General features: G+C 51.9%; 108 protein-coding genes, 1 other RNA gene, 3 pseudogenes and 1 riboswitch (2 of these 113 running past the window's edge). Of the genes and pseudogenes, 92 read left to right on the forward strand and 20 right to left on the reverse strand.

Annotated elements, in window-relative coordinates:
- The 5 genes from ETC05_RS02775 to ETC05_RS02795 form a co-directional block, all read left to right on the forward strand.
- Positions 1-733, forward strand: the 3' portion of a protein-coding gene (locus tag ETC05_RS02775) for an IucA/IucC family C-terminal-domain containing protein (RefSeq protein ID WP_031410024.1). The gene continues 5 nt to the left of window position 1, outside the view; only the last 733 of its 738 coding nucleotides appear in the window; its start codon lies off the left edge, out of view; its stop codon occupies positions 731-733.
- 132 nt (positions 734-865) lie between these two features.
- Complete coding sequence (locus ETC05_RS02780; protein WP_171660320.1) at positions 866-2,845, forward strand: putative bifunctional diguanylate cyclase/phosphodiesterase; 1,980 nt, start codon at positions 866-868, stop codon at positions 2,843-2,845.
- A 77-nt stretch (positions 2,846-2,922) separates the two neighbouring features.
- Entirely contained in the window at positions 2,923-3,225 is a 303-nt protein-coding gene (locus ETC05_RS02785) for a DUF5634 family protein (RefSeq protein ID WP_031410020.1), read from the forward strand.
- Positions 3,226-3,281: 56 nt separating this feature from the next.
- A complete protein-coding gene (locus ETC05_RS02790) occupies positions 3,282-3,743 on the forward strand; it encodes a GNAT family N-acetyltransferase (protein WP_171660321.1) in 462 nt (153 codons plus the stop codon).
- A 157-nt stretch (positions 3,744-3,900) separates the two neighbouring features.
- Positions 3,901-4,527 (forward strand): histidine phosphatase family protein, encoded by a 627-nt coding sequence (locus ETC05_RS02795; protein WP_171660322.1) that lies wholly within the window; start codon positions 3,901-3,903, stop codon positions 4,525-4,527.
- Positions 4,528-4,916: 389 nt separating this feature from the next.
- Here the strand turns inward: ETC05_RS02795 and ETC05_RS02800 are convergent, their stop codons facing one another.
- From ETC05_RS02800 to ETC05_RS02810, 3 genes are read right to left on the reverse strand one after another with little or no spacing between them, the layout of a single operon-like run.
- A complete protein-coding gene (locus ETC05_RS02800; RefSeq protein WP_171660323.1) occupies positions 4,917-6,311 on the reverse strand; it encodes a nucleoside recognition domain-containing protein in 1,395 nt (464 codons plus the stop codon).
- Positions 6,280-7,014, reverse strand: coding sequence for a FeoB small GTPase domain-containing protein (locus ETC05_RS02805; RefSeq protein ID WP_031410013.1), 735 nt, complete (start codon positions 7,012-7,014; stop codon positions 6,280-6,282). Before ETC05_RS02805 ends, ETC05_RS02800 begins: the two co-directional genes overlap by 32 nt.
- Positions 7,007-7,261 carry a FeoA family protein gene (locus ETC05_RS02810; protein ID WP_031410011.1) on the reverse strand — a complete coding sequence of 85 codons (255 nt, stop codon included), beginning with the start codon at positions 7,259-7,261 and terminating at the stop codon, positions 7,007-7,009. Before ETC05_RS02810 ends, ETC05_RS02805 begins: the two co-directional genes overlap by 8 nt.
- Positions 7,262-7,498: 237 nt before the next feature.
- Between ETC05_RS02810 and ETC05_RS02815 the strand changes: the two genes are divergently transcribed.
- The 8 genes from ETC05_RS02815 (at position 7,499) to ETC05_RS02850 (ending at position 18,397) form a co-directional block, all read left to right on the forward strand.
- Complete coding sequence (locus tag ETC05_RS02815; protein ID WP_031410009.1) at positions 7,499-9,499, forward strand: acetoacetate--CoA ligase; 2,001 nt, start codon at positions 7,499-7,501, stop codon at positions 9,497-9,499.
- An 87-nt stretch (positions 9,500-9,586) separates the two neighbouring features.
- On the forward strand, positions 9,587-11,806 hold the full coding sequence (locus tag ETC05_RS02820; protein ID WP_171660324.1) for a helix-turn-helix domain-containing protein: 2,220 nt from the start codon (positions 9,587-9,589) through the stop codon (positions 11,804-11,806).
- A 104-nt stretch (positions 11,807-11,910) separates the two neighbouring features.
- Complete coding sequence (locus ETC05_RS02825; RefSeq protein ID WP_031410005.1) at positions 11,911-12,768, forward strand: 3-hydroxyacyl-CoA dehydrogenase family protein; 858 nt, start codon at positions 11,911-11,913, stop codon at positions 12,766-12,768.
- A gap of 73 nt (positions 12,769-12,841) precedes the next feature.
- Positions 12,842-13,621: an enoyl-CoA hydratase/isomerase family protein gene (locus tag ETC05_RS02830; protein WP_031410003.1), complete on the forward strand. Its 780-nt coding sequence runs from the start codon at positions 12,842-12,844 to the stop codon at positions 13,619-13,621.
- A gap of 147 nt (positions 13,622-13,768) precedes the next feature.
- Positions 13,769-15,121: an MFS transporter gene (locus ETC05_RS02835; RefSeq protein WP_031410001.1), complete on the forward strand. Its 1,353-nt coding sequence runs from the start codon at positions 13,769-13,771 to the stop codon at positions 15,119-15,121.
- 53 nt (positions 15,122-15,174) lie between these two features.
- Positions 15,175-15,630: a DUF3237 domain-containing protein gene (locus tag ETC05_RS02840; protein ID WP_237746922.1), complete on the forward strand. Its 456-nt coding sequence runs from the start codon at positions 15,175-15,177 to the stop codon at positions 15,628-15,630.
- 28 nt (positions 15,631-15,658) lie between these two features.
- Entirely contained in the window at positions 15,659-17,200 is a 1,542-nt protein-coding gene (locus ETC05_RS02845; protein WP_171660325.1) for a class I adenylate-forming enzyme family protein, read from the forward strand.
- Positions 17,201-17,218: 18 nt separating this feature from the next.
- Complete coding sequence (locus tag ETC05_RS02850) at positions 17,219-18,397, forward strand: acetyl-CoA C-acetyltransferase (RefSeq protein WP_031409996.1); 1,179 nt, start codon at positions 17,219-17,221, stop codon at positions 18,395-18,397.
- Positions 18,398-18,567: 170 nt separating this feature from the next.
- On the opposite strand, the gene ETC05_RS02855 is transcribed toward ETC05_RS02850, so the two are convergent.
- Positions 18,568-19,350, reverse strand: coding sequence for an IclR family transcriptional regulator (locus tag ETC05_RS02855; protein ID WP_031409994.1), 783 nt, complete (start codon positions 19,348-19,350; stop codon positions 18,568-18,570).
- Positions 19,351-19,564: 214 nt separating this feature from the next.
- Here ETC05_RS02855 and ETC05_RS02860 point away from each other — a divergent pair, with 214 nt between their 5' ends.
- The 3 genes from ETC05_RS02860 to ETC05_RS02870 all read left to right on the forward strand — a co-directional run bounded on the left by ETC05_RS02860 (position 19,565) and on the right by ETC05_RS02870 (position 23,329).
- Positions 19,565-20,659 carry a cupin domain-containing protein gene (locus tag ETC05_RS02860; protein ID WP_171660405.1) on the forward strand — a complete coding sequence of 365 codons (1,095 nt, stop codon included), beginning with the start codon at positions 19,565-19,567 and terminating at the stop codon, positions 20,657-20,659.
- A 239-nt stretch (positions 20,660-20,898) separates the two neighbouring features.
- Complete coding sequence (locus tag ETC05_RS02865; protein ID WP_171660407.1) at positions 20,899-22,443, forward strand: class I adenylate-forming enzyme family protein; 1,545 nt, start codon at positions 20,899-20,901, stop codon at positions 22,441-22,443.
- 22 nt (positions 22,444-22,465) lie between these two features.
- Complete coding sequence (locus tag ETC05_RS02870; RefSeq protein ID WP_171660406.1) at positions 22,466-23,329, forward strand: fumarylacetoacetate hydrolase family protein; 864 nt, start codon at positions 22,466-22,468, stop codon at positions 23,327-23,329.
- A 250-nt stretch (positions 23,330-23,579) separates the two neighbouring features.
- Here the strand turns inward: ETC05_RS02870 and ETC05_RS02875 are convergent, their stop codons facing one another.
- Both ETC05_RS02875 and ETC05_RS02880 read right to left on the reverse strand, forming a co-directional pair.
- Positions 23,580-24,518 (reverse strand): amidohydrolase family protein, encoded by a 939-nt coding sequence (locus ETC05_RS02875; RefSeq protein ID WP_171660326.1) that lies wholly within the window; start codon positions 24,516-24,518, stop codon positions 23,580-23,582.
- 21 nt (positions 24,519-24,539) lie between these two features.
- Positions 24,540-25,343, reverse strand: a complete 804-nt coding sequence (locus ETC05_RS02880) for an IclR family transcriptional regulator (RefSeq protein ID WP_031409984.1) — start codon at positions 25,341-25,343, stop codon at positions 24,540-24,542.
- A gap of 229 nt (positions 25,344-25,572) precedes the next feature.
- Here ETC05_RS02880 and ETC05_RS02885 point away from each other — a divergent pair, with 229 nt between their 5' ends.
- The 15 genes from ETC05_RS02885 (at position 25,573) to ETC05_RS02955 (ending at position 41,834) form a co-directional block, all read left to right on the forward strand.
- Positions 25,573-27,048: an aldehyde dehydrogenase gene (locus ETC05_RS02885; RefSeq protein ID WP_144974096.1), complete on the forward strand. Its 1,476-nt coding sequence runs from the start codon at positions 25,573-25,575 to the stop codon at positions 27,046-27,048.
- 21 nt (positions 27,049-27,069) lie between these two features.
- Complete coding sequence (locus ETC05_RS02890) at positions 27,070-27,855, forward strand: 2-keto-4-pentenoate hydratase (protein WP_171660327.1); 786 nt, start codon at positions 27,070-27,072, stop codon at positions 27,853-27,855.
- A 17-nt stretch (positions 27,856-27,872) separates the two neighbouring features.
- Entirely contained in the window at positions 27,873-28,772 is a 900-nt protein-coding gene (locus ETC05_RS02895) for an acetaldehyde dehydrogenase (acetylating) (protein WP_171660328.1), read from the forward strand.
- On the forward strand, positions 28,769-29,800 hold the full coding sequence (gene dmpG / locus ETC05_RS02900) for a 4-hydroxy-2-oxovalerate aldolase (protein WP_171660329.1): 1,032 nt from the start codon (positions 28,769-28,771) through the stop codon (positions 29,798-29,800). The genes ETC05_RS02895 and dmpG overlap by 4 nt, the downstream gene beginning before the upstream one ends.
- Entirely contained in the window at positions 29,797-30,582 is a 786-nt protein-coding gene (locus ETC05_RS02905) for a 2-keto-4-pentenoate hydratase (RefSeq protein WP_031409973.1), read from the forward strand. The genes dmpG and ETC05_RS02905 overlap by 4 nt, the downstream gene beginning before the upstream one ends.
- 7 nt (positions 30,583-30,589) lie before the next feature.
- Positions 30,590-30,787 carry a 4-oxalocrotonate tautomerase gene (locus tag ETC05_RS02910; protein ID WP_222427768.1) on the forward strand — a complete coding sequence of 66 codons (198 nt, stop codon included), beginning with the start codon at positions 30,590-30,592 and terminating at the stop codon, positions 30,785-30,787.
- Positions 30,788-30,812: 25 nt separating this feature from the next.
- The gene (locus tag ETC05_RS02915; RefSeq protein WP_031409969.1) at positions 30,813-31,667 is read left to right on the forward strand and encodes a DODA-type extradiol aromatic ring-opening family dioxygenase; all 855 of its coding nucleotides are present in this window, start codon (positions 30,813-30,815) and stop codon (positions 31,665-31,667) included.
- A gap of 237 nt (positions 31,668-31,904) precedes the next feature.
- On the forward strand, positions 31,905-33,137 hold the full coding sequence (locus ETC05_RS02920) for an ABC transporter substrate-binding protein (RefSeq protein WP_171660330.1): 1,233 nt from the start codon (positions 31,905-31,907) through the stop codon (positions 33,135-33,137).
- 88 nt (positions 33,138-33,225) lie between these two features.
- On the forward strand, positions 33,226-34,086 hold the full coding sequence (locus ETC05_RS02925) for a branched-chain amino acid ABC transporter permease (protein ID WP_031409965.1): 861 nt from the start codon (positions 33,226-33,228) through the stop codon (positions 34,084-34,086).
- A 1-nt stretch (position 34,087) separates the two neighbouring features.
- Positions 34,088-35,077, forward strand: coding sequence for a branched-chain amino acid ABC transporter permease (locus ETC05_RS02930; RefSeq protein WP_171660331.1), 990 nt, complete (start codon positions 34,088-34,090; stop codon positions 35,075-35,077).
- The gene (locus ETC05_RS02935; protein WP_171660332.1) at positions 35,074-35,829 is read left to right on the forward strand and encodes an ABC transporter ATP-binding protein; all 756 of its coding nucleotides are present in this window, start codon (positions 35,074-35,076) and stop codon (positions 35,827-35,829) included. Before ETC05_RS02930 ends, ETC05_RS02935 begins: the two co-directional genes overlap by 4 nt.
- The gene (locus tag ETC05_RS02940; protein WP_171660333.1) at positions 35,822-36,532 is read left to right on the forward strand and encodes an ABC transporter ATP-binding protein; all 711 of its coding nucleotides are present in this window, start codon (positions 35,822-35,824) and stop codon (positions 36,530-36,532) included. Before ETC05_RS02935 ends, ETC05_RS02940 begins: the two co-directional genes overlap by 8 nt.
- Positions 36,533-36,935: 403 nt before the next feature.
- On the forward strand, positions 36,936-38,666 hold the full coding sequence (locus ETC05_RS02945) for a thiamine pyrophosphate-requiring protein (RefSeq protein ID WP_171660334.1): 1,731 nt from the start codon (positions 36,936-36,938) through the stop codon (positions 38,664-38,666).
- A 100-nt stretch (positions 38,667-38,766) separates the two neighbouring features.
- Entirely contained in the window at positions 38,767-40,155 is a 1,389-nt protein-coding gene (locus ETC05_RS02950) for an MFS transporter (RefSeq protein WP_171660408.1), read from the forward strand.
- 218 nt (positions 40,156-40,373) lie between these two features.
- Positions 40,374-41,834: an aldehyde dehydrogenase family protein gene (locus tag ETC05_RS02955; RefSeq protein ID WP_031409953.1), complete on the forward strand. Its 1,461-nt coding sequence runs from the start codon at positions 40,374-40,376 to the stop codon at positions 41,832-41,834.
- Between the two features lie 110 nt (positions 41,835-41,944).
- On the opposite strand, the gene ETC05_RS02960 is transcribed toward ETC05_RS02955, so the two are convergent.
- The gene (locus ETC05_RS02960) at positions 41,945-42,712 is read right to left on the reverse strand and encodes an IclR family transcriptional regulator (protein WP_171660335.1); all 768 of its coding nucleotides are present in this window, start codon (positions 42,710-42,712) and stop codon (positions 41,945-41,947) included.
- Positions 42,713-42,778: 66 nt separating this feature from the next.
- Positions 42,779-43,540 carry an IclR family transcriptional regulator gene (locus ETC05_RS02965; protein ID WP_171660336.1) on the reverse strand — a complete coding sequence of 254 codons (762 nt, stop codon included), beginning with the start codon at positions 43,538-43,540 and terminating at the stop codon, positions 42,779-42,781.
- 166 nt (positions 43,541-43,706) lie between these two features.
- Between ETC05_RS02965 and ETC05_RS02970 the strand changes: the two genes are divergently transcribed.
- Genes ETC05_RS02970 through ETC05_RS03000 form a run of 7 tightly spaced genes read left to right on the forward strand, consistent with a single transcriptional unit; the run spans position 43,707 to position 49,935 of the window.
- Complete coding sequence (locus tag ETC05_RS02970) at positions 43,707-44,996, forward strand: phenylacetate--CoA ligase family protein (RefSeq protein WP_253263924.1); 1,290 nt, start codon at positions 43,707-43,709, stop codon at positions 44,994-44,996.
- A gap of 45 nt (positions 44,997-45,041) precedes the next feature.
- Positions 45,042-46,268 carry an FAD-dependent monooxygenase gene (locus ETC05_RS02975; RefSeq protein ID WP_171660337.1) on the forward strand — a complete coding sequence of 409 codons (1,227 nt, stop codon included), beginning with the start codon at positions 45,042-45,044 and terminating at the stop codon, positions 46,266-46,268.
- A 15-nt stretch (positions 46,269-46,283) separates the two neighbouring features.
- Positions 46,284-46,715, forward strand: a complete 432-nt coding sequence (locus ETC05_RS02980; RefSeq protein ID WP_031409944.1) for an acyl-CoA thioesterase — start codon at positions 46,284-46,286, stop codon at positions 46,713-46,715.
- Positions 46,712-47,659, forward strand: a complete 948-nt coding sequence (locus ETC05_RS02985) for a fumarylacetoacetate hydrolase family protein (protein WP_031409942.1) — start codon at positions 46,712-46,714, stop codon at positions 47,657-47,659. Before ETC05_RS02980 ends, ETC05_RS02985 begins: the two co-directional genes overlap by 4 nt.
- Positions 47,650-48,150 carry a DinB family protein gene (locus ETC05_RS02990; protein ID WP_031409941.1) on the forward strand — a complete coding sequence of 167 codons (501 nt, stop codon included), beginning with the start codon at positions 47,650-47,652 and terminating at the stop codon, positions 48,148-48,150. Before ETC05_RS02985 ends, ETC05_RS02990 begins: the two co-directional genes overlap by 10 nt.
- 15 nt (positions 48,151-48,165) lie before the next feature.
- A complete protein-coding gene (locus tag ETC05_RS02995; protein WP_171660338.1) occupies positions 48,166-49,290 on the forward strand; it encodes a cupin domain-containing protein in 1,125 nt (374 codons plus the stop codon).
- 54 nt (positions 49,291-49,344) lie between these two features.
- Positions 49,345-49,935, forward strand: coding sequence for a hypothetical protein (locus ETC05_RS03000; RefSeq protein WP_171660339.1), 591 nt, complete (start codon positions 49,345-49,347; stop codon positions 49,933-49,935).
- A gap of 553 nt (positions 49,936-50,488) precedes the next feature.
- On the opposite strand, the pseudogene ETC05_RS03005 reads toward ETC05_RS03000, so the two are convergent.
- Positions 50,489-50,641: pseudogene (locus tag ETC05_RS03005) on the reverse strand (DUF1259 domain-containing protein); the annotation flags it as partial.
- Positions 50,642-50,720: 79 nt separating this feature from the next.
- Complete coding sequence (locus ETC05_RS03010) at positions 50,721-51,107, reverse strand: DUF5798 family protein (RefSeq protein WP_171660340.1); 387 nt, start codon at positions 51,105-51,107, stop codon at positions 50,721-50,723.
- A 166-nt stretch (positions 51,108-51,273) separates the two neighbouring features.
- Here ETC05_RS03010 and ETC05_RS03015 point away from each other — a divergent pair, with 166 nt between their 5' ends.
- The 17 genes and pseudogenes from ETC05_RS03015 (at position 51,274) to ETC05_RS03095 (ending at position 66,926) form a co-directional block, all read left to right on the forward strand.
- Positions 51,274-52,245, forward strand: coding sequence for an ABC transporter ATP-binding protein (locus tag ETC05_RS03015; RefSeq protein ID WP_171660410.1), 972 nt, complete (start codon positions 51,274-51,276; stop codon positions 52,243-52,245).
- The gene (locus tag ETC05_RS03020; RefSeq protein ID WP_031409932.1) at positions 52,242-53,015 is read left to right on the forward strand and encodes an ABC transporter permease; all 774 of its coding nucleotides are present in this window, start codon (positions 52,242-52,244) and stop codon (positions 53,013-53,015) included. Before ETC05_RS03015 ends, ETC05_RS03020 begins: the two co-directional genes overlap by 4 nt.
- Before the next feature lie 2 nt (positions 53,016-53,017).
- A pseudogene (locus tag ETC05_RS03025) lies at positions 53,018-53,807 on the forward strand (ABC transporter permease).
- A 145-nt stretch (positions 53,808-53,952) separates the two neighbouring features.
- Positions 53,953-54,342, forward strand: coding sequence for a MerR family transcriptional regulator (locus tag ETC05_RS03030; RefSeq protein WP_171660341.1), 390 nt, complete (start codon positions 53,953-53,955; stop codon positions 54,340-54,342).
- Positions 54,339-55,871, forward strand: a complete 1,533-nt coding sequence (locus ETC05_RS03035; protein ID WP_171660342.1) for a class I adenylate-forming enzyme family protein — start codon at positions 54,339-54,341, stop codon at positions 55,869-55,871. Before ETC05_RS03030 ends, ETC05_RS03035 begins: the two co-directional genes overlap by 4 nt.
- A gap of 27 nt (positions 55,872-55,898) precedes the next feature.
- Positions 55,899-57,581, forward strand: coding sequence for an acyl-CoA dehydrogenase family protein (locus tag ETC05_RS03040; RefSeq protein ID WP_171660343.1), 1,683 nt, complete (start codon positions 55,899-55,901; stop codon positions 57,579-57,581).
- A 123-nt stretch (positions 57,582-57,704) separates the two neighbouring features.
- Entirely contained in the window at positions 57,705-58,640 is a 936-nt protein-coding gene (locus ETC05_RS03045) for an alpha/beta hydrolase (RefSeq protein WP_171660344.1), read from the forward strand.
- A 95-nt stretch (positions 58,641-58,735) separates the two neighbouring features.
- A complete protein-coding gene (locus ETC05_RS03050) occupies positions 58,736-59,419 on the forward strand; it encodes an SOS response-associated peptidase (protein ID WP_171660345.1) in 684 nt (227 codons plus the stop codon).
- Entirely contained in the window at positions 59,419-59,826 is a 408-nt protein-coding gene (locus ETC05_RS03055; protein ID WP_171660346.1) for a thiol-disulfide oxidoreductase DCC family protein, read from the forward strand. Before ETC05_RS03050 ends, ETC05_RS03055 begins: the two co-directional genes overlap by 1 nt.
- A 63-nt stretch (positions 59,827-59,889) precedes the next feature.
- Complete coding sequence (locus ETC05_RS03060) at positions 59,890-60,288, forward strand: hypothetical protein (RefSeq protein ID WP_031409918.1); 399 nt, start codon at positions 59,890-59,892, stop codon at positions 60,286-60,288.
- 345 nt (positions 60,289-60,633) lie between these two features.
- A complete protein-coding gene (locus tag ETC05_RS03065) occupies positions 60,634-62,154 on the forward strand; it encodes an NAD(P)H-hydrate dehydratase (RefSeq protein WP_171660347.1) in 1,521 nt (506 codons plus the stop codon).
- 156 nt (positions 62,155-62,310) lie between these two features.
- On the forward strand, positions 62,311-63,012 hold the full coding sequence (locus ETC05_RS03070) for a DUF3298 and DUF4163 domain-containing protein (protein ID WP_171660348.1): 702 nt from the start codon (positions 62,311-62,313) through the stop codon (positions 63,010-63,012).
- A gap of 173 nt (positions 63,013-63,185) precedes the next feature.
- The gene (locus ETC05_RS03075) at positions 63,186-63,620 is read left to right on the forward strand and encodes a GNAT family N-acetyltransferase (protein ID WP_031409911.1); all 435 of its coding nucleotides are present in this window, start codon (positions 63,186-63,188) and stop codon (positions 63,618-63,620) included.
- Positions 63,621-63,759: 139 nt separating this feature from the next.
- Positions 63,760-64,509, forward strand: a complete 750-nt coding sequence (locus ETC05_RS03080; protein WP_031409909.1) for an IclR family transcriptional regulator — start codon at positions 63,760-63,762, stop codon at positions 64,507-64,509.
- Positions 64,506-65,198 (forward strand): 5-oxoprolinase subunit PxpB, encoded by a 693-nt coding sequence (gene pxpB / locus ETC05_RS03085; RefSeq protein ID WP_171660349.1) that lies wholly within the window; start codon positions 64,506-64,508, stop codon positions 65,196-65,198. The genes ETC05_RS03080 and pxpB overlap by 4 nt, the downstream gene beginning before the upstream one ends.
- Entirely contained in the window at positions 65,191-66,162 is a 972-nt protein-coding gene (locus tag ETC05_RS03090; protein ID WP_171660350.1) for a 5-oxoprolinase subunit C family protein, read from the forward strand. The genes pxpB and ETC05_RS03090 overlap by 8 nt, the downstream gene beginning before the upstream one ends.
- Entirely contained in the window at positions 66,159-66,926 is a 768-nt protein-coding gene (locus ETC05_RS03095; RefSeq protein ID WP_031409903.1) for a 5-oxoprolinase subunit PxpA, read from the forward strand. Before ETC05_RS03090 ends, ETC05_RS03095 begins: the two co-directional genes overlap by 4 nt.
- A gap of 197 nt (positions 66,927-67,123) precedes the next feature.
- Here the strand turns inward: ETC05_RS03095 and ETC05_RS03100 are convergent, their stop codons facing one another.
- A complete protein-coding gene (locus tag ETC05_RS03100; RefSeq protein ID WP_031409901.1) occupies positions 67,124-67,393 on the reverse strand; it encodes an excalibur calcium-binding domain-containing protein in 270 nt (89 codons plus the stop codon).
- Between the two features lie 126 nt (positions 67,394-67,519).
- Between ETC05_RS03100 and ETC05_RS03105 the strand changes: the two genes are divergently transcribed.
- The 8 genes and pseudogenes from ETC05_RS03105 (at position 67,520) to thiE (ending at position 76,018) form a co-directional block, all read left to right on the forward strand.
- Positions 67,520-68,356 carry an HAD family hydrolase gene (locus ETC05_RS03105; RefSeq protein ID WP_171660351.1) on the forward strand — a complete coding sequence of 279 codons (837 nt, stop codon included), beginning with the start codon at positions 67,520-67,522 and terminating at the stop codon, positions 68,354-68,356.
- 175 nt (positions 68,357-68,531) lie between these two features.
- Complete coding sequence (locus ETC05_RS03110) at positions 68,532-70,214, forward strand: long-chain fatty acid--CoA ligase (RefSeq protein WP_031409897.1); 1,683 nt, start codon at positions 68,532-68,534, stop codon at positions 70,212-70,214.
- Positions 70,214-70,699: pseudogene (locus ETC05_RS03115) on the forward strand (phosphotriesterase family protein); the annotation flags it as partial. The gene ETC05_RS03110 and the pseudogene ETC05_RS03115, both read left to right, overlap by 1 nt.
- Before the next feature lie 153 nt (positions 70,700-70,852).
- Positions 70,853-72,541, forward strand: a complete 1,689-nt coding sequence (locus ETC05_RS03120) for a DUF6044 family protein (protein WP_031409893.1) — start codon at positions 70,853-70,855, stop codon at positions 72,539-72,541.
- A complete protein-coding gene (locus ETC05_RS03125; RefSeq protein ID WP_031409891.1) occupies positions 72,534-73,547 on the forward strand; it encodes a glycosyltransferase family 2 protein in 1,014 nt (337 codons plus the stop codon). The genes ETC05_RS03120 and ETC05_RS03125 overlap by 8 nt, the downstream gene beginning before the upstream one ends.
- A gap of 171 nt (positions 73,548-73,718) precedes the next feature.
- Positions 73,719-74,528, forward strand: coding sequence for a hydroxyethylthiazole kinase (gene thiM / locus ETC05_RS03130; protein ID WP_171660411.1), 810 nt, complete (start codon positions 73,719-73,721; stop codon positions 74,526-74,528).
- Positions 74,529-74,546: 18 nt separating this feature from the next.
- On the forward strand, positions 74,547-75,347 hold the full coding sequence (thiD, locus tag ETC05_RS03135) for a bifunctional hydroxymethylpyrimidine kinase/phosphomethylpyrimidine kinase (protein WP_031409887.1): 801 nt from the start codon (positions 74,547-74,549) through the stop codon (positions 75,345-75,347).
- Between the two features lie 5 nt (positions 75,348-75,352).
- Complete coding sequence (gene thiE, locus ETC05_RS03140; protein ID WP_171660352.1) at positions 75,353-76,018, forward strand: thiamine phosphate synthase; 666 nt, start codon at positions 75,353-75,355, stop codon at positions 76,016-76,018.
- Positions 76,019-76,199: 181 nt separating this feature from the next.
- Here the strand turns inward: thiE and ETC05_RS03145 are convergent, their stop codons facing one another.
- A complete protein-coding gene (locus tag ETC05_RS03145; protein WP_031409882.1) occupies positions 76,200-77,195 on the reverse strand; it encodes an acyltransferase family protein in 996 nt (331 codons plus the stop codon).
- A 126-nt stretch (positions 77,196-77,321) separates the two neighbouring features.
- On the opposite strand from ETC05_RS03145, the gene ETC05_RS03150 reads away from it, so the two are divergent.
- The 4 genes from ETC05_RS03150 (at position 77,322) to ETC05_RS03165 (ending at position 78,681) form a co-directional block, all read left to right on the forward strand.
- Positions 77,322-77,483, forward strand: a complete 162-nt coding sequence (locus ETC05_RS03150) for a hypothetical protein (RefSeq protein ID WP_237746916.1) — start codon at positions 77,322-77,324, stop codon at positions 77,481-77,483.
- Positions 77,484-77,663 carry an H-type small acid-soluble spore protein gene (locus ETC05_RS03155; RefSeq protein WP_031409878.1) on the forward strand — a complete coding sequence of 60 codons (180 nt, stop codon included), beginning with the start codon at positions 77,484-77,486 and terminating at the stop codon, positions 77,661-77,663.
- 108 nt (positions 77,664-77,771) lie between these two features.
- Complete coding sequence (locus ETC05_RS03160) at positions 77,772-77,942, forward strand: twin-arginine translocase TatA/TatE family subunit (protein ID WP_011231011.1); 171 nt, start codon at positions 77,772-77,774, stop codon at positions 77,940-77,942.
- Positions 77,943-78,105: 163 nt separating this feature from the next.
- The gene (locus ETC05_RS03165) at positions 78,106-78,681 is read left to right on the forward strand and encodes a YitT family protein (protein ID WP_171660412.1); all 576 of its coding nucleotides are present in this window, start codon (positions 78,106-78,108) and stop codon (positions 78,679-78,681) included.
- 231 nt (positions 78,682-78,912) lie between these two features.
- Here ETC05_RS03165 and ETC05_RS18175 read toward each other — a convergent pair whose 3' ends face one another.
- Positions 78,913-80,271 (reverse strand): S8 family peptidase, encoded by a 1,359-nt coding sequence (locus tag ETC05_RS18175; protein ID WP_237746915.1) that lies wholly within the window; start codon positions 80,269-80,271, stop codon positions 78,913-78,915.
- 291 nt (positions 80,272-80,562) lie between these two features.
- Between ETC05_RS18175 and ETC05_RS03175 the strand changes: the two genes are divergently transcribed.
- On the forward strand, positions 80,563-80,703 hold the full coding sequence (locus tag ETC05_RS03175; RefSeq protein WP_167333009.1) for a hypothetical protein: 141 nt from the start codon (positions 80,563-80,565) through the stop codon (positions 80,701-80,703).
- A 77-nt stretch (positions 80,704-80,780) separates the two neighbouring features.
- Here ETC05_RS03175 and ETC05_RS03180 read toward each other — a convergent pair whose 3' ends face one another.
- Both ETC05_RS03180 and ETC05_RS03185 read right to left on the reverse strand, forming a co-directional pair.
- The gene (locus ETC05_RS03180) at positions 80,781-81,137 is read right to left on the reverse strand and encodes a hypothetical protein (protein WP_031409871.1); all 357 of its coding nucleotides are present in this window, start codon (positions 81,135-81,137) and stop codon (positions 80,781-80,783) included.
- A 44-nt stretch (positions 81,138-81,181) separates the two neighbouring features.
- Positions 81,182-82,285 carry a sensor histidine kinase gene (locus ETC05_RS03185; protein WP_031409870.1) on the reverse strand — a complete coding sequence of 368 codons (1,104 nt, stop codon included), beginning with the start codon at positions 82,283-82,285 and terminating at the stop codon, positions 81,182-81,184.
- A 224-nt stretch (positions 82,286-82,509) separates the two neighbouring features.
- Between ETC05_RS03185 and cysK the strand changes: the two genes are divergently transcribed.
- From cysK to ETC05_RS03200, 3 genes are all read left to right on the forward strand, one after another.
- Entirely contained in the window at positions 82,510-83,433 is a 924-nt protein-coding gene (gene cysK, locus ETC05_RS03190; protein ID WP_171660353.1) for a cysteine synthase A, read from the forward strand.
- Positions 83,434-83,691: 258 nt separating this feature from the next.
- The gene (locus tag ETC05_RS03195) at positions 83,692-84,771 is read left to right on the forward strand and encodes an AbrB family transcriptional regulator (protein WP_483299790.1); all 1,080 of its coding nucleotides are present in this window, start codon (positions 83,692-83,694) and stop codon (positions 84,769-84,771) included.
- Positions 84,772-84,864: 93 nt separating this feature from the next.
- A complete protein-coding gene (locus tag ETC05_RS03200; RefSeq protein ID WP_171660354.1) occupies positions 84,865-85,503 on the forward strand; it encodes a Bax inhibitor-1/YccA family protein in 639 nt (212 codons plus the stop codon).
- Positions 85,504-85,558: 55 nt separating this feature from the next.
- Here ETC05_RS03200 and ETC05_RS03205 read toward each other — a convergent pair whose 3' ends face one another.
- A complete protein-coding gene (locus ETC05_RS03205) occupies positions 85,559-86,362 on the reverse strand; it encodes an ABC transporter permease subunit (RefSeq protein ID WP_171660355.1) in 804 nt (267 codons plus the stop codon).
- Positions 86,359-87,246 (reverse strand): ABC transporter ATP-binding protein, encoded by an 888-nt coding sequence (locus ETC05_RS03210; protein ID WP_171660356.1) that lies wholly within the window; start codon positions 87,244-87,246, stop codon positions 86,359-86,361. The genes ETC05_RS03205 and ETC05_RS03210 overlap by 4 nt, the downstream gene beginning before the upstream one ends.
- Positions 87,247-87,421: 175 nt before the next feature.
- Between ETC05_RS03210 and ETC05_RS03215 the strand changes: the two genes are divergently transcribed.
- From ETC05_RS03215 to ETC05_RS03300, 18 genes are all read left to right on the forward strand, one after another.
- Entirely contained in the window at positions 87,422-88,009 is a 588-nt protein-coding gene (locus tag ETC05_RS03215) for a TetR/AcrR family transcriptional regulator (RefSeq protein WP_171660357.1), read from the forward strand.
- A 63-nt stretch (positions 88,010-88,072) separates the two neighbouring features.
- Positions 88,073-88,867 (forward strand): hydroxypyruvate isomerase family protein, encoded by a 795-nt coding sequence (locus ETC05_RS03220; protein ID WP_144974193.1) that lies wholly within the window; start codon positions 88,073-88,075, stop codon positions 88,865-88,867.
- Positions 88,864-89,760, forward strand: coding sequence for an NAD(P)-dependent oxidoreductase (locus ETC05_RS03225; RefSeq protein ID WP_171660358.1), 897 nt, complete (start codon positions 88,864-88,866; stop codon positions 89,758-89,760). The genes ETC05_RS03220 and ETC05_RS03225 overlap by 4 nt, the downstream gene beginning before the upstream one ends.
- 240 nt (positions 89,761-90,000) lie before the next feature.
- Positions 90,001-91,323, forward strand: coding sequence for an FAD-binding oxidoreductase (locus ETC05_RS03230; protein ID WP_171660359.1), 1,323 nt, complete (start codon positions 90,001-90,003; stop codon positions 91,321-91,323).
- Positions 91,323-92,684: a (Fe-S)-binding protein gene (locus tag ETC05_RS03235; RefSeq protein ID WP_171660360.1), complete on the forward strand. Its 1,362-nt coding sequence runs from the start codon at positions 91,323-91,325 to the stop codon at positions 92,682-92,684. Before ETC05_RS03230 ends, ETC05_RS03235 begins: the two co-directional genes overlap by 1 nt.
- Positions 92,681-94,129, forward strand: a complete 1,449-nt coding sequence (locus tag ETC05_RS03240) for an FAD-binding oxidoreductase (RefSeq protein WP_171660361.1) — start codon at positions 92,681-92,683, stop codon at positions 94,127-94,129. The genes ETC05_RS03235 and ETC05_RS03240 overlap by 4 nt, the downstream gene beginning before the upstream one ends.
- 108 nt (positions 94,130-94,237) lie before the next feature.
- The gene (locus ETC05_RS03245) at positions 94,238-96,421 is read left to right on the forward strand and encodes a malate synthase G (protein ID WP_171660362.1); all 2,184 of its coding nucleotides are present in this window, start codon (positions 94,238-94,240) and stop codon (positions 96,419-96,421) included.
- Between the two features lie 190 nt (positions 96,422-96,611).
- A complete protein-coding gene (locus ETC05_RS03250; protein ID WP_031409846.1) occupies positions 96,612-97,829 on the forward strand; it encodes an NAD(P)-dependent malic enzyme in 1,218 nt (405 codons plus the stop codon).
- A 6-nt stretch (positions 97,830-97,835) separates the two neighbouring features.
- Positions 97,836-98,624, forward strand: coding sequence for a fumarylacetoacetate hydrolase family protein (locus ETC05_RS03255; RefSeq protein ID WP_144974207.1), 789 nt, complete (start codon positions 97,836-97,838; stop codon positions 98,622-98,624).
- A 178-nt stretch (positions 98,625-98,802) separates the two neighbouring features.
- The gene (locus tag ETC05_RS03260) at positions 98,803-99,588 is read left to right on the forward strand and encodes an IclR family transcriptional regulator (RefSeq protein ID WP_171660414.1); all 786 of its coding nucleotides are present in this window, start codon (positions 98,803-98,805) and stop codon (positions 99,586-99,588) included.
- Between the two features lie 203 nt (positions 99,589-99,791).
- On the forward strand, positions 99,792-102,068 hold the full coding sequence (locus ETC05_RS03265) for a DEAD/DEAH box helicase (RefSeq protein ID WP_171660363.1): 2,277 nt from the start codon (positions 99,792-99,794) through the stop codon (positions 102,066-102,068).
- Positions 102,069-102,122: 54 nt separating this feature from the next.
- Positions 102,123-103,391, forward strand: a complete 1,269-nt coding sequence (locus ETC05_RS03270; RefSeq protein WP_171660364.1) for a ribonuclease H-like domain-containing protein — start codon at positions 102,123-102,125, stop codon at positions 103,389-103,391.
- A gap of 444 nt (positions 103,392-103,835) precedes the next feature.
- On the forward strand, positions 103,836-104,093 hold the full coding sequence (locus ETC05_RS03275) for a spore coat protein (RefSeq protein WP_031409836.1): 258 nt from the start codon (positions 103,836-103,838) through the stop codon (positions 104,091-104,093).
- Positions 104,094-104,328: 235 nt separating this feature from the next.
- Positions 104,329-104,625 carry a cell division regulator GpsB gene (gene gpsB / locus ETC05_RS03280; protein ID WP_031409834.1) on the forward strand — a complete coding sequence of 99 codons (297 nt, stop codon included), beginning with the start codon at positions 104,329-104,331 and terminating at the stop codon, positions 104,623-104,625.
- Positions 104,626-104,724: 99 nt separating this feature from the next.
- Positions 104,725-105,122: RNase P RNA component class B (rnpB, locus tag ETC05_RS03285), an RNA gene on the forward strand.
- Between the two features lie 151 nt (positions 105,123-105,273).
- Entirely contained in the window at positions 105,274-106,416 is a 1,143-nt protein-coding gene (locus ETC05_RS03290; protein ID WP_031409833.1) for a THUMP domain-containing class I SAM-dependent RNA methyltransferase, read from the forward strand.
- A gap of 121 nt (positions 106,417-106,537) precedes the next feature.
- On the forward strand, positions 106,538-108,475 hold the full coding sequence (locus ETC05_RS03295; RefSeq protein WP_031409831.1) for an ATP-dependent DNA helicase: 1,938 nt from the start codon (positions 106,538-106,540) through the stop codon (positions 108,473-108,475).
- Between the two features lie 131 nt (positions 108,476-108,606).
- A complete protein-coding gene (locus ETC05_RS03300) occupies positions 108,607-110,109 on the forward strand; it encodes a carboxypeptidase M32 (RefSeq protein ID WP_171660365.1) in 1,503 nt (500 codons plus the stop codon).
- Positions 110,110-110,283: 174 nt separating this feature from the next.
- Here the strand turns inward: ETC05_RS03300 and ETC05_RS03305 are convergent, their stop codons facing one another.
- Genes ETC05_RS03305 through ETC05_RS03315 form a run of 3 tightly spaced genes read right to left on the reverse strand, consistent with a single transcriptional unit; the run spans position 110,284 to position 112,588 of the window.
- Positions 110,284-111,933 carry a b(o/a)3-type cytochrome-c oxidase subunit 1 gene (locus ETC05_RS03305; RefSeq protein ID WP_031409826.1) on the reverse strand — a complete coding sequence of 550 codons (1,650 nt, stop codon included), beginning with the start codon at positions 111,931-111,933 and terminating at the stop codon, positions 110,284-110,286.
- A 1-nt stretch (position 111,934) separates the two neighbouring features.
- Positions 111,935-112,405: a cytochrome c oxidase subunit II gene (locus ETC05_RS03310; RefSeq protein ID WP_171660366.1), complete on the reverse strand. Its 471-nt coding sequence runs from the start codon at positions 112,403-112,405 to the stop codon at positions 111,935-111,937.
- 21 nt (positions 112,406-112,426) lie between these two features.
- On the reverse strand, positions 112,427-112,588 hold the full coding sequence (locus ETC05_RS03315) for a cytochrome c oxidase subunit 2A (RefSeq protein ID WP_171660367.1): 162 nt from the start codon (positions 112,586-112,588) through the stop codon (positions 112,427-112,429).
- 388 nt (positions 112,589-112,976) lie between these two features.
- Positions 112,977-113,078, forward strand: a riboswitch (purine riboswitch).
- Between the two features lie 117 nt (positions 113,079-113,195).
- Here ETC05_RS03315 and ETC05_RS03320 point away from each other — a divergent pair.
- The 3 genes from ETC05_RS03320 to ETC05_RS03330 all read left to right on the forward strand — a co-directional run.
- Positions 113,196-113,783 carry a xanthine phosphoribosyltransferase gene (locus ETC05_RS03320; RefSeq protein WP_171660368.1) on the forward strand — a complete coding sequence of 196 codons (588 nt, stop codon included), beginning with the start codon at positions 113,196-113,198 and terminating at the stop codon, positions 113,781-113,783.
- Positions 113,780-115,087 (forward strand): nucleobase:cation symporter-2 family protein, encoded by a 1,308-nt coding sequence (locus ETC05_RS03325; protein WP_031409817.1) that lies wholly within the window; start codon positions 113,780-113,782, stop codon positions 115,085-115,087. The genes ETC05_RS03320 and ETC05_RS03325 overlap by 4 nt, the downstream gene beginning before the upstream one ends.
- 156 nt (positions 115,088-115,243) lie before the next feature.
- Positions 115,244-115,343, forward strand: the 5' end (the start) of a protein-coding gene (locus tag ETC05_RS03330; protein ID WP_171660369.1) for a coiled-coil domain-containing protein. Its footprint extends 761 nt past the window's final position; only the first 100 of its 861 coding nucleotides appear in the window; it begins with the start codon at positions 115,244-115,246; its stop codon lies off the right edge, out of view.

Consider the following 115,343-nt stretch of genomic DNA (forward strand, 5'->3'; position numbering starts at 1 on the left):
ACTGTGCGAAGACGAAATGAAAGCGTTGGAAACGTATCGTTTTTCAAGCAAGAAGACCGATGCCTCGTCATCGATGTTGTTTTCCCGGTTGCTTGAGGACGACGAACAGCTTGCGAGTTATGTCGCGCATGTGCGCGCTGAAATGGGGGCGGCGAACGATGCCGTCGCGGCGTCGATGTTCGTCAAACGAGTAAGCTTTTTGGCACCGATGGCGCTATACGCCATGTCGGTATGGAACAAGCGGCTTGTGCTCGATCCTGGGCGAATTTGGCTTGACACGGACGGCGAAGGGGAGATGTGGATGCCGCGCTTTCGTCTTGAGCCGCCGGAAGCCGAGGCGTGCGGCATTGAGCGCAGCTGCTGGCGTGAGCAAGTCGTGCGCGACGTATTTGCCGGTTTGTTCGCCCCGCTTGTCGCTGAGCTTCGGCGTCTGACGCGCGTGTCGCCGCTTATCTTATGGGAAAACATTGCGATTTATGTGTATTGGGTATATGAACGGTGGCTTGAGGATGAGTCGCTTGCCTCGACCGCCGACCGGCTGCGCGATGATTTCCGCTTCCTTATTCATGAAGCGGACGGCCGGTTGTTTGGACAAAAAGACAACCCACTTCGCCGCTTTTTTAAAGGGGCAAGCGGCATGCAGCGGACGACGTGCTGCCTATATGTACACACCAAAGGGGGGACGTGCTGTCAAACGTGCCCCATTCGCGCCCGCCAGCGGCAAACCGGGTGACCGGCGAGCCGAGGGCGGGTTGTTTTATTTTGGACAAAAGAGTTGCGAAATTTGTTGATTTTTGCCGGGATTTTCGTGAAAATGGAAGTGTGGACATCGCTTATTTTGGTAAAATGGCGAGGTAGCAATTGCATGGATCAGTATACAGCCTTTTTCCATCACTTCACAGAAGCAGTGGCCATCTTAAATTTGCAAGGCGTGATGATTTATCATAATCCGGCTTTTGCCGAGTTGGCGCTGAGCGAAAAGGAACAGAGAGCGCTGTTGGTGGAAGGCCGGATGTTGGCTGCGCGCATGAAACAGAGGCCAATTGCGTCCCGCTTGGAGTTGCTCGACGGTTTATTGATCGCGGGCGTGTCGCCGATCATCGGTAAAAACGGACAGACGGCCGCCGTCTTATGCGTCCTTCGCCGCCAAGCGGAGGAGAGCGGCCTGCAAGAGCGGCTCGCCGAAGCGGAACGGCGTCTGCAGTTGATTGTTGAGCATTCAAATGATTACGTGTTGATTTTTTCTCCGAATCGTGAATTGTCATACATTCCGCCGTCATGGAAGCGGAAAACAAACGAGCGTCTTCCAGTGTCATACGAAGAGGTGCTGACGTTTGTCCACCCTGATGACGCCCCGGTCGTGGCGCAAAAATTGGCCGAGCTTTACGATACATACAAGGCGCAAACCGCTGAATTCCGCAAACAAGGCGAGCATGGGGAATGGGTCTGGATGGAGGCGCAAGGGAAGGCGATTGTCAACGAAACGGGGATGCTTGACTGCGTCATCGTGACCGTGAAAAACATCAGCGAGCGGAAACGGTACGAAGAGAAGCTCCGTCAGCTTGCCTACTTCGATTCGCTCACGGGCATCGCCAACCGCAGCTATTTCGAGCGGCACATTCATGAGCTGATCGCCAGTCAGACGCCGTTTGCCCTTTGTTATTTGGATTTTGACAAATTCAAATGGATCAACGACCATTTTTCCCATCAAGCCGGCGATTACTTTTTGCGCGAGGCGGTCAAGCGCGTTCAGCATGCGCTTCGGCCGGGTGACTTTTTCGCTCGCATCGGTGGGGATGAGTTCGTCCTGCTGCTGCCGAACATCACGAAGATAGAGATGACCGATTTGGCCGAGCGGCTTGTCAGTTCGTTTCATGAGCCGTTTTATTACGAAAAACAGCTCATCCAGTCAACATTGTCGATCGGCATCGCTTTTTTCCCGAAAGACAGCGACCGGATCGAACAAGTGATGAAATATGCCGATCAAGCCCTGTACGAAGTGAAAGAGCGGGGGCGGAACGGTTATGCGTTTTACCGGCCGACTGAACATCGGCATGCGGTGATCAGGCAAGATTTGCCGTTTGCCATTATGCGGGGGCAGTTGTATTTATGCTATCAGCCGAAAGTGCAGCTTTCAAAAGGGAAGGCGATGGGGATTGAGGCGCTGTTGCGCTGGCGTCATCCGACGCTCGGTGAGATTCCGCCGCTTGATTTTATCCCGTTGGCTGAAGAGAGCGGCTTTATTTTCGAAATCACCTTATGGGTGCTCGAAGAAGCATGTCGGCAAGTCAAAGAGTGGCAGAACCGATTTCCGGGATTGAAGCTGGCTGTCAATTTGTCGCCGTTTTTGCTCAATCGTCCAGAACTCGTCGAACATGTCAAGCGCATTTTACGGCAGACGGGCTTAGAACCCGCCCAACTGATTTTAGAAGTGACCGAAAGCGGATTGATGGAAAACATCGAAACAGGGCGGCACATTTTAACTGAGCTGCGGCGGCTCGGTGTGCAGGCGGCGATCGACGATTTCGGCACCGGCTTTTCCTCGCTTGCGTACATCCGCAATTTGCCGGTGTCGCTATTGAAAATCGATCGCAGTTTTATTCAAGGCATCGCAGAAAACTCGAAAGATGCCACGATCGTGGATACGATCATTCATTTAGCCAAAAGCTTGGATATTGAAGTATTGGCCGAAGGGGTCGAAACCGAGTCGCAAGTTATGCTTCTTTCGCAAATGCATTGCGACTATGCGCAAGGGTTTTACTTCAGCCGTTCGCTCGAAGCGGAGAAGCTGCAGCAATGGCTCGAGGAATACAACCGCACGGCCTGCAATGGGCCTCCGTCATAAGTCGGTCATTTCCACTCATGAGTTTCCTCCGCTTGCCGCAAACTACACTTGATGACTAGGCAAGAGGAGGAAAAACCATGGAATTTGCGCCGCGAAGCGTCATGATCGAGGAGTTCATCGACACCCTCGAGCCGATGATGGAAGCCTACGGACTCGACCAAGTTGGCATTTTTGAAGAGCATGGTGAAGGTGGTCGCTACTACATCGGCTATACGATCAACAAAGACGATGAGATGATCACCATTCATCTACCGTTTGTAAAAAACGAACGTGGTGAACTGGCGCTCGAGAAGCAGGAATGGACCGTCCGAAAAGACGGCCGAGAGAAAAAAGGCTTTCATTCGCTGCAAGAAGCGATGGAGGAAGTCATTCATGAATAAATAATGGATAAGCGGCCGCGCTCGGCCGCTTTTTAGCCATCGAAAGGGAGAGGAACATGATTGTTGAACTTCACATAGCAGACTACGAGACGGCTGTTATGGTGCTGCACCTGCAGCGGCGTGCGTATACGATCGAGGCGCAGATCATCGGCAGCACGGCGCTCCCGCCGCTTCACGATACGATCGCTTCTCTGCAACGATGCGGCGAGCGCTTTTTCGGCTATTTTCAAGGTGAACGGCTCGTTGGGGCGATCGCTTGCGAGCGGAATGGGAAGACGCTTCACCTTTGTCGGCTGATGGTTGACCCGGATTATTTCCGTCAAGGGATCGCCAGCGCGTTGCTCGACTTTGTGATCAAGCAAGAGCCGTCGATAAGCGAGATCGTCGTGACGACCGGAAGCGGCAACGTGCCGGCCATTCGCTTTTACGAACGCCATGGGTTTCGTGCCATCGAGCGCATCGAAACGCCGGAAGGAATTGAACTAACGAAACTCGTGAAAAAGAACCGGAAAAGATGAACAGAGCCGTTGATTGGATGAGAAGCTCCAAATCCGATGATTGTGTTGTCCAACCGGCATTCAAGCGGAGATCAAGGATGGCAGGAACGCACATGCCGCGTTTCGTTTGCTGGAATCGGCTATTAGGTTGATAGAGAGGAGAGAAACGAGGGGAAACATGACGACAACCTTGTATTTGACAAGACATGGGGAAACGAAGTGGAATGTCGAAAAGCGGATGCAAGGAAGGCAAGACTCGCCGCTCACGGAAAAAGGGCGGCAAGACGCCATGCGGCTTGGAAAGCGGCTCGAAGCGGTCGAGTTGGCCGCCATTTACACAAGCACAAGCGGCCGAGCGTGCGAAACGGCCGAACTGGTTCGCGGCGCGCGGCTTATTCCGATTTATCAAGACGAGCAGCTGTGCGAGATTCATCTTGGCGATTGGGAAGGAAAGACGCATGATGAAATCCGGCAAATGGATCCGGTTGCGTTCGACCATTTTTGGAACGCACCGCATCTGTACGCGCCACAGCGCGGCGAGCGGTTTTTCGATGTGCAACAGCGGGCGCTTGAAGCGGTGCGGCGCATCATCGAACGGCACGAGGGGGAGACCGTCTTGATCGTCACCCACGGCGTCGTGCTGAAAACGCTCATAGCGGCATTTAAAGGTGCGCCGCTTGACCAGCTTTGGGCGCCGCCGTATATGTATGGCACGAGCGTGACCGTCGTTGAGGCGGGTGAGGAGGGGTTTCGCGTAATTGTAGAGGGGGATGCCTCTCATGTGGAGAACGTAAAAGAAGTATAGATGGAAGTTGATTTCGGCAAATAAACGGGGGGCTGACCTACAAGGTCCGTCCGTCCTCAAGATAGGCACAACGGATCGCGTGACATAAGAAGCCGGTGCGTATATATAGCGGCGAAAGAGGGGGATGATCCAAGAAGTTGGTGATTCACTCGCGCAACCGCTTCTGGGAATCGGTTCTCAAGTAGAAAAAACTTGCTGCATCAGCCTCTATGTTCACGCGTTCCATCATCGATCAGGCAAACAGCGGTTTTTCACCAACCTTCTAAAAGGTCGTCGGTCTTCAATACAGACACAACATATAGGAACAAGAAGTTGCTGTGTACATATAGTGGATAAAAGAGGCTGTCTCAAAAGGTCGTTAAACCGACCTGTTGAGACAGCCTCGAGTGTTAAACGAGCCCGAGCCATCTTGCCAGCTGTGCGGTCGCAAAGGTGACCATAATGGCAATCGCTGTCGGCAAGGCAAAGGCGACGAACGTCCATTTCGCGCTTTTCGTTTCTTTGTAAATGTTGACGAGCGTCGTGCCGCATGGGTAGTGAAGCAGGGAAAACAGCATCATATTGAGGGCGGTGAGCCACGTCCAGCCGTGGTCGAGCAAAATTTGTTTTAGAGAATGCAGGCCATCGACTTCAGTGAGCGCCCCCGCGGATAAATAGCCCATCAGCAAAATCGGCACGACAATTTCATTGGCTGGCAAGCCTAAAATGAACGCCATCAAAATGTAGCCATCCAATCCCAATGCTTTGGCAAATGGGTCAAGCCAGTCGGCTAAATACGCCAGCACGGTCGTATCTCCCACGTGAACGTTGCCGAGCACCCATGTCAGAATGCCGGCCGGCGCCGCAACCGTTACCGCCCGTTTCAGCACATAGAGTGATTTGTCGAGGGTGGCCCGGATGATCGTCTCCATGATTTTCGGACGTCGGTACGGCGGCAGCTCCAACGTGTAATGGGTCGGAATCCCGCGCAAGGCCGTCTTAGATAAGACCCATGAAACGGTCAACGTAACGACGATGCCAAACAACACCATGGCGACGACCACGCCCGCGGTAACGAACGTGTTCCATCCACCTGTATAGCCAGCCGCCATGAATAAGGAAGAAAGCAGGATCAGCGTCGGCCAACGTCCATTGCAGGGGACGAAGTTGTTGGTCAAAATGGCCAGCATCCGTTCGCGCGGCGATTCGATAATGCGCGTCGACATGATGGCCGCCGCGTTGCAGCCGAAGCCCATGGCCATTGTCAGCGATTGTTTGCCGTGCGCCCCCGCTTTTTTAAACAAGCGATCCATGTTGAAGGCGACACGGGGCAAGTAGCCGTAGTTTTCGAGCAAAGCGAATACGGGAAAGAAAATTGCCATCGGCGGCAGCATCACGCTGACGACCCAAGCCGTGCCGCGGTATAGGCCAAGTACAATAAGGCCGTGCAGCCAGTCGGGGGCGTGAATCGCTTGAAAGGCCATGGTGAGATACGTTTCGATCGTCCCGAACAAGCGGGCGAGCGAATCGGAAAATACGTTGGCGCCGGCAATGGTCACGTACAGGACAGCGGCGAGCAGCACCAGCATAATCGGAAATCCCCACCGCTTCGACGTGACGATCCGGTCAATTTGTTCCGTTCGATCCCGTTTCACGCTGTTTGTATGAGTGACACATTCTCGACAAAGCGCTGTTGATGTTTGAAAGATGGCGGTAACGATTTGCTCGCGCACATTGTCCGGCGCCAATGATTTCGCTTCTGCCATTAAGCGGTCAAATCGATTTGATGGATCCACAGCAGGCATACGCGTTCCCCTCCTTGATCAATGGTTGCGGCGGCTGTTTCAGTGCTTGAAGCAGCGATGTATCGCCGTCAAGGAGACGAAGAGCGATCCAGCGAGCAGGATACGTGTCTCCCATCACTTCTTTAACGAATGGAAGAAGCTTGGCAATGCCTCGTTCGATTTCCGGACTGTACCGGATGGAAAGTGGGTTGGTGTTGATACGGCCATGCGCCATGGCATCCACCGTATCAAGAAGTGCATCGATTCCTTCCCGGTTGCGGGCCGAGATCGGCACGACCGGCACGCCGAGTTTGGCGGCTAATTTTTTTGTATTGATATGAATGCCTTTCTTTTTCGCTTCATCCATCAAATTGATGGCGACAATGACGCGGTTGGTCATTTCCAATACTTGAAGCGCCAGATTTAGGTTGCGCTCTAATGCCGTAGCATCGACCACAACGACTGTGACGTCAGGACGTTGAAACAGGAGAAAATCGCGCGCCACCTCTTCATCGGCTGAGTTGGAATAGAGGGAATACGTTCCCGGCAAGTCGACGATTCGGTACAATGTGCCGCGGTGGCGGCATTCTCCTTCCGCATGAGTGACCGTTTTCCCAGGCCAGTTGCCGGTATGTTGGCGCAGGCCCGTTAAGACATTGAACAACGTGCTTTTGCCGGTGTTCGGATTTCCCATTAAGGCAATCGTATACGTCATATCAGTCATGGTGGATCTTCTCCCCGTAAATATAGTCACTTTCTTCTTTCCTTAATGCGATCGTCGTTCCACAAATGCGATAGGCGGTCGGGTCGCCAAGAGGGCTTCTTTGCCCGACTTCTACTTCCCCGCCGGGTACAAATCCCAAATCAAGCAACCGCCTTTTTAACATAGGATCAGGAACATCAACCTTTTCGATGAGAAATTGATCGCCCGGTTTCATATCGGAGAGGCGGCAACGTTTTCCTTGCGCCATAAAAGTTTCCCTCCGTTTAATATTTTTTATAAAAGACATTTTTTTTGCTTAGACCAACTTTTGTGTTTATCATATTCCAGTTGCCTTGCTGTTGTCAATCAATTTGTTTCATTTTTTTCTGACAGAGTTGTCGAACTGGCAACTATTCAAAACAGTAGGAAATCGTGTTATCATATGAATAGTCTGAACAAACTATCGGCAGAAAGGCGGTGACGGCGTCTCGTGACGCACGATGAAATGAAAGCGATTACGGAAGGGACGATTCTTTGGCAGCCGACCGAGGAGCAAATTCGGCAATCGAACATTCGACGGTATATGGACTGGCTGAAAGAGAAAAAGGGGTTGTCATTTAACTCGTATCGCGAGCTATGGACATGGTCAGTTGAGCATCTTGAAGAATTTTGGGAAACGATTTGGGAGTATGGCGGTGTGCAAGCGGCGACGCCATATGAATGCGTGCTGCGGGAGCGGAAGATGCCAGGGGCGGAGTGGTTTCCGGGCGCGACGCTCAACTATGCGAAGCATATGTTCCGGCATGCGCGCGCCGACCGTCCGGCCATCATTTTCCGCTCGGAGCGAGTGCCGTACCGGGAAGTGTCATGGCAGGAGCTGAGCGAAACAACGGCGGCGATCGCCAAAGCATTGCGAGCGATGGGGGTAAAGCGCGGCGATCGCGTGGTTGCTTATATGCCGAATATCCCCGAGACGGTGATGGCGTTTTTGGCGTGCGCGTCGATCGGCGCCATTTGGTCAAGCTGCTCGCCGGACTTTGGCGCCGGCAGCGTCATCGACCGGTTTGCGCAAATCGAGCCGACGGTCTTGTTTGCCGTCGACGGCTGCCAATACAACGGCAAAGAGTTTGACAAAATGCCAGTCGTGTCCGAACTGCGCGCCAAGCTGCCGTCATTGAAAAAGACGGTGCTGCTTCCGTATTGGCGCGGGCAGATGGAGGCCCTGGATGAGGGTGTCGTGCTGTGGGATGATATCGTGGCGGATAAGGGAGAGCTCGCCTTTGAAGACGTTCCATTTGACCATCCGCTTTGGATTTTGTACTCTTCGGGAACGACGGGTTTGCCGAAGCCGATCGTTCAAGGGCATGGCGGCATTTTGCTTGAACATTTGAAAGCGTTGACCATTTCCGAGAACTTGACGAAAGACAGTACGTTTTTCTGGTTTACGACGACCGGATGGATGATGTGGAACTTTCTCGTCGGCGGCCTGCTGGCCGGATCGACCATTGTGCTCTATGACGGCAGCCCGACGTATCCGGACGGCAACGTTTTATGGGAGCTCGCCGAGAAGGCAGGCATCACCCATTTCGGCACAAGCGCGGCGTTTATTAACGTCTGCATGAAGCTCGGCCTCAAACCGAAAGAGCACTATGACTTATCGAAGCTTGAGGCTGTGCTTTCGACCGGCTCGCCGCTGACGGTCGAAGGGTTCGCCTGGGTGTATGAAAACGTCAAGGATGACATTTGCCTGGCATCATGCAGCGGCGGAACAGATGTGTGCACCGCGTTTGTCGTCGGTTCACCGATTTTGCCGGTGCGTGCCGGCGTCCTCTCGTGCCGCGCGTTGGGCGCCGATGTGCAGGCGTTTGACGAAAACGGCCAGCCGCTTGTGAATGAAGTCGGTGAACTTGTGATTACAAAACCAATGCCGTCGATGCCTCTCTTTTTCTGGAACGACCCGGACGGCGAGCGGTACCGGAACAGCTATTTTGACACGTATCCAGGCGTCTGGAAGCACGGCGATTGGATTAAGATTGATGAACAAGGCGGCTGCGTCATTTACGGCCGCTCCGACTCAACGATCAACCGCGCCGGCGTCCGCATGGGCACGAGCGAAATTTATCGCGCCGTCGAAGCGGTCGACGGGGTGCTCGAAAGCTTGGTAGTCGATTTAGAAATGATGGGCAAGCAGTCGTTTATGCCGCTGTTTGTCGTCCTGAAGCCAGGCGTGGCGCTCGATGATGAGCTGAAAGACCGCATCCGCCAGTCGATTCGGCAACACGTCTCGCCGCGCTTTGTTCCAGACGAAATTTACGAAGTGAAGCAAATTCCAAAAACGCTAAATGGAAAGAAGATGGAAATTCCGGTCCGCAAGCTGCTCTTAGGCTTCCCGCTTGAAAAAGCGGTCAACCCGGGCTCGATGGCCAATCCAGAGGCGCTCGACGTTTTCCTCGAGCTGGCGAAAGAATTGGCGGAGAAATGGAACATGAGTGGGCATTTTTCGTAAAGCGCGAGAAAGGTTGTTATTGAGCAGGGATGCTTAATAACAACCTTTATGCTTACTACAAGGCTATAAACAAAGGGAGCTGGTATTATGAATGAAAGCAAGCGACAGAGGCTGATGAAAAAAATTGAAAACCATTTACGGACGACAGCACGGAAATTAGTAAAGTTTGATACCGAAAAGGAGGCTTTGCAATACTTGGTGAATGCTTTTCGTGAGGAACTGGAGTGCGATCTGATCGTCATTGTGCTAAAGGAAGGGGATCACGTCATTCCAACATTATATCAAGGTGATTTTCAATATGGAATTCCACACTCGCCGATTGCAATGGCTAACTGTTTGCCCCGGTTGTTTAAAGGGAGTACAACGTTTCAAGAAGTGAATGACGAGTGCGCGTGTCCATTGATTGGCTTGTTGAAAAAAAATAGGATAAAAACGTGGTTCAGCGTTCCAATTAAAGATGAAGAAAACGAATACGGAATTTGTATGATCGGGTTTCAACGTCACGTTTCACTACTCGCAGAGGCTAAGCAATTGTTTGATCACTTTGGAGAAGATGTTGCCCTTGCTGTGACAGTGGCTCGGAACAAGGAAGTGCAACGACGAAAAATGATCGACCTTGAGTGGATTGCTCAACACTTTTCGCTCGACTCACCTCTTGAGCAGTTTGTTGAAAAAATTGTCGAGCGAGCAGGCAAGGGAACAAATGCGGATGGTGCCTGCATGTATTTATATCGGGAGGAGGACAATAGTTTCGTTGTTCATCCTCCTTTATATGGAAATATAGCTAGTCCGAAACAAGTAATGATGAAAAATAATTACCGGGTCAGTGATTATTTTCGCTTTTTAGAGAGACCAGGTGGAGATGAGCTAACAGTGCCGCTCGTTGTTAACTTCAAAACAATTGGTGTGTTGCATGTTGAGCGGAAACAGGAAGGAAAATTCACAAAAGAAGATTTAGAAATTTTGGATATGTTAGCCAACTATGTTGCGGTTACGCTCGAAAACCTCCGATTATATCGTCAGGAACGGGATCATACCTATCGTCTTCATCTTCTCCTTCAATATCAACAAAAGTTGATGAAAGAAACGATTCAACACGAAAACTTTCAAGGCATTACGAAGACACTTAGTCAAATGTTTGCCAAAGCAGTTATGGTATTTGATCGTTTTATGCGGCCAATCGCTTATGAGTTAGGGACTTTAAATGAGCAACACCTGCAGGACATTGCCAAGAAAGCATTACAACAAGCGGTCGGACAAAGCCGAATGGAAGGATATACTTTGCTCGATGGCTTACCGGACGTTCCGGTGACAGTTTGGCCAATTAACAGGGGAAGGGATGTGGTGGGCTATTTAGCTATTGGCGTACATCCACAAGAGATCGATGATTTTTTTCGCTTGAGTGTTGAACTAGCTCTTAATATTTTTTCTATCCAGTTTATGAAACAAAAGCTCGTTTTTGATACAAGGGAGCAACTAAAAGATAGTTTTTTAAATAAATTGTTGGCTGCAGAAATCGAGGAGGAAGAGAGCATTATCCAGTATGCCAATGTATTTCAATGGAATATTTTTGATGAGCACCGTATTGCCGTCTTGCACTTTCAATTTTCCGAACCGGAAGGGCAGGTAGATCTGTTTAAAAGGAATGTTGAGAAAACAACATTATGGGATCGTTTAAAAGCACGAATTACTATGGAGGATCCTAACGTGTTATACGGGGGTATTGGGGATTGGTATATTTTGATTGTACCAGCTCGCAAGGAAGGAAAATTTCCAATTAAATACTGGGAAAAATGGTACCAACGGATTAACGAGTGGATCAAAGAGGAGGGGGCGTCATGCCGAGCTTTTTTGGGGATCGGAGGGAAGACAGCATCGATCCGTGACTATTATTTTTGCTATCAGCAGGCGGTTCAGGCGTTGCACGTCATTCTCCATAGTTTTCAAGGGATAAGCTTGGCGTTTTTTGACGAGCTTGGGGCATACACGGTATTGCACCATTTAAAAGAGCTGGAGGCGGCAAAACTGTTTGTCGACAACTATCTTGGCCCGTTGATCCGGCATTCCGCGGAACGAAACGTGGATTGGCTGCAAACGATTCGTGTCTTTCTCGATTGCAACGGTCATTTGACTGAAACCGCCGAAAGGCTGTATATTCACCGCAGCACCCTTCAATACCGGCTCGAAAAGATTGAAGAAATGCTCGGTTTCTCTTTGAGCGGGGCAGAGCAGCGATTCAATTTGATGATGGCGTTAAAGTTGTACGATTTATATGGCCTGCCTTCCGCCAAAATACTGAAAAGATAAGCGTGTTTTCCTGCATTATGCAGGTATTTTTTTATATTTACCTTATTTATAATCAATAGCAAAGACAATATAGAAAATTCGAAAAATAAGGGAGGATTTGACGAATGGCAGCAACGATCGGAATCGTGGGAGCTGGTACGATGGGAAGCGGCATCGCCAATTTAGCTGCGTTATCAGGATTTAATGTCATTTTAGTAGATATTGACGAGCCTATGTTGCAAAAAGCGCGCTCACGCATGGAAGCATTTATGGATAAAAGCGTGGCCAAAGGGAAGCTGACCACCGAGCAAAAACATGAAGCGCTGGAACGAGTGAAGGGATCAACTAACTTACAGGAAATGAGACAGGCAGATGTCATTATTGAAGCGGTCATCGAAAACATGGAGGTGAAAAAAGAAGTTTTTTCTCAATTGGACAACATTGCAGCAGAACACACCATCCTAGCGACGAACACATCATCGATGTCCATCACAGAAATCGCTTCTGCCACCAACCGTCCAAGCCAAGTTGTTGGTATGCATTTTTTCAATCCCCCCCAGCTGATGAAACTCGTCGAAGTAGTACGCGGATACAAAACGAGTGATGAAACGGTCGAACAGGCGAAAGAACTCGCCCGGAAACTGGGGAAAGAGCCGGTTGAGGTGAAAAAAGATTCCCCGGGGTTCATCGTCAACCGCATTATGATTCCGCAGTTTATCGAAGCAATTCGCCTTGTCGAGGAGGGAGTGGCTTCGATGGAAGACATCGATAAAGCGGTGACGCTTGGTTTGAACTACCCAATGGGGCCGTTTACGTTGCAAGATTTCGCCGGAGTCGATATCGGCCTTCATGTCATGGACTATTTTTACGAAGAGTTTAAGGACGATCGGTTTGCCGCCCCTTTATTGCTCAGACAGCTTGTCCGGTCAGGAAGGCTCGGCCGAAAAACAGGAGCCGGGTTTTATGATTACGATGATGTCTGATAAACGGAGAGGTGGTGATGTTGGCTATACGCCACAACTACGTTTCTAAAAATTTGAAGAGGAGGAATGAGTTGTGAACTACGAATTTTTGCAGTGTGAAATCGAAAATCGAGTGGCGGTTGTATCCATTCACCGCCCTCCGCTCAATCCGTTGAATACAAAAGTGTTTCAAGAGCTATCCGCCTTAATCGATGAGCTCGAAGCCAATCAGCAGGTTGGGGCGGTGGTCATTACGGGAGCGGGGGAAAAAGCGTTTGTGGCCGGCGCCGATATTCATGAAATGATGGACTTGGATTTGGCCGGCATGATGGAAATGAACAAAATATCGCGAAGTGCGTTTTTGAAAATTGAAAACGCATCCAAACCGGTGATCGCGGCGGTGAACGGGCTGGCGCTCGGCGGGGGCTGTGAATTGGCGCTCGCATGCGATTTGCGCATTTGTTCTGAGCATGCCAAATTTGCCTTTCCAGAGATCAATCTCGGCATTATTCCGGGCGGCGGCGGGACGCAGCGGTTGCCGCGCATCGTCGGTCAAGGGGTGGCGAAAGAATTGCTTTATTTCGGCGAAATGATCGATGCCCAGCGGGCGCTTTCTATTCATTTGGTAAACAAAGTCGTCCCATCCGACGAACTTTTGCCGACGGCGAAAGAATGGGCCGGAAAATTGGCGAAAAAACCGGCCATTGCCATGCGTATGCTCAAAGAAGCGGTCAACACGGGAGCTAATGTTGACTTGCAGTCCGGGTTGATGGTGGAAACTGCCTGCTTTGGAAACGCTTTTGCGACTGAAGATCGAAAAGAAGGAATGCGAGCGTTTACTGAAAAACGAAAGCCAGTTTTTAGCGGTAAATAGATTATTTTGTAAATTGACAGAATAAATCTTATGTTTACACAGGTTGCTGATAGATTGAGATCAGTATCCGTTACCTTTGGGAAAGGAGGGCTCAATGAACATCCCGAAGGAAACGGATAACAAAAGCTATTCAGGGAGGGAATCCATGTGAAACAAATCCATCCGTTTAATGTGATCGATAATAGTTCGATCCGTCCATTCCACATTTGGCTTATGATTTGGTTGTTTTTAGTGATCATGCTTGATGGGTATGACGTAGTGATTTACGGTGCTTCGGTTCCTTTATTGATTCGGGAGTGGGGAATTTCAGATGTTACAGCTGGCGCCATCGGGAGTTATACGGTGATTGGAACAGCCATTGGAGCAGTATTATTTGGTATGCTAGCTGACCGGATGGGACGAAAAAAAATTATTTTGTTGACTACATTTTTGTTCGGCTTTTTTACTTTCCTTGCTGGCTTTGCTCCAAATCCAATTTTATTTACCATCTCTCGGATCATTGCTGGGATTGGTCTTGGCGGCGTTATGCCCAACGTCATTGCCCTAGCGACAGAAATTTTTCCGAAACGAGTTCGTACAGCCATTGTTGCCTCGATTTTTTGTGGTTATTCTGTTGGTGCGATTGCCGCGGCGTTGACGAGCCGTGCACTCTTACCGACAGTTGGATGGGAACCTATTTATTGGATCGGAGGCATTCCGGTATTATTGCTTCCGTTTTTGATGAAAGGTGTTCCTGAGTCGGTTGGTTTTCTTCTAGAGAAGGGAAGAGAAGAGGAAGCGCGAAAGGTTCTTGCTTTGATTGATCCTCATATTCGCCATGATGGTGCTATTGAACTAGTCAAGCCTGAAAGAAAGACTCAAGCTTCTTTGCCTATCGTGAAATTATTCACAGAGAAGCGGGCGTTTAGCACCGTAATGTTTTGGCTATCTTGCTTCAGTGCATTTGTTCTCATTTACTCAATGAACACATGGCTTCCTCGGCTAATGATGGAGGTTGGCTATGATTTGAGCTCTAGCCTTGTGTTTACAGCGGTGATGCAAATTGGGGCGATCATTGGCACCGTTGTTTTTGGGCCGTTGGTTAATAAATGGGGGTTTAAGAAAGTGCTTGTTCCCTTATTCTTTTGCGGAGCGGTTGCTTTATCACTCATTGGTTTTGCGAACAGCATGATGATTGCTTTTGTTCTCATTGCCATTATTGGTGCGGCTTCGGTCGGTGTCCAAAACATTGCCAATGCATTTGTTTCCCAATATTATCCGGAAGCGATGCGGTCCACTGCCTTAGGAAGCACGATGGCGTTTGGTCGGATAGGAGGTATCGTTGCACCAACGTTTGTTGGATTTTTGCTGTCTTTGAACTTGTCGCCACAATATAACTTTGCAGCTATTGCTAGTGCCGCAGTATTAGGAGGAATTGCCGTGTTATGTGTACAGGAAAAATACGCAGTTTATCGTGCGGAGCGGGTTGAATTAGCCAATGAACAGATCACTGTTTCATAATGTGTGCTGTCGGCATTCCGCAGAAAATGCAATTGGGATTTGGAAGGGAGAAAATGAACATTCAGTTTGAACACCTATTTACGGCTTATGTCGAGGTGGGAAAGCCAATCGAGATCGGCGAAGTTGGTTTTGGCTATCGGAGGATAGTACCGATTATCGGTGGAAGGTTTGAAGGAAAGAGGATGCGGGGACGTGTGCTTTCAGGAGGAGCAGACTATCAACTGATTCGGAAAGATGGAGTCATAGAGTTGCTTGCTTGTTATGTGATTGAGACAGATGATGGAATACCTATTTATGTTGTGAATAGAGGATACCGACACGGACCACAAGAAATCATCGATAAAATTTTTCGTGGCGAGGATGTACCACAAGGTTCTTATTATTTTAAAACGACTCCTACTTTTGAAGTGCGGAATAGTCGGTATGATTTTTTAAACAGAATGGTATTTATTGGAGAAGGAATTCGGAAGCCAGTGGAAGTACAAGTAGCGTTTTATCAAGTGAACTAACTTTTGGGGAAACGGAGGATGGGGAGAGGTGGAAACAGTTCGCGTTTTGTCTGTTCCGCAATTGTTGGAGCGAGCGGCGGCGGACAATCCATCTAGAGAAGCTGTTTATGACCTTCGTCATCGGATGACTTATGGTGAGTTGTATAAAGAAGTACGACAGTTGGCATCAGCGTTGATCGCACTCGGCATTAAACAAGGAGATCGAGTCGGCGTTTGTTTACCAAACTGGCTTGAGACAGTTCAACTATTTTTTGCTATCTCCCAAATAGGGGCGATCGTTGTTCCTTTTAATCCGAAATATCGACAGCACGAAGTCGAACATATTATAAAAAATTCTGGAATGAGGACTGTGTTTGTATGTGAGGAAATCGAAAAGCATATTGGATTGAATCTCATTCAGACCATTGTCAATCAGATCATCACCGTTCGGTTTGTCAAATCGGGCTTCCTTTCCTTGGAACAACTTAGATCCTATGCAACTGATCAACCGTTGCGTACGGTGGCAATCGACCCGCAGCATGACTTGTTTTGTCTTTTATATACATCAGGTACGACTGGAATCCCAAAAGGGGTGATGATGACTCATCGCGGCATCGTCCAATCAGGTATGGCCATTGCAGATAACTTGAAGTGCCGTCAAGATGATGTGTTTCTTATTTGTACACCGATTTTCCATGTGTTTGGCATGGCGTGCAACTTGATGTCTGCTGTATACAGCCAAGCAAAAATGGTGTTGCAGGAAAGATACAACCCAAGAGAGGCGCTGCAACTGATCGAAAAAGAACGAGTAACAATTCATCATGCGGTACCGGCAATGTTTCATATGGAGTTGCATGTGTTGAATAATGAGTCATTTGATTTGTCGTCATTGCGCGCGGGAATGACGGGAGCTGATATTTGTCCATTGGAAACAGTGAAAGCGGTGCGTGAAAAAATGGGAATGGTATTATGCATATCATTCGGGACAACAGAGACTGGCTCTGTTACGATCACCCCGTTTGAGGCAAAAGAAGACCGAATATTTGAAACGGTTGGCAAGGCATTGGAAGGAAATGAGGTGAAGATTGTGAATGAACGGAGAGAGGTGCTGCCGCCAGGGAGAATTGGTGAAATTGCCTGCCGAGGGTTTGGTGTCATGAAAGGATATTACAACATGCCGGAACAAACAGCGGAAGTGCTTGACGAGGAAGGTTGGTATTATACCGGCGACCTCGGGATGATGGATGAGGACGGATATATTCGGTTTATGGGTCGGAAAAAGGAGCTGATCATCCGCGGGGGATACAACATTTATCCGAAAGAGATCGAAACCATTTTGCAACGGCACCCGGGTGTCTTCGCCGCGGCAGTGATCGGTCTGCCTGAGCCGGTGTTGGGAGAGGAGGTTTGCGCTGTCATCCAACCAAAGGAAGGGTCTTATATAACTGAGGCGGACATTGTCGAGTTTTTGCGTCCATTGGTTGCGGACTATAAACTTCCGAACAAAGTTGTTTTTGTTGACCAATTTCCGACGACGGCGAGCGGAAAAATTCAGAAAGGAAAATTAAGAGAGATGATCAAAGAGGGTTAAACCTTGGGAGGGAAGAATATGCGGACAGACATTGTGCTGCTTGAAGGAGCACGCACTGCATTCGCCAAATTTTGCGGCTCGTTTCGTGAAATCTCCGCGACCGATTTAGGAGCTATCGCAGCGAAGGAAGCGATAAAAAAGGCGAACGTTGAACCGGAAGAAATCGATCATGTCGTATTTGGTAATGTTCAGCAGTCAAGCCGCGATGCTCACTTGCTCGCTCGCCACGTCGGCTTGAAGGCCGGGGTGCCGATCGATGTGCCCGCCGTAACGGTAAATCGTTTATGTGGAACAGGACTCGAGACGATTATCATGGGGGCACGCCTCATTTTAACCGGGGAAGCGGAAGTGGTGCTGGCGGGGGGCACCGAAAACATGAGTCAAGTGCCGCACGTCATCCGAGGTATGCGCTGGGGAACGCCATTAGGCAGTCCGACGGTGGAAGACTGGTTGTGGGACGGTCTGTATGATACCGTTGGTGGTTGTAGCATGGCGATAACAGCAGAAAATTTAGCGAAAAAATATGACATCACGCGCGAAGAGGCCGACCAACATGCCCTCCGCAGCCATGAGCGGGCGCTTGCGGCGATGGCCAACGGATATTTCCGCCAAGAAATTGTCCCCGTGACCGTGCGAGAAAAAAAGGGAGAAACGGTCGTTGACACCGATGAGCATCCGCGCCAGACAAGTCTGGAACAGTTAAGGGCGCTTCAACCGCGCTTCCTTGAAAATGGAGTGGTAACCCCAGGAAACGCCAGTGGGATGAACGATGGAGCTGCGGCAGTCGTTATCGCTTCGGAGGATTATGCCGCCAAGCGTGGATTGAAGCCGCTCGCCCGTCTCGTTTCGTGGGGAATCGTCGGCGTTGAGCCGCAGTACATGGGAATCGGCCCGGTTCCGGCGATTCGCCAAGCGCTTGACAAGGCGAATTTATCGATGAATGACCTTGACTTAATCGAAATCAACGAAGCATTTTCAGCTCAATATTTGGCTTGCCAGAAAGAACTGGGATTTGACGACGACAAAGGTAACGTCAATGGCGGCGCAGTTGCGCTTGGTCATCCGTTGGCAGCCTCGGGAACGCGCCTCACATTGACGCTCGTTTATGAATTAGGAAGAAGAGGAAAGAAATACGGCGTTTCTTCGCTATGCATTGGTGGCGGCCAAGGCATTGCTGCGATTTGGGAGAGACTGTAATAGGCTAAGAGAAAGTTTGTAAGCTCGCAAAAGAATTATAAGGACGGTATTTTTACAATGGAAGGTAATTGGCAAATGAGTCGTAACGGCGGTTTTTCCATGCCCAACAGGAAAAACCGCCTGATTTTATATAACGTAACGCATTAATGAAGTGGAAAAGAAGACACTTTTTATGCGGAGGGGGGATGGGGAAGATGTCCAAGCCGTTTCGATATATGTCGGGCCGTATCGACCGTTTGACGGATCAGCTCAGGCAATGTCTCGGCCATTTTAAATGTGGCACCAGCCAGTCCGATAGCGCCGATGATGCCAGTTCGATCAAAAACGGGTGCGGCAACCGCTGTAAAACCGATAAATGTTTCATCCCTGTCGACAAAAAATCCGTTTTTGCGAATGACACGCAAACGCTCGAGAAATTGATGTTTATCCACGATCGTGTTCGGCGTATGAGCTTCTAATGGATATTTTTCGAGAATTGCCTTTGTTTCTTCATCAGGCAAATATGCCATAATGGTCGTTCCAAGCGCCCCGTAGTGCAAAACGCGCCGACGTCCAATGTATGAGCGGGGCTGAAAGCCATCATCGCTGTCGAGACGGATGACATATTGCAAGCTGTCTTGTTGGCGCACCGCAAACAAAACGGTGTAGCCAGTTTGCGCCTGCAAGTCATGCAAAAACGGTTCCGCCTCGCGCCGCATATCTAGGTTTTCGAGAACGATTCCTCCGTATTCCAGCATTTTATAACCGAGACGGTATACGTTTTCTTTTTGGTCGTAATGGATCAGCCCTTGCGTTTCGAGCGTCCATAACAGGCGGTAGACGGTAGCTTTCGCTAATTTTGTTTTCGCGACGATCTCTTCGATAGGGAGGCTCGGACGTTCAAAACTAAAACAGTTCAAGATTTGAACCGCTCGTTCCACTGAACGAATTGTCTCCACATTTACCTTTCTCATGATTGCGCTCCTCTGCAGCGATTTTACCTCTGTCCATCATTGTAACATAAAGCGATGATTGATGCCCAGGCTGGAGGGAAGATTGAATATTTTTTTATTTATATTCTAAATAGTTTGACAAGTATTTAGGTTTGTTATATTATTTAAAGTGTAAAAATGAATTGTTAATTCACTATATGAATTGGAAGGAGAGGGAATGATGGCGGATACGAGAATGAGGGCGCTTGAGCGGCTTCATGAAGAGTTGGAAAAAGTGTATTTAGGTCCGTTGTGGGAAAAACTCGGTAAAATGGTGACGCCCGAGCCCGATCATGAAGTTGTTCCGTACTTGTGGAAATGGGAGACGATCCGCAAGCATTTGCTGGAGGCTGGAGAGTTGCTTCGCTTAGGGAGAGAGAGCGAGCGGCGAGTCGTTTATTTGCAGAATCCATCGCTATTGAAACGAGGTCTAATCGGTTATTCGACCAACACGCTGTATGTTGGAGTGCAACTGTTGTTGCCGGGCGAAGTGGCACCCGCACATCGCCATAGCCAATCGGCGATCCGATTCATTATTGAAGGTGAAGGGGCTTATACGGCTGTCGATGGCGAACGAACATATATGGAGCGCGGGGATTTGATTTTGACCCCGGCATGGACGTGGCATGATCACGGTCACGAAGGAACGGAACCGGTCATTTGGATGGATGGTCTCGACGTCGGATTGGTGAGAAATTTTGCTGGTTCGTTCTTTGAACCGTATTCCGAAGATGTATTCCCGGTTGTCGCCCCTCACAACGGTTCAACGTTCAAATATGCAACGGGAGCGCTGCGTCCGGTTTCCGACCGGAAGCGAAAAGGCTACCCATCTCCGTTGATCGCCTATAAATGGAAGACAACGAAACAAGTACTTGAGAATTTATCCCAACTTGATCCTGATCCCTATGACGGTTATGCGGTCGATTACATCAATCCATTGACAGGGGGATCAGCAGATTTGCGTATTGGGACAACAATGCAAAAATTAACTCCTGGTATGCACACGAAGGCGCATCGCCATGTCCACAGCGCCGTGTATCACGTTCTTGACGGTGAAGGATACACGATCATCAACGGTGTCAAATTTGAATGGGCGAAAGGTGATTTCTTCATTTTACCGCCTTGGAGTTGGCATGAGCATGTCAATACAGGAGAGGGAGACGCTCATTTATTCTCCATTAATGATCTGCCGATTATGGAGAAGCTTGATTTGGAAAGAGAAGAGGAGTATGACAAAAACGGTGGTTATCAATCTATCGTTGATGTGTTCGAGCCACTTTCCCAAGTCTAGTATATACACATTTTCTCAAGATGTGCCTAGAAGGCTGGTGAAAAACGGTTGTTTCTCTTGAGCAATGGGGGAGCGTTTGAAAGGCGATCCTGATGTGACAAGGCTTATCTATTTGAGAAACGAGCTTGATAAGCGGCTTGCTTAGCGATTTAAATGAATAAATGATAAAGACGATTTTTGTCTGTAATGTGCCAATCAAAAACAGGAGGGTTGTGCGGTTGAAGGTTCCAATACCGAATATGGTGCAAGACATTGTGGATCATGCGACAACCCGTTATGGGGAGAAGACCGCCCTGATTGATGGAGAGCATGTACTGTCTTTTGTGGAAGTGAACGAACGATCTTTGCGGCTGGCGGAGCGGTTGAGAGGTTTAGGTGTGCAAAAAGGTGACGCCGTGGCTGTACAGTTACCAAATAGCTGGGAATTTGTGATAGCTCATTTAGCTTTGGCACGTCTTGGAGCCATTATGGTACCTATCAATTTAGTGTATCGACAAAAAGAGCTGTCGTTTATGTTTTCGTTTGCCCATGTTAAAGCGGTCATTGCCATTGACGAATGGAAAGGATTTAATCATGCGAAAATGATGGAATCGCTCCGGCAAACGATTCCGACGTTGCAACATATCATCATCGTTGGGGAGAGAAAGCATCCTGATCACTATAGTTTCGAGTCGTTGTTGACAGGTAACGGGCTTTCAGTGAATGACGACAGGATTTCGCCAGATGATCCAATGATCATGATGTTTACCTCGGGAACGGAGTCTGATCCAAAAGCAGTCATCCATACGTATGAGACATTTATTCCCGCCCATTTGTACAATGGGCGGGAGTACGGGCTGACGGATGATGACGTTGTTCTTTGTTTGACCCCAATGAGCCATATGTTTTCTTTACCAATGATTTTAATGAGCCTTTATAACGGTGCTGCTCAAGTCATGCTATCGCAATTTTCAGTTGAGCACGTTTTAGATGCGTTCAGCCAGCACGGAGTAACCTTTTGTGTAGCTGCACCTACCCATTTGATTGATATATTAAAAGGAACGGATGAAACAAAAGAATATCCCTCAACACTGCGTCTTGTCTTAACCGGGGGAACAAAAATTCCGTCTTGGATGGTCGAATCGTTCCGTCAGCGTTTCCGTTGTAGCGTCGCTGCTCAGTGGGGGATGACGGAAATTGGAGCGGGATCATTTACGCGGCCGAATGATGAGCCTTATCTCGCTTCCGATACGGTCGGCCGGCCGTGCCCAACAGGGGAAATCGGCATTTTTGATGAGAATCAGCAACCGTTGCCGAACGGGCAAGTAGGAGAGATCGGTTTTCGAGGTCGTTCGCTCTTCAAAGGATATTATAAAAACGAAGCTGCGACTCAACAATTTATGACCAAAGACGGCTTTTTTCTCACTGGAGATTTAGGGTGGAAAGATGAGAAAGGCTATCTCCACTATGTCAGCCGAAAAAAAGACATTATCAATCGCGGTGGGTTGAAAGTACATGCCGCGGAAATTGAGGAAGTCTTGCTCTCGCATCCGCATATTCGCCAAGCAGCGGTGATCGCCGTTCCCGACGAACGGCTTGGAGAGCGCGGCTGTGCGATTGTGTCCTTGAAAGAAGGAACGACATTTTCACTCAAGGACATGCAGCAATATTTGCTTAAGGCGGGCATGGCAAAATATAAGCTACCTGAATATTTAAAAATCATTGACGAGCTGCCGACGACAGCATCAGGAAAGGTGAGCAAAGGAATGTTGCGCAAGCAATACGCGCAGACGGGAGTCCAGTAGGAAAAAGGAGTGAATGAACTATATGAAACTAGCGCTGTTTAATGACTTTCAGCTTGGGGTCATTGTGGATGATGTCATTTATGAGATTGGAAGCCGACTGTTCGGCCGTCTGCATCAAGGGGTTGGTTTCTGTCCAATGACACAGCTGGTTGCCGAGTTTGACACCTATTATCCGCAAATTGAAAACCATTTATACGAATGTCCGGCTTATGCGTTAGCGGATGTTCGGCTGCGCCAGCCGGTGAAAAAGCCGGGGAAAATCGTTGCGGCTCCTGTTAACTACGTGTCCCACCAAAAGGAAATGAAAGTGGAGCATACGGCAAGAGGGCTAGGCTTTTTCTTGAAAGCGCCTTCTTCCATTATCGGGCCCGGCGACACGATTGTTTTGCCGGATCCGAACCGTCGTTTCGACCATGAGCTGGAATTCGCATTTGTTATCGGAAAAACAGCAAAAAATGTCAAAGCGGAAAACGCCTACGATTATATATTTGGCTACACCGGGTTGATCGATGTCACGATGCGTCCGGATGAAACGCACCACGAGGAACGGTGTTTGCGCAAGTCATTTGATACGTTCACACCGATGGGGCCGTGGATCGTGACGAAAGAGGAAATTGCCGACCCTAACAACGTCAATATGGTGCTGACAGTCAATGGAGAGGTTCGGCAGCAGGTCAACACAAAGGAAATGATCTGTTCTGTCGCCGAGTTGGTGGAAATTTATTCGCACATTATGACACTTGAACCGGGCGATGTCATTACGACAGGAACACCGGATGGCGTTGGGCCGATTCATGATGGGGATGTCATCCATATGGAAATTGAGGGAATCGGAGGATACTCCGTTCATGTTGCCTTAGCCTCTAATACGGCTGTATTGCGGTAAACGAGGGAGGGAGGAATGGTTTATGGAGAAAGGTTGGCAGCGGTACCATACCATATGGCTAATGCTCTTTTTAGGCTGGGTTGTTTCTTACATTGATCGAACGTTAACTATGTTGCCGCATTTAGTAGACATTTTTAGGCGTGGTCATTGATTTAGGCATGGACAATGAACAATATTGTTTTAAAATGGTAATGTAGACGAGGCAAAGGGGACGACAAAGAACATTCGTCCCCTTTTTGCTTGTTTTCCTTTATGGCAAGCCTAAGAAAGCCTGAACGGCTTCAAGGCTTGACTGCACAGGCGGCCATTGTGATAAATCGAACGGAAAATCTGAGCCCGGAAGCACCCGATCTTGGCCGACGAGGTCGAGCAATAGCTGCAGCACGCGATGATCCCAAACAACGGTGTCGAACCAAAAACGGCGCAAATAGTCGAGCGGCGGAGCTTGCAGTGAAGACGCCACTGGGTGCCATACGTCATACCCTTTCTGCAACCGTCCGATTTGATAGGGAAGAAAGCCGCCGCCATGGGCCAATAAAATGCGGACGTGCGGGTAGCGGTCGAGCCAGCCGCCAAGCAGCAAATCGGCAGCGCAAACGGTCGTTTCCCAAGGGACGCCAATCAAATTTGTCATTCGCCGGCCTTTCAGGCGTGGGTCGTCGCAAAGAAGCGGATGAATAAATAGAATGGCGTCTAGCGCATCCGCTTCTTCCCAAAATGGGATGAATGAATCGTCGGTGAGGAGCTTCTGTTCGACAGATGGGCCGATAATTGCCCCTTTTAAGCCGTTTTTCATGGCCCGGCGCAATTCCAAGGCTGCTTGTTCCGGATGATTGAGCGGCACTGTCGCCAAAGCCGACAGACGATCAGGGTAGTTTGACGCCAATCGGCACAGCGCATCGTTGTAAAGGCGTGCCAGCTCATTGGTGATGGCGGCTTCCACGTTGTATAAAAACAGCTGCGGAATGGGAGAGAGGAGTGAATGGAAAACGTCCGCCCGCCGTTGCGCCTCGAGGTAAGCATGGAGATCGATGAATTCCTCCTTTAGGCGAAATCCCCACTGATGGTTGATAGTCAACATTTTTTCCGCGTCATCCCAATGAACAGGAATGTGGGTTTGTTCTTCTCTCAGCCACTGCATTACTTCCGGTGGAATGAAGTGCGTATGGACATCAAAACGTTTTTCCATCGTTTTCTTCTCCTTTCTACATCATGGTATCGTCGGCTGTTTCGTTGGCGGTGACGACGGCCAATAGCCGATTTTTTCCGAAATCTCACTTGCTGCGCGTTTTACTTTGGCGATGACCGTAGGATCGTATGGATGAAAACGGTGAATCGGCCCGATCACGCTGAGTGCGTAGGAGACTTTTCCGGTGTAGTCGCGGATCGGCGCTGCGATGGAAGCGACCCCTTCACGGAGTTCCTCGATACTAACGGCGTAACCTTGGCGGCGAATGGCATACAATGCCTCGCGCAGCACGTGGGGGTCGGTCATCGTATTCAGCGTAAACTGCGTCAATCCTTGCTCGATGTATGCTTCAATATCCTCATCTTTTTGATGAGCGAGCAGCACTTTGCCTGAGCTGGTGCAATGGAGAGGGTTTCTTCGACCAATGTGTGAAAGAGCTTGAACAGGTTGCCGGCTTTCCACTCGGTGAATGTAAATCACACTCTGGTCATCAAGCATGGCAAGATGCGCTGTTTCCCGCAAGTCGTCGACCAACCTTTCCAGTATCGGTTGCGCTTCTCGGTTGATTTCTAAATGGGATGTCAGCACCGTGTTTAGTTGCAAAATGGTCAAGCCAAGCCGATATTTTTGCGTTTCCGGATCTTTCGTGACGAATCCTTCGCTGGCTAATGTGTGAAGAAGACGACTGACAGTGCTTTTTGATAATCCAAGGGAAGAGGCTAATTCGGTCACTTTTTTCTCCGGTTCATCCAGTGAGAAGCTACGCAAAATGCGGAGAGCGTTTTTGACGGATGAAAGCAAGTAGTCTTCTGTATTGCGTGCCATCGAATGCAGCTCCTTTTTAGAGTTTCATATAAAAGAACAATATTTCTTATATCATAACATAGGGAACATGATTTTTGAAAATATCACAAAGAATAAAAATAAAAAATTTTTTATTGTTTCATATAAAAGAACATTAGTGTTGTATACGGTACAACAAATCATTATGATGGGGACAAAAGATTCTAAATTCTTTGATTTCGATGCTTTCTGACAAGGGAGGAGACATTGAATGCAAACAGAAGCAATGATCAGTGAGAAAGTGAAAGCGTTTGACTGTCAACATTTCATCAATGGGAGGTTTTTGCCTTCAAAAAGCGGAAAGGTGTTTCCAAATATCAATCCCGCTACGGGGGAAGTGATCGGCACTGTCTGTGAAGGAGGAAAAGAAGAGATTGACTTGGCCGTAGCCGCTGCAAGAAGAGCGTTGGATGGTCCATGGAAGCGGATGACGACAGGGGAGCGGATCGCAGTTTTGCGGCGTATCGGTGATCTCATTTTAGAGCGCAAAGAGGAATTGGCTCGCCTCGAGTCGCTTGATACAGGAAAGCCATATTCGCTCTCCCTCACGTTGGATATTCCGCGTGCAGCGTATAATTTCCATTTTTTCGCCGACTACTTGCGTTCGGTTGGCACGGAAGCGTATCAAACCGATGAGGTAGCTATCAACTATTCGATCCGTCGGCCTGTTGGGGTCGTCGGGTTGATCAATCCGTGGAATTTGCCATTGCTGTTGTTGACATGGAAGCTCGCCCCGTGTTTGGCCGGTGGGAATACAGCCGTCATCAAGCCGGCGGAATGGACGCCGCTCACTGCAACTGTATTGGCGGAAATTTGCAAAGAAGCCGGGGTGCCGGATGGCGTGGTGAATGTTGTCCATGGATTTGGCCCGAACTCAGCAGGGGCTGCGTTGAGCGAGCATCCGGATGTTGACGCTATTACGTTCACCGGAGAGACAACAACAGGGAAAGTCATTATGGCGGCAGCGGCGAAATCGTTAAAAAAGCTGTCTTACGAGTTGGGGGGGAAAAATCCGAACATCATTTTCGCCGATGCAGATTTGGACGAAGCGATCGAGACAACGTTGAAATCGAGTTTTATGAACCAAGGAGAAGTGTGTCTCTGCGGATCAAGAATTTATGTAGAACGGCCGGTTTATGAACAATTTTTGCAAAAATTTGTAGCGAAAACGAGAGAACTTGTTGTCGGCGATCCGTTTGACCCGAAAACCAATGTCGGCGCACTCATTAGCGAAGAGCATTACGAACGGGTGATGAGCTACATCGAGCTAGCAAAGGAGGAAGGTGGTCGTATTCTAACAGGAGGTAAGCGACCGGATGGCCTGGCTCAAGGATATTACCTTGAACCGACCATTATTGTCGGTGTCAACCGAAATTGCCGCATCGTCCGGGAAGAAGTGTTCGGCCCGGTGGTGACGGTCATGCCGTTTGACGAAGAAGAGGAGGTGATCGCCCAAGCGAACGACACCCACTATGGATTGAGCGCGACGATTTGGACGAACGATTTGCGTCGGGCTCACCGGGTGGCGGCGCGTATTGAAGCCGGAATCGTTTGGGTAAATACATGGTTTTTGCGGGATTTGCGCACACCGTTTGGTGGCATGAAACAAAGCGGCATTGGGCGTGAAGGAGGCATGCATAGCTTTGAGTTTTATACAGAGTTGACGAATATTTGCATTAAGCTTTAGCCGCGATGACCGAAGGAGGTGATGATGGTGAGGAAGTGGAACGATTATGCCAAGTTACTGCTGGCTGCTGAGAGGGAGAGACGTCCTCTCTCTCCCTTGACGACACTCGATTCGGCGCTAACCGTGTATGACGCCTATCAAATTCAATTAAGGACAGTTGAACAAAAAGTAAAGGAAGGGCGTCAGATTGTCGGCAAGAAAATCGGATTGACCTCTAAGGCGATGCAGCAGTTGTTGAGGGTTGACCAGCCGGATTATGGCCATTTGCTTGATGATATGGCGGTGGAAAACGGTGGGGTTGTTTCGTGGGAGCAGGTGTTGCAGCCAAAGGTGGAAGCGGAAATTGCGTTTGTCTTAAAACGTGACTTAGTTGGCCCGCGCGTGACTGTCATTGATGTGCTACTGGCGACGGATTATATCGTCCCGGCGCTGGAGATCGTTGACAGCCGCATTGCCGATTGGAATATCTGTCTTGAGGATACAATCGCCGATAACGCTTCATCGGGACTTTATGTTTTGGGGGAAAAACGGTTGCCTGTTCATGCCGTTGATATTTCGCAAATCGGCATGGCTCTTTATCGAAACGGGAAGTTGACCAATACGGGCGTTGGGGCCGCAGCGCTCGGACATCCTGCGCTTTGTGTCGCTTGGCTGGCAAACAAGCTCCATGAATATGGAAAAGAGTTGAAAGCAGGAGAAGTGATTTTATCCGGCGCTTTGTCGGCAGCGGTGAGCGTCGAGCCCGGCGATGTGTTTTTCGCTCGCTTCGCCCATTTGGGGGAAGTGCGGGTCGAGTTTGCGCCATAAGTAAGGGAGGAGAGACTGTGGAGAAGATCAATGTAGCGATTCTTGGTTCTGGAAATATCGGAACTGACTTGATGTTGAAGCTTGAGCGTTCGGATGTGTTGCGGTTGACGACAGTAATTGGGATCGATCCGCAGTCGGAAGGGTTGCGTCTGGCGCGGGAGAAAGGGTATCGCGTCATTGACAGCGGCATTCAAACGTTTTTAGAACACCCGGAATGGGCGGATTTCGTCTTTGATGCGACGTCGGCGAAAGCGCACATCCGTCATGCAAAGCTGTTGAAGCGGATCGGGAGGGTCGTCTTTGATTTGACGCCGGCGGCCGTTGGACCGTTTGTTGTGCCGCCTGTTAATATAACGGACCATTTAGAAGAAACCAACATTAACTTCATCACATGTGGTGGACAGGCGACGATTCCGATCGTTCATGCCATTGGACGCGTCCAACCGGTCGCTTACGCTGAAATTGTCGCGACGATTTCAAGCAAAAGCGCAGGGCCAGGGACAAGAGCGAACATTGATGAATTTACAGCAACGACTGCTCGAGGGATTGAAAAAATCGGTGGGGCAAAGCGCGGAAAAGCCATCATTATTCTCAACCCGGCTGAGCCACCCATTTTGATGAGAAATACGATTTATGCACTTGTGGAAGGAAATAAAGCAGCGGCGCGCGAAATTTGCGATTCGATCGAGGAAATGGTAGAAACCATTCGTTCGTACGTTCCCGGCTATCGGTTGCGCACAAGTCCGATCATTGAAGGGAATAAGGTGACGGTGATGATTGAAGTCGAAGGAGCGGGCGATTATTTACCGAAGTATGCCGGAAACTTGGATATTATGACCGCCGCTGCGGTGAAAGTGGCGGAAGAAGTCGCGAAACATCGACTGTCGAAGTTGTTGGCTGAGGAGGGAAAACGATGAAGCGAGCAATTACGATTACAGAAGTGGCATTGCGTGACGGCAGCCACGCCATCGCCCACCAATATACAACGGAGCAAGTGGCCATGATCGCCAAAGCGCTCGATGAAGCGAACGTTCCGTATATTGAAGTATCGCACGGAGATGGTTTGGGCGGGTCTTCGCTGCAGTATGGATTGTCGCGTACCGATGAATTTGCACTGATTGAAACAGCTGTGGCAGTTTGTCGGCAGGCCAAAATTGCAGTGCTTCTTCTTCCTGGCATCGGAACGGTTAAGGAATTGAAACAGGCCGCTCGCTTAGGAGCGAAAATGGTACGCGTCGCCACTCATGTGACCGAGGCAGATATTTCAGCCCAACATATTTCCGCAGCGAAGGAGCTTGGAATGGAAACAGCCGGGTTTTTAATGATGTCGCATATGGCGCCTGTGGAGGTGCTTGTCCATCAAGCGCAGCTTATGGAAAGCTACGGAGCGGATGTCGTCTATGTCGTAGATTCAGCCGGCGCCCTCTTGCCGCATGAAGTGAAAGAGCGCGTTCGTGCATTAAGGGAAAGTCTTGGAATTGAGGTTGGTTTCCACGCTCATAACAATTTGTCATTGGCGATGGCCAATACATTAGCCGCGATCGAGGAAGGAGCGACGCGCGTTGACGGCAGTGTTCGCTGTTTAGGGGCTGGCGCTGGGAACACGCAGACGGAAGTGCTTGTTGCGGTGTTGGATCGGATGGGCATTCCGACCGGCATTGATTTGTATAAAATGATGGATTTGGCCGAGCAGCTTGTGGCACCGATCTTGCCAAAAGCTCAGGAGATTACGCGCGACAGTTTGACTCTCGGATATGCGGGTGTTTATTCAAGCTTCCTTCTTCACGCGCAACGGGCCGCTCGAATGTTTGGCATCGATGTCCGCGATATTTTAATCGAACTTGGCCGTCGAAAGGTTGTTGGCGGTCAAGAAGATATGATTGTCGATGTCGCTGCTGAAATGGCACGCCAAAAGGCTACTGTCGGGGAGGAAGAGTGGCGATGACCTCTCTTGACTATGGAAAACTCGCTGTGGAGCTTCTGAATGCTGAATATGAGAAGAGAGAAATTGTTCGCCTAACTGTTCAATATCCAAACATGACGGTTGAGGAGGCGTATGCTGTTCAAGAGCGGCTCGTGGCGATGAAACGGGAGAACGGCTATCGCATCATCGGCCCAAAAATGGGATTGACGAGCGCCGCGAAAATGGCGCAAATGGGGGTGAACGAGCCGATCTACGGATATGTGTTCGATTATATGGTCGTCTCTAACGGGGGGACGGTGGCCATGAATGAGCTGATCCATCCGAAGGTGGAAGCGGAAATCGCCTTCATTTTAAAAGAAGATGTTAAAGGGCCGAATATTGACGCGGCAGACATTTTAGAGGCAACGCAGTATATCATCCCGGTTTTAGAAATTATTGATAGCCGCTATACTAACTTTCAATTTACGCTGATGGATGTGATTGCCGACAACGCTTCCTCATCCCGAGTCGTATTCGGAAGCCGCCTTGTTTCTCCAAGCGCCCTTGAACTCGACTTGCTTGGAGTGAGTTTATCAATCAATGGTGAAGGAAAGGCGTTCGGTGCTGGTGCGGCGGTGTTGGGGCATCCAGCTAACGCGATTGCCATGCTGGCTAACATGCTGTCCAGAAAAGGGGAAGGACTGAAAGCTGGGGAAATCATTTTAGCTGGAGCGATGACGGAAGCTGTCCGCTTTGTGGCAGGGGATGTCGTGTTTGCCCAGTTCGATCAATTAGGAACGGTTTCGTTCCGAGCGACAGATTAAGGAAAGGATGATCCGCATGCCGATTGTTCATATCTATTTGCTCGAAGGAAGGCCGGAAGAAAAGATTCAAGGAGTCATTCGCGAAGTAACTGATACAATCAGCACTGTTTTAGGCTCGCCAAAGGAAAATGTGCGGGTCATCGTGTCAGAAGTGCCAAAATCTCATTGGGGTGTCGCCGGCATCCCAATGTCCGATAAACAATGAAAATGGAAGAGGAGGAAAAATCACGATGAGTTTGGAGTTAGCCATGCTTGTTCCGCATACGCCGCGAATGTGTTTTGAGGATCGCACTCCTGAGTTTCAACATGAACTCGTCAAAGGAATGCACGAAGTGGCGAAAATCGTCGAGCAAGTCAAACCGGATACCCTTGTTTTGATCTCGTGCCATTGGATGTCAAGTTTCGACCATTTCGTTGATGCCACCCCAAGACATAAGGGGATATTGACCGCTGTAGAATGTCCGGATTTGATTGCTGATGTCCCTTACGATTATCCAGGGGATGAAGAGCTTGGTAAACAACTTGTGAAGGTGGGGAAAGAAGCAGGGCTTCGGGTCGTTGAAGTCAACGATCCAACCTACATTTGGGATTACGGGACGGTCGTTCCTCTTCGCTACTTAGTGCCAAATGAGGATATCGCTGTTATTAGTCTATCGGTGACGTGGGCAGCCAACTTGGAAGAAACGTATACGTGGGGACAAGTGATCGGCAAAGTGTTGCGTGAAAGCAAGAAAAAGACGATGTTTGTATGTAGCGGTGCGTTAGCGCATAACCTCGTTCGGCGACCCGAGGCGCTACCGACATTGGCCGAGCAGGCGTTGGACCGAGAATTTTTGCAATATTTACAAAACAATCGTGTGCGAGCCGCTTGGAACATGCTTCCGCAATACGCGCGAGCAGCCGGTGTTGAATCCGGAGGCCGCCACTTGGCCGCCTTGCTTGGTGTCATTCAAGAAAACTATCACAGCCGTTATTATGGGTATGGCCAATCATCCGGCAGTGGGAATGTGGTAATGACGTTCGAACCTGCCCCTGTCCAATACAAGACGTTGTACGTTCCGCAACAGACTGCACAGCACTCGTGAAAGTTGTTTCATTTGATTTCCTGCTGAAAAAACATTGCTTTTAGTTTTGTTTCATATAGAGGAGTACAGCGCTTTCATACGCAACAACTTTTGCATTAATATAATAGTTGTAATCTTTTAAATATTTACAATATATTCCGTGGCATGCGCTGGGGATGGGTTTTCATTTTCTTGATTGGTGATTGATTCACCTTACAAAAAATGAAAACGCTTTAATAACCAAAGGAGGCGAGAAGAATGAGGAAAACGAAAGGGTTTTGGAAACGGGCAATGGGGATGATGGTGATGGCCGCCTTGCTCATGACGGCGGGATGTGCGCAAAGTAACACATCGAGTGGATCCGGTTCAGATAAGGGCAATGGAGGAGGTTCAGGGGGATCGGTCAAAATCGGTTTTATTCTTTCGCAAACCGGTACGTTTGCTCCTCTATCCGAAGGGATCATCAACGGTTTTCAACTGTATTTAGAACAGCATAACGGGATGCTTGGTGGAAAGAAGGTTGAAATGAAGGTGGAAGATGATGAAGCGAACCCACAGGTGGCTTTGCGTAAATATCGGCAATTAGTTCATGGTGAAAAAGCTGATATCCTTGTAGGACCGATTTCTTCAGCGGTTGCGTATGCCTTGCGTGATGAAGTCGAAAAGGACAAAAAAGTGCTAATCGATGCCAACGCTGCTGGTGATGATCTTTCGTGGAGCAAAAAGAGCGATTACGTCTACCGTGTCTCATTCTCGAACTGGCAAAACGGTAGCAGCACCGCGAAATATTTAGCAGAACAAGTCGGCAAAAAAGCCGTTATCCTTGCTCCGGACTACCCAGCTGGGAAGGAAGTGCTTCGGGCGTTCAAGGTTACCTTTGAAGCAGCGGGTGGAAAAGTTTTGAAAGAAATTTATCCGAAGTTGAACACGAACGATTTCGCCCCGTATCTTCAGCAGGCGTCAGCGGAAAAACCGGATTTCATTTACGCGTTCTTTACTGGAAGCGACGGCATTCGGTTTATTACTCAGTATAAAGAATTTGGTTTGAAAGGGAAGATTCCGTTGACAGGTCCTCTGGAGTTTGGGGATGAGCTTTTAACTCAGCCTACTGGGGAAGCGGCTGAAGGCATCATCGCTGGGATTAACTATTCACCGTACTTAGACAACGAACAAAATAAACAATTTGTTGAAGCTTATAAAGAGAAATATGGAAAATTGCCAAATATTTTTGCCGTCCAAGGATACGACTCAGCGGCAGCGATTGATCAAGCGATAAATAAAGCTGGAAGTTTAAACTCTCAGGATTTGATTAAAGTCTTGAAAGGCATTTCTCTCGATAGCCCGCGTGGTAAAATTACGATCGATCCGGCAACACATAACCCAGTTCAAAATTTCTATATTTCAAAAAATGTTTTAAAAGACGGTGCCATCGTTCCCCAAATCATGGAGACCGTAGAGAATGTCAAGATGCCCGAGGACTCACCATTTTAATTCACCAGCAAGGAGGAGATGGTCGTCTCCTCCTTCCTAAAAAATTAGCACTAGAACTGAAAATTTAGAAAAAAAGGTGGGATGAGAGGTGTCTGCCATTCTAGCACAGTTGCTCACAGGAGTAGCCTATGGGATGCTCTATTTCATGATTGCCGCTGGTTTGACGATTATCCTTGGGGTCATGAATGTTGTGAATCTTGCTCACGGAACGCTGTTTATGCTTGGCGCTTATATTGCGTTTACGTTTATCAATGATGAACTAAGCTTTTGGATTTCTTTGCTTCTAGCTGTTTTTCTGACTGCTGTATTGGGATTAGTGCTGGAAAAATGGCTGATTAAGCCTGTATATGGCAAAGAGCTTGAACAAGTGTTGCTGACCTTCGGGTTAAGTTTTATCATTGCCGATACTGTTGAATGGATATGGGGCACGGAAATGCATACGCTTCCAACACCGGATTTGTTGAGTGGGTCATTATCCATTGGAAGCACGGAGTTTCCGGTGTATCGGCTGTTCGTTGTTTTGGTTGGGTGTTTATTGGCTTGGTTGCTATGGTACTTGGAAACGAAAACACGTATCGGAGCGATTATCCGCGCGGGTGTGGACGACCGTGCCATGGTTAGCGCACTTGGTGTTAATGTTGGACTTGTGTTTACTGGAGTGTTTGCTTTTGGAGCGGCGCTGGCAGGATTAAGCGGCGTATTGGGCGGGCCGTTGATCGGCATGTATACGGGCATGGACAATGAAATTCTTGTCACGTCCCTTATTGTCGTCGTCATTGGCGGACTGGGGTCATGGAAGGGCTCGTTTATTGGTGCGATTGCAGTCGGAGTGATTGAAACCTTTGGAAAAGTATGGTTCCCCTCTTTGTCTATGTTGATCGTGTTCCTCATCATGATGATGGTTCTTATCGTTCGACCGCAAGGGTTGTTTGGAAGAGAGGTGGTATAGAGTGAAAAAGTTGTTGTTTGGTGCTGTGTTGTTGATTGCTCTTGTTTTTGCTATGCCGCTCGTTTTGTCAGATTTCGGGATCAACTTGGCAACGGAGATCTACATTATGGCCATTTTTGCGATGAGCCTTGGGTTGATCATGGGCTATGCAGGAATGGTGTCGCTTGGGCACGCCGGTTTTTTTGGCATTGGTGCTTATACAGTGGCCGTTATCGGTCAGCACGTAGCAAATACATATTTGTTGCTTCTGCTGGCTGTGGTCATTTCAGGGCTTATTGCCTTAGTCACCGGAGTTGTGTTTATTCGTACGTCCAAGTTTTACTTTTTAATGATTACTCTCGCTTTTGGACAATTGTTGTATGTTTTGTTTTGGCAATTAAAGACTTGGACAGGCGGGGCAGACGGAATGTCCGTTTCCGCTGTCATGAATTTTGGGTTTGGAGAAATTGTATCTCCGAATGGTCTCTATTATGTCATGGGACTCGCTTTTGTCATTTCTTACTTTCTTTTGCACCTGTTTGTTGAATCACCAGCAGGAAGGATTACGAGAGGTGTGATGGAAAATGAGGCGCGAATGAGCGCTCTCGGTCATAACGTTCGAGCTTACAAACTGCTTGTTTATACATTGTCTGGATCATTGGCAGGACTGGCCGGTGCGCTCTATGCCTATTTTAATGTATTCGTTTCGCCGGATTTGTCCAGCTGGATGTTTTCTGGGCAAGTGATGGTGATGGCGATTATCGGCGGAGTAGGCACGTTGCTTGGGCCAGCACTTGGCGCCAGCATCTTTATTTACTTGCAAAACTTTATGAGCACGTATACCGAAAGATGGCCGATGATCATGGGAGTATTGCTTGTCGCTCTTGTTCTTGCTGGAAAAGGAGGGCTTATTCATTGGCTGCAAAACGGAAGGCGTCTTTTGGTTTCACGCAAACGGACCGGTGAGGCGGTTTCGCAACAGCCGGTAAAAAAGGGGGAGGCTGTCCATTGAGCTTGCTTAGAGTAGAAAACATTAGCAAGTCGTTTAAAACGTTGCAAGTGCTGCGCGATGTTTCTTTGGAGGTGAACCACGGGGAGCGCCATGTCATCATTGGACCGAACGGTGCTGGGAAAACGACGCTTTTCCATTGCATAACGAACATCCTGCCTATTGACACCGGTGCTGTGTATTTGGACGGAAAAGAGATCAGCAAACTTCCTGCCCATCATCTTGTCCATTTAGGTATGTCAAGGACGTTCCAAAAAAACAACTTATTTGGCGACTTGACAGTGGAAGAAAATATTCATTTGGCGCTTGCAGCAAAAAAAGTGTATCGGTACGATATTTTTTTACCACTGACTGCCCGGTCGGACATACGCAAGGAAACCAATGATATTTTGGAACAGTGGGAAATTTTCAGTCGTCGTCATGTAAAGGTAAAACATCTTTCTTATGGGGAGCAGCGATTGCTTGAAGTATTATTGGCCATGGCCAGCAATCCGAAGGTTCTTTTGCTCGACGAACCGACATCAGGAATGTCGCCGGCGGAAACGGCGCAGACAGCGGCAATGATTCAAAAGATGCCTCGCTCTATAGCGCTGGTGATTATTGAACACGATATGGACGTTGTCTTTGCCATTGCGGACCGCATCACAGTTCTGCACCATGGGGAAGTGGTGTTAAGCGGCTCCCCAGATGAGATCAGAAACAATGAGATGGTCAAAGAAATTTACTTTGGAGGAGGAGCGAAACAATATGCTTGAGCTCCAAGATGTTCACTCGTACTATGGAACGAGTTACATTCTTCAGGGAGTCAGCTTTTCTGTTCCAAAAGGAAAATGCGTCGCTTTGCTTGGACGGAACGGAGCAGGAAAAACGACTACCATTCATACAATTGTCGGGTTGCATAAGGCAAGACAAGGAAGCATTCGGTTCAAAGATCGATCGATTGAGTCGCTTCCTCCCCATCAAATTTCTCGCCTTGGCATCGGGTTTGTGCCGCAGGGGAGGAGAATCTTTCCGTCGTTGACGGTAAAAGAAAATTTGACGATGCCGGCGCGGAAACGAGAGCAGGAAGGACACGGCCATTGGGAGCTGGAGAATGTTTATCAGTTGTTTCCTGTCTTAAAGGAACGGGAGAACAACTTAGGCACGCAGTTGTCAGGCGGCCAGCAGCAAATGCTGGCGATTGGGCGAGCGCTGATGACCAATCCCGAGCTTTTGTTAATGGATGAACCGTCTGAAGGGCTGGCGCCGATCATTATTGACCAGGTTGGGGAGATTATCGTTCAGTTGAAAGAAGCGGGGTTGTCGATTTTGATTGTGGAGCAAAATATCGCCCTCGCCTGCAAAACAGCAGATGAAATTTTGGTCATGAATAAAGGGAAAATTGTATGGAGCGGTTCGCCGAATGAATTGATGGCCAATGAAGATGTCAGGCATAAGTATCTAGGGGTTTCGAGTTAGACATTTTTGATCAAAAACTGATGATTGCCACAGTATGCACATCCAACTTAATGTTGAGTTTGAAGGAAAAGGATCATCTTTCAGACTTGTTAGGTATTATCCAAAGAAATTGATAAAGCTGCTATTACGGGATGAGAGATTCCCACAGCATCGTTTCCTAATCAAGAGTAGCCATACGATTTCTAGTTTTATTTCATATAGAGGAATGCAAGGTTTCCATGCGAAACAATTTATGTATTAAAATAATATTAATAATATTTTTAATATTTAAAATAAAAGTTAATTTAATAATTGGGGGGAGGGGTTTAATGTTCGCTTGAGGTGAGCTATGGCGAATATAGGGAATAATAAACTGTCACGAGAAGAGGGGAAAGGGAGCTAGTGAAAAAAAGGGGGGGAGAAAGTGTTCGATAAATATACTACCGGCACCGCTTTTTTAGAGGCTCTGCAAGAAGCTGGTGTATCCTATATCTTTTGTAACTTAGGTAGCGATCATCCTGCGATTATAGAAGGTCTAGCAGAGGCTAGTCAGAAGGGGATCGAGCTTCCTAAAGTGATCACTTGTCCACATGAAATGGTAGCACTCAGTGCAGCGCATGGATTTGCGCAGGTTACTGGAAAGCCTCAGGCAGTTCTCGTGCATGTTGAATGTGGTACACAAAATCTTGGCGGAGCTATCCATAATGCGGCAAAAGGGAGAATCCCTGTACTCATTTTTGCTGGCGCTTCTCCTTTCACGCAGGAAGGAGAAATGGTGGGAAGTAGAAACGAGTTTATCCATTGGATACAGGATGTCTTTGATCAAAGAGGGATAGTAAGGGGATACGTTAAGTACAATAACGAAATTCGATCAGGAAAAAATGTAAAGCAATTGGTGCATCGGGCGTTACAGATTGCCCAAAGTGATCCAAAAGGTCCAGTATATTTAGTTGGACCTCGGGAGGTAATGGAAGAAGAAACTGGTAGAGTTACAGTTAATCCAGCGTTGTGGGAGCCGATTCGGCCATCCGCCCTCCCTGAGGAAGGGGCAAGGGAAATTGTGAGCAGTTTGGTAAACGCAGATAACCCGTTAATTATAACGTCCTATTTGGGGAGAAATGCTAAAGCGGTTGATGAACTTGTAGAGCTAAGTGATCGCTTGTCCATACCGGTTATTGAATCGGTTCCTAATTACATGAACTTTCCAAGCAATCATCCTATGCACTGTGGTTATTTATGGAACTCACAAGACCAAAATATGTTATTAACTAAAGCAGACGTTATACTAGTCTTAGATAGCGATGTACCGTGGATTCCTATAAAAAATAAGCCGCCAGAATATTGTAAAATTTACTATATTGACGTAGATCCTCTTAAAGAACAGATGCCATTATGGTACATTCCCTCTCAGCACTTTTTTAGGGCGGACTCCTTTACAGCATTGAAACAACTAAATGGGTTATTGCGGCAAACTCCTGTAAATTGGGATGCAGTACAGAAAAGATATAAGTGGGTCGAGCGGATTCATCACGAGCAACGAAAGGAATGGAAAGAAAAAGAGTCGTATAGGGAGGGCATCATTACCCCTGAGTATTTAACTGCGTGCATTAGGGAACTTGTTGATGATAACACGATTATCGTTAATGAAGGAATCTCTAATTATGAAACGATATATAGACATATTGGAGCGACAAAGCCTGGATCTATTATCGGAAGTGGTGCAGGCTCACTAGGATGGAACGGTGGAGCTAGCATAGGAGTAAAATTGGCCTTGCCGCATAAGAAGGTTATTAACTTAACAGGAGATGGAAGCTATTTATTTAGCATCCCTTCTACTGTTCACTGGATGGCTAGAAGATATCAAACTCCATTTTTGACTGTTATATACAACAACAAAGGATGGAAATCTCCTAAATTATCCACATTAGGCGTGCATCCGAACGGGGCAGCACGAAAAATAAATGAATTTTGGGTGAGTTTTGAGCCATCTGCAGACCTGGCAAAAATCGCAGAGGCAGCCGGAGGAGCTTACGCTAGGACTGTTAAAAGCCCTGATGAACTGAAAGATGCCTTACAGAGTGGGTTAAGGGCATTGGAAGAGGGGAGAGCGGCTGTATTGGACGTTCATCTTCCTACTGTCCAAGAAGAGTGGTAACATTATGAGAAGCTTCGGTCGTAAAGGAGGTAATATACTTCTAACCTGTCCAAGTAGGTTGGCTTTTTGCAGTCGCGCGAATATTAAAGTTATTAGGGGGATCAAGATGCGTCAGGTCAATGCATTGGAAGTTGCGGCGACTAGTAAGTTTAATAAATTTCACCTTATGGTCTATCTATGGTGTTTTTTTGCAATTACTTTTGATGGATATGACATTGCTTTATATGGAGTAAGCTTGCCTTTACTCATGAAAGAATGGAATTTGACAGTGGTTCAGGCCGGCGCTATAGGAAGCTATTCACTGATCGGAATGATAATCGGTGCGTTAGTATTTGCTCCTTTAGCAGACAAAATAGGAAGAAAAAAAGTGTTGATCATATGTATGACCATATTCAGTATCTTTACATTTCTAGGTGGAGTAATTGATAGTCCTATTGCTTTTACTATTATGCGCTTTATTGCTGCATTAGGAATTGGTGGGTTACCAGCTAATGCTATTTCTTTAATGACAGAGTACTCCCCGAAGGCGAACAGGGCGATTATTGTCGCCACAATGTACTGTGGATACTCTATCGGTGGGATCCTAGTATCGTTGCTAGGAATATATGCAGTTCCGGAAGTAGGATGGAGAATTCTGTATTGGGTCGGTGGGTTTCCGCTGCTGGTTCTTCCGTTTCTCCTAAAACAGTTCCCAGAATCTCTTTCATTTTACATTTTGAAAAGACAAACCAAGAAACTGAGTAGCATCTTAAATCGTATAAATCCCCTTGGTGATTATACGGAAGAAGATGATTATTGTTTTGAAGAGATTCAAAATGAGTCCAAGGGATTTCCAGTCAAAAAGTTGTTTGAAAAACAACGGGCCATTAGCACCTTTGCCTTTTGGATCGCTGTATTTAGTTGTTTATTAATGGTATACGGCTTAAATACATGGCTTCCGAAAATTATGCAACAGTCTGGTTATGGTCTTTCATCGGGATTGGTATTCAATATAGTTCTATGTATAGGTCAAGTTGCTGGTTCGTTGATCGGTGGTTTCTTAGCGGGAAAGCTCGGTCATAGAAAAGTATTAGTTTCGATGTATATATTAGGGGCAGTATGTTTCGTGATTTTGGGAGCGACTTCAAATCTGTTTATGTTATACGTACTTGTAGCTATGGGGGGAGCATGCACAGTCGGCACACAAAATTTAGCCAATCCTTATATCTCAGAGTATTATCCTAAGGAAGCAAGGGCTACAGGAATCGGATGGGCGTTAGGGGTTGGCAGAATTGGTGCTGTCGTAGCTCCTACGTTGATCGCCTTAATTTTAGCGGTAGGACTTGCGCCACAAAAAACATTTATGGTTTTCGCAGTTCCAAGTATAATAGGTGCTCTCGCCTTACTTTGCGTTCAGGAGAGATTTGGGAGTTTTGATAATGTGGGCAATTCCAGTCATTTGAAACAACTACCCTCTCGGGTGTCCGAAACAAATAATATAACTCTATGAGGTAGAGGATCCGCTTGTGGTCTCACGGTTGAAAGCGTTATCTATATAAGTTGCAATTTTGTTTTACATGGCATTGTTCGATCTTCTTGTTACCGTGCCAGCTTGTCAGGTGATAAAGACGAGGCATGGAGATCGGAAATTCTTTATTACAACTTATATATTATTGAAAGAAATTAAAATTATTAGATTTATAAACATGATAGAGGGAGTGAAAGAAGATGGAACGGTACGAACAATGGAACAAAAGCTTTATTAATGGAGAATGGGTGGAAGGAGAAAGCGGCCGTACCTATGATATTTTGAATCCGTATGATCGATCGGTTATTGCCTCTATCCCGTTGGCTACAGCAGAACAGCTTCATCGGGCATTTGAAGCGGCGAGCGAAGCGCAAAAGGAGTGGGGGCGTTCTTCAGCGGGCCAACGAAAAGAAGTGTTGCACAAAGCGATGGCCTATTTGCAAGCAAATCGTGAGGAGATCGTCGACTTGATTGTCCGCGAAACAGGCGGAACACTGCTGAAAGCGAACGTGGAGTTTCATTTGGCGCTTGAGCTTTTGGAAGAGGCGCTACATTATGTTGATGAGGTTGGAGCTGTAAAAGAGGTGCCTTCTAACATAGAGGGGAAAGTCAACTACATTTATCGGTTGCCGTTAGGGGTGATTGCTTCCATTTCTCCATTTAACTTCCCGTTAAATTTATCGCTGCGCACGATTGTTCCTGCGATTGCCTTGGGCAATACCGTCGTGCATAAACCCGATATTCAAGTTGGACTCGTCGGGGGTGTGGTGATTGCTCGAGCGTTTGAGTACGCTGGGCTGCCGAAAGGGGTATTGAACGTTTTGTTAACCGACATTGATGAGATTGGCGATGAGATGTTGACCAATCCACATTCACGCCTTATCAGTTTTACCGGGTCGACGACGGTAGGCAGACGAATTGGTGAGATTGCCGGCAGACAGTTAAAACGAGTGGCATTGGAATTAGGGGGAAATAGTCCGTTTGTTGTTTTATCCGATGCGGATGTAGATCAAGCAGTGAATGCAGCGATTTTTGGCAAGTTTATTCATCAAGGACAAATTTGCATGATCATCAACCGCATTATTGTCCATGAAAGCAAATATAACGAATTCGTCGAGAAGTTCGTGCAAAGGGCGGCTGCGCTTCCGTGCGGCGATCCGCGCGACCCAAGCACCGTGATTGGGCCAATCATCAACGAAAAGCAAATGCAAAAGGCGCTGCAGATGATTGAAGAAGCCAAGCGGGAAGGAGTCCGAGTGGCCTTGGAAGGAAAGCGGATCGGCAATGTGTTGACCCCATATGTGTTTGTTGATGTCGATCCAGCAAGCAAGCTCGCCCAAACAGAACTGTTTGCCCCCATTGCGGTGGTGATTAAAGCGAAAACAGACGAAGAGGCAATCTCCATTGCTAACCAAACGGAATACGGACTCAGTTCCGCTATTTTTACGGGTGATATTGAAAAAGGAAAAGAGTGGGCGTTGCAAATTGACAGCGGAATGACACACATTAACGATCAGACGGTTAATGACGCTCCAAACATTCCGTTTGGCGGCAATAAAGCAAGCGGCTTAGGCCGTTTTGGAAATCCGTGGGTGGTCGATGAATTTACGACAGTGAAATGGGTGTCCGTGCAGACGAAGGCAAGAACGTATCCATTTTAATTAAGGGAAAGCCTGGGAGATCAGGTTTAGTCGGATCTTCCAGGCTTTTTGTAATAATATGGAAGAAGTCCATCTTTTTCGTCATTGGTTGCACTTGGTTAGAGAAAGCTTTATTCATAATATCCAAGCAGCAATGAAATGTCGCGGGCGGCTTGGCAAGCGAGCTGAACCAAACGGAGAATGTTTGCTTGAGTAATCCGCTGATTTGGCCCGACGATGCTGACGGCGGCGACGACTTCACCGGAATAGTCGCGAATAGGGGCGGCGATGCTTGTCGCTCCTTCATGGAGTTCATCGATGCAGACGGCGTACCCTTGCTGGCGGATGGCTGCTAACTGGCGGATAAACTCGTTTTGGTCGGTCACCGAGTTCGGTCCGTATTTTGGCAACCCGCGGCGGAGAATGCTTTCTACTATCGATTTCGGACTGAATGCTAGAATGACTTTACCCGAGCTTGTGCACGTACACGGGTTGCTTCGGCCGATATGAGAGAGCAGGCGCACTGGGTGCGGGCATTCTATTTTGTACAGGTAAACAATTCGATCGTCTTCCAATACAGATAAATGAACAGCTTCATTAGCCTCTTTCATCAAAGATTCCAGGATCGGAACGGCGTCTTGAAATATTTCGGTATGCAAATCAACCACTCCGCTTAAATGCAAAATGGAAAGGCCAAGGCGGTATTTGCGAGTTTTTTTATTTTGTTCAAGAAATCCTTCTTTTTCTAATAGCGTGGCTAATCGATGTACGGTCGTCTTGTGCAGCCCGAGTCGTTGAGCCATCTCCGTAACGCCTAGTTCCGACGTTTCAACAGAAAATAAACGCAAAATGCGCATCCCGTTTTTTACAGAGGAAAGAGTATCAGTCGCTTTTTCCAAAGTAAGGATCCTCCTTTTGTTTTTTCATCACATCTGTGCTTGTTCTATAAGTTCGATGGATCGTTTTTACAGTTTGGCAGAAATCGCATGGGCTGTTTGCATGACAAGCTGTACGAGATGAGGGATGGAACGGTCATTGATGCGTTGGATTGGTCCGGCGATGGAAACAGAGTAGCGCACCTCACCGTTACGGTGACGAATGGGAGCACTGATTGACGTCACCCCTTCATGAAGTTCTTCTTTGCTGATGGCATAGCCTTGTTGTTTTACTTGCGTTAATTTTTCACGAAGCGCCGATGGCGAGGTGATCGTTCTTGGTGTAAACGAAGGAAGTCCACGGGCGATGATGCGGTCGATCGTTTCCCTCGGCTGATAAGCAAGAATGGCTTGACCGGTGCTTGTGCAAAACGCTGGATTTTTTTTGCCTACGTAAGAAAGAAGGCGAACCGGATGATCACATTCTACTTTGTGCAAATAAATGACATCAGCACCGTGCAGCGTGGCGATATGTGCGCTTTCTCCTGATACCGAAACAAGTTCTTGCAAGAAAGGAAGAGCAGTCTGGCAAATCGGAAAGCGGGAATGAATGATTTTTCTCATTGCTAGTAAAGAAGCACCGAGGGAATATAGATTCGTTTTCGCGTCTTTTTTGACAAATCCCTCGCTTTTTAACGTTTGCAGCAGCCGGTGGGCGGCGCTTTTGCTGATATTCAGCCTCTCGGAAATATCGATGATGCTAAGTTCTGTTTCATCCATCGAAAACAGCTGCAGCAGTCTCAACGCATTTTCTAACGACGAAAAAGACGTTCGAGTTTTGCGCACTCCCATGAGTTTCCCCTCCTCCTTCGCTCAAAAGAAATCGTTTTCAAAAAATCTTGCGATGTTTCGTATAGAGAAATACAAAACTTTTATATGGGACAATAATAGTATAACATAACTTTCAGAACGTTTTAAATATTATCAACTTCATTAAGAACAAAATAGAAAAGAGGGGATGGGAAACGGGATGGGGTTGTCGGTTCGGGAGATGGAACTCGATTTAAAGCAGTATCAGCTGCAAAAAATCAATGAATTGCTCATCTTTGTCACCCAGTTTAACGAGTTTTATAAGGAGAAGTTCCGCAGCCTTTGTTTGCCGATCCGGACGATGGATGAGTTCCGGAAATTGCCGTTTACAACGAAAGAAGAGCTTGTGCAAGACCAACAGCTTTACCCGCCATTTGGCCGGAATCACTGTTACCCGGAAACGAGTTATGTCCGCTACCACCAAACATCAGGCACTTCCGGCAAGCCGCTCAAAATTTTGGATACAGAAGAAAGCTGGAACTGGTGGCGGGATTGTTGGGTTGAAGTGTTGAAATCAAGCGGAGTGACAAATCGAGACCGCTTGTTTTTGGCGTTTTCGTTCGGACCGTTTATCGGTTTTTGGTCCGCCTATGAGGCGGCGAAAAAAATGGGGGCGCTTGTTATCCCAGGAGGCGGACAGTCATCGAAGGAGCGATTGTACAGCATGATTGAAAATCAAGCGACCGTATTGCTTTGTACGCCAAGCTATGCCCTTCATTTAGCCGAGGTGGCTGAGGAGATGGGCATTGATTTACCATCGACGTCGGTTAGAGCCATCATCACCGCAGGAGAGCCGGGCGGATCAGTGCCATCAACGCGAGAGCAGATTGAAACGCGCTGGGGAGCTGCCGTGTACGATCATGCCGGGATGACGGAAATGGGAGCGTACGGTTACTCCTGTTCGGTCCGAAACGGGCTTCATATTAACGAAGCACAATTTCTGGCGGAAATTATCGATCCAGAAACACTGCAACCAGTGAAAGAAGGGGAGCGCGGAGAACTCGTGCTCACCAACTTCAGCCGTTACGGTTACCCACTGATCCGTTATCGGACGAGAGATATCGTGCTTTGTTCGTCAGCGCCATGTTCTTGTGGTAATCCGTATCGCTTTTTGCCGGGAGGGATCATTGGACGGGCTGACGACATGGTTGTTGTTCGTGGTGTCAATATTTTCCCATCGTCGATTGAAACGGTTGTCAGGGAATTTATAGAGATTAAAGAATTTCGCATTGTCTATTATACAGAGCACAAAATGAATCAAGTAAAAGTGCAAATCGAGTCGGAAGCGGATGTCGAACGGCGTTTAGCCGACCGCCTCAGAGAACGGATCGGCATCCGAATTGATGTCGAACGGGTCGCGCCGGGATCATTGCCCCGTTTTTCGATGAAGGCCAAGCGAGTCATCGATGAGCGCAATCACCAACAACAAGTGGGTTAATTGAGTAAGGAAACAAAAGTCATAGGAAAGAAGGGAGAAGGGACGATGAGCCAAGCTAACGTTCAACGGCGCCCTGTTCTCGTTGTCGGGGCGGGACCGATCGGAATGACTGCTGCTTTAGCATTGCGTCATGTCGGACTTCCCGCGACCATATTGGAAGCGGAACCAAAAGACCGCCTTCGCCCAGGAAGTCGGGCAATCTATTTTCATAAGGCGACATTGCAGCATTTAGAGGATATTTCTCCCGGGCTAGGCAGAACCTTTGCCCAACATGGCATCGTATGGCCGATTAAGCGCACATTGTTCCGCGGCAAGGAAGTGTATGTAAAGCGATATCCGTCTCCTGATCCGAACGCGCTTCCGCCGTTTACGAGTTTGCCGCAGGTGGAAGCGGAAAAATTTTTGTATAACGCCTGCCTTGAGGAGGGGGTCGAATTCGTCTGGGAGACGCCGGTTTCCAATGTCCAGACCGATGAGGAAGGAGTCACTGTCATCACCGCATCCGGTGAACGGTGGTCGTGCGATTATCTCATTGCTGCTGACGGAGCGCGCTCGACCGTCCGCCAATCGGTCGGCATTGAAATGGAAGGGCCGCGGACGAAAGATTATTTTGTTGTCGTCGATGTGAAGGAAGATGAAGCGGATCCGTTGCCGCTCGAGCGAGTGTTTCATTATCAACACCCGGCTGTGGATGGGCGCAACGTCCTCTTTGTACCGTTTGCTGGTGGATGGCGCATTGACTTGCAGCTGCTTGATGGGGATGACCCGGAACAGTTCGGCAGTGTGGAAGGCGTGAAACAATGGCTGCCGAAAGTGATGCCGGACAAATACGCAGACCGCATCACATGGGTGTCAACGTACCGCTTTTTCCAAGTGGTTGCTAAATCACTTACCGACCGCCATCATCGTGTGCTGTTAGCCGGGGAGGCTGCGCACTTGTTTGCCCCGTTTGGCGCCCGCGGCATGAACTCCGGCGTGCCGGATGCGATCATGGCGGCGAAAGCGATTCGGGCCGCTCTTGACACAGAAGACCGCGAAGAAGCAAAAGCAGCCATTGCGGCAGCGGCCAACGAGCGGCTGATCGCGGCAAGATACAATCGCGATTGCGCAGGCATCGCCTTAGAGCATATTCAAGGCACCGATCCGGCCATTCATCTGAAGCGTGAAGTAGCAGCTTCGCTTGCTCCGATTTTGCCAAGTCTCGGCAAATGGCTTGATGAAGGACCGTATGGACCGAAATCGGGCCCGCCGCAACTGTCGACGAAATATTGAACAGGAGGAAACGCGATGGAGTACGCTTTTCAAGTTCGCTGGGGGGATACCGACGCGGCAGGCATCGTCTTTTACCCGAATTTTTATAAGTGGATGGACGAAGCGTCTCACCACTTTTTCGCCAGCCTTGGGCATTCGACATGGAAATGGTTTCAAGAGGAGCGAATCGGGATACCGATTGTGGAAGCGAAATGTCAGTTTCTTGCCCCGCTCTTTTTTGAAGATCACGTTTGTGTGAAGTCATCTATCGCTGATCTGCGAGAAAAATCGTTCCGCATCCAGCATCAGTTTTTCCGCGGGGACCAGCTTGTGGCTGACGGGTATGAGGTGCGGGTGTGGACGACATTCGCTGGAGGCAGGCCGAAAGCCGCTCCCATCCCGGCGGAGCTTCGTGAGAACGTGCGGCAGACGGCGGCCATGATCACACATAAGGAGGGACAAGGATGAAAATCATCAACTACCGATTGGGGGATGCGGTGCGCGCTGGGTGCATCGTTGAAGACAAAGTCATCGATCTCCATCAAGCGTATGTGGCCCGGTTAAAAGCCGATGGGCATCCGCGCGCCGAGCAACTTGCCGCCGCGCTTGTTCCAACCGATACCATCGGGCTGCTTGAAGGCGGAGAGAAAAGTTTGGAAGAGGCGCAAAAAGCGGTTGAATTCGCCTTGGCACATGGGCTGACGATCGACCGCGCCCATGTCAAAATGGAAGCGCCGGTGTTAAAGCCAAACAAAATCATTTGCGTCGGCCATAATTACCGTGAGCATATTCTCGAAATGAAACGAGAACTGCCTGAATACCCTGTCATTTTTGCCAAGTTTAGCAATGCGATCATCGGTCCGGAAGATGACATCCCGTTGCCGCCGATCACGAGTCAGCTCGATTACGAGGCGGAATTTGCGTTCGTCATCGGCAAACGAGCGCGGAATGTAAAGCAGGCGGATGCGCTCGAGTATGTGGCCGGGTATACGATTGTCAATGATGTGACAGCACGGGACTTGCAACGGCGGACGATCCAATGGCTGCAAGGAAAAACGCTCGATGGGAGCGCGCCGATGGGACCATGGCTTGTAACAAAAGATGAAATTCCCGATCCGCATTCCTTAGAAATTTCATTGAGTGTTAATGGAGAAGAACGCCAACGGTCGAATACGAAAAACTTGGTGTTTAGTGTTCATTATCTTGTAGAATTTTTGTCGCATATCATGACGCTTGAACCGGGCGATGTCATTTGCACCGGAACGCCGGGCGGCGTCGGCGTTGCCCGCAATCCGCAAGTCTTTTTGCAGCACGGGGATATTGTGCGTATTGAAGTGGAGAACATTGGCGTACTCGAGAACCGGGTCGCCGCTGTACCGAGTCCGATGGAGGTGGAATCGTCATGCCATTGATCGAGCAATACCGCCAAGAAATTAAAGAGTCGGTCGAGAAGATCATCCAAAAAGTTGGCACGTTGACAGAAGAAGAGATCCGCTGGAAACCGTCTGCCGACGAATGGTCCATCATGGAAATCCTTTGTCACGTTGAAGAAGTGATCGGCTACTGGATAAGGGAACTTGTTCGTGTCATTCAAGCTGGCGGCTGCGAGTGGGGACGGGGGCTCAATGATGAAGCGAGGCTAGCGGCGGTTCGCCAAGCGGACGTCCGCCATGTCGATGAGGTGATTCACGGGATTCAGGAGGCGGCGGAATTGGCCGATCAACAACTGGCGGCGCTAAATGACGAACAGTTGGCGTTGGAAGCGCCACACCGCAATCCGAAATTTGGCGTGAAGCCGATGACGTTTTTAATTGAGCATTTTTTGACTGAACATTTGACTGGCCATTTACGCCAAATTGAACGAAATTTGCATAAATATGAAGCTATGCAATCGAAACAATGAGGAGGGGGAATTTTTATGGCAGAAATGAATCCGTTTTTTCAAAGTAAAGAGGTGAAAGATTTTACGAAAAAAATTGAACAGTATCATTTAGGTCCGCTTTGGGAGGCAATCCCGGATTTGATGCATACAGAACCGAGGCCGGAAGCAGTGCCGTACTTATGGAAGGGAGAAACGATCCGCGAATTACTTCTGGAGGCCACGCAAATTTTCACACCAGAGCGCGGCGGAGAACGGCGAGCCATTTACTTGCAAAATCCCGGGCTCAAGCAGCGGCAGCCCTGGGGATGGGCATCAACGACCAACACGCTATATGCGGCTGTTCAACTTATTTTGCCGGGTGAAACAGCACCGTCGCATCGCCATACACAAAGCGCCATGCGGTTTATCACAGACGGAAAAGGGGCGTATTCGATCGTCCAGGGCGAACGTCTGTTTATGGAAGAAGGAGATTTTCTCATCACCCCAGGCGGATTATGGCATGGCCATAGCCACCCGGGGGAAGAGCCGATGTTCTGGATGGATTGTTTAGATATCCCATTTATTTATTCGACAGGCGGTACATTCTTTGAACCGTACCCGGATGGCATTGAGCAGCCGTCGCTTCCGGATGATTACTCGGCGCGCAAGTATCGCGGCGGCATGGTTCGGCCGATTGGCGACCGGAAGCCGCAAGTCGCACCGCTTGGGTTGTACAAGTGGAAACAGACTGAAGCGGCATTGACGGGGTTAAGTGATTTTGAACCGGATCCGTATGATGGCATTGGGGTCGAGTACATTAATCCATCAAATGGTCATACGGCCAACCCGAACATTGCTGCTTGGATGCAAAAATTGCCAGTCGGCTATCACTCAAAGGCGCACCGCCACACGTATTCAGCGATTTATCACGTGTTCAAAGGCGAAGGATATACAGTCATTAACGGTGTCCGGTTCAACTGGACAAAAGGCGACTATTTCGTCATTCCGAACTGGGCCTGGCATGAACATGTGAACACGTCCAATGAGGATGCGCTTCTCTTCTGCGCCAATGATTTGCCGATTATGGAAAAACTGGGGTTGCAGCGTGAAGAAGCGTACCCGTATAACAACGGATATCAATCAGTTGTCGGGGAGTTCGAGGCAGAGGCGGTAAGCAGTTAAATGCCGTTCCCTTGCGATCGGCAGCTGTAGGGGGTATAAATAAGGAGGGGGACGATGAGCACAGTTTCTGAAAAGGGAACCAATCAGACAGCCACAACGATGACGGAAAATGCAGCAGTCCGCCGTTTGCTCGACCGTTTTATAAATATCGATTGGCTTTCTTCGCTTGGCCAGCAGGGAGATGAACAGGTTGAACAGTCGCTCCGCCAATTTGCTGATTTTTTCGGCGTTCATCACGTCGGGGTGAAGTGGCTGGCTGAACAAGAATTGCGATCGTCAATCGAGGCCATTCGTCTTGAAGAGGATAGCATTTGGCAAGCGCTGCGGCATGTTCCTGATCAATTCAAGCGCCAGGCTGAACAGGCAGGAAGATTGGAAGCGCTTTTGGTGCTGGCCGATGAGGTGCCGGCTGCGGTTTTTCAACACAGTTTTGACCCGTTATTTGCGGTGTTACGTCCGTATGGAGATAATGTTGTCATTACCGCGGTCGGCTATATGATGTACATCGGTGGAATGGCTTGTGCTTGGGAACTATTGTCTGATCTTGAAGGATGGGAGACAAATCCGTTTCACTTTCTCATTGCTGTGCTAGAACGCGGTCACTGGCCGTTAGGGGTTATCAACGACCAGTTTGTTGTTATTTAGATGATAGGAAAAGCCCAAGAGATCCGTTACGGAAACTCTCTTGGGCTTCTTTTATGGCCGCGAGAGATCCCGGCGGTATGGGCATGGGGGGACATTCGAGAGCTCTTATAGTGACCGGTTGGCAAATGGAGTGATTTAAGCGGATTAAGGAGCCATCGTGTTTGGCGGAACGCCGAACGAATTGAATATCCACGTCAAAAACAAGTATTTGCTGTTGAGTTCCTAGTTTTACGAACTGCTAGAAGGTCGGTGAAAAAGTCCCCCCGAGACATAGGTCGGGGGGATGGTTTCAAAAAAGAAGAATTTTAGAATAGGAAGCAAGTGATGCTGAAAGCCTTTTGCCCCAGTCTCAGTTGCTTCCAATCGTCTAGCCGATGGGGCTCGGATGGTGCTCTGCTGTCTCTGAAAATGGGCGAAGAACTCCCAAACAGGGGAGAAAGAAGATTTTCGCGGCAAACCTTTTTCCGAGAAGGAGCTGCTAGGATCGTTTGGCAACGCTCGGTCGATGAAGGCGACCCATCCCGGCAGCAAAAGAACGCTCCATCCCAATTCGCTAGTCTTTTAACACCCGAAATGCCTCTCGCACTTTACGGGCAAACTCAAGCGGGGGCTCGATCGACTGAAAGTGCATATACATGGCCCGCGGTTGCTCAAACAACCAATGGTTGTGGACAGCGGTGACGGGAATGCCCCGTTTTGTCAACTCCTCTGGATGAGTGAAGCAAAGATGAGAAACAAATCGAGAGGAAAGCAGCGAAATGGTAAAACGGGCGAAAGGATCAGCCTTAATACAGGTTGAGCGCCGTCTTGACCCGCTTGATCTCCTTTTTGTTTTCGAACAGCTCTTCCACTAAAATTGTTTGGCCGTTGGCGACATCGGTGAGCCGCTGGTCCATGTCGGACACTTGTTCGCTTAACCGGTGCACTTGTTCGTTTGTTTGTTGCACTTGTTTGGTGAGCTGTTCGACTTGTTCGTTCGTTTGTTGCACTTGTTTGGTGAGCTGCTCGACTTGCTCGTTCGTTTGTTGCACTTGTTTGGTGAGCTGCTTGACTTGTTCGTTCGTTTGTTGCACTTGTTTGGCGAGTCGCTCGACTTGTCCGTTTGTTTGTTGAAGCTGATCGGCGAGCTCTTTGATGGCTTGCCAAATCATTTCATTGGTGATCTCCCCCATTCGACAATCCCCTTTCTCGTTTGATTCTTTTCTCTATCATTATACATGACGAAAGATGGGAACGATAGGGAAAAGATGACGAAATGTTTTTCTTTGCCGCGCTCCCTCTGAATGTGATATAACAAAAGAATGTCAACAGCATTGCGCATATTGGGGGATGAATGTCGTGATCCGTGTCAGCCATTTGCATAAATCGTTCCGCGTCCATCGCCGCGAAGCCGGATGGCTTGAGGCGGTGCGCCATTTATGGCGCCGTGACTACCGGATCGTCGAGGCGGTGAAAGACGTTTCGTTCACGATCGAAAAAGGGGAGATTGTCGGTTTTTTAGGCCCGAACGGGGCGGGGAAGACGACGACGATGAAAATGCTGGCCGGCCTGTTGCATCCGACGTCGGGGGAAATCACGGTCGGCGGTTTTGTGCCGTTTGAACAAAAGCCGGAGTTTAAAAAGATGATGAGCTTAGTGATGGGGCAAAAAAGCCAGCTTATTTGGGACATTCCGCCGATGGAGACGTTTTTGGTCAATAAAGCCATTTATGACATTGACGATCGGGTGTTCCGCCAGACGCTCGAGGAGCTCACCGAGCTGCTTGATTTGGCGCCCCTGTTGGACAAACCGACGCGCAGCTTGTCGCTCGGCCAGCGGATGCGCTGCGAGCTGGCGGCGGCGCTGTTGCATCGGCCGCACGTGTTGTTTTTAGATGAGCCGACGATCGGACTGGACGTTCATACGCAAGAAAACGTGCGCCGTTTTATCGTTGACTACAATCGAGAGCACGAGACGACCATTTTGTTGACGTCGCATTACATGGGTGATGTCGCCGCGCTTTGCGACCGGGTGATGATTATTAACTACGGGCGGCTCATTTACGACGGCGAGCTTTCGGTGCTGACGGAGAAACTGGCGCCGTACAAGCGGCTTGAGGTTCGGTTTTCGCGGCTGCCGAAGGTGAATTGGAGCGAGTATGGCGAAGTGGCGGAAGTCGAAGAGGGGGCGGTCGTGCTTAGAGTGGCGCGCGAGACGGCGGCGGAAACGGCGGCGCGGCTGCTTCAGCAGTTTGAAGTCCGTGACATCAATATCGAAGATCCGCCGCTGGAGGAAGTGATTGCGCGCGCGTTTCAGGAGGAGCACGTATGATTCGCAAATATATTGCCCTGCTGCGGATGAAATACATTGAAATGCTCGCGTATCGGCTCGCGACGTTCGTCTGGATGACGGGCGCGGTTACGCAGCCGCTCATCACGATGTTCGTCTGGATGAACATTCATCCGGAAGAGAGTGAGTCGTTTGTCTTTTATTTTATGGCGGTCATTTTTGTCGAGCGGATGACGAGCGCGTGGGACGTATGGGAGTTGGACCGTGAAATCCGTGAAGGGACGTTTTCGAACTTGTTGTTGCGGCCGCTTCATCCGATCCATTGGGCGATTGCGGAAAATGTCGTCTATAAATGGTTGTTTCTCGTCATTTTAGTGCCGGTTTGGGCGGTGGGGGCGGCGTTTTGGCCGGCGCTTCGCCCGCATATGACGGGAAGCCAAATTGGGTGGTTTTTGCTGGCGGTCGTGTTGGGGGCGGCGCTTCGTTTCTTGTTGAGTTACTCGTGCGGACTGCTGGCGTTTTGGGTGACCAAAGTGGCGGCCGTGTACGGCGTCATCGATGTCATTTCGCTGTTTTTGTCGGGAAGAATCGCGCCGCTTGAGCTGCTTCCGCCGCGGCTTCGGGAATGGAGCGAGTGGCTGCCGTTCCGCTATATGATCAGCTTTCCGATTGAAATCGCCACCGGAGCGGCGGATGGCGGGGAGTTGGTGCGCGGTTTTGCGATTGCTGGCGGGTGGATGGTGGTGTTGACGGCCGCTTTGCAATGGTTGTGGAGAGCGGGAATGCGAAAAAATCAGGCGGTAGGTGGATGAACGTGCGGCGGTATGGACGGGTGTTCCGCGAATTTTTCCGCGCTTGTTTGGTCGAGGAAATGGAATATCGGAGCGAGTTTTTCGGCAATGTCATCTCCAGCTTTTTCGGCATTGGCATGGCGCTGCTCACCATCCAGATCTTTTTTTTACCAGACGGATCGCTTAGGCGGCTGGACGTATGGGGAAGTGCTTGTGTTGCTTGGTGTCTTCAATACGTTGCGTGGATGTATCGATTTTGCGCTCCGCCCCAACATGCCGAGACTGCTTGAACACGTCCGGCGCGGCACGCTCGATTACGTGTTGACGAAGCCGGTCGACAGCATGTTTTACGTCAGCTTCCGTCACCTTGTTTTTTGGCGGCTCATCGATGTCGTGCTCGGCTTTGGCGTCATCGGCTACGGCTTGTATGTCGAACGCTACGTGCCATCGGTGGCGGACGTATTGGTGTTTCTTGTCGTCATGGCCGCTTCGTTCTTACTTATTTATTCCCTATGGATGATGCTCATGACGACGTCGTTTTGGGTGGTGCGCATCGACGACTTGTCGTTTATTTTCGACTCGTTTTTTGAAACGGCCCGCTTCCCCGGCAGCATGTACCGCGGCGCGGTTCGGATGGTGATCACCTACATATTGCCGGCCGTATTAATCACGAACACGCCCGCGCTGGCGCTGCTTGGCAAATGGAGTGCTCCGATAGCGTTTGCCGCTTTGGTTGTGGCTCTCCTCTTTTTATGGATTGCCCGCCGCTTTTGGCGCTTTGCCTTGCGCTTTTATACAGGAGCGGGCGGGTGAGGATTCATCCATCTTCAGGCAAAGGGTGTCTCGTTTTTGCTGAGACATCCTTTTTTCTTTGTTCCTCAAGCAAGATGTTGATTGACTTTTACGTCAACGTAAAATAAAATAAAATTCAGAATATTATATCTAAGAAGGGATGACGATGCACTATTTCACCATTTCCGATTTGGCGCACGAGTTTGATGTGAGCACGCGGACGATCCGCTATTACGAAGAGCGCGGGCTGCTTGCCCCGATTCGCACGGAATCCGGGCAGCGGCTGTATACGAAAAAGGAGCGGGCGAAGCTCAAGCTCATTTTGCGCGGCAAACGGTTCGGCTTCTCGCTTGACGAAATTCATGAGATGATTGCGCTGTTTGAGGAGGACCGCACTGGGAAGAAACAACTCGAAAAAACGGTCGAATACGGGCGGCGAAAACTGAAGGAGGTGAACGAACGGATCGAGGATTTGCTGCAACTGAAGGCGGAGATGGAATCCCTGCTTTCCGATTTTGAAAAGCGATTGCGAGAATGGGAGGAATCGGGCGGATGAACATTTCGGAGTTGCTTGCCCGCCAAGCGAGGAAATTTCCGGCGAAAACGGCGGTCATTGATGGGGAAACGGAGCTTTCGTATGCCGAAGTCGATCGCATGGTCAACCGTTTGGCTTCGTCATTGGCTCGACTTGGCGTCGGCCGCGGTGATAAAGTCGCGCTGTATATGCCGAATACGAAGGAGTTTGCCATTTCGTACTTTGCTGTTTTGCGCCTTGGCGCGGTTGTCGTGCCGATCAACGCCCGTCTTACGGCGGCGGAAGTGCAATACATTCTCGGCCATAGTGAAGCAAAATTGCTCATCGCCCACGATTGGGTGCATCAGGCGCTCGCCCCGCTTGTTGGTGGAAGCCATATCACCTGGATTAAGACAGGGGAGGCGGAAGACGGCTGGCTGTCGCTTGAGGAGTTGATCGGTTCAGGTGATCCGCAAGCGATCGTCTGTCCGGCCAAAGAGGACGATGAGGCGACGATTTTGTATACATCGGGAACAACAGGGCGGCCGAAAGGCGTGTTGTTCACGCACCGCAACATTCTCACGGTCGCGGACATGATCGTGATCGAAACGAAAATCGACCGTCAAAGCCGCCTGTTGCACCTGATGCCGCTCAGCCACTCGGCGCCGCTTCATCTGTTTTTTGTCGGCGGCACGTATGTGGGCGCGACCCATGTCTTGGCGCCTGCATTTTCCCCGGATGCCTTGCTGGAACTGGTCGAGCGTCATAAGATCACCCACTTTTTCGGTGCGCCGGTGGTGTATTTGTTGACGGCGAAGCATCCGCGGTTTTCGGATTATGATCTTTCTTCCGTCCGTTGTTGGATGTACGGCGGGGCGCCGCTGTCGCGTGAGGAAGTGCGGTTTGTCGCCGACTGCTTTGGCGTCGAGCGGATGATGTGTTTATACGGTTTGACCGAAGCCGGCCCGAACGGCACGTACTTGGCGCCTGAGGAGCATGCGGAGAAAGCAGGAAGCGTCGGCCGCTATGCTGCCCTCCATTGTGAAGTGGCGATCGTGGACGAAAACGGGCAGGAAGTCGCGCCCGGCGAGGTCGGCGAGATCGTGCTGCGCGGGGAGGGCGTGATGAAAGGATATTACAAAGACGAGGAAAAAACGAATGAAGCGATCCGAAACGGCTGGCTGTACACAGGAGACTTGGCGCGCCGTGACGAGGACGGCTACATTTGGATCGTCGACCGGAAGAAAGATGTCATTATTTCCGGCGGTGTCAACATCTATCCAAAGGAAGTTGAAGATGTGTTGCGGACGCATCCAGCGATCGCCGATGTCGCCGTAATCGGCGTGCCGCATCCGGAGTGGGGGGAAACAGCGAAAGCGTTCGTTGTGTTGAGTGCACCGCTTGAGTCGCTTGCTGAGGAGTGTAAGCGTTTCCTGTCTGGCAAACTGGCTGACTATAAAATCCCCCGCTTGTATGAGGTGATCGCTGAATTGCCGCGCAATGCGACGGGAAAAGTGCTGAAACAAGCGCTGCGGGCGCGGGAGGCGGCAACACAGAAGACACAGGCATGAATAAGAAGGGAGGAAAGGGGAAAGAGGATGAAACCGCTTCGTGAAGCCGATCCGAATTTGCTGGCGAATTTGAAACGGCATTTGGATGATGAGTTGTACCAATATGCAGAGGAAAAACTCTCATCGTTTTACGAGTTTTGTTTGACGGACGTCGACCGCCGCGCCGTGCATACCGATCGTGAAGGGCAGCCGCGCCTGATTAAATATGACCGCTTTGGAAACGACATTTCCGAAGTGTGGGTGAACGAAGGGTACGAGCAGACGGCGAAACAAACGTACGAAACGGGAATCGTCGGGTATGTGCACAAACCGATTCCCGAGCTTGGGAGAAAAGGAAACTACATGTATTCGTACGCCCAAGGGTACATTTTATCCCAAGCCGAGCCGGGGTTTTATTGTCCGGTGACGCTGACGATGGCAACCGCCTATGTGCTTGAACATTTTGCCGACGACGAGTTAAAAGCACGGTACTTGCCCCATGTCATTTCCACCGGCGAGGTCGAGCTGTATGAAGGGGCGACGTTTTTAACGGAGCGGCAAGGCGGGTCGGATGTTGGCGCCAACGCCGTGCGCGCCGTGCCGTGCGGCGATCATTATCAGTTATACGGGGAAAAATATTTTGCCAGCAACGCCGGGCGCTGCGGTGTGGCGCTCGTGTTGGCGCGCATTGACGGGAGCGGTCCGGGGACGAAGGGGCTGAGCTTGTTTCTCGTCCCATGGCGCAACGAGGATGGAACATTAAACGGCATCACCATCCGCCGCTTAAAAGATAAATTAGGGGTGCGCGCCGTGCCGTCGGCCGAAGTCGTGTTTGATGGCGCCAAGGCGTATGTCGTCGGCGATCCGCGCAAAGGCTTCTATTATATGATGGAAGCGCTTAATCTCTCGCGCGTCTGCAATGCGATCGCCTCGGTCGGCATCATGAAGCGGGCGCTCGAGGAAGCGAAACAATACGCTGAGCAGCGCACGGCGTTTGGCCGGCGATTGACCGATTACCCGATGGTGCGCGCGACGCTTGCCGACTTGACGGCGCGGCAAGAGGTGGAAACGAGCGCCTGTTTTGACATGGTCGCCTTGTTTGACCGCGTCATGACCGCGCCGCACGAGGCAGATGAGGGAGAGAAAGCCTGGCTCCGGCTTCTGATTGCGCTCCTTAAGATGCGTACGGCCGAAGAGGCGATCGCGTTTAGCCATGAGGCGATTGAACTGCACGGCGGCAACGGATACATTGAAGATTTCGTCACCCCGCGCCTGCTCCGCGACGCCCAAGTGCTGACCGTTTGGGAAGGGACGGCCAACATTTTGGCGCTCGAGGTGCTGCGGCTCATGCGCAAATACCGCATTCACGAGCGGTTTGCCGCCGAGATGAAGGCACGGCTTGAGTGGGTGGCGGACGAGATGAAGCCGCTTGCCCGCCCGGTTGAAGAAGGGGTGAAGGAATGGATGGCGGCGCTCGCGCGTCTTGGCGGCCAAGCGGACGAGGTGCAGACGTTTCATGCGAAAACGGTGGCCAATCGGATGTGCGATGTGTATTTGAGCGTCATCGCCCTCGAACGCGGGCAAGAAAACGAGCGGAACAAGCGGATCGCCGAGCTGTTTTTGCGCCATGTGTGGGAGCGCGGGCTTGTCGACGAGCGGATGACATCGGTGCGTGAGTTTGACTTGATCGTCAGATGTAAAGGAGCGTCTGCGCCGCTTGCTCATTCGTAAGTTGGCGGCATGGAGCGGGCCATGGACAAAAGGGATGTTCGTTTTTGGCGGACATCTCTTTTTTTGATTGCCAAATGAGCCATTCAACAAGTAGGATGAAAGAAAGGAAGGGGGAAAACCGATATGGAAGTGGTGCGCACACCGCGCCGAGCGAAACGGCGCATTTGGATTTCGGCGGCCATTGGCGTTGTCATTTTCGGGTTGCTCGTTTGCGTCGGTTTATCCGTTTACGTCGGCTGGCAGTTGACGCATAAACCGCGCGCACCGATTACCGTGACGCCGAAAGACTACGGCATGGCGTATGAAAGCGCGACATTTACAAGCAAAGATGGGAAAACGGCGCTCAAAGGCTGGATCATTCCGCCTAACGGGGCGGCGAAGATGACGGTCATTTTTGCCCACGGATACGGCAACAATCGCATTCAAGAAAATGTACCGTTTTTGCCGCTCGCCAAACGGCTGGTTGACGAAGGGTACCGCGTCGTCTTGTTTGATTTTCGCGCCAGCGGCGAGTCGGGAGGCGATATGATTACGATCGGCGTCAAAGAGAAGGATGATTTGCTTGGCGTGATCGATTACGCGAAGAAACACTTCCATGAACCGATCGCACTGTACGGTGTTTCGATGGGGGCGGCGACGTCGATTTTGGCAGCGGCAGAAGACAGTGATGTTCGCGGGGTGATTGCGGACAGCCCGTTTAGCGACCTCGAATCGTATTTGCGCGCCAACATGCCGGTATGGACGCACTTGCCGAACGTGCCGTTTACTTACTTGATTTTAGCGATCGTCCCGGCGCTTGCGGATTTGGATTTGGGTGTGTCTTCGCCCATCCATGCGGTCGATCGTGTCGCGCCCAGGCCGATTTTGTTCATCCACAGCAAAGACGACCGTTCGATTCCATACAAAGAAAGTGTGAAGTTGTACAACACCCATCCGGATGCGTTTCAGCTATGGCTGACGGACAAAGCGGATCATGTGAAAAGTTTTTCTCTCTACAGCAATGAGTATGTAGAACGAGTGTCGGCGTTTTTGCGCTCATTGGTAAAAACTTCTTCCTAAGGCGGCTGCGATTCGTGTTCGGCCGCTTTTTGTATTATAATGGAAGAAATAGAGAATTAAGATGGCATTGATCAACGAATCAAGGAGTGAATGCCATGTGCGGTCGGTTTACGTTGACAGCTGATTTGGAAACATTGCGGGCGTTGTTTCGTTTCCGTTATCAAGGTTCGCTTGCGCCTCGGTTCAACATCGCCCCGGGTCAAGATGTGTTGACCGTCGTCACCGAAGGGGAGGAGAGAGTCGGGAAAATGATGCGCTGGGGGCTTGTGCCGTTTTGGGCGAAAGACGTTCGCATCGGCGCCAAAATGATCAACGCCCGGGCGGAAACAGTCGATGAGAAGGCGAGTTTTCGCCATGCGTTCAAGCGGCGGCGCTGTTTGATTTTAGCCGATGGATTTTATGAGTGGAGAAAAGAGGGAGCGAAAAAAGTGCCCTATCGGTTTACGCTCGCAACGGATGTGCCGTTTGCGTTCGCCGGTCTGTGGGAGCGCTGGGAGGGAGCGAGCGGGCCGCTTGAGACGTGCACGATCATTACGACGAGGGCGAACGAGCTCATCGCCCCCATTCACGACCGGATGCCGGTCATCCTGCCTTCTGAGCGGCATGACGACTGGCTGGATCCAAGCTTGGATGACAGCGAGTATTTGAAAATGTTCCTGCAGCCATATCCGAGCGAACGAATGCGAATGTACGAAGTGGCGCCGCTGGTCAATTCGCCGAAAAACGATGTGAGCGCCTGCATTGAGCCCGTCAACAGCCGGCCAATGGAGGGAACGTGATGCATCCTGTCATCTTGTTTGATGGCGATTGCCTATTTTGCCGTGGGAGTGTACACTGGATCGTTGCCCGCGACCGTCAGGCGGTGTTCCGCTTTGCGGCGCAACAGAGCGCCGTTGGTCAAGCATTGTTGGCCAAGCAGGAGATGTCAGCGGGAGACAGCGTCGTCCTCATCGAGAACGGTTGCTGTTATGTAAAATCTGATGCTGTCCTGCGCATCGGACGTCGTCTTGCTTGGCCTTGGAATTGGCTGGCAGCGTCTGGATTTCTTGTCCCGCGGCTGTTGCGCGATCATATATATGACACGGTCGCCAACCATCGGCATCGTCTTGCTCTGAAGCGCGATCATTGTCAGCTGCCGCCGCCTGAGCTACGATCCCGCTTTCTTGATGAATGGCCGCTGCGGTGAAGAAGGAAAATACGCCCGTTTGTCGTATTGAAAAGGGAAAGAAACGAGGGAGGGGAAATGGGTATGGCAAATGGAACAACACGGTGGCTTAATGATTGCACGCCTCGGGCGCTTGAGCATTTTGCCGATGAATTGATCGCTATGGCCGAGCAAAGTGCGGACGAGGCTCGGCGCCGGTTTTACGAAGGGATGGCGGTGGCGGCGAAACTCATCGCGCTCCGGTGGGAAGGAAAATGCGCCTATATTGATGATCAGTTGCTTGATAATGTATACGAGGCGTTGACGGTCTTCTCATTGGAAAAAATTGAGGAGACGTTGTCCTTGGAGGCAGAAAAGGCGCATGGCGGCGGCCGTTGCTCGTTTTGTCTCAAAGAAAAACCAAGGCTGGCCCAAGGTCCGCTGGCGGCGATTTGTGACGATTGCCTGCAGTTTGGGCTGCAAGTGATCGCCAAGCGGCCTTGAGCAAGACGGCGGTCATCGTGAAGGCGATGGCCGTCGTTTTTCGGCAAAATGGATAAGCGGATATGATAAGGCGCAAGGCGGCGTTGATCTTCTTCCCCCCTACTTGCCTACGGTGGGAACGAGGTTCTTCGTGGTGAAGATATGGTAGAAGATATGAGGATTGTGTGGCAGTGGCGCGTCCCGGCTGTTGGTGTTGCTTCCATCTCCATTTCGGTTTTCCTCCTTAATTACCTGTTGGCTTTGGCGGTTGCCTTCTGCAGCTTAAGGGAAACGTTTCGGCGCGTCTTCCCTTGTGAAAACATGGTACATCAAACATAGCAGTGGAAATCGAAAGGGGAAAAAAACATGATTCCGATCGTAACATCTAATGAGATGTACGCCATCGACCGAGAAGTGACGGAGCGGATCGGCATCAGCGCTGATTCGTTGATGGAAAACGCCGGACAGGCGCTGTTTTCAGCACTGAAAGAACGAATTTCACGCGCTGCTAACGTGGCGGTGCTTGCCGGGGCGGGCAACAACGGCGGAGATGGGTTTGTCGTTGCCCGCATGTTGAAAAGCTACGGCTACGAAACCGATGTATGGCTCGTTCCACCAAAGGAAAAGGTGAAAGGAGCGGCGCGCACCGCGCTTGAGGTGTACGAGCGGTCCGGGTATTCGTGGATTCCGTATGAAGGGAATGAACAAGAGTTTGCGATGCGTGCGCCGCACTACGACGTGATCATTGATGCGCTCCTTGGCATCGGCGTGAAAGGCGAGGTTCGCTCTCCGTATCAAGAAATCATTGAACAACTGAACCGCTCGCGGGCTGTTGTGTACGCAATCGATGTGCCAAGCGGGGTGCCGGCCGAGGGCGGTGATGTGGCTGCAGCCGTTCGCGCGGATGTGACGTTCACCATTCAATGCCCGAAGCTTGGGGCGTATACGTTCCCAGCGGCCGATTATTACGGAGAGCTTGTTGTTGTGGATATCGGCATTCCGCCGCTCGTGGTCAAAACGAATGCAGCCCGTCGGTTCGTGTGGGAGCGAAGCGATGTCATGCGGACGATGCCAAAGCGGAGGCGGTCCTCGCATAAAGGAACGTATGGCAAACTGCTTGTAGTCGGCGGATCGAAAGCTATGGCAGGAGCGGTGACGCTCGCCGCCAAGGCAGCGCTGCGAAGCGGGGCTGGGTTGGTGACCATGACTGTTCCAGAAACAGTGTACGAAGCCGTTGCCAATCGGATGCCCGAGGCGATGTGCAGGCCATGGCCGGCCGAAGGGGGAGCGTTTGCCGGAGCGACCGATTGGGACGGGCTGGATGTCGATGCGCTCGCCGTTGGTCCAGGCATGGGGAGAACGGAGGGGGCGCGCCGCCTGGTCTGCGAACTTGTGCGCCGGCCGGTGCCGCTTGTCCTCGATGCGGACGCCCTGTTTTTTTGGGAAGATTATGCTGAACAAGTGCGACGCCGAAGCGCGCCGACGGTGATCACCCCGCATCCGGGGGAAATGGCGCGCATCGTCCATCGCTCCATTCGCGAGGTCGAGCACGACCGCTTTGGGTTATCCAAGCGGTTGGCGATGGAATATGGCGTGTATGTCGTGTTGAAAGGGCCGTACACGATCGTCACCACGCCGGATGGATCACAATATGTCAACACGACCGGCAATCCGGCTTTGGCGAAAGGCGGCAGCGGTGACGTGTTAACGGGCATTGTGGGGGCGTTTTTGTTGCAGCACGAGGCGGTGCAGCCGGCGGTGAGCAATGCGGTGTTCGTGCATGGAAAGGCTGCTGATTGGCTTGTTCAACACGGTCATTCGCCCTGGGATGTATTGGCGTCGGACGTTGTGGAGGCCTTGCCGGCTGTGCTCGCTTCGCTGGCGTGATCAACCGGTCCATTGAAAGGGGCGCTGGGGGATGAAAACGATCCAGCTGGCTTGCGAATAACCGGCTGGCGTTTTTCTTTCTCTCAGCCTTCTGCGCATAAGGCATGTGGTTTGGGCGCAAACTTTACATGCATTTCTTATAGAAGGGAGTGATATATGGTGAACAAGAAGCCATGGTTGTTGTTGATCCTTTGCCTTGCCCTGCTGCTGCCGGGATACAGTTATGCTCTGAACGTGACAAGCCGGACGATTCAATACAAGGACAAACTCATCGAAGTCAATATAGCGATTCCGATCATATCGGGGGCGGTGAATAAGCCGTTTCAGCAAAAAGCCAATCGCCTATTGCAAAAACAAGCTCTTGATTTCAAAAGGGAAATAGAAAAACAGGCCAAGCAAAATTTTGTCCTCAGCCAGCAGCAAGGGTTTCCGTATCATCTCCATACGGCGGTCAGCCGGTTTGATGTCACGTATAACCAAAACGGCATTGTAAGCATCCCTGTCGAGTTTTACAGCTATACGGGAGGCGCTCATGGGATGACGGTGAAAATCCCTCACAATTTCGATTTTAACCAGGGCAAAGAGTTGAAATTAAGCGATTTATTCAAAAAGGGAAGCCGTTATCAACAAGTGATTGTTGAAGAAATCGTCAAGCAGATCGAAAAAGAGCCGGACATATATTTTGAAAACGCGGTAGATGTGGTCAAAGAGTTGAAAAACGGCCAGCCATACTATCTCACTCCGAAGGGGATAGTTGTGTACTATGGGCTGTATGAAATAGCCCCTTACGCCGCCGGCATTCGCGAATTCCTGATCCCATTTTCAACGCTGAAGCCATATTTGCGGCTGCAGCTGTAATTGCTGGTTTATCAGCCGACATTCATCTTCCACTGATCGCTGGGCTGCGCCCTTTACGCGCTTGAAGCGGAGTCTTCTTTCGAAACGATGATCAACGTTGCGGAAAGGCGGCAGTTTCACTTTTGGACAAACATTGATATCATGAATGTATAAAGAGAAGGGAGATGGGAATCATGCCGCAATTCGTTTGGCTCGAAACGGAGGAGGAAGTAAGAAGCGCTTTTCCGGTCATGCGCGAGCTGCGCACCCATTTGGATGAGGAAACATACGTGGCGCTTGTGCGTGAAGCGCAAGAAAAAGAAGGGTATAAGCTCGCGGCGCTTTACGAAGGGGACAAAATGGTTGCTGCTGTCGGATTCATGCCGATGATCACGCTCTATAACGGCCGTTTTATTTGGGTTTGCGATTTAGTCACGACATCAACCGAGCGTTCGAAAGGGTATGGAAAAGTGCTGCTGTCGCATGTGCACGAATGGGCGAGGGAGCATGGCTACGGGATTGTCTCGCTGTCATCCGGCCTGCAGCGGATTGACGCCCATCGCTTCTATGAGGAAAAAATGGAATATCAAAAAGTAAGTTATGTGTTTTTGAAACGCTTATCGATTTAAATCCAACAGCGTCCGTTGAGCGGGCGCTTTTTATTTTGTGGTAGAAAGTTGTTTCACTTTTCATTTTTCATTATAATTAAGAAATAGATAACTCGTATTTTGGAATTGATATTCTGATATTCGGAACAGAGGGGCGACGATGAACAAAACGGTGTTAAAAACAAAAGAACTGCTTGATTTGTTTCTCGATTGTGAACGATTGACCTTGCCGGAGATGGTCGAGCGGCTGGGGATGCCCAAAACGTCGGTGTACCGAATGGCGCAGTCGCTTGTTGTCCTCGGTTTTTTGCAAAAGCGAGGCGATCACTATGAGTTGGGGCTAGCCTTCTTGACGTTTGGCGCGCTCGTCGCCGAGCGGCTCGATATTCGCCGAGCGGCGCTGCCGGTGATGAAGCGGCTGAAAGAGGAGACGAACGAAGCAGTCAATTTAGTCATCCGCGACGGCGATGAGGCGCTGTATATTGAAAAAGTCGAGACATCCGAGCCGGTGCGCGTTTATACGAAAGTTGGGCGGCGCGCTCCGCTGTACGCCGGTGCGTGTCCGCGCGTGTTGCTCGCGTTTATGGACAAGGAGGATCGGGAACGTTATTTAGAACACGTCGAGCTTGTAAAAATCGCCAAACATACGGTGACCGACAAAGAAGCGCTGCGCCGGTTGCTGGAGATGGATCGGGAGCGCGGCTACACAGTCAGCTATTCCGAGCTGGAAAATTATTCTGCCGCCGTTGCTGTGCCGATTTTCAACCATGAAGGCGCGGCGGTCGCCGGGCTGAGCGTTGCCGGACCGGAACAACGCTTTTCGTCGGATGATGTGGTGCGCATCGTTCCGCTTCTGAAGAAGGCGGCGATGGACATTTCGCGCGAACTCGGCTTTCGAGGGAAGGGATGAGGATGGAGTATACGTTGTTTCCGCTATGCGAATATGCGGTGACGGTTCGGTTCGCCGACTGCATTGATGAGGCGGTGAACGAAATCGTCCATGGGGCGGCAGCCCGTCTTGAGGCAGAGAAAAAAGAAGGCATCGAGGAGATCGTGCCGGCGTTTTCGTCGCTCACCATCTACTATGATCCATTGGTCATCGATTACATCAGCATAGGCGCATGGCTAAGAAAAAACATCAGGCAGCCTGAACAAACGGCGCGGCGTTTGGCGCGTACGGTCGTCATTCCCGTCTGTTACGGCGGCGAATTCGGTCCGGATTTGTCGGATGTCGCCCGCTTTCATGGGATGACGGAAAACGAGGTGGTGACGCTTCATTCGACCGGACGCTACCGAGTTTATATGATCGGCTTTTCTCCTGGATTTGCCTATTTAGGAGGGCTGTCGCCGCGCTTGGCGACGCCAAGGAGGCCGGTGCCGCGCACAAAAGTGCCAGCCGGTTCGGTCGGCATCGCCGGCGGACAGACAGGCGTCTATCCGCTTGCCACGCCGGGCGGCTGGCAGTTGATTGGCCGGACGCCGCTGAAGATGTTTGACCCGCGCCGGCCTGAGCCGAGTTTGCTTGCCGCTGGCGATATCGTCGAGTTTCAGCCCATTGACGCCAAGGAATTTGCACGTTGGAGCGAGGAACATGATTGACGTCATCGAGAGCGGATTTTTTACAACCGTCCAAGATAGCGGACGCACCGGTTACCGGCATGCCGGTGTGCCAACGAGCGGAGCCATGGATGCATGGGCATATCGTCTTGCCAATGCGCTTGTCGGCAACAGCGGTGATGAAGCAGTGCTGGAAGTGACGATGGCCGGACCGACGCTTCGGTTTCGCGTTGAGGCCGTCGTTGCGGTGTGCGGGGGCGATTTCCCGTGCGCGCTCAATGGGCAGCCGATTTCCCTTTGGAAACCGGAGATCGTCAAACCGGGGGATGTGCTTGAAGTGGGAGTGTGTCGGACGGGGTTTCGGGCGTATATCGCGGTATCAGGCGGCATCGATGTGCCGCCCGTGATGGGCAGCCGCTCCACGTATGTTCCAGCGCATCTTGGTGGTTTGGCGGGGCGGCCGTTGCGCCGTGGAGATGTGCTTCCGGTCGGCGCTGCGCACCCGTTCACTGCGGTTGGCTCGATCCGCTGGGGGCTTTCGCGTCTAGCCGCTTCCTATATTGACGGGAAAACAAAAACGGTGCGCGTGATTCCCGGTCCGGAGTATGATGAATTTACGCCGGAGAGTCGCCGCCAGTTTTTCGCCGCCCGTTATGAAGTGACGCCGCAGTCCGACCGAACCGGCTATCGGCTTTCTGGACCAGCGTTGGCGCTTGTACGCGAGCGGGAGATGGTCTCGGAAGCAGTCGTTTTCGGTACGGTGCAGGTCCCGGCATCCGGCCGACCGATTGTATTGATGGCCGACAGCCAAACATCGGGCGGCTATCCGCGCATCGCCCAAGTCGCGGCGGTCGATTTGCCGATTTTGGCGCAGGCTCGCCCGGGCGATTGTCTGCAATTTCAGTTGATTACTTCGGAGAAAGCAACGCGTCTTTATAAGGAACAACATCATCGATTGCTTCGTTGGATTGCCGCCATTCGCCGTCAATGGGAGGGAGAACGGTGAGGACGATTGATTTGAATTGCGATTTCGGCGAAAGCTTTGGGGTGTATAGGCTTGGACAAGAAGAAATCTTATCGTATGTGACTTCCGTCAACATCGCCTGCGGGTTTCACGCCGGCGACCCGCTCGTCATGCGGCGGACGGTGCAGCTTGCGATTCGTCATGGAGTGGCCATCGGCGCCCATCCGGGGTTTCCGGACTTGTTTGGCTTTGGACGGCGCGCCATGGCCGTTTCGTCAGAGGAAGTATACGCCTATGTCGTCTACCAAATCGGCGCGCTGGCTGCGTTTGTGAAGGCGGAAGGCGGCGTGATGACGCATGTGAAGCCGCACGGCGCTTTGTACAATATGGCGGCGAAAGACGCGGCGCTGGCCGAAGCGATCGCCAAAGCGGTGCATGATGTCGATCCGATGCTTGTCTTATACGGCTTGTCGGGAAGCGAACTCATCCGCGCCGGCCGCGCCTACGGCTTGCGGACGGCGAGCGAAGTGTTCGCCGACCGGACGTATCAGACGGATGGTTCGCTCACCCCAAGAAGCGATCCGCGCGCTATCATCGCGGATGAAGACGAAGCGGTCAAGCAAGTGCTCATGATGATCCGCGACCGGCGCGTCCGCTCGGTGCAAGGGACGGATGTGGCAATTGAAGCTGACACCATCTGTCTCCATGGCGACAATGAACAGGCGGTGCGATTTGCCAAGCGGCTCTATCAAGCCTTGCAAAACGAAGGAATCGCCATTCAGGCGGTGCGTCGGGAGGAGAGATGATGAAGAAGAACGCAGGATCACCATATTTGGCGCTCTTGCCGTCTTCTTAATGGCGTATATGGGTGTGTACCTTCATGCGGGCAACGGACGGGAAACGGCGGTGTGAGTGGAATGTGCATTCAAAGAAAACAAAGGCCAAAGGGTGAACTGGTGCCCTTTGGCTTTGAGCAAGATGGGAAACGGAGGGCGCAAAGAAGCTAACGTTCACAGGCGATCCCATCTTTATCTCGATCCAATCGTTTGTTGGCATCGTATAATGCTTTCGAGACATAAGGCTTATATCTCGTTTTTCCTCCTTTGTTTTTGACAGAGGCGGAGCGGGCCACGCCCCCTGGATAATCTTTGTTGAGCGCAGCGCAGTTTGGATACGTTTGGATTTTGGCTGCCGCTTCGGCCAAACGGAACGAATCGAAGAAAAAGCTGGCTGCGAGCGCAAAGGAAAGGACAAGCGAGATCACGAATCTCATCATGTGTTCCTCCTCTTTGCAACATGATGGTAAGCTTTTCTAGAATCATATTTTGCCATATTGGCGTTCGTCTATCAACCAAAAACGAACAAGCAAATGATGACGGGCCAAGAAAGGGGAAACGGTATGCACGGGGCAGACATCAAAGCGATCGTCTTTGATTTGGATGGAACATTATACGAGGAAACGGAGCATTTTGACCATTATGCCGAGCGGGTGGCGAAACGTCTTCGTGAAGCAGATCGGCCGCGGTTTTGGGACGATTACCGCGCCGTGCTCGCCGGTTGTCATCCGCTTCGCATCGGGAGCGTGTACGATGCGAAAGAAGACTTGATTGTTTGGCTCGAAGAAGGCGCGGTTCGTGAGGCGTTCCGCTGGAGCGGCGAGCCGTTGACGAAGCGGGAGATTGAAACGGTTTACACGAAGCCGGTGGCGGTTGACTTGGACCGCTTTTTCAGCATCGGCGACCTTTGGTGGGTGCCAAGCTCGATCGGCCGCCATTACGGATTGACGAACGAAGACACCTATGCAGCGTTTTTGGAGACGCGCGAATGGATGATGGGGCCGGAATTCAAAATGAACGGGGCGCCGGGGTTGGCGGAGACGCTCGCCGAATTGTGTGAAAAAGCGGCGCTTGTGTTAATGACGAACAGTCCGGAGCCGGACAGCGAAGCCATTTTGCGGAAGCTGGGGTTGGCAGATGTATTTCACCATAAAATTTTCCGAGCTGCCAAACCGATTCAAACGGCCGCCCACTTGGAAGCGATCCGGGCGCGTTTTGGCGTCGACTATCGGCAAATGCTTTGCGTCGGCGACAACATCGGCAATGACATCGCGCCGGCCCGCCGGCTCGGCTGCCGGACGATGTTGATCGACACCTATGGCTTGGCGAAACAAGGGGATGCAGATTTCATTGTCGCTTCCACGTCGGCGTGTGTGCCGGTGCTGCGCCGCCTGTTGTAGGCGGTGTATTTTTTTTGTTTTTTATATTCTGAAAATTATTGAAAATATTTATGAAAGCGTGTACAATAAAAACGGATGGTTATATACCAACCGGTCAGTAAAAAAAGCTATTCAATGCTGCTTGCGCGGAGGCTGCCGCATGGAACGATCGCGTGAAAAGGAGGAGGGGAACGGAATGAATACGAGACATTACCCGTATTGGCCGAAACGGCTCTCGAAAACGCTGGCTGTGCCGGAGACGACGCTCATCGATCATCTCGAAACGTCGGCGAAGCGCTATCCGAACAAAGCGGCGATTTACTATTACGGAGCCGTGTATTCGTACAAACAGTTGCTCGGTGAAGTGAACGCGTTGGCCGGCTATTTGCAGCAAAAGCTGTCCGTCAAACCAGGTGACCGCGTTCTCTTGTACATGCAAAATTCACCACAGTTTGTCATCTCCTACTATGCCATCTTGCGCGCTGAAGCGATCGTTGTGCCGATCAACCCGATGAACACTTCAGAAGAGCTTTCCTTTTACGTCAATGATTGCGAAACGAGAGTCGCCTTCGTTGGACAGGAGCTGCTTGACAAAGCGACCCCGCTCCTTGGACGAACGCCGTTGGAGCAAATCATCGTCGCCGCTTATTCCGATTACGCCTCCGATGAATCGCCGGTTTCGCTTCCGGCGGAAGTGGCAGCGCCGCGGCGGGTTTTGCATGATGAGCGAATTCGCCTGTGGAAAGACTGCCTTGATGCCCAATTGTCGCCCCTTCCGTACAACGGCCATGTCGATGACATCGCCGTTTTGCCATACACATCCGGGACGACCGGGGTGCCGAAAGGCTGCATTCACCCGCATCGAACGGTGAACGCCAACATCGTCGGCGCCTACCATTGGGGCGATGTGACGAGCGACTCGGTTGCGTTGGCGACGCTGCCGTTTTTCCATGTCACGGGGATGGTCCATAGCATGCATACGCCGATTTTCGCCGGCGCCGCTATGGTGTTGATGACGCGCTGGGATCGGGACGCGGCCGCCCGGCTGATCGAGTTGTACCGTTGCACGCATTGGGTGAACATCAGCACGATGCTCATCGACTTTTTGGCCAACCCGGCGCTTGGCCGGTATGATATTTCCTCGCTTTCGAGCATTTCCGGCGGCGGAGCGGCGCTTCCGGAAGCGGTCGGAGAAAAATTGTTCCAGCTCACCGGCGTCCGTTATTTTGAAGGTTACGGGCTGACAGAGACGATTTCGCAGACGCATTTCAATCCGCCGGATCGGCCGAAATTGCAATGCCTCGGCGTCCCATCGTTTGACGTCGACGCACGCATCATCGACCCGGCGACGGGGCGGGAGCTTGGCGTCGGCGAAGTTGGGGAGATCGTCGTTTGTGGCCCGCAAGTGTTCCGCGGCTATTACCGGCGTGAAAAAGAAACGGAAGAGGCGTTCATCGAGCTCGACGGCAAGCGGTTTTTCCGCACCGGCGACATCGGACGGATGGATGAGGAAGGCTACTTTTTCATCGTCGACCGCGTCAAACGGATGATCAACGCTTCTGGATACAAAGTGTGGCCGACCGAAGTCGAGTCGCTTTTGTACAAACATCCGGCTGTTCAGCAAGCGTGCGTCGTCGGCGTGCCGGATTCGCGCCGCGGCGAAACGGTGAAGGCGTTTATCGTCCTTCATGACGAGTATGTCGGCAAAGTAACGGAAGAAGAGATCATTGAATGGTCCAAGACGCAAATGGCTGCTTACAAATATCCGCGCCTCGTTGAATTCCGCTCGTCGCTGCCGATGACGTCAAGCGGCAAGCTGCTTTGGCGAAAATTGCAGGAAGAGGAATATGAAAAAGCGGGGAAAGGGGTGAACGCCTGATGGCGAAGACGGTCGAAACCGTCCTTGGCCCAGTGCCGGTGGAACGGCTTGGCAAAACGCTCATCCACGAGCATTTCCTTTTCGGTTATCCAGGGTTTCAAGGCGATGTGACGCGCGGTCCGTTCCGCGAAGACGGGGCGCTTCGCGTCGCAGTCGAGGCGGCGGAAAAGATGAAGCGGCACGGCATTCAAACGGTTGTCGATCCGACGCCGAACGACTGCGGGCGCAACCCGGCATTTTTGCGGCGCGTTGCTGAAGAGACGGAGCTGAACATTATTTGCGCCACCGGCTATTATTATGAAGGGGAAGGTGTCATCAAGCTCGCCTCGAGCAAAGGGCGCATCACCGAGTACGAAAAGATGTTCTTCCGCGCTGCCGCCCGCGCGCAAAAAGAGACGGGCGCGGTCATCATCACCCATACGCAAGAAGGGACGATGGGGCCGGAACAAGCCGCCTATTTGCTTGAATCCGGCGTCGATCCAAAGGTGAATAGAAAACCGCCGTCATCCGGCTGCAACTGGCCGACGGCGGTTTTTTTGTTTGGACGGGAGGTCCGTTTTTTTCCATTGCCATGAATAATTTTCCTGTTTGGTTGAACAATAAGGAAAGACATGAGTAAAGCGAAAGGGGGAGAAAAGGTGCCGTCCATTGAAAAGCGACTCCTGCTCTTCTCTTTCGTTGCCATCGCCTTGTACGTGTCGCCGTATTTTGTGCTCGGTGAGGATGCGCATATGCGCGTCCACGACAATTTGGATTCGAACATCGCCTGGTATAAGGTGCTGGTCCGAAGCGGCGAGCTATTGGGACCGGTCGATGGCGTCATCCCGCAAATCATCAATGGACTGCCGCGCAACGCGTTCGGCACGGAATTCAGCGGCATCGTTTGGCTTCACGCATTGTTTCCGTCTATTTACGCCTATGGGCTCAGCCAAGCTATCACCCGTGTCTTTGCCTTTATCGGCATGTATTTGTTGCTGCGAAAACATGTGCTGCCGGATGAGCGATGGGGATGGATTCGCATCGGCGCTTCTTTGGCGTTTGCGTTGACGCCGTTTTGGCCATCGGGGATGCTAAGTACGCTCGGGATGCCGTTGGCGCTATGGGCGTTTTTAAATATCCGCAACGGCGAGCGTTCGTGGGTGAACTGGGCGGTGTTGACGTTCTTGCCGCTCTATTCGAGCTTCGTGCTAGGGTTTTTCTTTTTCTTGAGCGCGCTTGGGATTTGGTGGTTCATTGATGTCATCCGCGGCAAGAGGTGGAATTGGCGGTTTTTGGCGGCCATCGCCTATATGACGATGCTTTATTTGGCGGTTGATTACCGGCTTGTCCATTCGCTGTTGTTTTCCGATGAGCCGACAAGCCGCGACGAATATTTCCACGCTCGTCTGCCGCTTTGGCGCGTCATCCGATTGACGTTCAAAAACTATGTGCTCGGCCATACACACGTCATGACCGTGCATGGGCTCGTCGTTTTGCCGTTGACGCTCGTTGCCTTGTATATGGTATGGAAGCGGAAAAGCTGGCGGCGGGAGAAGCTGTTTTTGCTTTTGCACGGGTTGAATTTCGCGTTGTCAACATGGTATGCGTTTTGGTTTTACAAAGGATGGCTGCCGCTCACCGAACGGTTCGATTTGCTCGATAAGTTCAATTTCGCCCGCTACCACTTTTTGCGTCCGATGGTGATTTACGTCTTGTTTGCGCTGGCGCTGAAAATCGTTTGGCAGGAAGGACGAAAATGGCGAGCGGTCGGCGCGGCGGCGATCATCTTGCAGCTTGGCGTGCTTGCCTTATGCAATGAGGAAATCGTCTACCGCAATAAGCCGTCGTTTCGCGAGTTTTATGCGGAAAAGCAGTTTGCCGCCATTCGTGAGTATATCGGCCGCCCGGTTCATTCATACCGCGTGGCGAGCATTGGCATCCATCCGGCGATCGCCCAATACAACGGGTTTTACACGCTGGATACGTACAACAACTTTTATCCGCTCGAATACAAGCATCGGTTTCGCCGCATCATCGCCAAGGAGCTTGCGAAAAACAAAAAACTGCGCGAGTATTTCGATGAATGGGGCGGGCGCTGCTATTTGTTCGTCGATGAGCTGGGCAAGCGGTATATGTTTCAGAAAAATTCGAAGCGGACGATTCGCCGCTTGGAATTGAACACAAACGTGTTTTATGACATGGGCGGGCGCTACATTTTTTCAGCGCTGCCGATTGAAAATGCCGACGAAAACGCCTTGCGCCTTGAGCGGGTGTTCCGTTCGAACGAATCCGCCTGGACGATTTACTTATATAAAGTCGTGCCGAAGGGAGGAAGGTGGCATGATTGAACCGACGTTGGCCATTGTTGTGCCGTGCTACAACGAAGAAGAGGTGCTGCCGGAGACGATCCGCCGCCTGCGGGAGCTGCGCGATCAACTGGTGGAAGAGCAGCTCATTTCGGCTAAAAGTGCGCTTTTGTTCGTTGATGATGGCAGCCGTGACGACACATGGAAGATCATATACAAAGCGAGTTTGCGCCACCCGGAAGTGAAAGGGCTGAAGTTGGCGCATAACGCTGGGCATCAAAACGCGCTGCTTGCTGGGCTGTTCGCCGCAAAAAGGCATGCCGATTGCCTCATTTCGATCGACGCCGATTTGCAAGATGATGTGGCGGCGATTCGTGAATTTGTGCAAAAATTTCGTGAAGGCTATGACATCGTCTACGGCGTGCGCCGGCGGCGCGATGCCGATACGTGGTTCAAGCGTCATACAGCGCAAGGGTTCTACCGGCTGATGAAGGCGTTGGGCGTCGATCTCGTTTACAATCATGCCGACTACCGCCTGATGAGCCGGCGCGCTGTGGATGCGCTTGAACAGTTCGGAGAAGTGAACTTGTTTTTGCGCGGCATCGTCCCGCTTTTGGGATTTCGGTCGGCAACAGTTTATTATGATCGAAAAGCGCGGCTGGCCGGAAAAACGAAATATCCGCTGAGCAAAATGATCGCCTTTGCGCTCGATGGCGTGACGTCGTTCAGCGTCACCCCGATCCGTTTTATTTCGTTCGTTGGGTTTCTCTCGTTTGTTGTCAGCCTGATGTTTGGCGCCTATTTTCTTTTCCTCAAATGGGCCGGGCATACGGAAACGGGGTGGACGTCGCTCATTACGTCTATTTGGCTGTTAGGAGGGTTGCAGCTAATGGCGCTCGGGCTGATTGGGGAATATATTGGGAAAATTTACAAAGAGACAAAACGGCGGCCGCGCTATATCGTCGATTTGGATTTGTGGAATTGGCCGCTGCCGCAGCGGCTGTCGCCGTCTGACGAAGGGGGCGCGACAGAACTGACCAGGCTTTAGTGCGATCAAAAGGCAGCTACAGAGAGGGAGCTGCCTTTTTTCTTTGTCTTGCAATTCAAAAAAAGAAGGAGTAGACTGATGGGTGGGACGAACGGGTTGGTTCGTTGGCCAAACATATGGCGGCTGTCAGTGCACGGTTGTGGAAAAGGGCGCGAAAGGGGAGAACGAGAAATGGCCAATTGGCATGAATGGGCGGAACTGCTCGAGCGGGTGAGAGAGAAGAATCCGCTCGTCCATAATATCACGAATGTCGTCGTGACGAATTGGACGGCGAATGGATTGCTTGCGCTCGGCGCTTCGCCGGTGATGGCGTATGCCAAGGAAGAAGCGGCCGAGATGGCGCAGCTCGCCGGCGCACTTGTCCTCAACATCGGGACGTTGAATGCCGAAGAGGTAGAAGCGATGCTGATTGCCGGCCGGGCGGCCAATGAAGTTGGCGTGCCGGTCATTTTCGACCCGGTCGGGGCCGGGGCCACGCGCTATCGGACGGAGACAGCGCGCCGCATCGCGGAACAGGTCAAGCTCGCTGTCGTCCGCGGCAATGCGGCGGAAATCGCCAACATGATCGGTGAGGCGTGGGCGATTAAAGGGGTGGATGCCGGCGAAGGAGGCGGCGATCGAGTGGCGTTGGCCAAACGGGCGGCGGAGCAGCTTGGCGCCGTTGTTGCCATTACCGGAAAAGAGGATGTCGTCACGGACGGGCAGACGACGCATCTCATTCAGAACGGCCATCCGCTGTTGACGAAGGTCACCGGGACAGGCTGTTTGCTGACATCGGTGATCGGAGCGTTTGCGGCGGTTGAGCGCGATGCGGTGAAGGCAACGGTGGCGGCGCTTGTGTATTACGGCGTCGCAGCGGAGCAGGCGGCGGCCCAAGCCGAGGAGCGCGGGACAGGCAGTTTCCAGACAGCGTTTTTGGACGCATTGGCGTATACAAGCGTCGATGATGTCAAACGGCATGGCCGGGTGGAACAACGGTAAAAGGGGAGGAGAAACACAATGGTGTACAAAGCGTTGACGATTGCCGGGTCGGACAGCGGCGGCGGCGCCGGCATTCAAGCGGATCTCAAAACGTTTCAAGAGCTTGGCGTCTTCGGCATGTCAGCGATTACGGCCGTGACGGCGCAAAACACGCTCGGCGTGCAAGGCGTCTACCCGCTGTCGGCGGAAGCCGTTGCCGCCCAGATCGAATCGGTGGCGGTGGATTTAGGCGCGGATGCGGTGAAAACTGGCATGCTCTTTAGTGCCGAGATCATTCGTACGGTTGCTGAACAAGTGAAAAAACATAAGTGGGAGCGGCTGGTCGTCGACCCGGTGATGATCGCTAAAGGCGGCGCGCCGCTGTTGCAGGAGGAAGCGGTGGCTGCTTTGAAAGAAGAGTTGTTGCCGATGGCGCTTGTCGTTACACCAAACATTCCGGAAGCGGAAGCGTTGACGGGCGTTGTCATCCGCACGATGGATGACCGCCGCGAAGCCGCGCGCCTCCTCCACCGGATGGGCGCCCGCTATGTCGTCGTGAAAGGCGGCCATGACGATGATGGCGAAGAAACGGTTGACCTGCTGTATAACGGCAGCGAATTTTCCTATTTTAAGAGCAAGCGAATTGATACGCGTCATACGCACGGAACGGGGTGTACATTTGCCGCAGCGATCGCCGCTGAGCTGGCGAAAGGTCGCCATCCTGCTGATGCTGTGGCGACGGCGAAGGCGTTTGTGCAATCAGCGATTGCCCATCCGCTCGGCATCGGCCGAGGCCATGGACCGACGAACCATTGGGCGTATCGTCAATACGGGGAGTGAGAACGATGGGGCGCATTGCGAGCGGCGAAATGAAGGAACGGCTCGCCGTGTACTTCATTATGGGAAGCCAAAACAGCGAGCGGCCGGCTGTCGACGTGTTGAAAGAAGCGCTTGACGGCGGAGTGACGCTCTTTCAATTCCGCGAAAAGGGGCAGGGCGCTTTAACGGGGGCGGACAAAGAGGCGCTCGCTAGGCAGCTGCAGCACCTTTGCCGAGCTTATGGGGTGCCCTTTATCGTCAACGATGACGTCGAGCTGGCTCTCGCCATTGATGCCGACGGCGTCCATGTCGGTCAAGACGATGAGGACGCACGGCGCGTGCGGGAAAAAATCGGCGATAAAATTTTGGGCGTCTCAGCGCACAACGTCGAAGAGGCGATGGCGGCCGTTGAGGCGGGCGCCGATTACCTGGGCGTCGGCCCAATTTACCCGACCAGTTCGAAAGAGGATGCAAAGGAAGCGCAAGGACCGGATGCTCTCCGCCGCTTGCGCGAAGCCGGGATCACCATTCCAATCGTCGCCATTGGCGGGATTACGACAGACAACGCAAAAACCGTCGTTGAGGCGGGAGCGGATGGGGTGTCTGTCATCAGCGCCATCGCTTCGGCTCCATCGCCAAAGGCGGCGGCCGCCGCCTTGGCGGAAGCGGTGCGGGCTGCCCGCACGCGCTGAATGAAAAAGGCGGCTTCCACTTGTAGGCAAGGCTCCATAATGGAAAAAGGGCTGACCCAAAAGGCCGTCTGTCTTCCAGATAGATACAAGATATAGCATAACAAAAACATTCAGTGCGTATATACTAGTGATGAAAGAGGGTGTCCCGATCCTTTTGGGACACCCTCTTCTTTTTTGACGGCTAGGTCATTGTCTGGCGCCAGTTCGGCCATCGCCATTCCAACAACGGCCGCACGAGCCGGACGACCGGCTTGCTTCCAAGGATGAGCATCATGGCAACCGATAGGGCAAACAGAAGCGGATAGCCGTGCACATCCATAATAAAGTCTGGGAATGGCGTCTCGTGCAAATATTTTAAAATAAACCCGTGCAAGATATAGATGTAAAACGTGCGCGCCCCGAGCACGGAAAAGGAGAAGCGCCGGCTCGGGATGAGCGACAGAAAGCCAAACATCATGAGCAGGCTCGCCCCATAAATGGCGAGGCGGCTCGCAATGCCGGCTGATTCCGAGACGCCAAGCGTATCGTACGATTTTGAGCCGTACAGCCAATCTTGCGGCAAATCCGGAAACCCGAAATGGATGACGAAAAACATGCCAACGAGCACTGCAAGCGAAACAAGCCGCACTGGGGCGGCAAACAAGCGCTCGATCGCCGACTTTTGAAAGAAAAATCCAAGCAAAAAGAATGGGAAAAACGTGAGCGTCCGCGACAAGCTGAGCCATTTTTCCGCTTCCATCATGCCGCCGGCAAGGCCGAAAAGAAGCGCCATCGGCAATGCGATCCGCTTTGGCAGCCGGCCGAACCATAACAGCAGCACGTTCCAGCTAAACAGGCTGAGCAAAAACCATAAGCTCCAATGCGGGGTCAATAAGTCAAGTTCCAGCGACTGTTTGTCATACAGGAAGAAGTAGTAGATCGAATACAGCAGCTGGAACAGAACGTACGGGATGAGCAATTTTCTCGTGATCTTTTGCAAGTAGCCGTGCTCATGGAATTTTTTTGCGAAATAGCCGGAGATGAAAATGAACGCCGGCATGTGGAAAAAGAAAATCCACGTATACAAGCTGTGCACCCATAAGACGCCGTCAATGTACGGGCGCAGAAAGTGGCCAAACACAACGAGGAGCATGAGCGCGCATTTCGCGTTGTCAAAATAATAGTCCCGCTCCTTCATAGTGTTTTCCTCCTTTCTGTATACACCAATTCGAATCATACTCCTTCTTTTTGAGGGAGTCAACGCAGGAAACGAAGCGATGGGCTGTCCGCTGTCATCAGTTTGCCAAAGAAAGGTGATGATTCGGTGAAAAACGATCGGCGCAAAATGGACGATATGACGCAGTTACTTGAAATCATCAACGCCAAAGGAGACGAAGGCGAGCTTCACGAGATCGTCTGCAGCGACGAGTTGTTTTGGAAAAGCTTGCGGGCGCAGGCGGAGGACAGTGCGAAAGGAGGGGAGTAAATGGAACTGTTGCGGGCGAAGCGAATTGCTGAAGCTGGGGAGATCGTTCCGGTGATGTATAAAGGGAAACAAGTGGTGATTCAGCATGTTGACGATGAGCGTGAAATGGCGCGCGTTTATTTTGCCGATGAGCCGGAACACGAACAAGACGTACCGGTGCGACTGCTTGAGGAACAATGAGAGCTGTGCAAATTGTCGCTGTTTTGTCAAGGGAAAGCCGATGACACCGTCCGTTTTTCTATGGTATAATGATTCAAGAAACGACGTTTGAACATTGGAGTGACCAACATGAACATCGGCTTTGGAGAAATTGCGCTCATCGTCTTTTTCGCTTTGCTCATTTTCGGGCCGAAAAAGCTGCCGGAGTTGGGACAGGCGGCTGGGAAAACGCTGCGCGAATTTAAGAATGCGACAAAAGGCATCATCGATGATGACGAGACGACAAAAGCGCAAAAATAAGAGGTTGGGCGTAGGGGCCTAGCCTCTTATTTTTTGCCATAGCCAAACAATGGCCATTTTCCTCCGCCGTAAAAAAGAGACAAGCTCTGTTGAGCGGAGCCATATACATATTATGAAGGCATGTTGACCCGTTGGGATAAGCCGGTGGCGGAGGGGTTTCATGATGATCAAAAAAATGGCGGCGATTCTCGTCGGCAGCCTGCTTCTTGGCGTCGGCATCAATGTCTTTTTAGTCCCTCACCATTTGCTTGATGGGGGGATGATCGGGCTTGGACTGATCGCCAAATACGTGTGGCACGTTCAGGCTGGGTTGACGATGATCGTCTTAAGCGTCCCGCTTTATGTAGCAGCTTGGTTCTACTACCGTCCGTTTTTTTACAACAGCTTGCACGGACTTTTATTTTCCTCATGGATGATTGACGTATTGTCCGTTTTGCGCGGCGTGGTGGTGTTGGATCCGCTCGTAAGCGCAGTCATCGGCGGGATGCTCGTCGGCGTGGGCATCGGCTTGATGCTGCGCGAGGAGACGAGCACAGGCGGAACTGACTTGCTCGCCCAGTTTATTGCTAGATGGACGAACTGGAACGTCGGGATGATTATTTTTGTGATTGATGCTTGTATTATTTCGGCCGGAAGCATCGTCATCGATTCCGTGCCGTTCATCCACTCGCTTGTCGTTGTCACGGTCGTCGGAGCGGTGACGACGATGTTGACGCGCGAAAAAACGATGGGGGTATAGTCCGAATTCCCCATCGTTTTTCGTTTCAGCAGAAATTTAGGCGCGCCTCTATGGAATATGGCATCGCTTGCCGGCGTGGGCTGTTCGCCCCCAGAGGCGCCGTTTTCGGCTGTTTGCTGACTTGATGCTGCGGATGCCGTTTCAGCATCGTTCACACAGGGGGGAGCATCTTGTCTGTTTGATTTTTCGCAGCGGCGTGTTCCCCAATGTCGCTGGAAGGAGACGCGCCGGTCATCGCTTAGCCAGTTCGAGCGCGCGGTAGACGTTAATCAGCCCATAGCCGTAATACGGATCTTTTCCTCTCTCTCCCAAATCGTCAGCGCTTTCGAGAATAATGTCTCGCACTTCATCGTTCGAGAGCCGTGGATTGACGGAGCGGATCAAAGCGGCGAGCGCCGTGACATGCGGCGCGGCCATCGACGTGCCGGAAAGAGCGGCGTACCGGTGGCCGGTAAACGTGCTGGCAATGTTCGTTCCAGGCGCGACAACGTCCACATAGTCGCCGTAGTTGGAATAAAGCGCATAGGAGAGATCCGGGTCAACCGCTCCGACACTGATCACTTCCGGATAAGCGGCTGGAAAGCTTGCCTGTGACGTGCTGTCGTTGCCGGAAGCGGCGACAAGCACGACATCATGGGCATCCGCGTAGCGGATCGCCTCCTCAAGCACCGAGGACGGTTGGTAGTTGCCAAGGCTTAAATTGATGACTTTTGCCCCGTGGTCGACTGCCCAGCGGATTCCTTTCGCTACATCAATGCTCGTCCCATATCCGTCCGCATTTAATGCTTTAATGGCCATGATTGGGTTGAACCATGTCATGCCGGCCACTCCTTCGCCATTGTTTGGTTGCGAGGCGATGATGCCGGCGACATGGGTGCCATGGCCGTTTTCGTCATTCGGAGAGCGGTCGTCGGCCAATACGTTATATCCGGGCAGAAGGCGACGGGTTAAATCGGGATGGGTCAAATCGACTCCGCTGTCGATGATGGCGACAGGCACATTTCGCTTGCCGCGCGACAGCGTCCAACCAGCTTCCGTATGAATGGCCGGCAAGTTCCACTGGTAGCGGGCGTAAAACGAATCGTTCGGCATCGGCACCGGCTTGTTCCACTCATTTTGCATGTAAATGTAGTGCGGTTCACAATAATCAACCATCCGAAGGGATCGGAAATAACGGCGCATTTCCTCATACGTTTGCTCGCGCGAGCGGAATACAAACACGTGGTCGACCTGCTTCGCGAGCTGGCCGGCGATGGCTGCTTCCATTTGTTGAAGACGGCTTTCCGATGGCAACACTCGAAAACGGACCACAATCTCATTGGCGAAATAATGGCTTCGGTCGCCGCGGCGGTTATGGCGAATTTCCCGGATGCGCGGATGCTTGTTCAGCTGCTGTTTCAGCTGTTCGCCCGCACCAAGGCTGTCCAACGCCACAACGGTCGGATGCGCGGGTGCGTCTTCCATGTGAAACGGTTTCAGCCGGGGCGGGGCAGGGGCATTCTCCTCGGGCGTCGGACGGACGAAGGCAGCCGCCGCTATGATGAGGGTGATAACAGCGCCGGCTGCCGCCCAAGTCGAGTAGCGTTTCACGTTGTTCACCTCCTTCATTGTTAGGATGGTCGATTGACCGACAAATCATGAAAAATGGGATTCACCTTTTGCCACGGCGAATCCCATTTTCTTCTTCAGCGGCCGACCGATTGCATACAGATGCCATTTGACATGTTCACATTTACGGCTTTTACCAAGATGATTTGTTGTCGCTCACCTCGCGCCGACTGCATTGTGCGGTCGTTTGTTCTGCGCTCATGCCGTTGGGAATAGTTCCCTTGCAACGCCGTTATAAGACGGTTCACACTAATAGGCAGGGGAGGGAAAGTGATGAGTGAAACATGTTTTTACTGTCAATGCGAGTGCAATGACACAGTGCATTACGTGTCGTTCCATACGAATGGCGAAGAACGCGAAGAAACGCTTTGCCCGGAATGTTACCGAGAATGGCTGCAAGGCATGAAAGGTTGACCTTTCTTCCTGCTTTCATTATTGCTTGGCAGCGAGGCTTTCTTCGCGAAATGATGATGAGAAAAACCGCACCGTGGTCAAATCGGTGCGGTTTTTTGGGACAGGGGCGGAGTGGCGATGATGTCCGCCAAATCACTGTCTTCGTCATAGGCGCGGTAGACAGCGGCTTTCGTACGCGGAGCATGGACCGATAAAAAGAGAATGCGTTCCTTGCCTTCGCGGGTGACTTTCGTTTCCATTTTCAATGCCACTCCGTTTATAGCGAGCGAGTAGAACCGGTACGTCAAGCCAAGCCATGTGCGTTCTGACCGCACGGTATCTGGATGATGGCGGATGAACGCAGCGAGTTCGGCGAACGAATGCGCTTCCCGCTCGAGCCATTCGCGGATGGCACTTGCCGCCTGCTCCAACCAGCTTTTCCAAGACGTTTTCATCGGCATCACCTTTTTTCCTCCATCTTGCCCATTTTCGCTGTTCGTTATGCAGGGAGGCGGATGGAAAACGTCGTCATGTTGTCGTCGGAAGAACAGCAGATATCCCCGCCGTGGTCTTCGATCACTTTTTTGCAAATGTACAGGCCGATGCCGGTTCCGAGTTTTTTCGTTGTAAAAAACGGCTCGAAAATCGTTTCAACAATGTCGGCCGGAATCATCGGGCCGTTGTTGGCGATTTCGATGATGATGATTCCGTCTTGGCAGCGGGCGGCGATGTTGATCCGCCGTGGTTTTTCCCTTTCTTTCACCGCTTCGATCGAGTTGAGCAAAATGTTCACCAGCACCTGGCGCAGCTGGTCTTTATAGGCAAATATATGTATGGATTCATCGATTGCCAGCGAAAGGTCGACATCACTGTCGACGATCGTGGCGTACAAAAACTCGATAATTTCCTCTAGCAGTTGGCGTAGCGAAAACGTTTCTTTCTCACTTTCGACAATTTCTTTGCGTGAGGCATGCAAAAATTGCGAAATGCGAAATTTCAGCTGCTGCAGTTCATGATCGATAATGTCTAAATAGGGAAGATGCGGATGTTCAAATTTCAATAATTGAATAAAACCGATAATGGCTGTCAACGGGTTGCGGAATTCATGGACAAAGCTGGATGACATTTGTCCAAGCAGCGTCAGCCGGTCCTGATGCGACTTGGCAATGAGCGTGTTTTTTTCATGCAGCTCTTTTTCTTTTAACTCGTTGTATTTTGTGACAGCATGAAACAAAAATTGGTCAAACAGCTCGTTTAAATGGTCGATGAGCGGAGCCAGCTCGTTGACCGACAGCGGTGCGGTCAACGTGTGATTGATGATCAGCCGCCGTCCAAGGTTGACGTTGTAGACGAGGGTGCCGATGCCGGCGTTCATTTCCGCTCGTTCTTTGGCGATTTTGTTGGCTAACCGTTCGACCGTATCGCTAGATAGCGACCGCAACAGTGCTTCTTTCACCAACTCAAACACTGCTAAGCCGTTTTGTTCGACATGATCGATGTATTTGTCATCGTCGGCGATTTTCATATGTTGCCGCCAATAGGCGAGAAAGCTCGGCAAATGGGCTTCCAAATGGGTGACGAGCTGCTGTGCGGCAGATGCCAAAAAAGCCACCTCGCTTTCCATCGTTTATTTTTTATTATAAGGGGGAATATCCGACTAGAACAGAGGAAAAATCGCAATCGGTCCGACCCAACGAATTTCCGTTTGCAAACAACGATTGGAAAACGCCCGATGCAGCCGGCGGGACAGACTGTTTGAACGAAAAAAGAAAAATCATCTATAATGAAAGGGGAAAACCAATACTTTGCTAAAGGTTGGGGACGGTCGTGAAATTGTATGATTCGATTTTAGATTTGATCGGCGGCACGCCGATTGTCAAGCTGCGCCGCCTTCCGGACCCGAACGGGGCGGATGTATACATGAAGCTTGAATCGTTTAACCCTGGCGGCAGCGTCAAAGACCGACCGGCTTGGGAAATGATCCGCCGCGCCGAAGCGGAAGGGAAAATTGCGCCGGGAAAAAGCACGATCATTGAACCGACATCCGGCAACACCGGCATCGGCTTGGCGATGGTGTGCGCCGCCCGCGGGTATCGCTGCATCATCACGATGCCGGATAATGCGACGGTCGAGCGGGTGAAAATTTTAAAGGCGTACGGGGCCGAAGTCTATTTGACGCCGGCGGAGAAACGAATGCAAGGGGCGATCGATGAGGCGAACCGGCTCGCCCGCGAGATCCCTGACAGCTTCATCCCGATGCAGTTTGAAAACCCGGCCAACCCGGACGCGCATCGGCATACGACGGCGGTGGAAATTTACGAAGCGTTCGATGGGCGGCTCGATGCGTTCGTGCTCACCGCCGGCACCGGGGGAACGGTGACGGGAACGGGAGAAGAATTGAAAAAGCGGATCCCGAATTTGCGCATTTATGTCGTTGAACCGTACGGCTCGCCCGTCTTGTCGGGCGGCAAGCCGGGGCCGCACAAAATTCCCGGCACGGGTCCAGGGTTTATCCCGAAAATTTTAAACCGCTCGATTTACGATGACATTTTTTTGATCAAAGATGAGGATGCCCAGCAAATGGCGCGCGAACTGGCAGCGAAGGAAGGCATTTTGGTCGGCGCTTCGGCTGCGGCGAGCGCCTATTACGCCATCAAAGTAGCCAAGCAGCTGCCAAAAGGAGCGCGCGTCCTTTGCATGGCGCCGGACTCCGGCGAGCGGTATTTGTCATCTGATTTATTTGCCGATTAAGCGAATGGCGCAAAAGATGACGGCACGTTTCCTTGCCGTTCGTGGGCAAGGGAAGAATTCCTCTCCGCCAAACAGGAGAGGAATGTTTTTGTTTGCCGTTTCTTCGTTTACCAATCGTAAAGCGGCTGTTGCTGTCCCTTTTTGCCCAAAGCGTCGCCCTCAAAAAGCGGAAGGGATCGTTCGGTAACGGTCGCTCACTAAAGGCGGAGGGAAGTGTTCCATTTGGCTTCGGGAGGACAACAAGGGAAGAACAACCTGATGCGCATCGCCTTGACGTTTGTGATCGCAGCGTCAGGCGGCATCGGATTTGCACTTTTGCGCGTCCCGCTTCACTGGGTGCTTGGTCCGGCGGCGGTGTTGCTGATAGCGGAGCGTTTTTTGAAAGGAAAGCTGTATTGGCCGATGGCCATTCGCAATGCCGGGCTCATCCCGATCGGCTATACGCTTGGCACATCGATGACGGCGGCGACGCTCGCTGAGATGGGCCGACAGCTGCCGTCAATGTTGTTGGCGACAGTGTTGATTTTATTGTTTAGCTTTCTGCTCTCTTGTGCGGCGGCGCGCATAACCGGCATTCCGCTCCGCTCGATCGTCACCGGCAGCATCCCTGGCGGGTTGTCGCAAATGCTCGTTCTCGGCGAAGAGCTAAAAGGAGTCGACATAACGGTCGTGACGCTCTTTCAAGTGACGCGCCTTATGGGCGTTGTCTTTCTTGTTCCGCTCATCGCTTTAGGCCCGATGTTTTCCGGCAGCTCCGGAGCGGCTGCGGATGCTGGAACCGAGCGAGGGCCGGATTGGACGGTGGGCCTTGCTTTATTGTATTTCATCGTTACCGTTGCCGGCGCATTCGTTGGCAAGCGTCTAAAACTGCCGACCGCGTATTTGCTTGGCCCGATCATCGCGACGGCGGCGCTGGTGATCGCTGGGGTGCCGGCGCCGAACTTGCCGGCGCCGATATTGGACATCGCGCAAATGACGATGGGGGCGTATCTCGGTTTCACGCTTAAGCCGGCTGGTATGAAGGAGAAACGGAACATGATGCTTGCGGCGGCTGCCACTGGTTTTTTCCTTATTTTGTTTTCTATGGCTTCCGCGTTTGTGCTGACAAGCTGGCACGGTGTCCCTTATTTGACCGCCTTCATCGCTTTGGCGCCGGGCGGCATGGATCAGATGGGGATTTTGGCGCAGGAAGCGCGCGCGAGCCTTGCGATCGTGACGAGCTACCAAATGTTCCGCATTTTCTTCATCCTGTTCGTCGTCCCGCCAGTGCTGAAAAAACTGTTCGCGACCCGCTGGTTTCAACGGATCGAACGTTGGCCAATGCGGCACGGCGGATAAGGATGGCGCGATGGCTATGGCAGCGGAAAAAAGAGGGGACTGTGACAAGAAACAAACATATGTTAAACTAGAAAGAAAAAGGAGGGGGTTGCCATGAATCATTCGACCGTTTATCGTCCGCACAGCCCGGTGGCGAAGTTGGCGGTTTCATTTCTCGCGGGGTTGGCCGTTGCGACAGTGGGGCTGTATGCTGGGCAATGGATGCCGGCCGGCCTTTATTTGCCGCTTTATGCGCTTGAACTCATTTTGCTTTTGGTGATGATCTTCGCCCGCAGCAAAAAAGCGGTCGGCTATCCGCTCATGTTTGCCTTTATGTTTGTCTCGGGGGCGACGCTTTATCCGCTCATCGGCTATTACATTTCCATCATCGGCGCGGCAGCGGTGTTCAAAGCGTTTGCCCTAGCGGTGGTCTCGTTTACGGGCGTTGCCATTTACGCGGCGCGAACGAAAGAAGATTTTTCGTTCCTCGGCGGATTTTTGATGCTTGGCGCGTTTGCGCTCCTTGGCTTGTTGATCATTCAATGGTTCATCCCGTTCTCGAGCGTCGGGCAAATGGGAGTGGCGGCGCTAGGGATTTTGATTTTCCTTGGCTTTACGATTTACGACATCAACCGTTTGGCCCGCTACGGCTTTACGGAAGCGGACATTCCGATGATTGTCGTCAATATTTACCTTGATTTCATCAACTTGTTTGTCTATATTTTGCGTTTTTTCGCCAGCGATGACGATTGAGCATCGAAAAGGGCTGCCAAAAGGAGCAGCCCTTTTTCTATGACGACGGCACGGATCAAAGCGACAAGTCGCGCTTGGTAAACAGGCCAATCCCTGCCGTGTAGCCGAGGACGCCGATCGTGAATAACAACAGGGAGACAGGGAGCCATTCCGCTTGGCCTTGGGCGATGTTTCCAGGCTCGAAGGCGGCAAAGATCGACCCATATCGGAGCCATTCGGCTTTCTCGGCCAGCTTGCCGATGAGATCCAAGCTGTAAAACAGAACGGTGGCTCCGCCGGATAACGACAGCGCCCGTTTTTCGTCATTGGCCATAGCGGAAAAGAAAAACGAATAACCGCTGATGGCGAAAAAGAGAAGGAACCCAACCGCATTCATGATCAGGAACCGCTCTGCATCGAGAGCATCATCGGCAACGAACCACGCGTCGGCGGCAAAGCCCGCGGCGATGGTCGAGACGCCGATCGCCGCTAATCCCGTAAGCAGTACGAGCGCTTGGGTGAAGGCGATCGTTCGCCGCGAATTCGGCGTCGCAAGCAAATAGGCCATCCAACCGCGGTCGATGGGGCGCGCCATCAGGTGATTGGCGGCGGTCACGCAGTAAATGGAACCGATTAAAATAAACAGCAAACCGTAATACTCCCCGGCAATGAATTCGAGCAGGTTGTCCATGCCGGTGATGTTGAACGCTTTGAGGATCTCGCTCGGCAGTTGCTGCAGATAATGGTTGATGGCTTTCGAATCGGCCAACGATGGGTAGATGGCGGCCATCAGCGCAATATAAAAGGCTGATCCGACCGAATAGCTGATGATCGTTTTGGCCTGCGCTTTGACCATATGTTTATATAAAGCGGTATTCATCGTTCATCCCCCCGGCGATCATAGTAATGCAGAAAAATATCTTCTAAGCTTTGCGCATGGATATCGAGGCTTTGCACCTTGTATTGGGCCAGCTCACGAATGAAGGCATCGTAGTTTCCTTGCACGGCGATGCAGACGCGGCGGCCGGCATGGTGGACGACCTCGAGCGGCGAGGCGAGCAGTTTCGCGACATCCTCTTCGCGGGACAAAATGACGTCAAACAGTTTCCGTTGCATCGATTGCAGTTCATGAACGTCATTGACCGCTATCAGACGGCCGTCTTTCATGATCGCCACTCGGTCGCACGTCCGCTCGATTTCAAGAAAGATGTGTGAAGACAAAAAGATCGTTTTCCCTTTTTGCTTTTCTTCACGGATCAGATCGATGAACGTTTGCTGCATGAGCGGGTCAAGGCCGGATGTCGGCTCATCGAGAATGATCACTTCAGGATCATGCATGAGCGCGGCGACAAGGCCGACTTTTTGCTTTGTTCCCTTGGACATTTTCCGGATCGGGAGGCGGACATCCAATTGCAACCGTTCAATCAGCTCGTCGCGGTACCGGGTCGTGTTCATTCGCCGCATCCCGGCCAGCAGGTCGAGAAATTCCATCCCGGTCATTCCTTCGGGGAAGGCGATTTCACCGGGCAAATAGCCGATTAACGCCTGCACCCGAACCGACTCGCGCCAACAGTCGAACCCTTTGATGGCGGCGCGTCCTTTCGTCGGTTTCAGAAATCCAAGCAAGTGCCGGATCGTGGTCGACTTGCCGGCGCCGTTCGGCCCTAAAAATCCGAATACTTCTCCTTCACGGACGGTTAAGGTAACATCAAAAATGCCTTTGCCGTTTGGAAAGACTTTGGTCAACTGTTGCAGTTCGATCATGGCGCGATCTCCCCCAAAATCGATTTTTGAAATATATTATATTAAATATTTTATTTTTATTATACGATGTGATTTAGAGATTCATCAATGAATTTTGTAATTTGTTTTTATTTATATTTCATTTTATTGAGAGGTAAAATAAGAGAAAGAACAATAGGGCGGAAGGTGGTACTGGATGAACGGCTTTGCTAGGCGGACAGAACAAAAAAAGCAGGCGATCAAGCAGGTGGTATTGGAGTTACTCCAGAAAATGAGGGACCCGCGCGAGGTAACGATCCAAGAGATTGCGAGACAGGCCCATGTATCGCCGGTCACGATTTACAATTATTTCGGAAGCAAGGAACATCTCATCCGCGAAACGCTCCTTGATGACGTGATCCGGCAAGTGGATGAATACGAGGCGTTTTTGAAGCAAGCGGAATCGTTTGAAGAAAAGGTGAAGCATACGATTTTCCAAGAGGTGAAATTGTTTAAAGAAGGTTGGACAGATGTGATGCTCTGCTGGATGCAGGAGGATGAAGAATTTCGCCGTTCAATCGAGCTGATAAATGAAACGCGGGTGCTGCCGCTGGTGGTGGACATGATTCGCGAAGCCCAGAAAAAAGGGGAAGTGGACCCGCGTTTATCGATCGAGGCGCTGTTGCTTTACTTGAACGGATGGCGGGAGCTGTCGGAAAAAATTCCCCCTTCCTTGTATAACGAGCGATTGGTCGAAGACATGGTGCGGCTCTTTTTTTACGGTGTGAAAGGGGAGACGCGGTGAAGCAGGAATCGGCGGGGAGTGAGGAGAATAACAAAAGAGAACAAAGGGGGAAGGAGTCACAGGATGAAGTTTGCCGTCAATGTATCGACCATGTTTACGGAGACGCCGTTTCTCGCCCGGTTTGCCAAGGCAAGGCAGCACGGATTTTCATTGGTAGAGTGCCAGTTTCCGTATGCGGCAGCGCCGGAGGCGATTGCTTGTGAGTTGGAAGCACACGAACTGTCGCTTCTGTTGATCAATTTGCCAGCGGGCGATTGGGAAAAGGGGGAGCGCGGACTCGCGATTTTTCCCGATCGTCATGAAGCGTTTCAGCGGGCGCTGGAAGAGGGGCTGCGCTATGCGGTTGAGCTTGGCGTGCCGCATCTTCATTGCATGGCTGGAGTCGTGCCGAAGGAGATGGCGCGCGAGCAGGCGAAGGAAACGTATATGCGCCGCATCGACGAAGCGGCGGCAGCGCTTGCGGTTCATGGGTTGACGCTGATGATTGAACCGATCAATCCGTTCGATATGCCCGGCTACTTTTTAACGGACATTGCGGAAGCAGCGGCGATCATCCGCGATCTCGGCCGGCCGAACATCAAGCTGCAGTATGACATCTATCATATGGCGCGGCTTGGCTTCGATGTGGCGGCCACGTTTGCTGCTTACGAGCCGCTCATTGCCCATGTCCAATTCGCCGATGCCCCCGGGCGGCATGAGCCGGGGACGGGGGCGCTGCCGTATCGCGAGATGTTCGCCTTTTTGCAAAAGCGCGGCTACAATGGAGCGATTGGCCTTGAGTATATTCCATCGCGGGAAAGCAGCGAAAGTTTGGGCTGGTATGAGGAATATCGTCGGCAGGAAGGAGGAGGACGATGACACGCGTCGGCTTTATCGGCCTAGGCGTGATGGGCTCGCGCATGGCCAGACGCCTGCTGGAAGCGGGATTCAATGTCACGGTGTACAACCGTACGCCAGAAAAAGCGGTTCCGCTTGTCAACCTTGGCGCCCGACAGGCGGCGACAGTGGCAGAACTGGCCGGCGGGGCGGATGTCATTTGCACATGCTTATCGATGCCGGATGATGTCATCAATATGTACACAGGGGAAGGTGGCATTCTCGAGGCGGCCCGTCCGGGAACGGTTTGCCTCGATTTTACAACCGTCGGCCCAAAGACGAGCCGGCTTGTGGCCGAACGGGCCCGTCAGCGCGGCATCGCCTATTTGGATGCGCCGGTCAGCGGCGGGCCGGAAGGGGCGGAACAAGGAACGCTCACGATGATGGTCGGCGGCGATCAAGCGGCGTGGGAGCAGGTGCGCCCGCTGCTTGGCGCGTTGGGAAAAACGGTCGAATATTTAGGAGAAAGCGGCGCCGGCAGCGCAGCCAAAGCGATCAACCAGTACTTGGTCGCCGTCCATTCGGTCGCCGCGGCGGAAGCGATGGTCGCCGGCGTCGCTTACGGGCTCGACGCCGGGAAGCTGTATCGGCTGCTAAAAGAAAGCTACGGAGACAGCCGGATGCTGCGCCGCCATATGGAGCAGTTCGTGCTGCCTCGTCGATTCACTCCTGGCGGGGCGGTGAAATACGTACATAAAGACGTGCGCTTGGCGAACGAGTTGATGGATGAAATCGGCCTCGGCCGCCGGCTCGGCATTCCAGCAGAAGAAGCGTTTGCCGAAGCCATCGCCGCCGGACTGGCCGATTTGGATATGTCAGCAGTCATCCAGCTGCTCGAGCAGCGGGTTGGAGTGGTGGTGAAAGAGACAGAATGAACAAAATGATCGTCAAATTCAAAAAATTCATTGAAAAAATGGAGGCGCGATGATTTAATTAGAAGTAGGGGGGGGCTGGCCCCAAAAGGTTGTTTGGGGCGAAACCGCCTGTCGATATGACGGGGATCAGAAAAGGTGTCCGATCCTCTCGGGACGCTCTTCCTGATGAAGAAAGCGGTTCGCTTTTTTTACAGATAAAAAGAAACAATGTTTCTTATTACGAAACAAAGGAGGGCGCTCATGCTTTCATTGGCATGGATTGAGGAGCTGCAGGCGTTTTTGCATCCGGAACAAATCAAACGGAATGAATCGTTCCATCCCCTTGGCAATGATGGGGCGGTGACGGTCTATCCACAAACAGAGGAAGAAATCGCTGCGGTGCTCCGCTATGCCGACCGCCATGGCAAAAAAGTCGCCATTGCCGGACGCGGCACAAAACGGGGGTTTGGCGGGCAGCGGGCGCAGGCGGACATCTTGCTGTCGTTGGAACGCTATGCCGGCATTGTCGAACACGCGGCCGCCGATATGACGGTCACGGTCAAAGCAGGAACGGTGTTTGGCGAGTTGCAGCGCGCGCTCGCTCCGTATCGGCAAAAGGTCGCCTTGGACCCGTTTTGGCCGGAGGAAGCGACGATCGGCGGGGTCATTGCCGCGAACGACAGCGGTCCGAAGCGGCTCGGCTATGGGTCAGCGCGCGATTCGGTCATCGGGCTGCGCGTCGTCTATCCCGACGGCACGGTCATCCGTTCTGGCGGCAAAGTGGTGAAAAACGTCGCCGGTTATGACATGAACAAACTGTTTATCGGGGCGATGGGGACGCTCGGCGTGCTGAGCGAGATTACGTTCAAGCTCCGGCCGCTGGCGAAATATGAAAGCGTTGTGCTGTTGTCGTTCCCAAGCGGCGATCTTCATGACATTCGCTCGTTCGCCGTTTCGTTCCTTGATACGATGATGGAGCCGGTTTGTTTTGAACTGCTCAACCCGGCGCTTGCTGAGCGGCTGACAGGACGACCGGTTTATACGCTTGTGATCGGGTTTGAAGATGTGGAAAGCGCCGTTCATTATCAAGAGCAGTGGGTCGAACGCCTGCGGCCGCAAACAGCGGAAATGGCCGTTTTCGCCGGCGCGGAGGCTTCCGCCTTTTGGCGGACGTTTTATACCGTGGCGCCAAACGGGCGTCTGGCGCCGGCAGAAAACGGTGTGGAAGCGGCAGTGAAAATCGGGGTTGTCAACTTGGATGTGCTCTCCGTCTTGCGAGAAAGCGCTTTAATTGCGGACCGCTGCCATGTCCGCCTCGAAGCGCACGGCGGGTTGGGCCATGGGCTTTGTCAGGCGTACGTGCGCGGCGGCGAAAAGGACGTGTTGACGGCGATCGAGGAGCTGCGTCAAACGGCAGTTCGCCTCGGCGGCTACGCGGTGGTGAAACATTTGCCGTTTTCGCTGCGTCAGCGCATCGATGTCTGGGGCGCCAAGCCATCGTACTTTTTCTTGCTTGAGGGCATCAAACGGAAAGTCGATCCAAACAAAACGGTCAACGATCAGCGCTTTATTGGGGGGATTTAATGATGAACGCCATGACAAGTGAGCGGACGGGCAGTCCGGCGTGTGCGGCCGCGAGCCTTGGCAACTACCGGTTCGCCGATTTGCCCGACCCAAGCAAGTGGGCCGATTGCGTCCATTGCGGCATGTGTTTGGAGTCGTGCCCGACGTACGAACAAACCGGCCAGGAGCAGCACTCCCCGCGCGGCCGCGTCCATTTGATGAAGTCGGTCGGGGAAGGGAAGCTTGATTTAACGCCGGATTTGCTTGACCCGATTTTTACGTGCTTGGATTGCCGCGCCTGTACGACGGCTTGCCCGGCCGATGTCGACGTCGGCGGTCTGATTGAACAAGTGCGCGGCCAGCTTCGCCAGGCGGTGCCGCTTACAGGCTGGAAGGCGTTTGTCAGCGACTTTTTCTTAAAAGGGGTGTTCCCGCACCCGTCGCGCCTTGATTGGCTGGGCCGCTTGTTGAAGCTGTACCAAAAAAGCGGGCTGCAGACGGTGGCGCGCAAAACCGGCTTGCTGCGGGTGATGCCGGACCATTTGGCGGAGATGGAGGCCGTTTTGCCCGAGGTCGGCACGCCGGTGCGGAAAAAGTATAAGCGCGCGCCGCTCATCAAGGCGAAGGGGGAAACAAAGCGGACGGTCGCGATCTTGACCGGTTGCGTGATGGACGTGATGTTTAGCGACATTAACGAGGCGACGATCCGCGTATTGGCGCGAAACGGCAACGACGTCGTCATCGTGCCGAACCAGACGTGCTGCGGGGCGCTTCATGTGCATGCCGGCGACCGCGAAACGGGCCGGAAGCTCGCTAGGCAAAACATCGAGGCGTTTCAGCATGTCGACCATGTCATTGTCAACGCCGCCGGCTGCGGCTGCATGTTGAAAGAATATCCGGAACTGTTCCGCGACGATCCGGAATGGCATGAAAAAGCAGAGCAATTTGCCGCCAAAGTCGAGGATGTGTCAAAGTTTCTGCATGATACCGGTTTTGAGCGGCCGCGAGCCGAACTGAACGTGCGCATCACGTACCATGATGCGTGCCACCTTGCCCACGGCCAAGGCATCCGCCAAGAGCCGCGCGCCTTGCTTGAAAGCATTCCGGGGGTGGAAATGGTTGCCATGCCGAACGCCGACCGCTGCTGCGGCAGTGCGGGCATTTACAACATCACCCATCCGGAGATGGCGCAAGCGGTGCTGGAGAGCAAAATGCAACACGTGCCGCAAGAGGTGGAACTCATCTCGATGGGCAACCCGGGCTGCATGCTGCAAATGGCGCTTGGCGTCATGAAACATGGCCGAACCCAAAAAATCGTCCATACGGTGCAGCTGCTCGATTGGGCGTATCAAAAAGAAGAAGGGAAGGACGTGCGCATATGAGAAAGCGGCCGATTGCAACGAACGACCCGCACATTCAGGCGCTCGCCGGCATCGTCGGCGAAACGGCGATTTTGTACCGCAAGGAAGACTTGATCGCCTATGACTGCGACGGGTTCACCGTCCACCGCCATTTGCCAAGGGCCGTTGTCTTTCCAAACAGCACTGAGGAAGTGGCGGCAATCGTCAACTATTGCCATAAGCATGACCTTCCGTTTCTCGCCCGCGGCGCCGGCACGGGGCTAAGCGGCGGAGCGATTCCGTTAAACGGCGAAGTCGTCATCAGCTTAACGCGGATGAAGCGGCTGTTGCATGTGGACTTGGAAAATCGCCGCGCCGTTGTCGAACCGGGGTTTGTCAATTTGAAGCTGACGAACTCGGTCGCCCACCGCGGCTATTACTACGCGCCCGACCCGTCAAGCCAATATTGCTGCACGATCGGCGGCAACGTCGCGGAAAACGCCGGCGGCGCCCATTGCTTGAAATATGGGGTGACGACAAACCATATTTTAGGGCTTGAAGTCGTCTTGCCAACCGGCGAAGTGATTGAAATCGGCGGAAACGGCGTCCCCGATCCGCCCGGCTACGATTTGCTCGGGCTGCTGACCGGGTCGGAAGGGACGCTTGGCATCGTGACGAAAATTACCGTCCGCCTGTTGAAAAATCCCGAGGCGAAACAGACGGTGCTCGCTTATTTTGATGAAGTCGAAGACGCGAGCCAAACCGTTTCCGACATCATTTCCGCCGGGATTGTGCCGGCGGCGCTCGAGATGATGGATCAAACCGCCATCGAGGCGGTCGAAGCGGCCGCGTTTCCGGTGGGGCATCCGAAAGACATCGCCGCGCTGTTGCTCATTGAAGTGGATGGCATTTCCGCTGGAATCGACGAACAAATCAACGATATTTTAACGATTTGCCGCCGCCATCGTGTGCGCGAAGTGAAAGTCGCTCAGTCAGAGGAAGAACGAGCCCGCTGGTGGGCGAATCGGAAAACCGGCTTTGGCGCCATGGGGGCGATCTCGCCTGACTATTTAGTGCAGGATGGCGTCATTCCGCGCAGCCGTCTGCCGGAAGTGCTGCGGGAAATCGCCGCGATCAGCCGCAGGTATGGACTGAGAATCGCCAACATTTTCCACGCCGGCGACGGCAATTTGCACCCGCTTGTGCTGTTTGACGCGAGCAAGCCTGGGGAGACGGAGCGGGCGCTTGCCGCCGGAAGCGAATGCCTCAAGGCGTGCGCGGCGGTCGGCGGATCGATTACAGGGGAACATGGCGTTGGCATTGAGAAAAAAGAAGAGATGCGCTTCATTTTCACTGATGAGGAAATTTTGGCGCAAACGGCGATCCGCGATGTGTTCAATCCGAAAAATTTGCTCAATGCCGGCAAGCTGTTTCCGACGCCGGGGCGGTGCGTCGAGACGAAACAAGCGCCGTCGACAGTCAAATGAAAATGTTGCAAAAACGATTGCCAGTCGTTTGCTTTCATGGTATCATCTTTTTAAGCCAATTAAGAAACAGTGTTTCTTAATAAGAAACAAGAGGGGGAGAAGAGAACGATGGGCGAATACGTACAAAAAGGCAACATTCAAGTCGCGAAAGTGTTGTACGACTTTGTCAACGAGGAGCTTCTGCCGAACAGTGGGGTGGATCAAGACAAGTTTTGGCGCGATTTCGGCGCGCTCATTGCCGATCTGACGCCGCGCAACAAAGAATTGCTCGCCCGCCGCGACGAAATTCAAAAACAATTGAATGAGTGGCATAAAGCGCATCGCGGCCGCTTTGATTTCAATGAATACAAATCGTTTTTGACAGACATCGGCTATTTGGAGCCGGAAGTGGAAGATTTCGAGATTACAACGGACAACGTGGACGACGAAATCACCGTGCAAGCCGGGCCGCAGCTCGTCGTGCCGCTGACGAACGCCCGCTATGCGTTAAACGCCGCCAACGCCCGCTGGGGCAGCTTGTATGATGCGCTTTACGGGACGGACGCCATTAGTGAAGAAGACGGCGCTGAGCGCGGTTCGTCATACAACCCGGTGCGCGGGGCGAAAGTGATCGCCTACGGGCGGCAGTTTTTGGATGAAGCGGTGCCGCTGGCGCAATATTCCCATAAAGACGCTGTCCAGTACGCCATTGTGGATGGGCAGCTCGTCGTGACCATCGAAGGGGGGGCGACGACGGGGCTGAAAGAGCCGGAAAAATTCGTCGGCTTCCAAGGTGAGCCGCAACGCCCGACGGCGGTATTGCTCAAAAACAACGGCCTTCATATTGAAATTCAAATCGACCGCGAACATCCGGTCGGCAAAACAGATCAAGCCGGTGTGAAAGACATCGTCTTAGAAGCGGCGGTGACGACGATCATGGACGGCGAAGATTCGGTCGCAGCTGTCGATGCCGAGGATAAAGTGGTCGTGTATCGCAACTTGTTTGGTTTGATAAAAGGTGATTTGACCGCGACGTTTGAGAAAAACGGCAAAATGATGACGCGCACCTTGAATCCGGACCGCGTCTACAAAACGCCGGATGGCGGGGAGCTCGTGCTGCCGGGCCGCTCGCTCATGTTCGTGCGCAACGTCGGGCACTTAATGACGAACAACGCCATTTTGGATGCGAACGGCGAAGAAGTGCACGAAGGGATCATCGACGCGGTGATTACCAGCTTGATCATGAAACATTCGCTGATCGGCAACACCCGCTACTTGAACTCGCGCAAAGGTTCGATTTACATCGTCAAGCCGAAAATGCACGGGTCGGCGGAAGTGGCGTTTGCTAACGAGCTGTTTGACCGCGTCGAAGATTTGCTCGGCCTTGAGCGGAATACGATCAAAATCGGCGTGATGGATGAAGAGCGCCGCACGTCGCTTAACTTGAAAAACTGCATCTACCAAGTGCGCGACCGCATCGTGTTCATCAACACCGGCTTCCTTGACCGAACAGGCGACGAAATTCACACGTCGATGGAAGCGGGGCCGATGTTGCGCAAAAACGAGATGAAATCATCGACGTGGCTGCAGGCGTACGAAAAATCGAACGTCGCCGTTGGGCTTGCCGCCGGCTTCCGCGGCCGGGCGCAAATCGGCAAAGGGATGTGGGCGATGCCGGATTTGATGGCGGAAATGCTGAAGCAAAAAGGAGCGCAATTAAAAGCCGGCGCCAATACAGCATGGGTGCCGTCGCCGACAGCGGCCACACTTCATGCGCTTCATTACCATCAAGTGAACGTCGCCGCTGTGCAAAGCGAGCTGGCAAACGAACGGCGCGATTACCGCGACGACATTTTGCAAATTCCGGTCGTCGACAACCCGCAATGGACGGCGGAAGACATTCAAGAGGAGCTTGACAACAACTGCCAAAGCATTTTAGGCTATGTCGTCCGTTGGATCGACCAAGGGATCGGCTGCTCGAAAGTGCCGGATATCCACAACATCGGACTGATGGAAGACCGGGCGACGCTTCGCATCTCGAGCCAAATTCTCGCCAACTGGCTCCATCACGGCATTTGCACGAAAGAGCAAGTGCTGGAAACGCTGAAGCGCATGGCGAAAGTCGTCGACGAACAAAACGCCGGCGATCCGAACTACCGCCCGATGGCGCCGAACTACGACGATTCGGTGGCGTTCCAAGCGGCATGCGATCTCATTTTCCTCGGCTACGAACAGCCAAACGGCTATACGGAGCCGATTTTGCACCGCCGCCGTCAAGAAGCGAAAGCGAAATTTGCCGCCATTCAGCAGTAAATGCCGAAAGCTGTATAAGGAACAAGGAATGGATGACCTTGTTCCTTCTTATCTACTTTGGTCAGAAAATTAAGAAAATAAAACAAAGAAAGGAGGCAGCTCCTAGTTACTACTGGCCGGTTGTTCAGTGCAAAGCAGCACAAAAGGCGGTACAACGGAATAGGGGAAGGCTAGTAGCTAGGGATCAGTGATGGAACATTTGCGAGAACGAGCGTTGCTTGTCCATCGGCAGGCAAGAGGAAAGCTGTCAGTTGAAGTGAAAGTGCCGGTCGTGAATGCCAATGATTTAAGTCTCATTTATTCGCCGGGAGTGGCTGAACCGTGCAAAGAAATTTACGTCGACCAAGATGAAATGTACAACTACACCGTGAAAGGCAATTTCGTCGCGGTAGTTTCCAACGGCACAGCGGTGCTTGGGCTTGGCAACATTGGCGCGCGGGCGGCGCTTCCGGTCATGGAAGGGAAAGCGGCTTTGTTTAAAGCGTTTGCCGGCATTGATGCCGTGCCGCTTTGCCTCGATACCGAAGATCCGGATGAGTTTATTCAGGCGGTCAAGTTGCTTGAACCGACGTTTGGCGGCATCAACTTGGAGGACATCGCCGCTCCGGCCTGCTTTGTCATTGAAGAGCGCCTCCGCCAAGAGATGGCGATCCCGGTGTTTCACGATGATCAGCATGGCACGGCGATTGTCGTGGCCGCCGGGCTGACGAACGCCTTGAAAGTGGTTGGCAAACCGCTTGCCGATTGCCGGGTGGTCATCAACGGCGCCGGCGCCGCCGGGGTGGCGATCGCCAAACTGTTGCTGTCGATGGGGGTTGGTGAACTGATCGTTTGCGACACAAAAGGAGCGATTTATGAAGGGCGCCCGCATGGGATGAACGTCATCAAGGAAGAAATTGCCCGGCAAACGAACCACCGCCGTATCTCCGGGACGCTGGCGGACGTCATTCACGGTGCGGATGTGTTTATCGGTGTCTCGGTCGCCGGGGCGTTGACGCCGGCGATGGTTCGGACGATGAACCGCGAGGCGGTCGTATTCGCTTTGGCCAATCCGGTGCCTGAGATCATGCCGGATGAGGCGAAAGCCGCTGGGGCGGCCATTGTCGCGACCGGCCGGTCGGATTTGCCGAACCAAGTGAACAACGTGTTGGCGTTCCCTGGCATTTTTCGCGGCGCGCTCGATGTGCGGGCGACGCAAATTAATGAGGCGATGAAGATTGCCGCTGCCAAAGCCATCGCCGGGTTGATCCGGCCGGAAGAGCTGACGGAAGAGTATGTCATCCCGAATCCGTTTGACCGGCGCGTCGTCGAGGCGGTCGCTTCCGCCGTCGCCCGCGCCGCCATGGAGACCGGGGTGGCTCGAGTCAAGGAAAAAGCTGAGGAACAAAATCGGGTCAGAGAGGGGTAGCCATCGATGAAATTTGCCCGTTTTCTTGCCGACGGCGCCATTCGCGCCGGTGTGGTAAACGGTGAAGTGATCCGCGAAATCGAAGGAAATATGTTTACCGCTTGGGATTATACGGGAAACGTCTTTCACTATGATCGCGTTTCGCTCGTGGCGCCGCTTGTCCCGCGCCATGTGATCGGCATTGGCGCCAACTATGTGGCCTCCAGTGAACAGCTGCCGGTGGAACTGCCAGATATTCCTGTCTTTTTCTTTAAACCATCCTCGTCGGTCGTCGGGCCGGAAGCGGAGGTGGTCATTCCGAGCGGGATTGGTGAAGTGAAATTTGAATCCGAGCTGGCGGTTGTGATCGGCCAAGAGGCAAAGCAGGTGAGCGAAGAGGACGTGTGGTCGTATATTTTCGGCTATACAGTCGCCAACGATGTCACCGCGCCACAGTTTTTCCACCCGGATGGCCATTGGACGATCGGCAAATCGTTTGATACGTTCACTCCGCTCGGCCCCGTGATTGAAACAGAGCTTGATCCTCGAACCGTATCGGTGAAAGCGCGGGTGAACGGCGAGGAAAAGCAAAACAGTCCGACCGGGCTGATGATCATTTCGCTCAGCAAAATGATTTCGTATTTGTCCCATGTCATGACGCTGCAGCCGGGCGACGTCATTTTGACGGGAAGCCCGGTCGGCGCCGAGCTTGTCGGCCCGGGGACGGTGGTGGAGTGCGAGGTGGACGGCATCGGCATGCTCCGCAATACGTTCGTTGCCGCCCAAACGCCGGCCGTTTCCATCCGACGTTCATAACGAACATGCGGCATCCTTGGGCCAAACACGGCATCAGGCGCGTCCTGATGGTGAATGCGTCCCGTCCGTTAAGGCGGCGCTGCCGTTGCCATGCGCGCCGGTGTGGCTCTTTTTGCCTGCAAAAGCCCGGCCGTTCGTGTATAATGGCGAGCGGAGAGAATCAATCGAGGTGAAAGTAATGGAAAAGGAAAACACGGTCAAATCGGTCCGCCGGGCGTTGCAAATTATCGAAATCGTCAGCACGAAAAAGGATGGGCTGGGTGTGACGGAAATCGCGAAGCAAATGGACATCAACAAAAGTTCGGTATACCGTATTTTAACGACGCTTGCCCAATACGGCTATATCGAACAACATCCGGAAACGGAGCGGTACAAGCTTGGCTACAAGTTTTTGGAGCTCAGCTCGAAGCTGCTTGATTCGATCGATTTGCGCCAGGAGGCGAAGCCATATTTGCGCCAGCTCGAAAAAGAAACGAATGAGGTGATCCACCTCGTCGTCTATGACCAGGGGGAAGTCATTTATATTGAAAAATTGGAAGGGACGGAGACGTTGCGCATGCACTCGAAAGTCGGCAAGCGGGCTCCGATGCACTGCACGGCGGTTGGCAAGGCGATTTTGGCGCATTTGCCGCCAGCGGTGGCTTCGGAGATCATTGAGCGGAAAGGACTGCCGAAGCATACCGATCGGACGATCACCAGCCGCGAGGCATTTTTCTGTGAGCTTGAGACTATCCGGCAAAACGGATATGCGCTTGATTTGGAAGAAAACGAGTACGGCATCCGCTGTGTTGCTGTTCCGATTTTTGATTATACTGGCAGCGTCGTCGCGGCGATCAGCGTTTCCGGCCCAACGATCCGCATGACGGACGACCGTATCACAGCGCTCGCTGTGCGCATGCGCCAGATCGGCAAAGAACTGTCAGCAAGACTCGGCTATCGTGGAGCCCATTCCGTCCAGCTGTAGCGGCTGGACGTTTTTTGTGCGAAGAAGAATGGCCAACAGGCCGCCCGGCCCATGTGGACGCCGCCTTGGCGGGGAAGATGGGGGAAGGCATCCTTTTTCCCAAACCGTTCAAATACAATGGAAAAGGACTGCCTCCTCGTGGGTGTTTTTTGTAGTGAAAACAGATGGAATGTATGTACAATAGAAGCGAGGTGATATGTGACGTGAAAAAACAGACGCTTTCGGAATGGATGGAACAGCTTCGCCAAGATCCGAATGTCGTGTATTGGCATGAAATCGAACCGAAAGAAGCGAATTTCGCGCCGTTTCCAGATGGACTTGATCCGCGCCTGCGCGCGGCGCTGGAGGTTCGCGGCATCGGCGCGTTGTATACGCACCAGGCCGCAGCATACAAGGCCGTGCAAAGCGGACAAAACATCGTTGCCGTTACGCCGACCGCTTCTGGGAAAACGCTTTGCTACAATTTGCCGGTTCTTGATGCCATTGCTAAAGAGCCGTCGAGCCGTGCTCTGTATATCTTTCCAACGAAAGCGCTCGCGCAAGATCAAAAAAACGAATTAAACGAGATCATCGCCAAGATGGGAGTGCCGATTTACAGCCATACATACGACGGCGACACGGCGCCGGCGCTGCGGCAAAAAATCCGTCAGGCAGGCCATATTGTCATCACCAACCCAGACATGCTCCATACGGCCATTTTGCCGCACCATACGAAATGGATTTCTCTTTTTGAACAGCTGCGCTACGTCGTCATTGATGAGCTGCATACATACCGGGGCGTGTTCGGCAGCCATGTGGCGAACGTCATCCGCCGCTTAAAGCGCATTTGCGCCTTTTACGGGAGTCGACCGACGTTTATTTGCGCCTCGGCGACGATCGCCAATCCGAAAGAGTTGGCGGAGCGACTGATTGGCGAATCGGTGACGCTTATTGACAACAACGGGGCGCCGCGCGGGCGGAAATATTTCGTGTTTTACAATCCGCCGGTTGTCGAGCGGACGATGAACATCCGCCAAAGCGCGACAAAAACGGCCGTGGAGCTCGCAAGACAGTTGCTTGTCAACCGTATTCCGACGATCGTTTTCGCGCGCAGCCGTGTCCGTGTGGAGTTGATTTTAAGTCGCTTGCAGGCGGCAGTGAATGAACGGATCGGCGAAACGACGATCCGCGGCTACCGCGGCGGCTACTTGCCAAACGAGCGGCGCGCCATTGAAAAAGGGTTGCGCAGCGGCGAAGTTATTGGAGTGGTCAGCACGAATGCGCTCGAGCTCGGCGTTGACATCGGTCAATTGCAAGCGTGCATCTTAACAGGGTATCCGGGAACGATCGCCAGCACGTGGCAGCAAGCCGGACGCGCCGGCCGGCGCCAAGACGATTCGCTCGTTGTCATGATCGCAAGCGCAAGCCCCCTTGATCAATACATCATCTCCCATCCGGAATACTTTTTTGCCCGTTCGCCGGAGACGGCGCGCATCAACCCGGACAATCTGCTCATTTTGGTCGATCATCTCAAATGTGCCGCCTATGAGCTTCCGTTCCGGCGCGGCGAGACGTTCGGCGGCGTTGAGGTCGAAGAGGTGCTCGATTTTTTGGCTGAGCAAGGGGTGCTCCACGAACGCGCTGGGCGTTGGCATTGGATGAGCGACGCATTTCCGGCGCATGATATCAGCTTGCGCTCCGCGGCGCAGGAAAACGTCGTCATCATTGATATTTCTGACACCGCCCGCCATCGCGTCATCGGTGAAATGGACCGCTTCAGCGCGATGACGCTGCTTCACGACGAAGCGATTTATTTGCACGAAGGAACGCAATACCAAGTCGAAAAGCTCGACTGGGAGGAGAAAAAGGCGTACGTCCGCCAAGTCGATGTCGAATATTTCACCGATGCGAATTTGGCGGTGCAGCTTGAGGTGCTGTCAGAAGACCGGAGAGAGGCATACGGATCCATGACGGTGCATTACGGAGATGTATCGGTTCGGGCGATGGCGACGATTTTTAAAAAGATCAAGCTGTCGACATTTGAAAATATCGGTTCCGGGCCGATTCGGCTTCCGGAGGAAACGCTTCATACATCGGCCGCGTGGATCGAATGGGAGGCGGTGCCGCCGCGCTTTTCCTCGGCGCTGTTTGAGCAATTGCTGATTGGCATCGCCAATGTGCTTGGTCATCTCGTGCCGGTGTTTGTCATGTGCGACCGCTCTGACGTTCACGTCGTGCCGCAGCTTAAGGCGCCGCATTCTGGACGGCCGACGATTTTCCTTTATGATCGCTATCCAGGCGGAGTCGGCCTGTCGGAGGCGGTATTTGAACAGTGTGAAGAGATCATGGAGCGCGCGAAGGAATGGGTTGAACGTTGCCCGTGTGCGGACGGGTGTCCATCATGCATCGGTGTTTCGGGCGCCAACGGATTGTCAGTGAAACGCGAGCTTGTTATGTTTTTACACGAACAGACTGTCGATCGAACGGGTCCATCGATTTAGGGGAATGATGTACAATGCGATGGAGTCGGCGTCGACAAAAGGAGGGTCGAACGGATGAAGCCGAAGTTGGCGCAATGGAAACAATTGCTTGCCGCCCGGCATAAAAAGGAGAACGATGAAGAAAAAGAAGAAGAGAAACCGGGCGGGCAGCCTGTGACGGACGTGCCGTATGCCGACGTTTGGCGGGAGTACGGCGCCAAGCCGCATTGGTTTGCCGGTGATTATTGCCTCATTCGGGAAACGGTGTATCCGCTTGACTATCAGCACGGCCGCTATCGGCTCGGAGCGCTGTATGAGGTGCACGAAAGATGGCAGGAGGCGCCGTTTTCCCATCCGCTCTCCTGCCGCGGCTTTGCCGTTAGCGACTTATTCTTTTTTGATACAGAAACGATGGGGCTTTCAAGCGGAGCGGGGAACATCATGTTTTTGCTTGGCCATGCCCGCGTGCTTGGCGACCGCATCGTTGTCCGCCAGCACGTTTTGCCGCATCCGGGGGCGGAAGCGGCGCTCTATCAAAGTTTTTTATCCGATGTCGATTATACGACCCTTGTGACCTATAACGGAAAAGCGTTCGACTGGCCGCGTCTAAAAACGCGCCATGCCCTCATCCGCGATAGGGTGCCAAAATTGCCGGCGTTCGGCCATTTTGATTTGTATCATGCCGCCCGCCGCTTATGGAAAGAGAAATTGGATTCGCTGCGCCTGACGGAAGTCGAGCGGCACATTCTCCATGTCGAGCGTGACGATGATGTGCCGGGCTTTTTGGCGCCGATGATGTACAAGGAGTTTTTGCAAACCCCTCATCCAGACCGGCTCATGCCAGTATTGCGCCATAACGAGCGCGACGTGTTGTCGCTCATTGCTCTCTACATTCACTTATCCGTTCAGTTGCTTGAAGCGGATCGGCTCGCTGACCTACAGGAGCAGTTGGCCGCCGCCCGTTGGTTCGAAGCGGTCGGGGAAACAGCGGCTGCTAGAGGGGTGTACGAGGGAGCAAGCGGCAAAGAAGCGAAGGAAGCGCAGGCGGCGAAATGGCAGCTTTCGCTTTTGTATCGAAAGGACAAACGGTACGAAGAAGCTGCTCTCCTTTGGCGCGACTTATTTGTTCACGGAAATGGCTATTGGAAGGCGAAGGCCGGGCTTGAACTGGCGAAGGTGTATGAACATTATTTCCGGGATGCGGCGGAAGCGTACCGCTATGCCGCTATGGCGTATGAAGCGTGGCGATCGCTCGCGAAACGGAGCCGGCAGCATAGTGAAAAAGAAGAGGCGGAATGGCGCAAACGGCTCGTGCGGCTTGAACGCAAAAAGCAAAAGGAATAAATGAGCGTCCGCCCATTTCCCTGGCAAGCGCAAAATGTGACAGAAAACGAAAACATTTCGTCTTTTTGTTGAGAATCTTGTAGAAAAAAGAAAAAATGTGTACAATGGCATCGGAATCAATGAAAACGATGGCAGGGAGAAGAAGACGATGCGGAGCATGTACAAGAAAATTTTGTATCTCTTTTTTATTGTCGTCGGTTTGACGTTTGTCGTGTTCAATTATGTATATTGACGAATGGCGAGACATCCCGCAACACATAACGGCTTCAAAAAGACGAACGACGATGCCAAAACATCCGAAGCACCGGGGGCGGGAGAGCCGGCAGATTGTTGGCGCCAAATGGCTGCTCAAAATGGGTGTCTATACTAGTACGAGTCCGCTCCGTTCATCATAGGCTAGTATTGTCAAGCAACAGCCTAAATTGATGAAAGGAGAGGTATGTTATGCATTGTCTGCCGAATGTAACGGCGCCAATCGTTCATCCGCCTCGCTGCAACGTTTTGCATCACTTCGAAGCAACGGTTGTGCCGCATATTCATCCTTCGCATACGACACATGTTTATCATCACCTGTATGAACATCAACATTATTTCCCGCATACGGAATCGGCGGTGGCTCAGGTTGCCAATCGCCATCTGTACTGCCCGGGTCCGGGGCCGATGCCAGGGTTGGCTCCGTTTCCGCCGTTTCCGTTGCGATAGTAAGGACCAAAAACAGAAGCCGCTTTGTCGGCTTCTGTTTTTTACGGATGGAAAACAATAGAAGCCAGCAGTGCTTGGCTCGGAGGACGGCGTTTCGGCGCCGTCGGGAAGTCTGCCTGGGCGCCATATAGCTTCCCGCTTGATGCGGCAAGCCAACCATCAATTGACAACCGGCTGAATTTCTGAAAAAATAAAGAGAAGATGATTGTTGAATGCGGATTGAGGTGAAAAAACGATGTCAGCCCATCAGGTGAAACTGACGCCAAAAGACATTTTGGAAAAGGAATTTAAAGTAAGCATACGGGGGTACAATCAAGACGAAGTGGATCAATTTTTGGATCTCGTCATTAAAGATTATGAAGCATTTCAGCAGGAAATTGACGAGCTGCGCCAAGAAAACGCTCGGCTGAAACGGCAAGTCGAGGAGCTGCAAAAACGGCCGACGATGTCGGCGGGAACGACGAACTACGATATTTTGCAACGCCTTTCCAACTTGGAAAAACACGTATTTGGCCGGAAATTGTACGAGTGAGCAGCTGGTCGGAACGAAATCGGTGTCGATTTACCGATTTTTTCTCCTTGATTCCTGTGACCAAATCGATTATACTGTAAGATGCTTGCAGCGTTAATCATGTTCGGGTAATCGCTGCGGCCGGTTTCGGCCGTAGAGGAAAGTCCATGCTCGCACGGTGCTGAGATGCCCGTAGTGTTCGTGCCTAGCGAATCCATAAGCTAGGGCAGTCTGGCTTCGGCTGGGCTGACGGCGGGGAAAGAACCTACGTCCGCTATGCGGATATGGTTCGATTACCCTGAAAGTGCCACAGTGACGCAGCTCTAAGGGAAACCTTAGAGGTGGAACGCGGTAAACCCCACGAGCGAGAAACCCAAATGATGGTAGGGGCACCTTCCCGAAGGAAATGAACGGAGGGAAGGACAGGCGGCGCTCGCTGCCTGTAGATAGATGATTACCGCCGGAGTACGAGGCGAAAGCCGCTTGCAGTACGAAGGTACAGAACATGGCTTACAGAACATGATTAACGCGGTGGTTAGAACCGTGAAAAGCCCTCCTGCAGGAAGGAGGGCTTTTCCATTTCTTTTTGCGGTTTTTTCGCTGTCATGGCTATAATGAGGAGTAGAGAAACGGAGTTTGTACATACGTCTGTCAGATAGGGGGAACATAATGACTTCATTTTCGTTGATTGCCACGGCCGCGATGGGGCTCGAATCGGTCGTCGCGGAAGAAGTGCGCCGGCTTGGCTACGACTGCCGAGTGGAGAACGGCAAAGTGACGTTTGAAGGCGATGCGCTCGCCATTTGTCGGGCCAACCTTTGGCTGCGCGCCGCTGACCGTGTGAAGCTGAAAGTCGGCGAGTTTCGGGCGACGACATTTGAGGAGTTGTTTGAGCAAACGAAGGCGTTGCCGTGGGCCGATTATTTGCCGAAAGACGCCGCGTTTCCGGTGATCGGCAAGTCGGTCAAATCCACACTGTTCAGCGTTTCCGACTGTCAAGCCATTGTGAAAAAGGCAGTCGTCGAAAACTTAAAAGCGCGCTATCATTTGTCGTGGTTTCCGGAAACCGGCCCGCTGTATCGGATTGAGGTGGCGCTTCACAAAGATATCGCGACGTTGACGATCGATACAAGCGGCGCCGGGCTGCATAAGCGCGGCTATCGCGTTCGTCAAGGGGAGGCGCCGCTAAGAGAGACGCTCGCCGCTGCTTTAGTGCTGCTCACCAACTGGACTCCAGAACGTACATTCGTAGATCCGTTTTGCGGGTCGGGCACGATTGCCATTGAGGCGGCGCTGATCGGGCAAAACATCGCCCCCGGGTTTAACCGTGACTTCGTTTCTGAACAATGGCCGTGGATCGGAGAAGATTTATGGGAGAAGGCGCGCGGGGAAGCAGAAGAGAGGGCCCGTTATGACCAGCCCTTAGATATTGTCGGCATCGATGCCGATCCGCAGATGGTGGAAATCGCCAAGGCGAACGCAGCGGAGGCGGGGCTTGCGGATTTGCTGTCGTTTCGAGTCGGGCGGGCTGAGCAGTTTCGTACTGCTCAACAATACGGAGTGATCGTCGGCAACCCGCCATATGGTGAGCGGCTCGGTGAACGGCGGGAGGTTGAAGCGCTCTATCGCGCCATCGGTCGCACCTTCACCGCCTTAGATACGTGGTCGGTGTACATTTTAACCGCCCACCGCGGTTTTGAAACGCATTACGGCCGTCCGGCGACGAAACGACGCAAATTGTTTAACGGCTTTATTGAAACGCATTACTACCAGTACTGGGGCCCGCGGCCGCCGCGCGAAGCTAAAAGTTGACTTCTTGACGGCCATCGATCATAATATTGTCTTGTTACTAGGGATCGAGCGCGCAACAAGAGTGTTGCGCGCTTCTGCATGATAGGCGGGGGAGTTTATGCCAATTGGAGGGGTGGCGACGATGAGTCGTGAGCGTTATCCGTTTGTTGTAGAAAAACATGAAAACTTTTTTGATAAGTTGAGCCAGTGGATCGGCGATGTTTTTTATGACATTTTGCCGGAAGCCGGTTTTGAGCTGCGCGATGAGCAAATTTATATGGCGTTTCAGCTTGAGCGGGCGTTTCGCGAGAAAAAGGTGATCTTTGCTGAAGCGGGGGTCGGGACGGGGAAAACGATCGTCTATTTGCTGTATGCGATTTGTTACGCCCGCTATACTGGCAAACCGGCCATCATCGCCTGCGCCGATGAGACGTTGATTGAGCAGCTTGTCAAAAAAGAAGGGGATATCGCGAAGCTGTCGAACGTACTGGGGCTTGAGATCGACGTTCGATTGGCGAAATCGCCGGATCAATATTTATGTTTGAATAAACTGGAAGAAGTAACGACGTATGATGATGACGACATCGAGCTGTACGAGCGAATTTACGATGAACTTCCGTCCTTTGTCCACGACAACAAACCCATGCAATCGTTTTATCGCTACGGCGACCGAAAAGAATACGCCTATCTGACCGATGAACAGTGGAAAAAAATCGCTTGGGATCCGTTTCAAGACTGTTTCACGTGCGAAAAGCGGCATCGCTGCGGCCAGACGCTTTGGCGCGACTATTATCGGAAGGCGACGGATTTAATCGTCTGCTCGCACGATTTTTATATGGAACATGTTTGGACGTATGAAGCGCGCAAGCGGGAAGGCCAGCTGCCGCTGTTGCCGGAAGCGAGCTGTGTTGTATTTGACGAAGGGCATTTGTTAGAGTTCGCTGCGCAAAAGGCGTTGACCTATCGAATGAAAGAGACGACGCTTGAGACGTTGCTGACACGGCTTCTTGAAAACGACATCCGCGAAGAGCTCGCCTATTTAATTGAGGAGACGCTGGAGACGAGCGTGCGCTTTTTTGATGAGCTGAAAGCGTGCGCGAAAGAGGTTCCCGGTTCGAATCGGAAAGAAATTTTGCCGTCGCCGCGCCTTGAGCAATGGGCGAAGCGGCTGCGCGGCCAAATGGTCGAAATCGGCAACGAGCTTGTGTTTGAAAGCGAGACGTATACGATCGATCATTATCAGCTGAACATTGTGGATGAATATTTGGACCAAATTCAGTATTCACTCGACTTGTTTCTGACAAACGCCGATGCCATTACGTGGCTTGAGTCGTCGCGTCAAGAGGCGACGTTTGTCGTCATGCCGCGTACGGTTCAGGAAGTGCTGCGCGAAAAAGTGTTCAGCAAACGCATGCCGTTTGTCTTTTCATCGGCAACACTATCAAACGGAAAATCATTCCAATATATAGCGCAAAGTTTAGGCATCGATGACTATTTGTCGTTCAGCGTGCCGTCGCCGTTTGATTATGACGAACAGATGGCGATTTATATGCCGACGTTCCGCGCGGACGAGACGCTGTTTGCCAAAAAGTACGAGTATGCGCTCAACAAGCTGCGCGAAACCGGAGGGCGGGCGCTCCTCTTGTTCCCGACGCGCGAGGAGCTGCTCGAGTTCAAAGAAGCGGCTGCTGGCGAACCGTTTTCGTTTTTGTTTGAAGGCGACCGCGAAATCAGCGATTTGGTCGCCGAGTTTCAGCGCAACGAAGAGACGGTGCTTTGTTCGGAACATTTATGGGAAGGGCTTGACATCCCGGGACCGTCGCTTTCAAACGTCATCATTTGGTCGCTGCCGTATCCGCCGAACGATCCGGTGTTTCAGGCGAAGCGAAAAGCGTATCGCAATCCATTTTGGGACGTCGATGTGCCGTATATGTTGCTTCGCCTTCGCCAAGGGGTCGGACGGCTCATCCGAACGCGCGACGACCGCGGCATCGTTTCCATTTTCGTCACCGACCGGGAAGATGAACGCGTCATTGCGGCGATCAAAGACGTGTTGCCGACAACGGTGAGGGGAGAATAAGATTCTCCCCTCCTTGTTCATTTTGGGCCGAGTGGGCCGAGCACAACATTTCACCATTGGCAAGCAGGAAAAAGGCGGTTCATGATGGAAATGATGATGTGCCGACGAAATACATAGGGGGACTGAGCGCGATGAAGCAGATCAAAAAGCAGTTTTTGCAATATGTCAAAAAAATGATGGGCTACCGCGAAGCGATTGGCCTCATGTACTGGGATTTGCGGACGGGCGCTCCGAAAAAAGGGGTGGAGCAGCGGTCCGAAGTCATCGGCATGCTTTCGGAAGAAGTGTTTCGCATGTCGACATCGGAAGAAATGGCGGCGTTTATCGCCAAGCTGTCGCCGCAGGGCGTTTACGAACAGCTTGATGAAGTGACGCAGCGCACCCTCGATGAGTGCAAAAGGGAATATGAGCGCAATAAAAAAATTCCCGCCGATGAGTATAAGGAATACGTCATTCTTTGTTCCAAAGCGGAAAGCGTTTGGGAGGAGGCGAAGGCAACCGCTGACTTCGCGCTGTTTCGGCCGTATTTGGAGCGCATCATTGAGTTTCAGCGCCGCTTTATCGGCTATTGGGGATATGAAGGGCATCCATACAACACGCTGCTCGATCAGTATGAGCCGGGCATGACGGTGGAGCTGCTTGACGAATGGTTCGGCCAATTGCGCGAACGCATCGTTCCGCTTGTGCAGGCGATTTCCGCCGCGCCAGACAAGCCGGACACGTCGTTTTTGTTCGCTCCGTTTCCGAAAGAAAAACAGCGCGCCTTTTTGCTGGAGCTGCTTGTGGAGCTCGGTTACGATTTCGGCAAAGGGCGGCTTGATGAGACGGTCCACCCGTTTGCGATCGGGCTGAATCCGAACGATGTTCGGATTACGACGCGTTACGACGAGCGCGACTTCCGCACCGCGATCTTTGGCACGATCCATGAGTGCGGCCATGCGCTGTATGAGCAGCACATTTCCGAGGCGTTCATCGGCACGCCGCTGGCGGGCGGGGCGTCGATGGGCATTCATGAATCGCAGTCGCTTTTTTTTGAAAATATGATCGGACGCCACTACGCGTTTTGGAAGCGCAATTATCCGCGCCTCCAGCAATACGCGCCCGCACAGTTTGCCGGCGTGTCTTTGGATGCGTTTTACCGGGCGATCAACGAAGTGAAGCCGTCGCTCATCCGCATTGAAGCCGACGAATTGACGTATCCGCTTCATATCATCATTCGCTATGAAATCGAAAAACAACTGTTTGCGGGCGAGATGGAAGCGGCAGACTTGCCGGATGTCTGGAATGCGAAGTATGAACAATATCTCGGCATCCGTCCGCACAATGATGCGGTCGGCGTGCTGCAGGACGTTCATTGGTCGGGCGGCAGCTTCGGCTATTTCCCGTCCTATGCGCTCGGCTATATGTATGCGGCGCAGTTGAAGCGAGCGATGGAGAAGGAGCTCGATTTGGCGCAGCTGCTTGAGGAAGGAACGATTGCGCCGATCCGTGAATGGCTGACGGACCGCATTCACCGATTCGGCAAAACGAAGAAGCCGCTCGACCTTGTGCGTGACGCGACGGGCGAACCGCTCAAAGCCGATGGCTTGATTCAATATTTAGAAGAAAAATATCAAGCGCTGTATCGGTTATAAAGTGGAGCGCGGCGGCAAACGGCCGGCTCTTCACACGAGGGCCTTGAGCGCATCGGCGGCTCAACAGCCGCCGCATTTGGGTGAAGAACGAAAGGCCGGACTGATGAACGAAGTGCAGATCGGCGCAACGATCAAAGAGGGCGTCCCGCTGCCACCGGGAGACGCCCTCCTTTTTTACCATAGTTTGTATCCTTTCGACCCCGGCGGGGCGTTTTGAATAATGTCGATCAACGGCACCGTATAGGCGATCAAAATCAATGCAACGACAAGGCCGAGCCAAAGTTTCCAGTTTTCAAGCGCCAGCGCGGCTCGTTCCTGCGGGGCGGCCGCTTCGGCGACGGGAAATTCCGTTTCGCCTTTCGGGGCGAAAAACGCCAAGTTGATGACGATGACAAGAATGAGAACGATGCCGATGAATAAGATCGTTCCACCGACAGCTTGTGCGATTTGATACGGAATCCATTCGAGCGCCTGCGGCGAATTGCCGTACGTCGAGAAGGCGGAACGTCTCGGCGCTCCAAGCAAGCCGGCCAAATGCATCGATCCGGACATAAACGTCATTCCAACCGCCCAAACGACCGTTTGCATGATGGCGAGCCGGTTCATCGCTTTGGTCATCACCCGGCCGGTCAAATGCGGGATGAGCCAGTACGACGCACCAAAAAACGTTAAGACGACCGTCGTCGCTACGGTCAAATGGAAGTGGCCGGTCACCCAAATCGTGTTATGGACGACTTGGTTCAGCTGATGCGAAGCATTGATAATCCCGCCGGTGCCGGCCGGAATGAAAAACAGCATCCCGACAAACGGCGCGAAAAAGCGTGCATCGCCCCACGGCAATTTCCGCAGCCATCCAAATAAGCCTTTGGCCCCTTGCGAGCGGCCGTATGATTCAAACGTCGCAAACATGGCAAATGCGGTCATGAGCGACGGAATGATGACCATAAACGTCAAGATGACTTGCACGTATTTCCAAAACGGCGAAATCCCCGGCTCGAGCAATTGATGGTGGAAGCCGACCGGAATCGAAAACAGCAAAAACAAGATGAACGCCAGCCGCGCGAGCGAATCAGAGAAGATTTTGCCGCCGATCACTTTCGGAATGACGGCGTACCAAACCATATACGCTGGCAGCAGCCAGAAGTAAACGAGCGGATGGCCGAAATACCAAAACAGCGTCCGGCTTAACAGCACGTTCACCCGGTCGGTGAGCCCAAGCGACCACGGAATGAGCTGACAGACGACGGTCGCGGCGACGCCGAGCGTGCAGATGAGCCATAGCACCATATTCGTCACCGACATAAACGCCAGCAGTGGGCTCGCCTCGCCGGGGTGCGCTTTTCGCCAGCGCGCATAGTGGGCAAATATCGCGAATCCGCTCACCCAGCTGCCGACAACGACAAGCGCCAACCCGATGTAAAAGCCGGCATGCGCTTGCAGCGGCGCGTAAAAGGTATATAAGACGGACGCTTTTCCCGTCAAGATGAAGAAGGCGCTCATGCCTGTGCCGATCGTCATCATCCAAAAGCCGATCCAGCCCAACCGGCGTGTACGATTCGTGAACGCCCCGGTCGTGCGGCTGACGGCGGCAAACTGAAAGCCGATGATGAAAAACGTCGTCAATACAAGCCCGAGCAGGACGCCGTGCGTTGTTAAAATCGTATAGTAGCTGATGCCGGCCGGCAGTTCAAACTTGCCGGAACGGACGAGCGTTTGCAATAGGCCGGCGAAGCCGCCCAATGCGAGAGCAACAAAAGCGACAACCAAATGCGCCAAGGCCAGTTTGGCGTCACGGCGATCGACTTTTTCCAACGATTGTACCATGTTACTCCACCACCTTCATGCGCGCCGTCATCATATGGTGGCCGGCGCCGCAATATTCATTGCACAGAATCGTATATTCGCCGGGCTGATCAAACGTCGTCGTCAAGCTGTTGATGTAGCCGGGTTCGACCATCATGTTGATGTTGGTTCCCGGGATTTCAAACCCGTGGATCACATCCTTCGAGGTGACGTTGATCGTCACTTTCGCTCCTTTCGGAATTTCAATGGCATTTGGCGTAAAGGAAAACGCCGCGACGACGATGTTCAGTTCGTACTCGTTGTTTCCTTTTTTGACAAGCCCCGGCTGATTGAAGGGCGGGGTCGTGTCCACTTTCTCTGGATCGATCGTTGTCAAGCAGCTTGGCGGCTGCTGTCCGGCAGCGAAAGCGCTCACGCCGACGACGGTCAAAAAGACAACGAGACAGCCGATGCCAAACGTCAGCCAAATTTTTTCGTACTTATGCATGTGCATATCCAGTCCCTCCTTTGCCGGTTACAGGCGGTGCAAAAATAAAAAGTAGACGCTGACCCAGGCGAAAATGATGAAAAAGCCGAGCAAAAACACAGACGCCAGCGTGCCGCCGAGCGCCGGCTCTTTCTCTTTTTTTGTTTGCCGGATCGCCGCCGTCGGTTTTGTCCACTCTGGTTTTGCCATGTTGCATCCCTCCTCTTTTTTGAATTCATCCCCCATAACATCGGTGAGGCAGGCGCGCCAACCGGCAGATTTCCCTGCTTTGACACTATCATAACTGTAGAAAACAAAGGCAACAGTGACTTTTCTCACAAAAACGATGCGGGAAGTTTGAACAAATGGTGACGATTGTGAAAAATGCATGAAAACGATGGGGAGGAACGAAAAGCCCCCACGGATGATTGTCCTTCGGTCGAGTGCAACTCGAAATGATTTGAAATCAAAAACCGAAGCGTGGATTCGTGCCACCAAAGGGATAAAAACGAATAATCCATATTTTTTATAATTTAACGTTCGTCTTTTTAGCAAAAAACGCTTCTCAATCGTTGTTGCTCATGGTATACTGCTAATAACTGAATCACGCTGACTCACTCATATAATCGCAAGAATACGGCTTGCGAGTCTCTACCAGCCGACCGTAAATCGGCTGACTATGAGTGGCAATGTCCGAAAGGGGGGCGGCCATGGCCGCTTTGCGCCTTCTGCGTTTCTTGGCTTAAAAGACATTGCCTGACTCATGGAATGAGTGAGGCCGGTGTTTTTTAAGCTTTTTTTATGGGAGGGAACCGGTATGCGCGCATTGCTCGAGAAAATTGCCGCTGAAGGGGAGGTTGTCGCGAACGGGGTGCTCAAAGTCGACCGCTTCTTAAACCACCAAGTCGACCCGCGTTTGATGAAGCGGATCGGCGAGGAGTTCGCCGATCAGTTTCGCGGCGAGCGGCCGACAAAAGTGTTGACGCTCGAGTCATCAGGCATCAGCCCGGCGCTCATGACGGCCTATGAGCTCGGTGTTCCTCTTGTCGTTGCCCGCAAGCGGCGGCCGCTGACGATGACCGGTGAGGTGTATCGCGCGGAAGTGTATTCGTTTACGAAGCAGGAGGCCAACGAGATCGTTGTTTCCCGTTCACTGCTTGATGGCCTTGACCGGGTGCTCATTATTGATGACTTTTTAGCCAACGGCCAGGCGGCGCTCGGGATGGTGGAGGTCGTTCGTCAAGCGGGAGCAGCTGTCGTTGGCATCGGTATTGTCATTGAAAAAGCGTTTCAAGACGGCGGCCGGCTGCTTCGTTCGCGCGGATTCCGCGTCGTTTCGCTCGCCCGCATCGCTTCGCTCGCGGATGGCGTCATTCGATTTCACGAAGAGGTGATGAATCGATGAACATGAAATGGTGGCAAATTGGGTCCTTAGGCATCCAGCATGTGTTGGCGATGTACGCCGGGGCGATCGTTGTCCCGCTTGTCGTCGGCGGCGCGCTTCGGCTGTCGGGGGAGCAGCTTACGTATTTAGTGGCCGTTGACCTACTGACATGCGGCATCGCAACGCTTTTACAAGTATGGAAAAATCGATGGTTTGGCATCGGCTTGCCGGTCATGCTTGGCTGTACGTTTACAGCGGTCGGGCCGATGATCGCCATCGGCGGACAATACGGAATGCCGGCCGTGTATGGGTCGATCCTTTGCGCCGGGCTTGTCGTCGTGCTGATCAGCCCGTATTTCGGCAAGCTGCGGGCGCTGTTCCCGCCGGTTGTCACCGGTTCCGTCGTCACGGTGATCGGCTTGACGCTCATTCCGGCAGCCGTGAACAATATGGCGGGCGGGCAAGGGGCGAAAGATTTCGGTGACCCGGCCAACTTGGCGTTGTCGTTTGGCGTGCTCGCGCTTATTGTTGTGCTCTACCGCTGCTTCAAGGGGTTCGTTCGTTCGATTGCTATTTTGCTTGGGATGGCCGTCGGTACCGCTGTCGCGGCCGCGATGGGAAAAGTGGACTGGACAGCCGTCGCCGCAGCGTCGTGGGTTCACCTGCCGCAGCCGTTTTATTTCGGCGTTCCGTCGTTCCATGGTCCGGCCGTGTTGACGATGGTGTTGGTCGCCATCGTCAGCCTCGTTGAATCGACCGGCGTCTACTTCGCTTTGTCTGACATTTGCCGCCGCCGGCTGACGGATGAGGATTTGGCGGGCGGCTACCGCGCCGAAGGATTGGCGATCATGATCGGCGGGCTGCTCAATGCGTTCCCGTATACGACATACTCGCAAAACGTCGGCCTTGTGCAGTTGTCGGGCGTGAAAACGCGAAACGTCATTTACGCCGCCGCTCTGTTTCTTATCTTGCTTGGATTTGTGCCGAAAATCGCGGCCGTGGCGACGATCATTCCAGCCCCAGTGCTCGGTGGGGCGATGCTCGCCATGTTTGGCATGGTCATCGCCTACGGCGTGAAAATGCTAAGCCACGTTGACTTGGCGGTGCAAGAAAACTTGCTCATTATCGCCTGCTCGATCGGCGTCGGGCTCGGGGTGACGGCGGTGCCGAACTTGTTTGCCGAGCTCCCGGCTGGCCTCCGCATTTTGACGGACAGCGGCATCGTCGCTGGCAGCATGACGGCCATCATCTTAAATGCTGTCTTCCATTTCGGTAAGGTAAGAAAATCGGCTGCACTGCCGCTGCAGGAACAAAAAATCTCGTAAACGTGTAAAGGTCATCGGTTTCATCGCCGTCTTTGCTTCCCGCGATCAGCTTGGGAAGCAAAGAGGGCTTTTTTGTTGCGTGTCGATTTGTAGAGAAAAGAGTAGAAGATGGTGGAAGTGCGATGATATAATGGAAAGGGAGAAGGAGGTGAAACCATGGACGAATGGGTGGTGCGCCTGTTTGACGAGCTGCGGCAAATGCGAGCGGAGATGGCAACGAAGTCCGACATCGCCCGGGCGAATGAGCGCATCGAGC

The sequence above is a fragment of the Geobacillus sp. BMUD genome, from assembly GCF_013096845.1.
Taxonomy (GTDB): domain Bacteria; phylum Bacillota; class Bacilli; order Bacillales; family Anoxybacillaceae; genus Geobacillus; species Geobacillus vulcani.

What these genes read in the sequence shown, in the direction of transcription:
- ETC05_RS02865 (WP_171660407.1), top strand. Translation starts at nt 20,899, where the DNA reads ATGGTGCAAGACATTGTGGATCATGCGACAACCCGTTATGGGGAGAAG.
- ETC05_RS03300 (WP_171660365.1), top strand. Translation starts at nt 108,607, where the DNA reads ATGAAGCAGATCAAAAAGCAGTTTTTGCAATATGTCAAAAAAATGATG.
- ETC05_RS03215 (WP_171660357.1), top strand. Translation starts at nt 87,422, where the DNA reads ATGAACGGCTTTGCTAGGCGGACAGAACAAAAAAAGCAGGCGATCAAG.
- ETC05_RS03250 (WP_031409846.1), top strand. Translation starts at nt 96,612, where the DNA reads ATGGAACATTTGCGAGAACGAGCGTTGCTTGTCCATCGGCAGGCAAGA.
- ETC05_RS02955 (WP_031409953.1), top strand. Translation starts at nt 40,374, where the DNA reads ATGGAACGGTACGAACAATGGAACAAAAGCTTTATTAATGGAGAATGG.
- ETC05_RS03235 (WP_171660360.1), top strand. Translation starts at nt 91,323, where the DNA reads ATGATGAACGCCATGACAAGTGAGCGGACGGGCAGTCCGGCGTGTGCG.
- ETC05_RS03180 (WP_031409871.1), bottom strand. Translation starts at nt 81,137, where the DNA reads ATGAAAACGTCTTGGAAAAGCTGGTTGGAGCAGGCGGCAAGTGCCATC.
- ETC05_RS03290 (WP_031409833.1), top strand. Translation starts at nt 105,274, where the DNA reads ATGACTTCATTTTCGTTGATTGCCACGGCCGCGATGGGGCTCGAATCG.
- ETC05_RS03155 (WP_031409878.1), top strand. Translation starts at nt 77,484, where the DNA reads ATGGAACTGTTGCGGGCGAAGCGAATTGCTGAAGCTGGGGAGATCGTT.
- ETC05_RS02980 (WP_031409944.1), top strand. Translation starts at nt 46,284, where the DNA reads ATGGAGTACGCTTTTCAAGTTCGCTGGGGGGATACCGACGCGGCAGGC.
- ETC05_RS02995 (WP_171660338.1), top strand. Translation starts at nt 48,166, where the DNA reads ATGGCAGAAATGAATCCGTTTTTTCAAAGTAAAGAGGTGAAAGATTTT.
- ETC05_RS03050 (WP_171660345.1), top strand. Translation starts at nt 58,736, where the DNA reads ATGTGCGGTCGGTTTACGTTGACAGCTGATTTGGAAACATTGCGGGCG.
- ETC05_RS02875 (WP_171660326.1), bottom strand. Translation starts at nt 24,518, where the DNA reads ATGGAAAAACGTTTTGATGTCCATACGCACTTCATTCCACCGGAAGTA.
- ETC05_RS02825 (WP_031410005.1), top strand. Translation starts at nt 11,911, where the DNA reads ATGGCAGCAACGATCGGAATCGTGGGAGCTGGTACGATGGGAAGCGGC.
- ETC05_RS03320 (WP_171660368.1), top strand. Translation starts at nt 113,196, where the DNA reads ATGCGCGCATTGCTCGAGAAAATTGCCGCTGAAGGGGAGGTTGTCGCG.
- ETC05_RS03160 (WP_011231011.1), top strand. Translation starts at nt 77,772, where the DNA reads ATGAACATCGGCTTTGGAGAAATTGCGCTCATCGTCTTTTTCGCTTTG.
- thiM (WP_171660411.1), top strand. Translation starts at nt 73,719, where the DNA reads ATGGCCAATTGGCATGAATGGGCGGAACTGCTCGAGCGGGTGAGAGAG.
- ETC05_RS03090 (WP_171660350.1), top strand. Translation starts at nt 65,191, where the DNA reads ATGATTGACGTCATCGAGAGCGGATTTTTTACAACCGTCCAAGATAGC.
- ETC05_RS03010 (WP_171660340.1), bottom strand. Translation starts at nt 51,107, where the DNA reads ATGGGGGAGATCACCAATGAAATGATTTGGCAAGCCATCAAAGAGCTC.
- ETC05_RS03100 (WP_031409901.1), bottom strand. Translation starts at nt 67,393, where the DNA reads ATGAGATTCGTGATCTCGCTTGTCCTTTCCTTTGCGCTCGCAGCCAGC.
- thiD (WP_031409887.1), top strand. Translation starts at nt 74,547, where the DNA reads ATGGTGTACAAAGCGTTGACGATTGCCGGGTCGGACAGCGGCGGCGGC.
- ETC05_RS02905 (WP_031409973.1), top strand. Translation starts at nt 29,797, where the DNA reads ATGACCTCTCTTGACTATGGAAAACTCGCTGTGGAGCTTCTGAATGCT.
- ETC05_RS03245 (WP_171660362.1), top strand. Translation starts at nt 94,238, where the DNA reads ATGGGCGAATACGTACAAAAAGGCAACATTCAAGTCGCGAAAGTGTTG.
- ETC05_RS03220 (WP_144974193.1), top strand. Translation starts at nt 88,073, where the DNA reads ATGAAGTTTGCCGTCAATGTATCGACCATGTTTACGGAGACGCCGTTT.
- ETC05_RS03055 (WP_171660346.1), top strand. Translation starts at nt 59,419, where the DNA reads ATGCATCCTGTCATCTTGTTTGATGGCGATTGCCTATTTTGCCGTGGG.
- ETC05_RS03305 (WP_031409826.1), bottom strand. Translation starts at nt 111,933, where the DNA reads ATGGTACAATCGTTGGAAAAAGTCGATCGCCGTGACGCCAAACTGGCC.
- ETC05_RS03045 (WP_171660344.1), top strand. Translation starts at nt 57,705, where the DNA reads ATGGAAGTGGTGCGCACACCGCGCCGAGCGAAACGGCGCATTTGGATT.
- ETC05_RS03070 (WP_171660348.1), top strand. Translation starts at nt 62,311, where the DNA reads ATGGTGAACAAGAAGCCATGGTTGTTGTTGATCCTTTGCCTTGCCCTG.
- ETC05_RS02975 (WP_171660337.1), top strand. Translation starts at nt 45,042, where the DNA reads ATGAGCCAAGCTAACGTTCAACGGCGCCCTGTTCTCGTTGTCGGGGCG.
- ETC05_RS03105 (WP_171660351.1), top strand. Translation starts at nt 67,520, where the DNA reads ATGCACGGGGCAGACATCAAAGCGATCGTCTTTGATTTGGATGGAACA.
- ETC05_RS02810 (WP_031410011.1), bottom strand. Translation starts at nt 7,261, where the DNA reads ATGGCGCAAGGAAAACGTTGCCGCCTCTCCGATATGAAACCGGGCGAT.
- ETC05_RS03040 (WP_171660343.1), top strand. Translation starts at nt 55,899, where the DNA reads ATGAAACCGCTTCGTGAAGCCGATCCGAATTTGCTGGCGAATTTGAAA.
- ETC05_RS02780 (WP_171660320.1), top strand. Translation starts at nt 866, where the DNA reads ATGGATCAGTATACAGCCTTTTTCCATCACTTCACAGAAGCAGTGGCC.
- ETC05_RS03205 (WP_171660355.1), bottom strand. Translation starts at nt 86,362, where the DNA reads ATGAATACCGCTTTATATAAACATATGGTCAAAGCGCAGGCCAAAACG.
- ETC05_RS02855 (WP_031409994.1), bottom strand. Translation starts at nt 19,350, where the DNA reads ATGAGAAAGGTAAATGTGGAGACAATTCGTTCAGTGGAACGAGCGGTT.
- ETC05_RS03075 (WP_031409911.1), top strand. Translation starts at nt 63,186, where the DNA reads ATGCCGCAATTCGTTTGGCTCGAAACGGAGGAGGAAGTAAGAAGCGCT.
- ETC05_RS02795 (WP_171660322.1), top strand. Translation starts at nt 3,901, where the DNA reads ATGACGACAACCTTGTATTTGACAAGACATGGGGAAACGAAGTGGAAT.
- ETC05_RS02805 (WP_031410013.1), bottom strand. Translation starts at nt 7,014, where the DNA reads ATGACTGATATGACGTATACGATTGCCTTAATGGGAAATCCGAACACC.
- ETC05_RS03060 (WP_031409918.1), top strand. Translation starts at nt 59,890, where the DNA reads ATGGCAAATGGAACAACACGGTGGCTTAATGATTGCACGCCTCGGGCG.
- ETC05_RS02800 (WP_171660323.1), bottom strand. Translation starts at nt 6,311, where the DNA reads ATGCCTGCTGTGGATCCATCAAATCGATTTGACCGCTTAATGGCAGAA.
- thiE (WP_171660352.1), top strand. Translation starts at nt 75,353, where the DNA reads ATGGGGCGCATTGCGAGCGGCGAAATGAAGGAACGGCTCGCCGTGTAC.
- ETC05_RS02790 (WP_171660321.1), top strand. Translation starts at nt 3,282, where the DNA reads ATGATTGTTGAACTTCACATAGCAGACTACGAGACGGCTGTTATGGTG.
- ETC05_RS02815 (WP_031410009.1), top strand. Translation starts at nt 7,499, where the DNA reads ATGAAAGCGATTACGGAAGGGACGATTCTTTGGCAGCCGACCGAGGAG.
- ETC05_RS02990 (WP_031409941.1), top strand. Translation starts at nt 47,650, where the DNA reads ATGCCATTGATCGAGCAATACCGCCAAGAAATTAAAGAGTCGGTCGAG.
- ETC05_RS02840 (WP_237746922.1), top strand. Translation starts at nt 15,175, where the DNA reads ATGAACATTCAGTTTGAACACCTATTTACGGCTTATGTCGAGGTGGGA.
- dmpG (WP_171660329.1), top strand. Translation starts at nt 28,769, where the DNA reads ATGAAGCGAGCAATTACGATTACAGAAGTGGCATTGCGTGACGGCAGC.
- ETC05_RS03065 (WP_171660347.1), top strand. Translation starts at nt 60,634, where the DNA reads ATGATTCCGATCGTAACATCTAATGAGATGTACGCCATCGACCGAGAA.
- ETC05_RS02870 (WP_171660406.1), top strand. Translation starts at nt 22,466, where the DNA reads ATGAAACTAGCGCTGTTTAATGACTTTCAGCTTGGGGTCATTGTGGAT.
- ETC05_RS03230 (WP_171660359.1), top strand. Translation starts at nt 90,001, where the DNA reads ATGCTTTCATTGGCATGGATTGAGGAGCTGCAGGCGTTTTTGCATCCG.
- ETC05_RS02920 (WP_171660330.1), top strand. Translation starts at nt 31,905, where the DNA reads ATGAGGAAAACGAAAGGGTTTTGGAAACGGGCAATGGGGATGATGGTG.
- ETC05_RS03310 (WP_171660366.1), bottom strand. Translation starts at nt 112,405, where the DNA reads ATGCACATGCATAAGTACGAAAAAATTTGGCTGACGTTTGGCATCGGC.
- ETC05_RS02785 (WP_031410020.1), top strand. Translation starts at nt 2,923, where the DNA reads ATGGAATTTGCGCCGCGAAGCGTCATGATCGAGGAGTTCATCGACACC.
- ETC05_RS02985 (WP_031409942.1), top strand. Translation starts at nt 46,712, where the DNA reads ATGAAAATCATCAACTACCGATTGGGGGATGCGGTGCGCGCTGGGTGC.
- ETC05_RS02885 (WP_144974096.1), top strand. Translation starts at nt 25,573, where the DNA reads ATGCAAACAGAAGCAATGATCAGTGAGAAAGTGAAAGCGTTTGACTGT.
- ETC05_RS02970 (WP_253263924.1), top strand. Translation starts at nt 43,707, where the DNA reads ATGGGAAACGGGATGGGGTTGTCGGTTCGGGAGATGGAACTCGATTTA.
- ETC05_RS03165 (WP_171660412.1), top strand. Translation starts at nt 78,106, where the DNA reads ATGATCAAAAAAATGGCGGCGATTCTCGTCGGCAGCCTGCTTCTTGGC.
- ETC05_RS02880 (WP_031409984.1), bottom strand. Translation starts at nt 25,343, where the DNA reads ATGGCACGCAATACAGAAGACTACTTGCTTTCATCCGTCAAAAACGCT.
- ETC05_RS03020 (WP_031409932.1), top strand. Translation starts at nt 52,242, where the DNA reads ATGATTCGCAAATATATTGCCCTGCTGCGGATGAAATACATTGAAATG.
- ETC05_RS03110 (WP_031409897.1), top strand. Translation starts at nt 68,532, where the DNA reads ATGAATACGAGACATTACCCGTATTGGCCGAAACGGCTCTCGAAAACG.
- ETC05_RS03240 (WP_171660361.1), top strand. Translation starts at nt 92,681, where the DNA reads ATGAGAAAGCGGCCGATTGCAACGAACGACCCGCACATTCAGGCGCTC.
- ETC05_RS02850 (WP_031409996.1), top strand. Translation starts at nt 17,219, where the DNA reads ATGCGGACAGACATTGTGCTGCTTGAAGGAGCACGCACTGCATTCGCC.
- ETC05_RS03035 (WP_171660342.1), top strand. Translation starts at nt 54,339, where the DNA reads ATGAACATTTCGGAGTTGCTTGCCCGCCAAGCGAGGAAATTTCCGGCG.
- ETC05_RS03030 (WP_171660341.1), top strand. Translation starts at nt 53,953, where the DNA reads ATGCACTATTTCACCATTTCCGATTTGGCGCACGAGTTTGATGTGAGC.
- ETC05_RS03080 (WP_031409909.1), top strand. Translation starts at nt 63,760, where the DNA reads ATGAACAAAACGGTGTTAAAAACAAAAGAACTGCTTGATTTGTTTCTC.
- ETC05_RS02860 (WP_171660405.1), top strand. Translation starts at nt 19,565, where the DNA reads ATGAGGGCGCTTGAGCGGCTTCATGAAGAGTTGGAAAAAGTGTATTTA.
- ETC05_RS03325 (WP_031409817.1), top strand. Translation starts at nt 113,780, where the DNA reads ATGAACATGAAATGGTGGCAAATTGGGTCCTTAGGCATCCAGCATGTG.
- ETC05_RS03145 (WP_031409882.1), bottom strand. Translation starts at nt 77,195, where the DNA reads ATGAAGGAGCGGGACTATTATTTTGACAACGCGAAATGCGCGCTCATG.
- ETC05_RS02910 (WP_222427768.1), top strand. Translation starts at nt 30,590, where the DNA reads ATGATCCGCATGCCGATTGTTCATATCTATTTGCTCGAAGGAAGGCCG.
- ETC05_RS02965 (WP_171660336.1), bottom strand. Translation starts at nt 43,540, where the DNA reads ATGGGAGTGCGCAAAACTCGAACGTCTTTTTCGTCGTTAGAAAATGCG.
- ETC05_RS03200 (WP_171660354.1), top strand. Translation starts at nt 84,865, where the DNA reads ATGAATCATTCGACCGTTTATCGTCCGCACAGCCCGGTGGCGAAGTTG.
- gpsB (WP_031409834.1), top strand. Translation starts at nt 104,329, where the DNA reads ATGTCAGCCCATCAGGTGAAACTGACGCCAAAAGACATTTTGGAAAAG.
- ETC05_RS03225 (WP_171660358.1), top strand. Translation starts at nt 88,864, where the DNA reads ATGACACGCGTCGGCTTTATCGGCCTAGGCGTGATGGGCTCGCGCATG.
- ETC05_RS03000 (WP_171660339.1), top strand. Translation starts at nt 49,345, where the DNA reads ATGAGCACAGTTTCTGAAAAGGGAACCAATCAGACAGCCACAACGATG.
- ETC05_RS03175 (WP_167333009.1), top strand. Translation starts at nt 80,563, where the DNA reads ATGAGTGAAACATGTTTTTACTGTCAATGCGAGTGCAATGACACAGTG.
- ETC05_RS03270 (WP_171660364.1), top strand. Translation starts at nt 102,123, where the DNA reads ATGAAGCCGAAGTTGGCGCAATGGAAACAATTGCTTGCCGCCCGGCAT.
- ETC05_RS03210 (WP_171660356.1), bottom strand. Translation starts at nt 87,246, where the DNA reads ATGATCGAACTGCAACAGTTGACCAAAGTCTTTCCAAACGGCAAAGGC.
- ETC05_RS03195 (WP_483299790.1), top strand. Translation starts at nt 83,692, where the DNA reads ATGCGCATCGCCTTGACGTTTGTGATCGCAGCGTCAGGCGGCATCGGA.
- ETC05_RS02890 (WP_171660327.1), top strand. Translation starts at nt 27,070, where the DNA reads ATGATGGTGAGGAAGTGGAACGATTATGCCAAGTTACTGCTGGCTGCT.
- ETC05_RS03260 (WP_171660414.1), top strand. Translation starts at nt 98,803, where the DNA reads ATGGAAAAGGAAAACACGGTCAAATCGGTCCGCCGGGCGTTGCAAATT.
- ETC05_RS03315 (WP_171660367.1), bottom strand. Translation starts at nt 112,588, where the DNA reads ATGGCAAAACCAGAGTGGACAAAACCGACGGCGGCGATCCGGCAAACA.
- ETC05_RS03255 (WP_144974207.1), top strand. Translation starts at nt 97,836, where the DNA reads ATGAAATTTGCCCGTTTTCTTGCCGACGGCGCCATTCGCGCCGGTGTG.
- pxpB (WP_171660349.1), top strand. Translation starts at nt 64,506, where the DNA reads ATGAGGATGGAGTATACGTTGTTTCCGCTATGCGAATATGCGGTGACG.
- ETC05_RS03125 (WP_031409891.1), top strand. Translation starts at nt 72,534, where the DNA reads ATGATTGAACCGACGTTGGCCATTGTTGTGCCGTGCTACAACGAAGAA.
- ETC05_RS02940 (WP_171660333.1), top strand. Translation starts at nt 35,822, where the DNA reads ATGCTTGAGCTCCAAGATGTTCACTCGTACTATGGAACGAGTTACATT.
- ETC05_RS03295 (WP_031409831.1), top strand. Translation starts at nt 106,538, where the DNA reads ATGAGTCGTGAGCGTTATCCGTTTGTTGTAGAAAAACATGAAAACTTT.
- ETC05_RS02820 (WP_171660324.1), top strand. Translation starts at nt 9,587, where the DNA reads ATGAATGAAAGCAAGCGACAGAGGCTGATGAAAAAAATTGAAAACCAT.
- ETC05_RS03275 (WP_031409836.1), top strand. Translation starts at nt 103,836, where the DNA reads ATGCATTGTCTGCCGAATGTAACGGCGCCAATCGTTCATCCGCCTCGC.
- ETC05_RS02915 (WP_031409969.1), top strand. Translation starts at nt 30,813, where the DNA reads ATGAGTTTGGAGTTAGCCATGCTTGTTCCGCATACGCCGCGAATGTGT.